Below are 115,343 nucleotides of genomic sequence, written 5' to 3'. Positions count from 1 at the left end.
GTCCGGTAAACCTGCCCACCGCCTCCCAGGCCTTGACGGCGACTTCGCCATTGGTCTCGGGTGCAAGAGACAGAATGACTTCCGCCGCGTCGATGCCTGTGTCGATGCGCGGCCGACCCTTCGAGACGCCTTCTTCGGACACTGTATGATTCAGTCCGCGCAGCAGTTCGATTTCCTCGCCGGTCTGCCATGCGATGCCTTTGCCGCCATTGCCCAGTTTGTCCAGCAAAGGCCCCACGGATGTGAATTTTTTGTAGGTGTCGGGATAGTTGCGGATCACAGTCACAACATTTCCCATGGTCTTGCCAGGCAGGGGATCGCATTCTCCGCGTCCCCAGTCCGCAAGCGCACCGCCTTGGGCAAGCTCGTCGGGGCTGTCATGTTGCAGCGGCACCATCACAACGTCCCGCTCTTCGCCCAGCCGCCCCTCGGCCAGTTCGGAGAATCGCTTGGCGATTCCCTTGTAGATCTCCCAGTCGCTTCTTGATTGCCAGGCCGGATCCACCGCGGAAGACAGGGGATGAATGAACGGGTGCATGTCAGAGGTATTCATGTCCTCCTTCTCGTACCACGTTGCGGTCGGCAGCACCACATCCGAATACAGACAGGTGGTGGACATGCGGAAATCCAGCGTTACCAGCAAGTCGAGCTTGCCTTCCGGCGCGGGGTCGCGCCAGTTGACTTCCTTGGGCTTCAGGCCGCCACTCTCTCCCAGGTCGGCATTCTGCACGCCGTGTTCCGTACCCAGAAAATGTTTGAGAAAGTATTCATGCCCCTTGCCTGACGAGCCCAGAATGTTCGATCGCCACACAAACAGATTACGCGGATGATTCTGGGGCGCATCCGGATCAACGCAGGCCATTTTCAATGATCCGTCCTTGAGGCCTTTGGCGACGTAGCTGGCGGCATCTTCTCCGGCGGCGCGGCCCACCTCCAGCGGGTTGGCGGAAAAATGCGGAGCGCTGGGCAGCCAGCCCATGCGTTCGGCCCGCACGTTGTAGTCGATGGCGCTTTCGGGACAGGCCTCATGGTCCGCCAGCGGCGACAGCAGCGACGACATCCTGATGGTTTCATAGCGCCACTGATCGGTGTGGGCATAGAAGAAAGATGTGCCGTTCATGAAACGCGGCGGGCGATGCCAATCGGTGGCAAAAGCCAAAGGTATCCACCCAGTCTGCGGGCGCAGCTTTTCCTGGCCCACGTAATGCGACCAACCTCCGCCCGACTTGCCTATACAGCCACACATGACCAGCAGGTTGATGACAGCCCGATAGCTCATGTCCATATTGAACCAGTGGTTCAGGCCTGCCCCGATAATCACCATGGAACGGCCTTCCGTCTTGTCGGCGTTCTCGGCAAACTCGCGTGCAACCGCTATGGCATCGCTGCGCCTGACGCCGGTTATCTTCTCCTGCCAGGCGGGTGTGTACGGCACATCATCGTCGTAGCTGGCCGCCACGTTGGGTCCGCCAAGGCCCTGGTCCACGCCGTAGTTGGCAATGAGCAGGTCGTATACCGTGGCCACCAGGACCTCGCCGTTGCGGGTCGCGATCCTGCGTACGCCAATGCGGCGCGGCAGCACGCTGTCGTGGCCGGTGTGCGCGAAATGCGTGCTCTCCACGTTGCCGAAGTAAGGGAAGGCGACTTCCACAATTTCATCGTGATTCTGGACCATGGAAAGCCTGGGCCGTATTGGATTGCCCTGCGCATCTTCCTGTTTGAGATTCCATTTTCCAGCATCGCCGCCTTCCTGCTGCCCCCAGCGAAATCCGATGGAACCCACGGGTGCCGTCAGCTTGCCACTGTCCTCGTCAATGACGACTGTTTTCCAGCCCGCATTATTGCGCTGGCCCAGGGCATCATCGAATTCATCGGCACGCAGCATGCGTTCGGGCACATAGTGGTCTCCTTGCCGGACAATGCGCACGAGCATGGGCAGGTCGGTATAGCGCCTGCAATAGTCGTCGAAATAAGCGCTTTTTCCTGCCACGTGGAATTCCTTCAATACCACATGGCCCATGGCCAGGCCCAGCGCCGCGTCCGTACCCTGCTTGGGGTGCAGCCAGATATCGCCGAATTTCGCGCCCTCGGCATAATCGGGAAAGATGGAGACAACCTTGGTTCCGCGGTAGCGCACCTCCGTCATGAAGTGCGCATCGGGTGTACGGGTCTGGGGCACGTTGGAACCCCACATGATGATATAGCCCGCGTTGTACCAGTCCGCCGATTCGGGCACATCGGTTTGTTCCCCCCACGTCTGAGGGGAAGAGGGCGGGAGATCGCAGTACCAGTCGTAGAAGCTGAGATTGACGCCGCCTATCAGGGACAGATACCGCGTGCCCGATGCATACGAAATCATGGACATGGCCGGGATAGGTGAGAAGCCCGCTATGCGGTCTGGCCCGTGGCGCTTGATGGTATGGATGTTGGCTGCCGCGATGAGTTCATTCACCTCGTCCCAGTGCGAACGTACGAAGCCGCCCAGCCCGCGGCGCCGCGTATAGCTGTTGCGCGCTGCCGCATCGTCCACGATGGCGGCCCATGCCTGGACCGGATCCAGGGTGGCACGCTTCTCGCGCCATAGTTTGAGCAGGGCGCTGCGTACCATGGGATACTTGAGACGGTTGGCGCTGTAGAGATACCATGAGTACGAGGCGCCGCGCGAACAGCCGCGCGGCTCATGGTTGGGCATCCCTGCCCGCGTGCGGGGATAATCCGTCTGCTGCGTTTCCCAGGTGACGATGCCGCCTTTCACATAGATTTTCCAGGAGCATGACCCGGTGCAGTTGACGCCATGCGTTGAGCGTACGATCTTGTCATGCTGCCATCGCTTGCGATAGGCCTCTTCCCATTTTCTGTCCTCCTTGATGGTCATGCCGTGGCCATCGGAGAAGGTCGGTTTATCGGTGGTGAAATACTTGAGGCGATCAATGAAATGGCTCATGCGCGCCTCGCGATCTTGACAGGTTGGGGACAGGCACTGCCAAAACGGCAACAGGAGCGAGCCATACAATCCTCCATGATCATGCTTGCGGGCTGCAATTAACAGGCGGCGGGCGCCGGCAGCGTACACCGGCTCAGGCCAGGGCGATATGCCCCGAACCATGATAAGGCCGCCGTTGCGGCCTCGGCAATAGTCCGATGAAGGAAGTGTTGATTTTGATCAAACAGGGGAAGACTATTGTAAGGACGGACTTCCATGGTCCGTGACGGTCAGTCGGGGCGGTTTATGTGGTGGAGTGTCTCTTCCAGGACGCGTACTGCCGCGCTGGGTTCGTGATCCTTGCGCACACTGTACATTTCCACCGAGCAGAGCGGATTGGTCTCGGCGAGGGGGCGGTATTCGATTTCCCCGCTGTACAGGACGTGGGCACAGGCGGGGACGAGGGCCAGGCCCATGCCGGCCTGGACCAGCGCAAGGACGGTCGGCATGGCACTCTCGGTCACGATATTGGGCCTGACCTGGTACTGGGCAAAAAGGCTGCGGGTACGTTCGCGAAAATACATGGCCGTGCTGCCTTCGAAATCGATGAAAGGCTGCTGATGCAACCGCCGTACCGAAATGCGCTGTGACTGTGCCAGCGGATGGCCCGCCGGGAGTGCCACAAGAAACGGCTCGGTCTCCACCAAGGAGAACAGCAGGCCGTCAAAGCTGGTGGCGGCGGGCCTGCGCAGCAAGGCGATATCCAGTCTTGAATCCAGAATATTGTCGATTAGCCTGAGAGAGTGGCCCTCGTGCAGGATGATGTCCAGGCCCGGCCGTTGGGCATGAATGGCGCCAAGCAGCCTAGGCAGCAGGCGATAGGCCACGGAGCTGCTGAACCCGAGATTTATCGTGCCTGTGTCGCCTGTTGATACCTGTTGCAAGTGGCGTACGAGACCTGTTTCGTCCGCCGCCTGTTGCCTCGCCCACTGGTGCAGCAGTTCCCCCGCAGGGGTCATATGGACTGAGCGCGTGCTGCGGACAAAGAGCGTGACGCCCAGCTCGGCTTCGAAGCGGCGTATCAACTGACTGAGCGGCGGCTGGCTGATATTGAGCCGTCTGGCGGCATTCCCGAAATGCAATTCCTCTGCGACCACCATGAAGGCCCGCAAGGCGCGCGACTGAAGTGGCATGGCATTTCTCCGTTTAGCCTATTGAGTCAATAAATAACTTAATAGGTCTATTTAATAATATTGGACGACATTATGACCTGGATATTACGCTTCTATTGACAAGAAGCCGTGGCCCGCGCCATGCCGGCCAACACGGCCCGTTTTTACTTCAAAGGAGATTTCGCCATGTACTTGCATCAAAGACTGTTGGTCGCAGCGGGCAGGGGCCTGCTGGGACTTGCACTGCTTTCAGGGGCTGCGATTGCCGCGGCGCAAAACGCATACCCCACGCATCCCATCACCATGATCGTGCCTTTTGGGCCCGGCAGTACGACGGACACCCTGGCCCGCGTGGTGGCTGACGGTTTGTCGCAGCGGCTTGGGCAGTCTGTTGTGGTGCAAAACAAGCCGGGCGCCAGTGGCAATATCGGCGCCGCTGAAGCTGCCCGGGCCAAGCCCGACGGCTACACGCTGCTGGTGGGGCCTACCAGCACGAACGCGGTCAATGCCAGCCTGTTCAAGAATCTCAGTTATGACCCGCTCAAGGACTTTCAGCCCATTACAGATATAGCCAAATCGGCGAACGTGCTGGTTGTGCATCCAGATGTGCCGGCGAAGAACGTCAGCGAGCTCGAGGCGCTGGTTAAGGAAAAGGAACTTTCCTACGCGTCGACCGGCAACGGGGGCAGCATGCATCTGTCTGGCGAGCTGTTCAAAAGCATGACGGGTGGAAAGATGCTGCATGTGCCCTATAAGGGCGGCGGCGACGCATTGGGAGATTTGCTGCCTGGCCGAGTGCAGATGATGTTCTGCAACATACCGCTATGCCTGCCACACATCAAGTCCGGCAAGCTGCGCGCGCTGGCTGTCACCACGAGCACGCGCTCCCAGCTGTTGCCCGACGTGCCCACCATGGCTGAGTCTGGACTCGATGGCTACGATGTCTCGGGGTGGTTCGGATTGTTTGCACCGGCCGGCACCGATGAGGCCATCGTGCAGCGACTGAACAAGGAAGTGCTTGCCATTCTCGATACGCCGCAGGTGCGCGAGAAATTGTTGACGCTGGGCGCGGAGCCAGACGGTTCGTCGAGCGATCAGTTCGAAGCCTTTGTGCAGAGCGAGTATGAGAAGTGGGCAAAAGTCATCAAGGAAGCGGGAATTTCGGTGGAATGAAGCAGATCGACGATTTGGGCGGCATGGGCGTCGTGCAGACAGTGCGTGCCATGGAGGAGGGCAGCACGACTGCCGGCGCGGTGGCGCGCGCTTGCCTGGAAAGGATAGCGGCGGCCAATGATGACATCAAGGCTTTCGTGGCTTTGGACCCCGGCCATGTGCTGGAGGAGGCGGCGAAAGTGGATGCCGGCGCCCATGCGGGCGGCCTGCTGCGCGGCGTGCCTTATGCTGTCAAGGATGTGATCGACACCGCCGACTATCCTACCGCCTATGGCTCGCCCCTTTATGCCGGATATATGCCCGGCAGGGACGCAGCCTGCGTGAGGCGGGCTCGGGAACAAGGTTCGGTATTGATGGGCAAGGTCGCCACGGGTGAGTTTGCCACGCAGACCCCCAGCCAGGCCCGCAATCCCTTGCGTACCACGCATACGCCCGGCGGCTCTTCCAGCGGATCGGCCGCCGCGGTCGCGGCGGGCATGGTGCCGGTTGCATTCGGCACCCAGACAACAGGTTCCATTGTGAGGCCCGCCGTGTATTGCGGCCTCGTTGGCTATAAGCCCAGCTTCGGGATGCTGGGCACGGCGGGGCTCAAGACATTGAGCCATACGCAGGACACCATAGGCGTGATTGCACGCGATGTCATGGATGTGGCCTGTTTCTCGTTTGGCGTGCATGGTGTGCGGCATGTGCAGGCTGCTGTAGAGCACCCGCGCATCGCACTGTGCCGGTCAAGCCAATGGGACTATGCCTCCTTGGCGACGCATGGCACGCTGGACGTGCTTGCCAAGCGCCTCGCGTCACGCGGCATCCATGTCGACAGCATAGAACTGCCCGCGACCATGGAAGCCCTGGCTGCTCAGCAGCCGCGCCTGTTCATGTTTGAAGCGCGCCAGAATCTCGCTTACGAGATGGAAACCCGGCGCACGCAGCTGAGCACGCGCCTGCAAAAGCGACTTGATGCGGCGCAAGCCGTGACGCTGGACGAATATATTTCACTGCGGCAGCAGGTGCTGCAATGTCAATGGCAGTTTGCCGAATTGATGCGCAACTACGACGCGATTCTGTATCCGGCTGCAGCAGGAGAAGCGGAGAAGGGCCTGAAGGAAGCCGGCGATCCGCGCTTTGGTGCGCTGTGGACGATGTTGCATGTGCCGACTGTGTCATTCCCCTGCGGCAAGGGGCCGAGCGGCCTGCCGTTGGGTGTGCAGCTCGTGGGCGCGTTCGGAGAGGATATGCGCTTGCTGTCTGTGGCGCAGCTGGCGGCGCGTATCGCCCTCGAAGTCGGCTGAACGCCGAAGGCATGCGACGCGAACGTTTCGCCGACTTTCACCCTGGCCATTGCCCTTGAGCGGTCATGTCCGCCGCCCATGCGTTAGGCCTTGGGCGGCCGCTGCGGAAAGCTGCGTTCGAACACGCCTTCGGCAATGCGATTCTTCAGGATCTCGATGGACCCGCCGGCAATCATCCACCCGCGGCACCGGCGCACGCAATATTCCACGAGCGATTCCCGACTGTAGCCCATGCCGCCCATCACCTGGAGCGCTTCGTTGGCCACATCGAATCCGACTTGGTTGCAGTAGGCCTTGGCGATGGCTGTTTCCATGGGCGATGGAAACCCGGTGTCGGCATTCGCCGCCGCACGATACAGCAGCAGCTGGGCAGCGTCCAGCTTGATCTTCATATCCGCGAATTTCCATTGCAGGCCCTGGAATTCGCACAGGAGCCGGCCGAATTGCCTGCGTTGCGTGGCCCAGTTGCGCGCCTCCTCATAGGCATAGCGCCCAAGCGCCAGGGATCGCGCTGTGTTGCCTATGCGTTCGACATTGAACCCCGCTATCTGCCGCTTGAAGCCGCCCTCGCCCAATACAAGCTGGGCATCGGGAACATAGACGTTGTCGAAATGTATTTCAGCCCACTCCTCATCCGACATGAAGGATGAGCGGTTGCCGAGCTTGACGCCTTGGGTGTTGGTCTCGACAAGCACAGATCCAATGCCCTGAGTGCCGCGACCGAAGCGTACATAGGCAAGAATGAAGTCGGCATGAGGCCCATGCGTGGTGAAAATCTTGCTGCCGTTGATGCGCCATCCTTCGCCGTCCCTGGTTGCCGTGGTTTTGAGTTCGGTGACGGCCGAGCCGGCTTCGGGCTCTGTCATGCCCACCGCAATCAAACGCGTGCCCGCCAGCAGAGGGCGCAGGTACTTTTCCTTTTGCAGATCACTGCCGTATTCGGCCAGCACGCGGATTGCGCCGAAATTGCCGGCCTGGATCACATCGGCGCTGCGCGGGCATACGGAGGCTATGGTCTCTATGGCGATGACGGCGTCCATCAACGAGCCGCCGATGCCGCCGTCCTCCTGTGCAATGGTAATGCCCAACAACCCCTGTTCGGCCATCATGCGGGCGACATCCCAGGGATAGTCGCGGGCATGTGCGCGTGCGAGCGCGCCGCTGCGCAGATGCTTCTCGGCAAAACGGCGCACCGAGGTTTGAAGGTCGGTCTGTTCAGGTGTCAGGGAAAAATTCATCGATAGATCCTGCGAGTATCCTCAAAAGGAGGTTGTTGTGAAGGCAGTAGGATTTTGATTGCGGCATGGAAATGGCAATGCCCGCCGCCGGGTCGTTCAATCCAGGCGAACCAGTGCGTCCACGGCGACAACGCCATCCGGCTGTACGAACAGCGGGTTGATCTCGGCTTCCGCGACGCACACGTCCCCGGCGGCGAGACGGGAAAAGTCCACAACGGCGCGCGCCAGCGCATCGCAATCACCCAATGGCAGCCCTCTATAGCCGCGAACGATATGGGTGGCACGCACTTCGGCAATCATCTCTCTTGCATTTTCCTCATCCACTGGCGCAAGCCGGATAGCAAAGTCTTTTTGAAGTTCGGCCATGATGCCGCCGGCGCCCAGCAGCACCACCGGACCGACCAAGGCGTCGTGGCGATAACCTAGAATCAGCTCCAGCAATCCTTCTTCCATCTTCTGGACCAGAACGCCCTCTATCCGTGCATCGGGACGCCGTGCTCGCACCGATGCGAGCAATGCCCGGCGCTGGCGCAGCAGGTCATCCCTGTCGCGTATGCCTGTGCGTACGCCGTCCGCTTCGGTCTTGTGAGGGATATCGCGGGAACAGACTTTGAGAACGGCGGGATAGCCGACATGGTGTGGCTCGGCGTTCTCATCCAGCAGGCACGCCGCTGCGGTCTTGATGCCTAGATGGTTCAACAGCTGCGAGGCCTCATGCTCGTTTAGGAGGCCATGGCGCGGCAGTCCGCGGGGCCATGCCCAGCTTGCGCCTGCGGCGGCGGGCTGAGTGGGAGGCCGCCGCCCGAGAAAGCCTGCCAGCGCATCCGCACAGCTTTCAGGTGTACGGAAAGCGGCCATGCCTGCTTCCCGCAGCAGGCGCAATGAAGCCTGCGCTTCGGGCGCCAGAAAGACAGCCAGCGGCTTGTCGGGCGGTTTGTCGGCGTCGATGAGAGGGCGCACCACCAGTTCGGGATGGAACTGCGCGGAGGATCCGCCCACGCTCAATACGACATCGCACCAGTCGCTGCGCAGCAGTTGCTCAAGCAGGTCTTGATACTGTTCACCGCTGGCTGCCAAGGTGAGGTCCATGATGGGAGACGGCCTTATCTTCAGTCCGCGGCCTGCCATGTGGTCGATGAAGGAAGCGGGCGGCGCAACGGCTTGCACGTTGGCCATGCCGAGCGCATCCACCACCGTGGCGGCGCCACCGCCTGTCGTTGTAATGACTGCGATGCGCGGGCGCACGCTCGCAGGGAGCGTATGTGACACATAGCGTTCGGCGAGGGGCGCTGCCTCGAACAAGGCCTCCAGCGTGGTCACGCGGATGACGCCGTGGGATCGGAAGAACGCATCCACGGCGGCGTCGTCGCCGGCGATGGCACCGGTGTGGGATTCCGACAGGCGGCTGCCGATTTCCGATCTTCCGAGCTTGTAGGCAATGACCGGTTTGCCGGCGGCCCAGGCGCGCCGAAGCGCTGATGAGAGCACATCGGCGTTTCTCAGCGTTTCCAGGAAGAGCAGAATCACGCTGGTTTCGCTGTCATCCACCAGGCCATGGACGATCTCCCCGGTGGAAATGTCCGCCTCGTTCCCGACCGACACCGACTTGGCGAAACCAAAGCCACGCGCCGCCGCGCGCGACATGAGCGAGCCCATCATGGAACCGCTTTGCGAGACCATGCTGATGTTCCCGGCGGACAGGCCTTCCGCAGCGAAAACGGCGTTCACGGAGAGGATGCATCCCGTATGAATATTGGCCAGCCCTATGCTGTTAGGGCCCAGTATGCGCAGACCCAGCGTGCGTGCGCGCTCAAGCAGCGCCGTCTGTTGCTCCACACCGAGCGGGCCGGACTCGGCAAAGCCGTCCGAATAGATGGTTACCACGTGTGCTCCCGCCGCTGCACAATCGTCGAGCAGCGGCAGCACATGCTTTCCAGGCACCATGATGAAGGCGTGGTCTATGGGCTCGGGCAGGTCGCGCAGCGTTGGATAGGCACGTTCGCCAAGCACGCTGGCATGTCCCCGATTCACTGGGTAGACGACGCCCTTGAAGCCATGCCTGCGCATGAATATAAGCGGTCTGGCGGTATTCTTGCCTGGATCGGCCGATGCGCCCACAAGCGCGATGCGGGCCGGAGAAAGCAGCGCATGCATCAGTGCGGCGGGCCGCGTCTGATCGGAATGGGATGGGGTAATGGAAACGGATGACATCGCGCGCTCTCACGTATTCTTCAGGTGCAGATCGCGCACTTTGATAGCGTCCAGGCGCCAGGCCGCCTGAAGCAGTGCTTGCGCGCGCTCCTCGCCCAGCACCGGGGTAACCAGCTCGGCGTACTTTTCGGTCAATGCCTCGTCGGTGAGGGGCGACTCGGGATCGCCCTGGCGCCATGGAGAAAAATGCGTCAGGCAACGCCCATCGCGCGTTTGAATGGCCACGCGCGCGGCGCGCTGTCTTGGGAAGCTCGCGGTGAGCGCCTCGTCTTCATGCAGAGAGAGACGGCTCATGAGGCTGCGTACGGTTTGGTCTTGCAGCCTGGCCTGCTGGAAGGCGTCGAGCCGTACCGAGTTGAAGACCAGCGCATGGCTGACGACATAAGGCAGGCTGAACTTGCACTCGAAAGCGGTTGCCGGCATGAAGTTTCCCGTCACATCAAGGGCGGTGCGATAGGTATGCACATCGATCCGCTCGATGTCCTCGGCCTTGATTCCCTGGACGTTGCGCAGGTGCAGCGCGGCGTCGATGGCTGCGAAAGTATGGCCGCAGCAGCCATGGTTCTTTTGCGTGATCTGCGTAATGTTGTAGTGCCGGCCCAGCCCGTCAAGGCTATGCTGCCAGTCGGGTCCGCCGGCCAGGGCATGGCCGAAGCCCACCGGGCCCTCGAGAATATCGGGCACGCCAGTGACGCCGGCCGCGGCCGCCAGCGCGCTGCGCACGCCGACTGCAGCGGCGTGTCCGGCGTGCAATGCCTTGGTCATCGCATCGGAGCGAAACGCCTGCTGCAGACCCGAGGCGAAGCTGGCAGCCGTGGCCATCGCATGCAACATGACATCGGCATCGCCGGGCCTTGCCATGAGTGCTCCCGCTGCAGCGGCGCCAATGGCGCCAACGGTGCCGGTGGTGTGGAAGAAGCGGTAATGCGCGGGCTGTACCGCCGCCGCGATGCGGGTTGAAATTTCGTAGCCGGCTATGATGGCGCGCAGAAAATGCGCTCCCTGGCAGTCCTGCTCTTCGGCAATGGCGAGAGCAGCCGAGATCACGGGGCAGCCCGGGTGATACACCCCATCCCGGAATATATCGTCGAATTCCACGGTGTGTGACGCACTGGCATTGATCCATGCGGCAGTCGCGGGGTAGGCGGTGGTCGCATGCCCCGGAATGCTGGCATGTCCATGGCCAAGCTCGGCTTTATGGGCTTGCGCCAGGCAGGTTCCCGGCGGAATCCGCGCACCTGGATACAGGGCGGACAGCCAGTCCACAAAAGCCCGCTTGGCGTGATGAACCACGTCGGCGGGAAGCTCGTCGTGCGCCTGGCGCGCGCCATAAGCGGCATAGGCCTGCGCCAATGTGGTGGTCGCGTCTGGGCTGTGCATCAAATGCTCCGGTAAGCCATCTTCTTCATGGTGGCGGTCGAACCCCGCGCGGGCGTGGGGCGCTTCAGTAAAGCCCCACTGTAGCGGTCCGGTTGCGCATCTGGATTGAAAATTTGGAAAGCCTGCGTTCACCGCGATGCCGGTAGCCGTGCTTGCCGCGGCCGGCGTAGCGTCTGCAGGGTGGACGGAATCAGCTTCGTGCTGAAAGCGCCGTCTTGGCCGAAGGGCAGAGAAAATGCAGCAGTTCAAGCGCGGCGGGGCTGCAGGCCGCCGCGTTGTGCATGCAGATATGAAACTGGCGGTCCGCCCAGGCATCCTTGAGCCGTAGGAGTACCAACCCCATGCTGCCCAGATAATTGCGTGCGATATTCTCTGCGACGATGCCTATGCCCAGGCCCTCCCGGATCATGCGGCAGCGGGTTTCGAAATTCGCGACCTGCAGTTTGACGGTGGGAGGCCGGCTTACTGTCTGACCGATATAGGCCAGAAACTTGTCCAGCGAGTGCAGCGGGAAATAGCCCAGCAGATCGTAATCGAGCGCATCCTCCAGGAACAGGCTGCCACGATCGGCAAGTGGATGGCCCAGCGGCACCACAAGCCCGACCCGATCGCGCGCATAGGGAAAGGACGTCACGCCTGTTGCAGGGTGCTCGGCATGGTAGATGCCAAGGTCAACCTTGCCTTCCGCCACGGTTCGGGGAATGTCGTAGCTGTGGTCCTGGATCAGATCCACCGTAATATCGTCGCGCCCATGCAGGAACTTGCCCATGGGCCCGGGCAGAAACTGCAGCAATGTGGAGGGATTGGCGGCCAGCCTGATCTTGGCGACCCCGGCATTCGAAAAACTGTGTATGGCTGTTTCAGCCAGCTGGACGCTTTTGAGAATGGCCTTGGCGCGCTGATACAGCAGCGTGCCCGCCGGCGTCGGCTCGACCCCGCGGCCATGTCGCAGCAGCAGTGCGCGATCGAGATGACGCTCCAGTTCGGTAATCCGCTTGCTGACGGCGGAAGTGACTAGGTTTTCGCGCTCCGCCGCCCTGGAGAGACTTTTCTCCTCGACAGCTGCCACGAATATTTCCAGCAGGGGAATGTCCAGGCCCTTCATATCGCTTTTCGATGCAGTCAAACAGTATGGGGAAGAGGCCATGATAGCCCTTCCTTACCCGCAACATGCGCCGCATTGTCCTTTCCTGGGTGCGCGCATCCATCTTCGGGCGCGCGGCGGGTGAGGCCGAGTCCGATTCCGGTTGGACTTAGGGCAATCCCTAGCATAAATATGTTGTTAATATATTAATGGCATATTAGACTTTCCTCACGGCGCATCGCGTCGTCCTGCCCTAGAACAAGTCAAGAGGCTCATATGAAATCCACCCTACGTGCTTTAGCGGCCGCCGCTCTTTTTGCCTGCGTCGCGGTGCCGGCCGCGGCAGCCGATATTTCCTGGCGAGTGCCCACTTCGGTTCCCGAGGGGTCGCCCTTCTACAAGAACTTTTTGGAACGATTTGCGGATCATGTCGATACGCTGACCTCCGGACGCGTGGAAATCCAGCCCTTCGGCGCCGGTGTCATCGTTCCGGCGCTGAAAGTGTTTCAGGCTGTGGAGGAAGGCACCGTGCCCGCGGGGCATTCCACGTCATCCTATCTGGTCAACCAAGACCCCACCAATGCAATTTTTGCGGGCTTTCCAGGCGGCATGGGTCCGGATGCCTACATGGCATGGCTGTATGAAGGCGGTGGCAAGGACATGCTGCAGAAGCTGCGCGACAAGCAGGGCTTGAAGACGCTCATCGTCGGTATCGGGTCTTCTGAAATCATGGCGCACGCCAACAAGCCCATACGCAACGCGGAAGATCTCAAAGGTCTGAAATACCGCACGTCGGGCGCATGGGCTGAAGTCATGCGTGATTACTTCGGGGCCGTGCCGACCGTGGTGCCGCCTGGCGAAACCTACACCCTGCTGCAGCGCAAGGGCGTGGATGCCGTGGAATGGGCGCCTCCTTCGGCCAACATGCCCGAAGGCTTTCACCAGGCTGCAAAATACATAGTCGTGCCGGGCGTACATCAACCCACTTTCATGTGGGAAGTGGTTGTCAAGCAGGAGACCTGGGATAAGCTGCCGGATGACATCAAGCCGCTGCTGGAAGCCGCTGCCAGGCTGACCACGCACGAAAGCCTGACGCACTTCTATGACGCAGACATGAAGGCCATGGCGCAGTACCGGAAAGGGCGCAACGAGATCATCACACTCAGTCCCGAATTCGTGAAGCAGCTTTCCGATGCAGGCCGCGACTGGATACACAAAACCGCCAAGGCCCAGGCTGACAGCGGCAATGCCACCATGTCTGAAATCCTCAAGGACTACGACGCCTATCACGAGCGCTGGAAGGCCGAGAGCGGTTATCTGATCCGCGATTGATGCGCGCGACACCCTAGGCCCGTTCATGCGGGCAATCCGCCGCCGCATTGTGCGGCGGCAATCACAGGAGCAGCATGATGCTGACCCGATTCTTCAGAATGGTGGACGGCCTTTCCTGGGTTGTCGTGCAACTGGCCCATTTATCCGTGGTTGTTCTGGTTGTCTCGATGATCTACGAGGTGGGGGCACGATACATTTTCAACGCCCCGACGGTATGGGCTTTCGACATCGCCTACATGTGCAGCGGCGCGCTATTTTTACTCGGCGTCGCATGGACGCTGAAGGAAGATGCGCATATTCGCATTGATATTCTGCGCAACAAACTGCCGGCCAAGCTGGCGGGCGCCATCGAGGGGGGCGCATACCTGTTTGTCCTGTGTCCCTTCTTCGCCGTGCTGACCTGGATTGCCTTCGAGCGCACCTGGCGCGCCTGGATGAAGGGTGAGGTCGAGATGGTCAGTCCATGGGCGCCGCTGATGTGGCCGTTCTATCTGATCATCGCCGTGGGGCTGCTTACGCTGACCCTGCAGCTTGCATCCAGGGGACTGCAGGACATGCTGGGCATCCGTGCGCCTTCCACGGGAGATCACGCATGAGCTCCGTTGTCGCCGCACTGATGTTCCCGGCACTATTCCTGCTGATCTTCCTGGGCGTACCCATTTCTTTCTCGTTGATCATTCCCGCCCTGGCCGCGGGCCTGTATGCCTTTGGTCCCCATATCTTCGATCAGCTATACGGCAGTCTTTACACGGCAGCGACCAACTACGTCCTATCAGCCATACCCATGTTTGTCCTGATGGGCGCCATACTGGAACGCTCGGGCATCGCAGCCCGACTGTTCCGCACGATGCAACTGTGGCTGGGTCGTCTGCCTGGCGGGCTGGCTGTGGCGACCATTGCCATGGCGGCCACGTTCGCGGCGGCCGCGGGGGTGGTGGGCGCGGTGGAGGTCATGGTTGGCATGATGGCGATTCCGGCCATGCAGAAGTTTCGCTACAACAATTCGCTGATAGCCGGAACCATATGCGCCGGAGGATCGCTGGGCACCATGATCCCCCCATCCGTGGTCGCGGTGGTCTACGCATCGCTGGCCCAGATTTCCGTCGGCGAGCTGTTTGCAGCCATGCTGTTTCCCGGTTTGATCATGGTCGGCCTGTTCCTCGTGTATATCGTTGGCATTTGCGTCGTGCGGCCCGAATTCGGACCGCGTGCGGACGATGCCGACATGCGCCTGCCCGCGCTCGACAAGCTCAAGATCACGGTAACCGGTCTTGTTCCGACCATGCTGCTCATTGTCGCGGTGCTGGGTTCGCTCATGGCCGGCATCGCCTCTCCCACGGAGGCGGCCGCCGTTGGTGCAGCAGGCGCGCTGGTTCTATGCATCTGCTACGGGCAGTTCAATGTGAAGATGATGCGCGAATCGCTTGCCATCACGGTACGCATCTCGGCCATGATCCTGCTTATCGTCGCCGGCGGCATCATGTTTACCGGCATCTTCGCGGCGAATGGCGGCTCTCGTCTCATCCAGAGCATTACGGAGAATCTGGGGCTGGGCATAACGGGCACCATCATTTTCTTCCTGTTCGTTGTCTTTCTGCTGGGTTTTGTGCTCGACTGGACCGCCAACGTGCTCATTTGCGTACCGCTGTTCCTGCCGCTGCTGACCAGCGCTGGCATTGATCCGATCTGGTTCGGCACGCTAATGATTATTGTGCTGCAAACTGGCTATCTGACGCCGCCCATGGCTTCGTCGATTTTCTATCTGTTGTCGATTGCGCCGCCCGACATGAAGTACGGACAGATCTGCAAGGGCGTCGTGCCGTTCATCCTCATTCAGTTCCTGACGCTGATCATCGTGGCCCTGTTCCCCTGGCTGGCGACATGGCTTCCGACGCAAGTTTCGGGCTTCTGAGTTTTTTATCGACCGAGAGGTCATTTGTAGAACCGTAGAAGGAAAGTTCAAATGAATACGCAAGGTGTGCTGGTTCCCATGGTGACGCCGTTCGATGGCGACGGCAAGCTTGATATCCAGGCGCTGGAAAAGCTGGCGCAATATTTCATCGGCCAGGGCGTGTCGGGATTGATTCCCTGCGGCACCACCGGCGAATACTACACACTGGAGCCGCAGGAACGCGTGCAGGTGCTCGAGTGTGTGCGAGATGTAGGCCGCGGCCGCGTCAGTCTGATAGCGGGCATCAACGGCATGTCCACACGCGAATGCATCGCGAACGCGCGCCAGGCGGAGGCGTTGGGCTACGAAGGCCTGATGCTGGCGACACCCGCATACAGCCTTCCGGGCCAGGGGGAAATCGTGGCGCATTTCACGGATGTCGCCGCCGCCACTCGCCTTCCCATCATCATGTATAACTTTCCCGCACGCGTCGGTGTGGAGATAGGCTTCGATGCGGTGGCCGAACTGAGCAGGGTTCCCAATATCGTGGCCATCAAGGAAAGCAGCGGCGATTTCAGCCGCGCGCTCAAGCTCATTCACGCGAACCTTCCCGACTTCGAGGTGATCTGCGGATGCGATGACCAGGCGGTGGACTTTCTGTTCTGGGGCGTGCGCGGCTGGATCAGTGGAGGCGCCAATGTGTTTCCCGGAGAACAAGCCGAAATGGTCAAGGCAGCGCACGAACAGCGCTGGGATGATGTGCGCGGCATGATGTCCGCCATGATGCCCGCCATCCAGAACATGGAATCGGGCGACTACAACCAGAAAGCAAAATTGGGCTGCCGGCGTCATGGCATTGATGTGGGCTCGGTACGCCCGCCGCTGCGGGCGATGTCCGAATCGGATGCCACTGCTTTCACTCGATTGCTTGACGCATACAGCCGCTAACAGGAGGATGACATGGCGCAATCCATGGATGCCATTTTTCAACAGGCACGGGAAGGCAGGTTATGGGCGGGACATCTTGTCCCCGGCCACGAGGCAGGTGCCGGCCGAATAGACAATGTGACGCCTATCGATAATACCGTGATCGGTCAGATAGCCGCCGGTACGTCCAGCGACATCGATGCGGCGGTGCAGGCTGCCCGCAGCAGTTTCGAAGCGGGTGTCTGGTCGCGGCGCTCGCCCGCGGAGCGCAAGCAGGTGATGCTGGCGTGGGTTGCATTGATGCGCGAACATGCGGAAGAGTTGGCTGCGCTGGACTGCGTGGACGCCGGCAAGCCGATTACCGAGTGCCTGAACACCGACATGCCCGCGACATTGGATACGTTCGCATGGTACGCGGAGGCGGTTGACAAATGTTTTGGCCGCATCGCGCCCACAGGTCCGCAAGCCACCGGTCTGATCGTGAAGGAGCCCATCGGCGTGGTGGGCGCCGTGCTGCCCTGGAATTTTCCTGCGCAGATGTACGCCTGGAAGGTTGCCCCCGCACTGGCAGCAGGTAACTCCGTCATCGTCAAGCCGGCCGAGCTGACCTCGCTGAGTGCTTATCGCATGACGCAACTAGCCCACCAGGCAGGCATTCCCGAGGGAGTATTGACGCTGGTCACGGGCCTGGGCGAGGCGGTGGGTGAGCCTCTGGGGCGGCACGCCGATGTAGATGTGGTTTCATTTACGGGCTCAACCGAAGTCGGTCGCCTGTTTCTGAAGTACTCGGCTGAGAGCAACCTGAAGGAGATTGTGCTGGAGTGCGGCGGCAAGAGCCCTCAGGTGGTCTTCGAGGATGCGCCGCTGGATGAGATCCTGGATGACTTGCTTGCGGCTGCCTTCTGGAACATGGGTGAAAACTGCAGTTGCGGCTCGCGCCTCATCGTGCAGGCCAGCGTCAAAGAGGCCTTGCTCGACAAGCTCAAGTCGCGAGTCCAGTGCTGGAAGGTGGGGCTACCCACAGATCCGGCGACGCAAATCGGACCCCTGGTGGAGCGCGCCCACTTCGACAAGGTAAAAGGGTTCCTGGAAGGTGCCAGTGAAGAAGGCGCCAGGCTGTTTCATGGCGGCAAGATACTGGAGGATCTGGGCAGCGGATGGTATGTCGAACCCACGATATTCGACGATGTGCTTCCCCGCATGCGGCTCTTCAAGGAAGAGGTGTTCGGGCCCATCCTGGCAGTGACATCATTCGAAACGGAGGAGGAAGCCGTCCGCCTTGCCAACGACAGCAGCTATGGTCTGGCAGCCTCGGTGTATACGCGGGATGTTCGCCGCGCGCAACGCATGGCAAGCGCCATTCGCGCCGGCACGGTTTCTGTAAACGGCTTCTCCGAGGGCGACATCAGCACACCGTTCGGCGGCTACAAGCAGTCTGGCTTCGGCGGGCGTGACAACGGTCTCGAGGCCTTCGAGCAATACCAGCAAATCAAGACCATCTGGTATGTGAACTGAGCTGATTGCGACACTGAATGAAAAGCGGCCCGGGCTTATGCCCGGGCCGCTTCGTTGTCTACCGTTATTTCGCCTGGATATCGCCAAGCTGCTTGATGGTTTTCTCTTCCTTTTCCACGCTGCGCATGGCGGCAGCCGTGTAGCGTTCATGATCCAGATACAAGGGCGATACGCCAAGCTGGACTAGCCGCGCGGTGAAATCCTTGTCATCCATGGCGGCGCCGATCGCTTCGTCGATTTTCTTCACGACGTCATCAGGCATGTTTTTCGGCCCAGCGATGCCGAAAGCCGACGTGTGAACCACGTTATAACCTGATTCCTTCAAGGTCGGAACGTCGGGCAATGCCATGGATCGATTTTCCCCCAGCACCGCAAGCGAACGCATATCGCCGCTCTTGACATGCGGGAGCGCGCCACTGGCGCCCACCACCACTTGTACGTGGCCTCCCAGGAGCGCCGTCATGGCATCGGCCTCGCCTTTGAACGGGATATGGGTCCATTGCGTACCCGCCGCTTCACCAAGCTGAACCATGGCAATGTGCTGGCTGCTGTAGGCGCCAGGCGTTCCGTAGGAGATGGCATCGGGCTTGCTTTTGGCGTACTGGATGAACTCGTCCAGATTCTTCCATGGCGCATCGTTTTTCACGACCAGATAGTAGTCATAGCCAGCCACCTGCGAGATATAGGTAAAGTCCTTGGCGGGATCGTAGGAGGTGCCGGTGATGTGCGGCATGCGATAGATGCCGATGGGTACCATGGTGATGGTATAGCCATCCGGTTTGGTGGTGAGCATTTGTATGGCGCCCATTGTGCCGTTGGCGCCCGTCTTGTTTTCCACCACGACCGATTGGCCAAGATGACTGCTCATTTTCTCCGCGAGTGCACGCCCCACAAGATCGGTGACGCCGCCGGCGGAATACGGCACGATCAAGCGTATGGGCTGATTCGGGTAGGCGCTGTCGGCATGTGCGGGGCTGGCCATCAAGCCGGCAATGGCCGCCAGGCAACTGTAGATTACTTTCTTCATAATATGTCTCCTGTGTAGAGGGAAGTAGAGAGCGGAATCAGGGCCGTCCAGCAGCACAGATAATCCGCCCGCGGCATTCGCCGAAGCCTATGCGGTAGCCGCCTGGCCGCTCGCAGTAGGCAGTTAACGTGATCTCATCGCCGTCGTGCAGAAAAGCGCGTTGTTCTCCAGACGGCAGCGTGATGGGCGCGACACCGCCTGCGGTCATTTCGAGCAGGCTCCCGTCGCCGGTGTGATCGGGGGTGGATATCGTGCCGGACGCCATGAGATCGCCCGGACGCAGGTTGCAGCCGCCAAGGGTATGCTGTGCAAGCATTTGTGCGGGCGTCCAATAAAGATGGCTCGTATGGGACTGCGCAAGCCGGCAGGCAGGCAGGCCGCGGTCGCGCATTGTAGAAGTCGATATGCTCACTTCAAGCTGGATGTCCAGCCCTCCTTGAGCCTGATCCCGCTCGTTGTTCAGGTAATCCATGAGCGCTGGATGATCTGCGGGGCGGGCCATTGCGCTGCGGCGAAATGGAACCAAGGCATCAGCCGTAATGATCCAGGGTGATACTGTTGATGCGAAGTTCTTGCCCTGGAACGGTCCCAGGGGTCGATATTCCCATGCCTGAATATCCCGCGCGGACCAGTCATTGAACAAGCCGTAACCCGCGATATGTTCGTGGGCGCGCTCCAGGGGGATGGCGTCCCCCAAGGCGTTTCCAGGACCCGCCCACATTGCCAGCTCAAGCTCGAAATCCATACGCGCGCTTGGCTGCAAACGCGGCCCTTCATCGGTGTGAACCTGGCCATGCGGCCGGCAGACGGGTTCCCCCGATACCTTGATGGACGAGGCTCGCCCATGGTAGGCGATGGGAAGATACTTGTAATTGGGGAGCAACGGATTGTCAGGACGAAACAGTACGCCGGCTTTCATCGCATGGTGAATACCGCTGTAGAAGTCTGTGTAGTCGCCGATGTGCGCCGGCAGTGCCATCCTATGTTTCCTGGGATCGAGCAACAGGCGGTCGCCGTGCTGTGCGGCGCTGTTGCCATGCTCAAGCAGCGCAAACAAGGCATGGCGTATACGGCGCCGCGCATGTGCATCCAATGCCATCCAGTCATTCAAATTATGGGCGTGCAAGGCATGCTGCTCATGGCACGCAAGGTCGTCGAGGCACTGCAAGTGCAAAGCCGCCTGAACATCCAGCGCGTAATCTCCTATTGCGACGACAATGCGGCCGCCGCTTTCGTCCAGAACACCCAGGGGAAGGTTCTGCAAGGGAAAGTCCGCGTGAGTGGTTGACCCTGGCACCCAGCTGCGGCAATGCACTTCGTGGGTATGATCGGGATTCATTGTAAAAACCGTCATTGCGCTGTGGTGCCTCCGTCCATGGCCCATGCAACGCCTCTGACTTCCGACGCGGCGGGGGTGCAGAAAAACAGAGCAAGATCGGCAATCTGTTCCGCAGTGACAAAGCGTCCAGAAGGTTGGCGCAATCCGATCAGCCTGCGTGTGGCTGTGTCGTTATCCAATGCCTCGCGTTCCGCCAGTGCATCGATTTGTTTCTGAACCAGTGGCGTGTGCACCCAGCCAGGACATATCGCATTGCAAGTGATCATTGTCGGCGCAAGCTCTATTGCCACGGATTTTGTAAGGCCGATAAGGCCGTGCTTTGTGGCGTTGTAGCCCGCCTTGCCGGAGCGCCCGCGCAGGCCGCTTATCGACGCCATGTTGACAATACGGCCCCAATTGCGTTTGCGCATTGCAGGCACCGCCATGCGTATGGTGTGAAAGCTGGCCGACAAATTGACCGCCAGCATGTCGTGCCATGCGTTCGGCGAAAAGTCGGCAATGGGGCTGACATGCTGAATGCCGGCGTTGTTCACGAGAATATCCAAGGCGCCATATTGCCGGCCTATATCCGTCATCATGCACTCAATCTGCATGTGGTCGCGCAAATCGCAGGATACAAACAAGGGGCGCAAACCGTATTGCTGTTCAAAGCCGTCGCACAGGGCGGCGGCTTCAATGTCGTTTACCAGGCCGTTCAGTACCACTTGGGCACCGGCTTTGGCCATTCTGTGTGCCACGGCGAGCCCGATACCGCTCGTCGAACCGGTTATCAATGCCACGCGGCCTTTCAGCTCCGCCATTCTCTTGCCTCCACATTCGTAAACAGCGTCAGCGTAAGTCCTGACCGTTGATACGTCCAATACATAATTTAGGCATGATTTATACCTGCATGGTATTTATAATCAAGGAGGATATCTGGACAAGGACGGGCGGGATATGGAGATGCGACACCTCAGAAGCTTTGTCGCCGTGGCTGAAGAGAGCAGTTTTTCCAGGGCGGCCCTGAGGCTGCACATAGCACAGCCACCGCTTAGCCGCCGCATTCGGGAATTGGAGGCGGAACTCAATCTCAAGCTGTTCAGCCGTAATACGCGCAGCGTGTCGCTGACCGAAGCGGGCCGTGTATATCTGGAACATATCCGTCCCATGCTGGAATCCCTTGACCGCGCGGCTGAAGCCGCCTTGAGGGCGGAAAGAGGGGAAACCGGCAGATTGCGGCTTGGATATACCGGCCGGGCAAGCCAGGAGCATCTTCCCGGCCTGCTGAATCGGTTTCGGCGGGCTTTTCCCGACGTGAGCCTGGATATTCGGGGGCCATATCCAAGCGGTACCTTGCGTCTCGAATTGCTTGAGCGCAGGCTCGATGCCGTACTGTGTTTTCTCCCCATTTCAGGCCCAGGCATTCTTTCTCAGGTGTTCACGGAAAGCAAGTTTGCCGTTGCATTTCCGGAATCTCATCGCCACGCGCATGCGCGGCAGCTTCCGCTGGCGGCGCTTCGAAACGAGCCCTTTGTCGCCTACCCCTCGGGAAAGCTTTTTCATTTGAGGCAGGCTATGGATCAGATCTGTATGGATGCAGGCTTCGTGCCGCATGTCGTACGTGAATCGGAGGCATCGCAGACGCTGTTGTGCCTAATCGCCGCGGGCGTCGGGATCGGGATCATGCCTCAAGAGATCAAGGCATTGGCTGTGGAAGGGGTTGTATTCAGGTCATTGCCTCGATCCGCCCGGCGGATACAGCACGGCCTGGCCTGGCTGCACGACAATTCAAATCCTGTATTGCGCAAGCTATTGCGGGTGGCGCGGGAAATGCAAGGCGCTTAGAAGAAACCTGGCTTGCGCTGGAGCGGGCTTCTGCCTGTTCAGCTGCCCACTGGCGCGAAATAGTTTGATTCCTGCATGACGCGCCGGGCAATGTTTACAAGCGCCTCCAGGCCGTCCGGGCTTGTGTGGGCGGCATAGGCGACGCATATCTGCAGCGGTTCGAAGTCTTTCTGCTGGCGGTATCTGACCACGGTGCCTCGATGCATTTCATCGCGCAGGATGCAGGTGGGCAGCACGCTCATGGCCATCCCCTCTATAACGAGGCGCACGATCATGGCCACGCTGTTGCAGGTGTTCAGAGTGGGGCGGTTCGATTTTTCCTCCGCGCACCACTTGGCGACAATCTCGTAAAGCGGCGATGGGGGCGGCACGCAGAGTACGCGCGTCCGCGCCAGATCCGCGGGGCGCAATGTCGCTGTGTCCAATAGCGCATGACTGCTGCCCACCCATGCCACCGGCGCAAGAGCCAGCGGCTCATGCGCTATGCGGGGCGGCGCGCCTGCCTCGCTCAGGAATGCCACATCCAGGCGATTCGCTGCCAGGGCATCCGCCAGCAGATAGCTGTTTCCCACGGTCAGCTCCACATGCAAATTCGGAAAGCGATCTCCCAGCCGCGAGATGATTTGCGGAAGACAGGAAATGGCCACGGTTTCGGATGAGCCGACACGTAGTGTTCCTTGCAGAGGATCGCCGGTGCGCAGGCGGATCTCCATTTCTTCAAAAAGATCGAACGCCTGCTCCGCGTACTGGGCAGCCACCACGCCGTCCGCACTGAGCTTTGCGTTTCGCCCGCTGCGCTCAAAAAACCTTGAACCCAATGCCTCCTCCAGTTCCCGTATGCGCAATGAAATGGTCGGTTGGGTCACATTGATCTGCTTTGCCGCCGCATGAAACGACCCGAGCCGTGAAATGGCAAGCAGCGCCTCCATCTGGGCGAGTGAGTATTTTTTCATTAAAAAAACCTATCAAAAATAGGTGAAAAATATAATTAGATCAGTATTTTATTTATTGATAGCATGATCTTGCAATCACCATTCACCTGATCCGACGAGGCATGCAAATGACCAAGGCACGACAACTGCGGAAATGGATAAATGACAAGCGCATTCTCGTCCTGCCGGGCGTGTTCGATGGCTTCAGCGCGCGTCTGGTCGAGTATTGCGGCTTCCCGTCGGCGTTCATTACAGGCAGCGGTGTAAGCGAATCGCGCATTGGGCAGCCGGACGTCGGCATCATGGGATTGGAAGAGAACGTGGCTGCGGCCCGCAATATTGCGAGCTGTTCGGATCTGGTGCTTCTGGCGGATGGCGATACAGGCTATGGCAATGCAATCAATGCCTTTCACACCGTGCGTGCATTCGAGCGCGCGGGTGTGGCCGGCCTCATGCTGGAGGACCAGGTTTGGCCAAAGCGTTGCGGCCACATGCGGGGCAAGGAGGTTATCCCACAGGACGAAATGGTGGAAAAGATTCATGCCGCCTGCGAAGCGCGCAAGGATGGCGACTTCATCATCAAGTCCCGCACCGATACGCTGGCCACGGATGGCGTGGATGAGGTGATCCGGCGCCTGAACGCATACGGCGAGGCGGGTGCGGATCTTCTGTTTGCGGATGCACTGCTGACGCGCGAGCAAATATCGACGGTGGTTGCCAACATCTCCAAGCCCCTATGCATCAATATGGGCTTTGGCATACGCCGCCGTTCCACGACCCCTCTGCTGTCGGCGGCCGAACTGCAGGACCTGGGTGTATCCGTGGTCATTTTTCCTCGCATGCTGACTTCCTGCGCACTCATGGGCATGAGAAACGGCCTGGATTTGCTGAGCCAGTCCCTGGAATCAGGCCAGGTGGTGGATCGTCCGGATGCCGCGGTCAGCTTTGAGGCGCTCAATGAGATCATGGGCATGCAAGGTGTGCGGGATTTGGAGGAGCGGTTTCTGACGCCAGCACAGAAGCTGGCTAAATATCATGGCGAGGAGGCCGCGCCCGTCGCCGGCACGGCAGGCTGACATGGCTGATTCCATACCCAGCCGGCTGCCGCCCGGAGCGGTCGATGCACATGCCCATGTGATGAGAAAAGATGGCCCGCTCTCGACCCTGAGGCATTCCGCGCCTGCCCGCGATGTTAGTGTGGAGGAGTATCTTGGCGTTCTGGATGCGCATGGGGTGCGTTATGGGCTGTTGACTGCACCCAGCTTCTACGGCACCGACAACTCGGTTCTGTTGGATGCGCTGGCGCGCGCTGGCGGGCGGCTGCGGGGCACAGCCATTGTCGACCCGGCCATATCCCAGATGCAATTGGCGCAGCTGAAGGCGCAGGGCGTGTGCGGCGTCCGTCTGAATTGGGTGAAGCGCGCAGCGGTGCCGGATATTCGCAGCGCCGCCTATCAGTCCTTGCTGGGCAAGCTACGCGAACTGGAAATGCACGTCGAGCTTTATCTTGAAGGCAGCCTGCTGCCGGACGTGCTGCCTGTATTACAGGCAAGCGGCGCCCGCATCGTCGTAGACCACTTCGGCAGCCCCGATCCGGCCCAGGGTGTTCATGGCCGGGGGTTTGTCATGCTGTGCGAGGCAATACAGGCCGGCACTACATGGGTAAAGCTGTCTGCGCCTTATCGCCTGGGCGAGGCGGATCCGCGAGACTATGTTGGCCCATTGCTGGAGGGGCTGGGACGCGAACGCGCGATTTGGGCGACAGACTGGCCGTGGGTGGGGTTCGAAGATGCATTTACCTACCAGCAATGCATAGACTGGCTTCATGCCTGGATACCGGATGCCGCTGTGCGGCAAGCAGTGGCCGTGGACACGCCTCAGGCGCTGTTCGGCTTTCGATAAAAAATAATTAGAGGCGCGGCGTTGTCTGGGCAGGCGCCCTGTAAGCAGATTGATGTACCGACGTATTTTCCACCGACATAGTCAGGAGACATCATGCGAAAACTGAACTTTATATGTGCGGCGTTGCTTATGGCCGTGGCGCCTTTCTCGATGGCAAAAGATGTGATCAAGCTCATCGTGCCCACTTCACCCGGCGGTGGTACCGATACGCTGTTTCGTGCCATAGCAAAGTATGCGGAACCCTATCTCGATGCCACCATCGTCATTCAGAATGCCAGCGGTGCGGGCGGAACCATAGGTGTCAGCGAACTGACGCGCGCCAAGCCGGACGGACTCACCATGGCTGGCGTCTGGATGGGGCCCATAACCGTGGCGCCGCATAGCATGAACGTGACTTACGGAATGGACGACTATATTCCAGTCATTCAGATCGACAGCGCGCCCTATGTGCTGTGCGTGCGCAAGGATTTTCCCGCCGACAATGGCAAGCAGTTCATTGCGGAACTCAAAAAGCATCCTGGAAAGTACACCTATGGCACCGATGGGGTGGCGGGACCGGGACAGTTGTCGATCGAGCGTGTCTTCAAGGCGCTGGGCGTGACGGCGCGGGACATTCCCTACAAGGGCGCTGGAGAAACCATGCCCGCCTTGCTCAGCCGTGTGGTGGACATCTACTCTGGTTCCGTGCCGCCGGCCGTCTCCATGGAAAAATCCGGAGAGGCAAAGTGCCTGCTGGCGACTTCCGCGGATCCGGTGCCGGCGCTGCCTGACGCCATGGGGCTGAAAGCGCTGGGCATACCGGAGAAACAGACCATGCTTTGGCACGGCATCATCGTTCCCAAGGGCACGCCCAAGGACAAGGTACTGAAGATCCAGCAGGCTTTTGAAAAAGCGGCCGACTCACCTGAAATGGTGGCGTTTTTCAAGACTGCCGGGGTTGCCAAGGCCATCGAGACGGGAGATGTGTTCAAGCAGCATATCCAGGACGAATACAAGCAGATGGGCGAAATGGTGAAGATACTGGGCCTGGACCGCCGGTAGCCTCCTGTCTCGCTGTGCCTTCAGGCGCGGCGGTGCCCGCCGCCGCGCCCTGCCTACCGTTGCGGCTGTCTTGCTATGATCTCGACTATTCAGAGGTTGCGGCCTTATTGGACTGTTGATCGGCGCAAAGACACGGCACCGCAAGCCGGCGCTATCCTGGGCACATGCATGACAATTTCGGAAAGCACATTGAAAGCGCTGCGATCAAAGACACCGCAGCTTTGGCTGAATCCCGCGTTCGGCGAGGCGGGTGATCTTTCTGTCTCCGCCGACGGCATTGCCGATGCCTATGCGCGATTGACGCGGTGCGCGGGGCTTTTGTCCGATTTGTTCGCCGAGCTGGCGGGCCTGGACGGCCCGGTGGATTCCCCGCTGCTTGAGGTGACGCATCTTCAGCGGGCGCAGGGCAGCGACCCCGCGCGGGATGGACAATGGTTTGTAAAGGGCGATCATGCGCTGCCTGTTGCAGGCTCCATAAAAGCAAGAGGCGGGTTTCACGAAGTGCTGGCGCTGGCCGAGAAGCTTGCGCTTGAACAAGGCATCCTCCAGCCTGACGAGGACCGCAGGGCTTTGGCGCGGCCGGCTGCGCGCGCGCTCTTCTCACGCTATACAGTAACGGTGGGCAGCACGGGAAACCTGGGCTTGAGTATTGGCGTCATGGCGGCTGCCCTGGGTTTCCGGGCCGTGGTGCATATGTCGACCGATGCCAAGGCATGGAAGAAGACGCGGCTTCGCGACCGTGGCGTAGAGGTTGTGGAGCATGCCGGCGACTACGCCGCCGCGGTGGAGGGGGGCCGCGCCCAGGCGCTTGCCGATCCATACGGATATTTTGTGGACGATGAGCATTCAGAGCGCCTGTTTTATGGTTATGCCGCCGCAGCGCAAATGCTTGCGCGCCAGTTGAGCGCCGCCGGACGCCAAGTGGATGCCCGGCATCCTCTCTTCGTCTATCTGCCATGTGGCGTGGGCGGTGCGCCAGGGGGCATCACTTTTGGGCTGAAGGTGCTGTATGGCCCCCATGTGCACTGTTTTTTTGCGGAACCCGCAGCCTCTCCCTGCATGCTTGTGCAGCTTGCCTCGGGTATGGAGAAAGCGGTGTCCGTCTACGACGTCGGCCTTGACAACCAGACCCAGGCTGACGGGTTGGCGGTGGGTCTGGCCTCGCCGCTTGTCAGTCCCGTTATGCTGCAACAACTGTCAGGTATCTACACGGCAACGGATGAAGACTTGCATTGCTGGCTTCACCGCATGGCCAGGACTGAAAGCATCGCGCTGGAGCCATCTGCCGCCGCAGGCATCGGCGGGCCTCGCTGGCTGGCGCACAGCGAAGCAGGCCGGGCCTATCTCGAGGCTCAGGGTTTGGTGTCCGACATGCCCAATGCAAGCCATATCATCTGGACCACGGGCGGCTCGCTGGTGCCCGAGCGCGAGCATGCAAAATTCCAGGCGCTGGGCGCGGAGCTGGAGAGATGCCGACTGCGGGAGGCAGGCGGCATGGTCCGTTAAAGCGGCCTAGTACCGCAGTTGCACACCCGCGAACACCGCTCTTCCCGTGCCCGGTTCGAACAATGTGGAGCCAGCGTTGGCCTGGTCGGTAATGCTGACGCTGGCAATGTAGCGGCGATCGGTCAGGTTGCGCGCATCGAGGTAGAAGGAATAGGGTCCCGTCTCCCAGCCCGCACGCAGCCCGAGCAGCGCGTAGGACTGTGTCTTGACGCTGTTGGCGTTGTCCACATAGTAGGCCTGCGGCACCCATTCCACATTCGGTCCGAAGTAGAAGCCATCCGGATGCCGGTAGAGCAGCTCGGCCCGCAGAAAGTGGCGCGGGACGCCAGGGATCTCGTTATCCCCCCAGGTGCTGTCATCGTCGTAATGAAAATCGTTGAATGTATACGAGAGATTCAGATCCAGGCTGTCCGTCTGGCCCGAGGTCACCAGTAGGCCGCGCAGCGCCGTCCATTGCAGGCCAAGCTCAATGCCCTGGTGTATCGTGCGGTCGAGGTTGGTGGTCTGATCGCAGATATTCCACATCGAACTGATGCACTGCAGCTCGTGCCGGATGCGGGCGTGATACAAGGCCAGGTCCCAGGCCAGATCGCCCGATTGGCCGCGCGTGCCGATTTCCAGTGTGGTCGCCCGCTGTGGCTGCAGGCGATCCAGATCATTGGCAGTGGAAAAGTTCATATCCCCGAATGTGGGCGGTTCGGCGCTGCGCGAGATATTGCCGAAGACCTGCCAACCGGGGTCCACCTGCCAGAGCACGCCCAGCTTGGGGTTGAAGAAGTCATAGCTTTTGTCGCCTGAGCGCGTCGTGGGCTGCCCGCCATTGAATAGATCCGCGCGTTTGCGCTGGGCATGCTGGTATTGCAGTCCCGTGATTAGGGATACGTCCGGCGTGATGGAGAAGGCATTTTCGCCATGCAGTGTCCAGTTGTCTGACCTGTCATTCGTATGCGACAGGCGGGCGCCGTGGTGTCCGCCCGCGTTGACATAGTTTTCCGCATCCACCTTGCCTGCCGACCAGGTAAGCCCCAGCGTCAGGCGGTTGTCATGGCCGGCTAGCGGCGTTTCATTGACCAGGCGGGTGTACGCACCGTAGTCGGTGTAGACATTGTCCAGATACTGGTAGATGGGGTGATGCAGATGGCTTTGAGACAGCCAGGCGCCAAACTCATAGGTTGAATCACCCGACACAAGTACCGTGCGGTTGGCCACCCGCGCGCCATCGATGTTGCGCTGCCAGTCGTTCGCTTCATTCTGCGGCGCGGCGCGGCGTGGGTCGTCCAACGCCTGCTCGCGGCTGACCGACCCCGGGATTTCCTGGCGTATGCGTACGCCTGTTACATAAAAACGGGTTTCCGCATTGCCGTTCAGCCGCCAGCCCAGGTTGCCGCTGACCCGCAAGGAATCGCCGGCGCTGTGATCTCGATATCCGTCCTGGCGCTGCCATGAGCCCGTGATGAAGCCATCGATGCTTTCGTCGGCAAAGCCGCTGCTCAGTTGGGCGCGCCGCCAGCCAAAGCTGCCGGCGTCCAGGCGGCCCTGAAATGGGCTGGCCGTGCGCCCGGAAGGTGTCACGAAATTGATGGCGCCGCCCAACGTTCCCGCTCCGTAGCGTAGCGCGTTGGCGCCCTTGTAGACTTCGGTGTAGGCGTAGGCGGTCGGGTCGATCCACTGGAAATCGGCGCTGCCGTCGGCGTTGTTTATGGGCACACCGTCCTGGTACAGGGCGATGCCGCGTAAATGATAATAACGTGATAGACCCGATCCCCGTATGGATAGCCGGGTGTCTTCGCCCCATTTGGGCTGGGCGAACACACCGGGGGTATAGCCCAGAATGTCCTTGATGGTGGTTGCCTGGGTCTCGCGCCAGGCGGTGCCGGGAACGAGTTCGACGCCGCCCGGCGTGTGCTCTATCAGCGTCTTGGCCTGATGCGCGGTGGGCGCGGTCAGGCTTGGGTTGTGATTGGACTTGATCACGACGGGCGCCAGGACGGCGGGCTGGGGTGGCGTTTGCGCGCGCGACGGGGACAATGCGGTGGCCGCGGCCAGCGCAAGCGCGGCGCGTGCATCAATATGGAATATCGACATGAAAACCTCGGTGTGAATAGCATCGGAATGCGGCGCGCCTGACAGCTCGCCGCAGGAAGAGATCAACCGAGGACTACAGGGGGGGCGCGAGACCCAAGCGGAGGACCGACAGGGGGCAGGGGAGGCAGCGCCTGGTGGCCATGGACCACTGCCACAGTGGCGTGGACGATCGCCTGCGCCGGCAGCGGCACATCCTGGGCAGGCATCAAGGCCTGCGATATGACAAGACCGAATGGGCAGTCCTGGGCGCTGACGCCGTCGCTGGAGGACGACTTGCCGGCATCATCCGCCAGATCGATCTGCTGGGTTTGCAGACTGCCCAGCATGGTACACAACGTGATGGTGAACCTGCCATCCCGCCCGCCGGACAGATCTGGCATGTACCCCGCGGGAACAACCGCACGGCACATGAACGACACAAATGTCAGGCAGAAAACAATTTGCCAGACAGACGGGCGCTTATGCCGGAAGGGTTGTCGAGGGGAAAGCATTCGCGGATTTTAATATGAATGTGTCTTTTTCCAACTGAATGTCATTTCACCCGGGATTCTTGCCGCCATTTAATGCCAAAAAAGTATCTATATAATAATGCAAATTATTCTCATTCATTGTGACTGACATGGCGCCCTTGCCTCCCCGTGGAAAGAAAAGACTAGCCCGCACGATGGCCTCATCCCCGGCAGGTACAGGCTTCCCGAATGCCTTTATCCGGCGAATGGATACGCTGCGGCGAAATACACTACATGAATAAGCTCACACTTCATGACAGGGCGGCGCTCGTATCGCGCATCATCGCCGCGCTGTTCGGCGGATATGCATTGGCCGCACTGATGTCGGTGGCAACGCTTGCCCTGCCCATGCAGCGTTCGAATGCGGTATTCAGCGGCATGCTGCTCAGTTTCCTGGTTTATGCCGGCGCTGTCATCTGGGTGTTCGCCGTGCGTTCGGCGCGGCGTGCCTGGGCGGGCTTGCTGGTTGCGGCGTTGCCGCTGATGGCGGGCGCCGCACTGGTTGGATGGCGAGGCCTGGCATGACGGCAAAAAAGGGCCGCGGCATTCGCCAGACCATGTCCGACCTGCATATCTGGACGGGCTTGCTGGTCGGCTGGATTCTATATGCCATGTTTCTTACAGGCACAGTCTCCTATTTTCGGGAAGAAATCACGCAATACATGCGCCCCGAGATGGGCGAGGTTCGCCCCATGCCGCCCGCGGCGGAGGTGGCCGAGCGTATCGCGCAGACTGTTCTTGCTCAAACACCCGACACGCCACAGATAGGCATCACCTTGCCTACGCAGCGCGATCCCATGGCAAGTGCGTTCTGGCGCAATCCGCATGCGGAAGGAAACCGCAGGTTCGAGTTCGAGGTTTTTGATCCCCACACAGGAAAGGAGCCCGCCGCGCGTGACACCGAAGGCGGTGATTTCTTTTACGGCTTTCATTTCAACCTGCACTATATGCCGGCCTTGTGGGGGCGCTGGATCGCGGGTTTTTGCGCCATGTTCATGCTCGTGGCCATCATCAGCGGCGTCATCACACACAAGAAGATCTTCACGGATTTTTTCACCTTCCGGTGGGGAAAAGGACAGCGAAGCTGGCTGGATGCCCACGCCGCGTTGTCCGTACTGGGCCTGCCTTTTCATTTCATGATCACATATAGCGGGCTCATAACCCTGATGTTTCTTTACATGCCCTGGGGCCTGCAGGCGCTCAAGACGCCGGACCAGCGGCTTGAGGTAACGAGCGAGACGCGCGTAATCCTGCCCGATGAGCAACCTTCGCCCCGGCTTGTGCCGCTGGCCAGCCTTTCGGGCATGGTGCGTCAGGCCGAGCAACGGTGGGGGGAAGGAAGTGTGGGAGGAGTGCGTATCCATCACGCCGGGCATGCCAACGCACGCGTGGCTGTCGTGCTTCAGGCGTCACGGCGCGTATCAACGACCCCGCATTATCTCGTGTTCGATGGCGCCAGCGGCGCGCTGCTGAAGGACCAGTCGTCGGCTGGCCCGGCCGCCACCGTGCAAGGTGTGCTGTACGGTTTGCATATGGGCCGCTTCGCCGATATCGTGATGCGCTGGCTGTATTTCCTGGTCAGTCTCGCCGGCACGGCGATGGTGGGCAGTGGGCTTGTCCTATGGACTGTAAAGCGGCGCGCCAAACTGCCGGATCCCGATCGCCCCCATTTTGGGTTCCGGTTGGTGGAGCGACTCAATATTGCCAGCATTGCCGGTCTATCCGTTGCCATGACAGCTTACTTCTGGGGCAATCGCCTGTTGCCTGTTGACATGGCTCAGCGCAGTGAATGGGAAATCCATACCTTCTTCATTGTCTGGGGCCTGTCACTTGCCTATGCCATACTGCGCCCAGCCCGGAGGGCATGGATAGAGCTGTTCTGGCTGGCGGCAGGGCTTATGGCCTTGCTGCCAGTATTGAATGCGCTCACCACAGACCGACCCATATGGCACAGCATTGCGCACGGCGATTGGGCCTATGCCGGGCTCGAGCTGTCGATGCTGGCATTTGCGGCGCTGCATGCGATGCTGGCGATACGGACGGCGCGGCACAAACCCAGGAAGCGGCCGCAGGCCAGGCGTATGCCGCAGCCGGGCGCAGCGGCCCGTGCCGGAGGAGCAGCGTGACGCATCTTATGCTGTTTGTTTTATCTTTGATGGGGTTTGCCGCGCTGGCGCTGGCCATGGCGCGTCACCAGGAAAACTTATTTGGCCGCTTGCTGTCGTCCCGGGCCACGCATATGCTAAGGATTGCGGGCTGGGCGCTGCTTGGCATAGCCTTGTTTGTGGCGGTGCGCAGCCAGGGCTGGAGCTTTGGGCTGGTCAGCTACAGCGGTCATACTAGCCTTGCCGCCGGCATTGTCTTTATTGCGTTGGTGGTGCGCGAACAGCTGGCTTGAGATATAGCCGGCATGAGGTTTATGCCGGCGGGCTATGCTGCATGAAGCATGGCCCGCCGTTTCAACGCAGAAAGAAGCGGCTTCATGATCTTGCCGAGGCCAGTATCAGAGCGTCTGCCTGGTTGACAGCTCGGCGCCCGCGAGGGCCTCCACCAGTTTTGCAACCGCCGTGTGGTCCTGCCCCGGGCCGAGCAGACCGGCACTGGATGCCCACAACTCGCGGCACAGCGATGCGAATGGCACGGCGGTTGCCGATTCTTCCGCAATACCCAGGGCAATCGTCAGGTCCTTCACCATGAGATCCAGACCGAAGCCAGAGTTGAACTTGCGTGAAAGCACAAATTGCTTGAACTTCTTCTGCGTGGAATTGTTCATGCCGGTGGAGGAGTTCAGCACATCGACCATGACGCCTGCGTCCAGGCCGAACCGTTGTCCGATCATGAGGGCTTCCACGCCGATCAGGAAGCCTCCCGCCGACACGAGATTGTTCAGCGCCTTCATGGCATGGGCGCTGCCCACGCCACCTGTATGCAGGACGCTCTTGCCCATGGCCTGCAGCACGGGCTGGACCGTTTCCACGTGTTCGGCATCGCCGCCCACCATGATGGCCAGTTCGCCGGTGACCGCACGCGCCACGCCGCCGGAAACCGGCGCATCAAGCAATACCGCGCCTGCTTGTGAAACGGCGTCGGCTAACGCCTGTGTGCGCGAGGGCACGCCAGAGCTCATTTCCAGAATGAGCGTGCCCGGCTTGATTGCACTGAGGACACCGCCATCACCCGACAGCACGGTTTCCACGATGGCGCTGGTGGGAAGCATGGTAATGATGAGGTCGCACAAGGGCGCCAACTGCGAACCTGTATCAACGCAGGCGGCATCCACTGTCTCAGCCAGGGCTTTGGCTGCGTCGACGTTGGCGTCCATGAGCACGAGTTTGTAGCCGGCCTTGTGCAGGCATTGCGCCATGGGCGTGCCCATATTGCCCACGCCAATAAAGCCGATTGTTGCGATGGAGGAGGCCATGGCATCAATCCTTCGAAGACTCGAAAGCGCCTTCTTCCTCAAGAACCTGATTGGCGACCTTGAATGCATCCAGGCCCGCCGGAATGCCGCAATACACTGTTGCCTGCAGAAGAATTTCCTTGATCTCGTCAACCGTAACACCGTTTGTCAGGGCGCCCTTGACATGCAGCCGGATCTCCGCCGGCCGGTTCAGCGCCGTCAGCATGGCCAGATTGAGCATGCTGCGGGTCTTGCGCTCCAGGCCGGGGCGATTCCATGCATAGCCCCAGCACCATTCGGTCGTGATGTGCTGGAAGTTCATCATGAAGTCGTTTGCCTTGGCCAGGGAGCCATCTACGTACTCCGAACCAAGGACTTCGCGGCGGGTCTGCAGGCCTTGCTGAAACAGTTCGTCCAGGGCGTTCTTGCTGGTGCTCATGGGTATTTCCTTTCTGTCTGATATGTCTTATTGTACGACAATATTATTGTAGTTAATGCCCAGCATTTGGCAAGCAATGTCACGATGCCGGGGAAAATGCCTTGCCCCATGGCATGCAGCCTGTTGGCTCAACGCCAACAGAAGCGGTCTCAAATAGTCTTGTGCAGCGATCTAATGGGCGTGCAAAGAGGCCGAGGACACGGCCTTGGAAACCTGATGCCCATCGTACTGCGATGAGCCAGCGCTTTCACTGGCTGAATGGCGCGTGCAGTCCATATCCTTGGACTGTCGAGGGAATGCGGCCTGCCGGCAAAAATTTTTTATGTGCGCTGTCGCAGCGCGTTGGATGTCGATTGTCGCTGGCTAGTGCCGGTGTGCCAGTGCCAGTGTGCGGCCCACCGGATGAAGGAAACGGGGGCCTTGCTTGTCAGGGTTGCGGCGCGAGTTCCTGCTGCTCGTCGTCAGGCTGGCTTTGCTGGCCGGCGGCGTCCGAAAGAAGGCCCGCCTTTAGGGTGTGTGGGCGCAGCGCCAGTAATGGCGGCTGAACCTGTTCGGCGCGCGCCTGCAGGATGCGCATCGCCGATGGAACGGAATAGGGCTTGCGATTGTTGCCGGAAGATATGGAAAGGGTACGAACGGACTCATGCATCCCAGACTCCAGAGGGCCAGAACATTTGAGGCACGCCAGCGTCCAGTGACCGCTGGCGTGGGTTGAACTGAATAATGCCCTGCGAAGGTTTCAGATTTACTACCACTGGATCTATTGCCGCTGTCGGTAGCCCTCTGTTCGTTTCCTCATTCGCGATTGACGCGCCGGGTTGCAAACCTCGCCGGTGTCCAAACCCCAAGTGGGGAAGGCTGTTATTTCTGATCCTTCAGTGCGTCGCGGACTTCGTCTTTTGCTTCACCGACGTTGCGTTGAACCTTGCCGACGTTCTTCTCGACTTTGCCTTCCACTTCAGTCTGGCGGTTGCCGGTGACCTTGCCCGCCGTTTCCTTGACGGAACCCTTTACTTCCTTGACAGTACCCTTGATACGATCGTTGTCCATGATCATCTCCGTACGTAAAGCATTAAGAAACCGTCCGGAACTGCCCATGTTGCGTGAAACAGTGCCGGACGTCTGGACTATAGAATGCGCTGTCGGTCAATGTAAGTGAAGGGGATACTAGTTGATCTGGTATGGGAATACCATGCGAATCCGGCCCCTGTCTTGGCCAAAGCGTTGCCGCATGTTGCTCAGTTGTGCATGGGTGCTACCCACACGTTCTCAAGCAGATGGCAGGTCTCTTCCACCCCTGCAGACCATATATCCATCATCTCCTCGTCGGGGCGCTGGTACTCGCCGCCGTAGTTGCCGTCGCCTATATAGGCGCGCACGGCGCTGGCTGGCAGTTGGCCCAGCTTTGCTGGATTGATGCCTGGCTTCTCTTCTTGTGGCATAGATATGCCCGGAATGCGATTCCAGGGGAAATTTTCCATCCAGGAAGCGTGCGATGCATTGCTGGAAATGGCTCGCACCCGCTTCATGACTTCAGGCGATGCCCACCAGTTATGGATAACGACCCGAGCGTCCTCATGCTGGTTCAGCCAATTTCCAATGAAGGTCTGCACGGGGCTGTTCCCGCCATGGCCATTGACCAGGAATATCCGGCGAAAACCGCTTTCGTGCAGGCTATCCAGGATATCGGTAATAAGCGCACCGTAAGTATCGGGGCGAATATTGACTGTGCCTGGAAACCCTGTGAAGTAAGAGGCCATGCCAAATGGCAGGCCCGGGTATACCGGTATATTCATCCGGGTTCCAGCTTCCTCGGCGATGCGAGAGGACAATATGAAATCCGTGCATAGGCTCAGATAGGCGTGCTGCTCAGTGCTGCCCATCGGCATAATGACGCGATCGTCGTGCTTCAGATAATCTTCCACCTGAAACCAGTTCATATCTTTAATCAACATTTTTTTGTTCCTTGCTGCTGGCAGACAGTCTTTCCGTGAAATTGAAATAGGCTGGCTGCAGTATTTCCCTCAAGTACCTGGATTCGGGTACATGAATGTATTCGAAGGCGGGTTTGACGCTAATGTAATCCTGAACCAGATGGTGGCAACCCGTGCTGTATATCAGTACCTGGCATTGGGCGATCTTGTCGGCTAAATGCGACTCGCCGACGGCGTATACGTCGATATTTCCAAGGTGCGGCGCGAATCGCTTCACCCCTTCCAGCATGGCCGGCAGGAAGGTACGAAACCTGGATACAAGCAGGACATTGCTGTCTGTGCGCAGGCCGGCCAAGTTGCGTCGCGTTGCCTCGGCCGGGATGAGGTAGGGTGCCAGCACGATGGTTTTATCTGACACGCGTTTGCGGATACGGGTCACGCAGTGGGGCAGGGTCAAATAGAAATGACAGGCATCCACTTCCGACTGCGCCATGGCATCGAACTGATCGAAGGTGCAGACCGAGATGGACTGATTCTCGGGCAAAAGCTTCCTGATAATCGCCACATATGCCTGGGTCATACGGTTGGAATTGCCCACCATCATCATGGTGATGGTGGCGCTCGCCGCATTGTCCCGGCTGTCGCTTTGTTGGCGTATCATCTCAGCAAAAAAGGAGGGCCCCACTGACAGTTCGGCGGCCTCGTCCAGTAGAGACTGAAAACGGGTGCGAAGCGATATGATGCGTTGCTCGACAGAGGCGTCGACGCTTTCCGAGGAGACGTAAGTGCCTTTTCCCTGGCGAGCGTCTATCAATCCTTTGTCTTTCAGTTCCTGGTAGGCTGCGCTGACGGTGAGCGGCGCTACATGCAGTGCGCGGCTGAGCTCGCGCACAGACGGCAATGCAGTACCGTTGCGAAACTTGCCGGCCATGATTCCGTACTCGATAGCCCCCACAATTTGCACATGCAATGAAATGGGCAGGGAACGGTCTATGGTGATCATGGCAGGTTTTCGCAACGGCAACATACAGCCGCACCTATATGGCGGGACGCATGCTTCCAGGAACAATCAGGTGCGAGCCCCCACCGCGCGCTCTGCCGAGGCGGTTGCCCCGGTTGAGCCACGCTCGGCCCGGAGCAGGCTGTCGAAATGGCGGTCCAGCGTCGATTGGCTCGCCCCCCGCGTGCACAGGCTGACGCCAACCATGATAACCATGGTGCACAGCCAGCAGATGATCAAGGGGTCGAAACCAAATGCCCATTCTTTATACCAGATGACCATCACGATATAGGAAACTTCTCCCAATATGACAGCGGCAATGGCGCCGGTGCGCGTGGCGCGTTTCCAATACATACCCAGAATCACGGGCGCGACCCAGATGCCCAGGCCCCCAAAGGCGAATCTGATCAGTGCAAAGATGCCTGCCGGTTTCTCTATGCCGATGACTACAGCCAGGGCGCCCAGTACTACAGTCATCCAGCGTGATAGCGACAGTAGGTGTGTTGCCGAAGCTCGCGGGTTGAACAGATTCTGATACAGGTCACGCGTGACGCCTCCGGTGGCGACGACCAATAGTGCGGAAATCGTTGACATGCCCGCTGAGACGATGCCTGTAATCAAAATCGCAGCGACGAAAGGCGGCAGGCTTTGCTGCAACACCATGGGCACAATAAAATCTGTTTGCTTGCCAGTAAGGCCAGGTATGAATGTCGAAGCGTTCACGCCCGACCATTCTATGAGCGTTGCGGAGAACAGCATGCCCATCGTGCCCAGTATGACTGCCTTGTACATGGTGCGATAGCTGTTCATGGTGAAGAACTTGGTGAACAGCGTGGGTTGGCCGATGGTGAAGAAGCTCCACATGACGATCATGGAGACATAGGTTGCCCAGGGGAAATTGTCCTTCGTGCCAGGGTGCGTGAGGTGAGTGGGCTGGGTGGCTGCGAGCTTGCTGGTAATGGCTTCCATTCCGCCACCCATCTTGATGGTTACCACGAACGTCACGATGGCCGTCGCCACCATCAGTGCACCTTGAAGCACATCGGTCAGCATTGCGCCACGCATGCCGCCGGCAATACAGTAGATGGTGACCACGATGCCCATGATGACGACACCGACCCACTCGGGGCCGCCAGTGAACACGTTGTAGATGACGCCAGCGCCAACTGTCTGAGCTCCCATCATGGCAATGACGAAAATCAACATCATGATGGCGTGAACGCCACGTATCGCGTTTGACTCGTAGCGGTCAGAGAGATAGTCGGTCATGGTCATGAAACCATAGCGCCTGCCCATGATCATGAGTTTGCGTCCGACAAACAGGGCAGGGATGATCATGGAGAATGCCAGTCCGGGCACAGAAATACTCATGCCTGCGAAACCCGTGCCGTAAGTGATGGCGGGCACGCCCATGAAAGTGCTCATGCTGTATTGGCTGGCGAAATAGGCAAATCCGCCCACGAGCGCGCCTGCCTTGCCTCCCATAACGAGAAAGTCGCTGAGTGATTTGGTTTTGCTCTGCGCATACCAGCCTATCCCCAGCATGATAAGAAAGAAGATACCCAGCGTGAAATAGAACGGGCCGGGGTCAGGTTGCACCATGGTGGTGGCTTCATTCATGGCTGTTTCCCGTTTGTCTGGTTGTCATCGAAGTCGCGATATTCCGGCCGTTTCAGGCACTGATGGGCAAAAAGCAGAATCAGCAGCAGTACAACAATGCCGTGGGCTATCCAGCCATATACAAAGATGGGAACTCCCAGCCAGCCCGGTACATACTCCGTATTGAAGTAGAACGGGAAGGGAATCATGATGAACACGTACATGAACATGAAAATGTAGAACCATTTTCTTTCGAACGCGTTGCTGCGCATGTCCATTGCGCACCTCCAAAAATGGGAATTCTTGTGGGAAAAACAAAAAAGCAATAAAGTGTTATGTAATTTTAATACAGCTGGGTGTCGGCGCGGATATGCGTGACAACCCTAATAAATTCAATGAATAACTGGAAATTTTGCTACAAAATACCGCTTCTCAATGCCAGCCTTTCACAGGAAAGTGCTACATTGGCCATGAACTGTATTAATAAACAAGATCATCTGAAGCCCTCGACCGATATGCTGCACCGGTATGTCGCAGAAGCGTGGGAATCCCCCTTTGTGGCGAGCTTCATGGGAGGGAGGGCATCTCTCTATGCCATTGTCGAGGTACTCGGTCTTCAAGCCGGGGATCAGGTACTGCTTCCAGCATTCACCTGTCAGGCTGTTGCCAATGCATTTTCATTCCACGGTATTGAGATCATATTTGTGGATATTGAACTGGAAACCTTCGGCATGGATGCCGCGGCGGCTCGGAAGGCCGTCACGCCTCGTTGCAAGGCTTTGCTGCTGCAATATACTTTTGGCGCTGTCTGCCGGGATACCGACGCGCTTTGCGCACTGGCGAGGGAGCATGGCCTGGCCATTATCGAGGATTGCGCTCATGCAACCGGCGGCGCATACAAGACCGACAAACTGGGTACGCTTGGGGATATTGCTTTTTTCAGCAGTGAACGCTCCAAAATGGTCAACACGATCCATGGGGGCTGGGTAATAACTCGTGACCCAAGACTTGGAGAGAGGCTGGCTGCCGTCCATGCGGCGGCCACCGAGCCGGACGAGGCTTATGTGCGGGCCTTATTGCGCACGCTTTGCCAGGAATGGGTCAGTCTGCAGAATCTCAAGGGCCAGCCATTGCCGCCCGAGTGGCGAGACATGCCCGCGATACCGCCTTCTTCGAAAGTGCCTCAAATGCAACCGGCGGAGCTGAGTGGCTTGTTCACACCCCAGTATCGCTGGAAGATGCCAGCCTGCATCGCGGCGATCCTGCTGCAACAACTGCAGTCCTTACCTCGCCTGTTGGAGCGGCGGCGGGCGGGCGCTGCGCACTGGCTCGAATGGGCGGCCCGGAGCGGCGTCCGGCACGCTGCGGCTATCGATGGTGCTGAACCGACCTGGTTGCGGTTTCCTATCCTGGTTGATGCCGAGACGAAACGCAACCCAGCCGCATTTTCCGAGAAATTAGGCTGTGAAATTGGCGTCTGGTTTACAACGCCCATGCATCCGCAGCCCTTGATGCTGCCCGACTGTCCTAATGGTATGTACGCGTCCGCCCATTGCGTGAATTTGCCCACTTGGTTGCCAGAGGAGGCTGGCGCTGGCGCCGGGATTTGACGGCGATGCGATGGTGCATACCTTGGCGTGGAGTCAGAGCGCCGTCTTTAGCGATTGCATTTCCACCGCCGCCACCCCCAGGTCGCGCCAGTTCTCGGGATGGCAGGTGAACAGCAGGATCTGATGTCGCTGGGCCGCATCGAATAGTATGCGCTTCATTTGGGCCAGACGATGCGGGTCGCTGTGCACCAGAGCATCATCCAGAATGATGAGGGTGGGTCTGCCCGCTTCCTGCAACAGGTCCGCATAGGCAAGCCGGCTGACCAGTCCCAGTTGTTCGCGCGCACCGAAGCTCAAGGTCGTGAAATCGTCATGCGTTTCATTGCTGCCGGCTGCCCGAACCAGGCGCTCGGGGATCAGCTCTTCATTCACGCTCAGGTTGGCCTGCGGGAAGAGCAGTTTCAAATAATGATTCAAATGACGCTGCAGCGGCGCTTGAATGCGGCGTGTCAGCGCCTGGCGCTTGGCGCTCAGCAGATCAAGCAGCAAGCTCAGGGCGTTGGCGCGCCGCTCGAGCTCGTCGCGGCGCCGGCTTATATACTCGGCGTGCTGGGCAAGCTCGGCGCGTTGTTCCTCCAGGCCGCTTGCGCCCAACGCCTCCAGTCTGTTTTGCAGACCCACCAATTCCAAGCTGCGCTTGCGGGCTTCGGCCTCCATCGCTTCAGCCGTACTGGAGAACCGCAGCTTATCCTGGCGCAGAATATCTGGATCGGCCTCATTGATTTGTTTCTCGCGCTGCGCCAAGGCATTAGTCAAAGCGGCTTCCCGTGCACGCAGTTCCATCAGTTGCGCATTCAGCGCTTTCTCGCGCCGCTCACGATCAGGGGACTGTATCGTAGCCTGAAGCCGTTCCCATTCGGTTTGTGCGTTGTGCTTTGCCTGCATGGCCAGGCCGAGGTCTTTTTCAAACTGGTTGATGCTTTGCTCGGCTGTCCTGAGTTGTTCAAGCGATGCTTCCAGCCGGCTTTCGGCCGTGGCGACATCGATGCTGGCTGCGCCCGGTGCGGGCAGATCGCGCCGTTCTGCGTTCAATGCCTGTTGTCGTTGCCTGTGCAGCGCCTGCCGGCTGGCCAGCTCATCGATGCCCTTGGGCGCGAGATTGCCTAGTTGGTACTCTCCCTGCTTGATTTCTTCCTGCAATATCCGGCGCTGTTCAGCCCGTTCCTCGGCCTGAGAGACGCTGCTTACCTGCAGCGCTGACAGCAAGGCGGCGAGGCTGTCCTGCACAGCCTGCCGGCGGCGAGCCAGTTCTGCAATGTCTTCTCCGCCGGGCTGAATCCGCAGTGTGCCCATGTCGGGAAGCGTGATATCGACCGGCTCGAGCAGCAGGCGTTCGCCCTGGCCGGAGAGTTCTTCGTCTCCCATTTGAATGTGCTGAGCAGGCCGCAGCGCGAACTGCAGCCTGGTTGCGGCGGATTGCTGGGAAATATCGATATCGGCCAATGCGCGCTCGGTCTTTTGCAGCCGCGTGAGCGCCGCGGCATCAACGCGATTTTCTTGCAACTTTGCCCGGTGTGCGAGCAATTGGGTTTGCAATGTACGCGACTGATTCAGCCTGTTTTCGATTTCCGATAGATCTTGGTTGATCTGGACAAGTTCGCGCGTGATCGCGGCGTGCTGTTCATGTTGCCTGGCCTGCTTGAGCGTCTGCCGCGCCGACTGATAGACAGTCCTTGCAGCGTCCAACTGCTTCTCGACAGGCGGGCGGCGTGCCTGCATGTCACTCAGCCACTGCTCCGCCTTCTGTCTGTCCGCGGCTCTTTGAGCGAGGTCAGCCTGTTGTCTTGCAAAGGCGGCCAGTTGTTCTCGGCAGTGTTCCTGGCTGGCCATGCACTGTTTCAGTGCCTGCGTATCGTTTTCTTGTGCCTGCAGCCAATGCTGCACTTCGATCAATTTGGCTTCGGCCTGTCGGGCTTGCTGCTGATAGTGTTCCCATGGCTTACCCGCATCTTGCTGTTCAAGCAGACGCAACTCGCCCAGACGATCCACTTGCTGCTGGTAGACGGTGATATCCCGGTCGAGCGCCTCGAGCCGTTCCCCGTTGTCCTCGAACTTTTTCTGGACTTCCGCATAGTCGCCGGTGGCGCGGCCTGTCGGCGTCAGTAGGATTGCGCGTTCGCGCTCCACTTGGGCAATCAGCTCGTCGCCTGCGCTGCTGGCGATCTCGCCCAGGTTTTCCGTCAATGCTGACTTCAGATAGTTGCCGGCATATGTAGCAGGCCCGTGGATATCGTGCCCCGAACCTTGCTCTATCCATAGCAGTCCAGGGATACCCCAGTGCTCGGCTTTGCTGGCGCCGCGCGCAGCAAACTGATAACCCAGCAGACCGGCCAACTTTTCTTCGGCCTCCTCTCCGCTGAACAGACGGCCGCCGATCTCCAGGTCACAGCGCTTGTTCTTCAGAAAGCGTTTGCTGAGCTTCCAGCGTTCACCCTGCCAATCAAATTCAAGCTGAACGCTTGGCGATGATGATGAGTCTCCCCATGGCTGCAGATCGTCGATGCGACTGGATTTGAAACGCTCGAAGAATGCTGCGCGAATGGCCCGGACCAATGTGCTCTTGCCCGACTCATTAGGCCCGGTGAAAAGGTTGATACCTGACCCGAGATTGCGGATTTCCACCGGCTGGCGGAACTGCCGGAACTGCTCCACGCGCAGGCGATGCAGTTTCATGCCTGTGTCTCCGGCGCCTGGCGGTCGCGCAATAGCCTTGCCAGAATGGCCAGCGCATCGCGGGCGACTTCGGGGGCGCTGCTTTGCTGGCGTTCCTGAAGTTCGGCGATGACCTCGCCCAGATAGCCGTCTGCATGCAAGGCCACGATATCCTGCTCAGTGGGCATCAGATGCAAATCAGCCTGATGGCATTGCACACTGCGGCATCGTCCCTGTATCACCGACAACGCCTGTTGTAGGCGCTGTTCGCCGCTCAGATCGATCTGGCCGGAAAGCGTCAGGTCGAGTACGGTATTGGCGGGCAGCTGCTCCAGACGCTGTATCAGCGCGTCGAGATCGGATTCGATGGCCAGCGTTTCATGCCAGCTTGTCCATTCATATTGTGTGATGCTGTGCGGCGCGATGTTCGGCATTTCGCCCGTGTCCGAAAGTTCGATGATCAACACGTGACCACCATTGTTGCCTTTGAATCGCTCCAGCTCCGGCGTCCCGCTGTACCATGCACGGTCGTTGATGCTCTTGAGTCCATGCCAATCCCCCAGCGCCAAATAATCGAGCCGGGCACGTTCCACCCTGTCGGCGGCAATGGGATTGGGCGAGTCGATGTCTTCTGCCAGAATACCCTGGACGCTGCCATGGGCCAGGCCGACGCGGAACAGGCCGGCAGGTGTTTCGGCGGTATCGAACCACGCGGTCAGATCATTATGCGTTTGGCGCTGAGTGAGCGGAGCTGCCAGCACTGCGAAACCGAGTTCTGGAAACGACTTCACGGCAGGCTCGAGAATAATATGGGCATTCGATGGAATGGCGGCAAGCCGTTCGGACCGGCGCCAGACGCTTTCCGCCAGCGCGGCGTCGTGATTGCCAGGAATCATGATCCAGGGGCCGGCGTAGCCTTGCAGCGCATTGAAAAGGCGGCGGATAGTGCGGTCTGAAACTGTCTGTGCATCGAATACATCACCCGCCACCAGTACAGCGTCAACCTGCTCTCGTGCCGCCAATGCGGCAATGCGCTCCACAGCCGAGAACCGGGCCTCGGCCAGGACTGCGGCATCCTCCGGCGAGAATCGCCCATATTGGCGACCAATCTGCCAATCGGCAGTGTGTAGTAGTTTTGGCATGACAACTCTTGAATACTGTACGTGGCAGCGCCCTCTGCGCCGACGAGAGGCTCGGCTCGTCGAATGGTTTACTTCAAATATTATCAGGCGGCGGGCATGAACTGGCATGCAACCGGGTTTGAGCCGGCTTTGTACAGCCTAGTCGTCACAAGCGTGTCGCAGAGTGCGAGGGCAATCCTTCCGGCTCAGTCTGCGGAAGTTGTCTGGATAAGCAGCCAGGGCGGATCAGCGGCCTTGAATGAGCGGGTCATTCAAGGCGCTGTTCGCTGGGTGATCAGGCTGTTGCGAGGGCGGCCCGAGGTGCGCTTTCCAAGGCGTGCAGTGCGCGGAGTTCTCGGCCCAGGTATTCGGCAATGGCTTGCATGCCATGCTTGCGTGCCACGGCCTCGGCATCGCTGTTGTAGTTGGTATTGGTGTTTACATCGTAGGTGTAGATCTCGCCGCTTTCATCAGTAATGAATTCGATACCTGCGATACCAATGCCATTGTCAGCGATGAAGCGCTGGTACTGGCCGATGATCGGATCATCGAAGCCTTGAATGATCTGAAAACGGGGCGTGGGCGTTGCAGGCGTGGCCTCTCCAACGGGACAGAATGCGTCGTCCACCTGGCAGACGTCAGCAGGGCAGAGTTCAAAACCCAGCGATGTATCGACACGCACCGCATACAGGAATTTTCCGCCCACGAATTCGACGCGAGTGATGCTGGGCTCGGGGGCGCGTATATATTCCTGTATCAATGTGATGCCGTCAATGGACGGTTCGAAGGCGTCGCCCTCAACATAGTCTTCCAGCGCCTGCACATTGTGAAAAAGACGCACGCCAAGCCCTTTGCCAGCTCGGTTGTGTTTGGTAATGAACGAACCACTCATTTTCCTGGCCGCATCGATGATATGACGTTTTCCCACGGCAGCAACAGTGCGAGGCGTGCGGATGCCATGTCTGGACAGGGCGCCGTATTGGGCGACTTTGCTGATCTCGAGTTGCAGGGCGCGGCTATTGTTGACGACGCGTCGTCCGTGTGATTCCAGCCAAGCGAGCACAGAGCCTGTGTATTCGGGCGCATACCGATGATTGCGAGTGTGTGACGATGCGCTCATCCGGTTATAGAACACACCGTCTGGCGGCGCTTGTGTAAGATCAAGCGTACCTTCGTCCAAAAACCACTCTTCGTACGGCAACGCTTGTTGGGAAAACGCAACCCTGAGGGGTTCGACCCAGGCCGTGTTCTCGTGTATTACATAAATTTTGGGCATGTGGGTTTGGCTTTTAGTTTCCTGGATTCAGGTGCAGATTCAGTAAAGGCGCTGCAGGCGCTTGACGCCGCGAGCTCACAGCCAAGGATAGTGAGAGAGGGCTCCGACGGAAACGAATAAATATTTATTCTTCCATTTCCCATGGTTATAAGCTCGGGTTTGGTGACATTATCCGTTACTTGAATTACAATTTGGAACATCAAAACAGCCATCGGGACATCGTTGGTGGGTTTTTATAGATACTGCAGCCATCACGGTTCCGTTGCACTTCAATAAGGAGCATGCTCATGCTCAGAAGTCCGCTCGTTAATGCAGCCATGGCCTGTATCGTCCCCCTTGCTTGGCCCGCAACCGTATCAGGCGCCTCCGGTGTTGTCCATTTTCGGGGCGCCATCGTTCAACCGCCCTGTATTGCAACGCCAGGCAAGAATATCCATAACCTGAAAATTGGCTGCCGCAGTCACCGTGGCCAGACCGAGCAGACCGCAATGCGGATGCGAGACGGCGCCAAGGCAGATCTCACCCGCGTTCAGGCCCGCGTGACGAAAGTGAAAGCAAAAGGCAGGTTGGTGGGGTATGAAGTGATGCTGGATTATCGATGAGGGGCTTTCCCCCAAGGCTACTTCCTCGAATGGCATGCGGCATAAGCCCGCTAGCGTTCCGCCAATGCAAGTTGTAATGCCAATCCGGCCAATGCGATGGCAAAACCATGTCGTATCCAGACCTGGACGGATGGATTGGCCAGCACGTGCCGCCGAAGGGTTGCGGCGGCGGTGCCATAGCCGGCAAAGATCACAAAAGTCAGGGTCATGAAAACCAAACTCAACACCAGCATGCGTGCTATGGGAGCAGCCTCCTCTGTTCCGATGAATTGAGGCAAGAAAGCCAGAAAGAAAACCGATAGCTTTGGGTTCAGCAGATTGATCAGGACGGCTGAAACAACTAATTGGCGAGCGCTTTTAATATTTGACTGGCCATCGATGGTTAGCATTCCGCGATGGCGGAACATGGTCCAGGCCATATAGAGCAAATATACTGTGCCCAGATACTTAAGCACCTGAAAAGCGGCGGCGTTGGTGTGAAACAGCGCCGCCAAGCCGCTGATGGCCGCCAGCATATGCGGGACGATTCCCAGCGTGCAGCCGAAGGCCGCAATGATGCTCGCGCGCTTGCCATCGGAGAGTCCGGCGGCCATTGTATAGAGTGCTCCCGTTCCGGGAGCGGCAATAATCACAAGGGATGTAAGAAAAAAATCGAAGCTCATTGCGGTGGCGCGGTTGTTTTCGAGCACTATGCGCTTGACGCTTCATATTTTCTTGAATGAAATTGCGGGCGCGCCTGGCGCTATTGCCGTGCGTATATGCCAGGTGAGAATCCAAAGCTGCGCACGAAGTGGCGTGTCATATGGCTCTGGTCGGCGAAACCGCTGGCATGCGACGCCTCGGCCAGTGGCACACCCGATGCGATAAGATGCCGCGCCCGCTGGATACGCCGCTGAATCAGGTAGGCATGGGGCGTAAGCCCGGTCAGGCGGGCAAACGCACGCACAAGCTGAAACCGGCTCAACGCCGATTCCTTGGCCAGCGATGCCAGCGATACTGCTGCCAGAGGATCATCATCGATCATGGCTTTGGCACGGCTGGCGGCAGCACCCGACACAGGCGGTTTCGACACGGTGTGATCCAACATGTGTTCGAGCAGCAGCGATAGATTCTCTTCGAACGGCAATTGGCTACTTTTTTCCACAGCCTGGGTGGCGGTCTGGTACAGGGTGCCGAACAGTACCGTTGCCTGCCGGTTGCGTAATACAGGATAAGCGAGTTCACAGGGGCGCGAACCGAGGTCTGCCGCCATATCCGCAAAATTCTCGGCGATAAGCTGAGGGCTGAAGTACAGCATATGCCAGCGGCGGGCGCCATCCCCAATGGGCTTGCCATCATGCACCTCGGCGGGATTGACCGATATGAGATCGCCAGCGTGCGCTTCCACCTGTCCGCGGCCACTTGCCGAGCGCTGCGCTCCATGCACGACCAATCCAATGCCGAAATGGTCGTGCATATGCCGGACGAATTGCCGGTCGGAGTCGGCCTCGACTATCTCCACGCCCAGATCTGTGATTCGTTTCACCTTGAATGCATGGCTTGCCACTCGCTTCTCCGATTCTGTGCCTTTTTACGAATTTCTATTGGCAATCTTAAATCATCCGAGGCTGTGCGTGCGGATGAAATAGAACATGCGCGGAAGGCGGTCACCGAAGCATCTTAGGCTTGGAACAAGGCAAGAAGAGGAAATTATATAAGATACATAAATGTATCTTGACTGACGGAGTGCTTCGAAATAAGATTCGATCTCGTATCTTATTTAGGAAGGGCTTTCACATGAAATCATCTTGTCCCGTGCCGGCCCGTTCCGGCCGCTTCAAGCAATATCAGATCTTTTTTGCCCTGTGCGGGATGGCGGCCGCGCAGGCGGCCTATGCTGGCGATGGCGATCACTTCAAGCTGGGTATGGGGGCCGCAGTCGAGCCGCGTTACGTTGGCTCAGACGAATACCACGTCCAGCCAGCCCCGATACTGGACTATCGATATGGACGGTTTTATGCGAAGAGTGGCAAAGGCGTGGGTTTCAGTATTATTGATACGCCCAGCCTGACAGTGGGGGCTGGGGTAAGCTGGATGTCCGGATACCGCAGCGAAGACGTGCCCGATGGCATAGGCAAGCTATCGGATGCGCTTGGCGGAAGGCTTTCGGTCTCCACCCACTTGGCGGATGTTGAGCTTGCGCTCTCCGTTACCCAGGCCATCACCAAGAGCGAGCGCGGGTTATTGGCCAACGTGCGCCTGTCGTACCCGTACGCGATCACCGACAGTCTAAAGCTTATTCCCAGTGTTGCAGTGAACTGGGCCAACGCCAAGTACATGGACAGTTATTATGGGATCAGTGCGGATCAGTCGGCTAGATCCGGGCTTGCGCAATATAGCCCCTCCGCCGGCATTCGAGACGTGTCCGTCCGCCTGGCTGTCAGCTACGATATCAATAAGCGGTGGAGCGTGGTCGGCGCCGTGGGCGCGAGCCGATTGTTGGGAGATGCGGCGGATAGTCCTCTGGTCAAGCGGGAATCGCAATTTCAGGGGGTTGTCGGCATCGCCTATACCTTTTGATACAGTCGCTAAACGCATGCTCGTACCGCTGGGTGTTGAGCTGCGTTTATTTTCGGACATGAAGGCGTACACTTGGGAGAAAAATCTTCAGGAGTTTGAATCATTGTGTGCCTTTAGCTCATCGAAAACCCGCCGGCGCGGGGCTGAACTGGAAAAGGCGATCATTGAAGCGGCCTGGGCCGAGCTTGCCGAACATGGCTACAGTGGCTTAACCATGGAAACGGTCGCCGCTCGTGCCCATACAAGCCGTTCAGTGCTCGCACGGCGCTGGGACGGAAAAGCATCTCTTACAGTCGCGGCGATTCAATATCAGCTGGCCAAACGCTCCTTAGACATTCCGGATCAAGGGAGTGTCCGGCAAGAGCTTTTAACGTATCTCGACCATCTTAGCGATCTTGTCCCAGTCCTCTGCATTTGCCTTTCAGTTTCTTTAAACGAGGCATTCCGCGAAAGCTACCCGTCGCTCGATGCGCTGCGGCTGGCGCTCATGGGTGATGGGGCAGGCGATATGGTGGGCCCGATTCTGCGTCGAGCCATCGAACGCCAGGAAATCGATGAAAGCAAGCTAAGCAAACCGGTAGCGTCGCTCTTGACCGATTTGATACGGCATTACGCGTTAATGCATCGAGCCGCGCCACCCAAGGCGTTGCGCAAGACCTGGGTCGATGAGATTTTCTTGCCCTTGGTTGTGCGTCCGTCTTGCGGTCGGGGCCGTATTACCAGGAAGACGAATGGACCATCAGTGAAGAAAAGGGTTACGCGCAAGCCCACAGTCCGTTGAGCAGCTACGGCAAGCCGGCCAATATTGCTCAGGCATGCGGCTCTGTCCACTCTTCGTTACCTTCCTGGGGCGTAATAAACAGGATGTCGATATACGGCGAGTGCAATTGCGCGGAGTGGGAATAGCCGTGTGGAACCAGCAGCGCGTCGCTGTATCAGTTCCCATCGCCTTCCTCCAAACCGTTCACCCGTTCTGGTGGCACTGCTTGTAGAGAGCGCGCTGGAATCGGCAGTGCATCGCGCTGTGCAGACGGACGCGCGATTGCGGGATAATGATTGTTTTGCCGATGAGTTGTTTGCACTGTTGGTGGGGTATGTCACCGGGCAGTTCCAGGCCAGTATCGGGGCATAAACACTACAGGTGGAAGGCAAGGCAATGACACATGCGATCATCACCATTTTGCTCTGGTTCTCCGCGATAAGCTGCGGCCTGCTTGCCGGCCTCTATTTTTCATTCTCCACGTTCATCATGCGGGCACTTGGCCGGGTTGAAGCGCCGGCCGGCATGGCCGCAATGAACTCGGTCAACGCTGTGATCCAGCGCTCGCTTTTCATGCCGCTGTTCCTGGGCAGCAGCCTTGTCGCCCTGATGCTTGTGGTTATCTCCCTGTTCCAATGGCATCAACCCGGATCGGTCGCAGCGTTTGCCGGCGGTGTCATCTATATTGGGGGCATGTTTATTTGCACCATGGCATTCAATGTTCCGCTCAACAACGCACTTGCGAAAGTGGATCCCGCCAGTGCAGACGGCGGGAACGTATGGGGGCATTATCTGCGGGACTGGACGCGCTGGAATCACGTACGCACTGTCGCGTCCACTGTGGCGATGATTCTGTTTATTTATGTGATTTCTGTTCGGTGATTGGAGGAGGGGGGCAGCTTTGTTCGCGGCATACACTGAAGTCGGCACTCTCAGTCACTTTCCTCCAGACGTCAAATTTCCGGGATGCCGTGCTAGCCTACACGGCGTTGCTGGATGATCTGTGCGAGGTCACATCCGAGGCAAGACCCCTGATTGATCTTGGCTTACCTGCGCTGCTTGGGTGGTAATGTACGCGCCTGGCCTGGGCCCATCACCTGCTGCGCGTCTGCTGCGGCGTTTCTCCGAATGCCTGCCGGTACGCCCGGGAAAACTCGCCGAGATGAGTGAAACCGAAACGTGCTGCGGTTTCGCCGATTCTACCGGCAGCTTCGTCCTGCGACAGCGCTTGCTGCACGGCGTGCAGACGTTGCATGCGCAGCCATTGCAGTGGAGATTGCCCGCATTCGTCCTTGAACAATGCCTGCAGTCGCCTTACCGACAGGCCGCATTGGCTGGCGACCATGGCAATCGGCAGGTGCTCGCCCAGATGCTCAAGCATATAGGCTTGGGCGCGCCCGATGGCATGAGGTACGGATGGCGGGGGCGCTGGCCATAGGTAGGCTGCCATACTGTGCGGTTGGTGTAGCAGCAGGGTGGTGGCGATCAGCATTTCGGTTTGGGCCAGTAAGGCTGCCTGTGCGAGATTTTGTCCCTTCAGTCCCGCGCATCGTACCACCCATTGCAGCATGGGTAGTAGTGCTTGCCAGCCTGCTGCACTCAGGGGGATCACAGGATCGAAACATATCTCGGGAGCCTGCTCTTGTGTCGTCAGGCTACGCCAAGCGTCGGCGATGGCAGCCTGGTCCAGGCGCAGGAGCACCTGTTCGTAATCATGGCTGACCTGGAAGTGAAACCGCCTGTCGGGACTGATGAGGAAGGCCTTATTCGGCGAAACCTCTATGAGACGCCCATCAAAATGAAACTCCGCCAATCCCTGGGTGGGTAGTACCAGCAGGTAATAGCCGTCCAGGCACTGACAATCGGGGTCGATGCTGATGTCAGCTCCATACCCGTGCCTGAGCTTGATCAATGACAGGCGTCCGCAAGGAAGCAGGTCCAGTCGGCTGTGAAGAATCCGCCCACGGACGACTTGCAGTCGGTAAGAATTCAGCACCTGGCCTATTTGCTGCCGCGCTTCGTCAACGTCAGACGTGTTCACAATCCGATACTGCTCGAAGGGCACCTGGGCAAATAGTGAGGCGATCATTTGATTTCACTTGTATGCAGAGTGCTTTACATAGTACCGGACAATCTCCCTGTTGCAATGAAAAAGCGCGTTTTTCCGATAGCCCTTGGCGCAAAACCGATAGACGGGTCCTACAGCTGGCTCGACCATAACGTGCGTGCCTGTCTTGATGTCTGAGGCTGTCAAGGCGGTGCTGATTCCCGAGACGCGGAAGCCACAGCTTGTCATAAATTGGAAACGCCATGAAGCAAACAAACGAGCAAAGTTATATTCGCCGATGCCATGTATCCTCGCACTCCGTTAGCCCTCCCTTGGTGTTGCGGCCGTTGGTCCGCGCACTGGGACGTCGTGGTCATATATTGCTGTGCGTATCGGGTGCACTATTGCCGCTGGCAGCCGCTCACGCGGATCTGGGCTACGACTGTAAACTAGTTTCCGGCATCATGACTTGCAGCCTGTCGGCACCTTCTCCGCTGAGCGGTGCGCTCACGCTAAGCAACCTCTATTTACCACAGCAAATAACCAATACTGCCAGTTTCGACATAGGCGACACTGGCTTGGGTAAAGTCACGACCGACCTGGGCAGTTCCGAAGAAATGATCTATGGTGGCGAGCCGCCACTTAACGGCATCATGGTGGAAAGTCATGGCGCGGACGGCGACGACTACGATAGCGATCATCGGGATGGACAAGACGGTCAGGGCGCCATGCTTATCACAAGCGGCTCGGTTAGCCTGTCACTTGGAAACTCGACGCCATCAGGCATGGTGACTGGGGTCGGGGTGAGCAGCGTTGGTGGCGATGGCTATAACCAGTCAGACCACAAAGAAAACGGCGGCAATGGAGGAAACGCCGGGTCTACAACCCTAAAGAACTCATCTGCGGTAACTATTACCGGTGGTATTTTGAATTCGGGCGTGACAGGGGCCTTGGTGGAAAGCCGTGGTGGCAACGGCGGTGCCGACTACACGGACTTCATCGATTATTACGGCGGAAACGGCGGAAACACTCAAAGCATTGAAATGGACAACTACGCCGATGTCAAATTGGGCAGCTCGGCATCGAATCTGCAAGGCGGAACCCGAGCATGGGGCGTTGCGGCTCAGGCAGTTGGCGGCAACGGCAGCTTCCATGCAACAGGCCACGGTAAACCCCCGATGGGCGTGGGCGGGGCGGGCGCAGATATAAGTTTCCTGAACACCGGCAATGTAGACGTATTCCTGACACAGACAAGCGATGCACCGGACGGTGTGGTGGGTCTGCTCGCAAGAAGCATGGGTGGCGACGGCGGCGAGACTACCTGGAAATACGACGACGGAGGCGCAGGCGGGGATAGTGGGTTTGTAACGATGACTGTTGGGCATGAGGATCTAAGTGCGGTCACGAATATCAACGTTGGCGTGAACCAATCGGTGTCAGGTACGAGCGCGGGGATATTGGCACAGTCCATAGCTGGCAACGGGGGGTCCATGGATTCAGATGGCGGCTATGGCGGTAATGGCGGCAATGCCGGCGGGGTGACCACAAACCTTTATTGGGTCAACCTGAGCGCTACCGGCGATGGGGTAGCTGGCGTGACGGCGTATTCCCGCGGCGGCTACGGCGGTTCTGACAGTGAGGATAGTTACCGTGTCGACGGTGGCAACGGGGGGCTGTCCCACGATGTGACTGTTACGCTTCAGTCCAAAGGTAGCCAGGATGGACAACAGACCAGCGTGTCCACCACAGGCGCTGAGGCCATCGGCATAGCGGCTCAAAGTATTGGGGGTTACGGCGGATCAGCTGTCAAGGAGGCAGGGATAGGGCAGGACGGTGCGCAGGGCAAGATCACCGCGGATGCAAACAGCATTGTCTCTACACAGGGAGACTATTCCATAGGCATGCTTGCGCAATCCATCGGCGGTGGTGGTGGAACAGGTCAGGACTTCACCAGCAGCTTGCCGGGAGGCAGTGGAAAGGGTGGCAACGGCGGCGATGGCGCCAATGCCATGATAGCGTCCTCTGCAACTGTCACGACGCAGGGTCAGTATGCCCATGGCATGGTGGCGCAGTCCATTGGCGGGAGCGGCGGCGCAGGTGCGATGTCGGATTCTCTGGTGTCACTGGGTGGTGCGGGAGGTGCGGGCGGCACAGGCGGGACGGTTTCCATCAGCGGTGCGTCCAACGTGTCAACCAGCGGAGAATCTGCCATCGGCGTCATTGCGCAGTCGATTGGAGGCGGAGGCGGCTCGGCAGGTTCGGCCTCCGGCCTGTTTTCCGTGGGTGGATCAGTCAACAGTTCGCAAAGCAATGATGCAAATTCAGTCTCTGTTGCTGTCAACAGTGTTGACACAAAGGGTGATGGCTCTATCGGCATACTGGCGCAATCCATCGGGGGCAGTGGCGGCAACGGCGGCTCGGCAGCCGGCATCACCGCTGTGGGAGGATCGGGAAGCTCGGGCGGCTCAGGAGGCCAGGTTACCGTTGACGTTGGTACCAATATTTCTACCATAGGCGAGTACGCGTTGGGTGTTGTTGCCCAGTCGGTCGGCGGAGGGGGTGGCAATGGGGGGTCAACACTGGCGATCTCACCCGGCGAACCTGTGGCGACGGCTTCCATAGGCGGAAGTGCTGGCGCAGCAGGTTCCGGCGGCAAAGTCACTGTTCAAAGTACGATGGACGGCACTATTAGTACCTCGGGCGATGGTTCGATTGCGGTTCTAGCCCAGTCCCTGGGCGGCGGTGGCGGCAATGGCGGTTCTGCGGAACTGGACGGTGTGCAAACGCCAGTCACGTTGGTGGTGGGCGGAAAAGCGGGCGGCGGCGGTGGGGGCGGTGAGGTCGATGCGACCTTGAGCCATCATATTGTTGAAACTCAAGGCATCGCGGCGGCCGGCGTCATTGCGCAATCCATAGGTGGGGGCGGCGGCAACGGAGGCGCTGCGCATAATTACACAGCCAATGTGGGCATCGATATTGGCGTTGCGGTTGGCGGGAACGGAGGCAATGGGGGCAGCGGTGGCATAGTGAATTTCCAGCTGGACGACATGACAATCAGCACAGCTGGTGTTGGATCACACGGCAGCAATCAAGCGGGCAATGCCTCAATTGTCCGCTCGGATTCCTATGGCATTGTGGCGCAATCCGTTGGGGGCGGTGGTGGCAATGGCGGCAGCGCCCTGGACAAGAGCGTTGTGGTTGCGGCGCCTAATCCCGATGGCGGTGGTTTTGCGATTTCGTCCAATGTGGCCGTCGGTGGCAGCGGAGGCGAGGGCGGAGATGGCGGAAACATCAACGTCGACCTGCTCGAGAAGACTGCCATCTTCACCGGAGGCCAGGGATCGCATGCGGTGGTTGCGCAATCCATAGGCGGCGGTGGCGGCAATGGTGGAGGATCCAATGCTATGAGCACGGATGTATCCATCCCCACGCAAAGCGTCGATATCAGTGCCAAAGTCGCCGTGGGTGGTACCGGTGGATCCGGAGGCTTGGGCGGAAATGTCAACCTGGCCGTGGGGTCATCCGCACTTATAGTGACCTTTGACGATACCTCCAATGGCATACTGGCCCAGTCTATTGGCGGAGGCGGTGGCAATGCGGGCGCGGGGAGCAGCAGTTCCGGCGGCTTGTCGCAAGGCAAAACCTACAGCGTCTCCGTGGGTGTGGGCGGTGGTGTTGGCTCGGGGAATGTTGGTGGCAATATCGCTGCCTCTTTGGACGCAGGGTCAGTCATTCAGACTTATGGTTCGGGATCGCGGGGCGTGGTCATGCATTCCGTTGGCGGAGGCGGTGGTGCGGCGCAAGGCACTACTGTCGATCTTGGCGGCCCGGTATCCGTTGGCGGCGGCTCGTCCGCGGATCAATCCGCTCTGGACGCCACCAACTTCAGCGCTGCCGTTGGTGTTTCTGTTGGCGCGACAGGTGGAAGCGGCGGTGACGGAGGCAGCATAAAGTATGTCTCCCAAGGCAGCATAGCTACGGTAGGAGGCGACGCGGATGGCGTGCTCATCCAGAGCATAGGCGGCGGGGGTGGCCTCGGCGGCAATGCGGGCGCAGATGCGTCAGCAGGACCATCTTCTTACAAGCTGCCCACTACGCCAGACAACCCTCCTCCTCCTTCCAACGACACAAATCTAGGCAAGTATTCGTTGTCTGTTGCCGTGGGTGGTTCAGGTGGCGCGTCTGGCAAAGGCGGCAGCGTAGAGGTTGACTATGCCGGCTCGATTTTCACGAAGGGCGATCATGCGGATGCCATGGTGGCTCAGTCGATAGGCGGTGGAGGCGGCGTGGGCGGTGCTTCCACGGCAAAAGGCGCGAAAGGCAGCTCACAGGCAGTTATAGCTGTGGGCGGCAGCGGCGGCGCTGCAGGCAGCGGTGGCAACATCACATTGAACATGACTAGCGATCCATCCAACAGTCAGGGCACTTTATACACGGTAGGAGACGAAAGTTACGGGCTGCTTGCGCAATCCATTGGCGGGGGCGGCGGACAAGGCGCCGTCGGATCAGACATCATCACCAAGTCTACGGTTAAGAACCCTTCCATCGTTCTGGGATGGGGGGGATCGGGCGGCAATGGCGGCAACGGCGGTACCGTTAACATGAACGCCAGCAATAGCGGACTATGGGTGTACACATCGGGCTACGATTCGCACGGCGTGGTCTTACAGTCCATAGGCGGGGGTGGGGGCACGGCAGCGATGAGCGGCGCAAGCCTGAGCGGCACGGCGAACAACCCGCAGCTAAAGCTGCAAATGGGTGGCGGAGGTCGCTCAGGAGACAGCAACGGTGGCGACATCAACGTGGATTCCTGGATGAACATCAACACCACCGGTGATCATGCCTTTGGTTTTGTAGCACAGTCTATCGGCGGCGGTGGTGGCATCATGTCCGCGGGCCCTGGCGCAAACGTCCAGTCAGTCAATCTGGCGGCGCCGTACACGGGTAGTTCCCAGCATGGCGGCAACCTGACGATCGCCCTGGGCAATAATGATGCAGGTTCAGCATCAAGCGATGAAAGCCCAAGTGCGATCGCTACCACAGGGCGCGGCTCGCACGGCATGGTGCTGCAGTCCATAGCCGGTGGAGGTGGCATTGGTGGCGACACCGCCAACGGTCCGTTGGCACTGGGATGGCAGGATGGCGTGGTAGCGCCGTCCTCTGGGCAGGTCAGCGGAGACATCTCGTTGACGATGGGAAGCGGCAGCACCATCACTACAATTGGGGACGGTGCATATGGCGTCATTGCACAATCGCTCAGTGCGCCAGGCGGGCTAGGTGGCAACAGCACAGGCAGCTTCGCAGGCACCCTCAGCCAGGCCAAGGGGGGCTCAGGCGGCGTTTCAGGCGGCATCACAATGGAGATGGATGGTACGGTTCAGGTTCAGGGGAAAGATGCCTGGGGTGTGTTCGCGCAAACCTATGATACGGAGTCGAGTATGCCCAAGCCTGTGGATATCACCATATCGGGGAACCTGACAGGCGGGACCGAGGCATCGGGTCCGGAAACCGGTGGTGCAGTATGGATAGACAGCCCTGCCGCCAGCACTATTACCATCAACACGGGCGGCGCTGTGGATGGCTCTCAGGGCTATGCCGCCGTCCAGCAGACGGGGAGTGGGTCAACCAGCATAGTGAACCACGGTTCCTTGAAAGGTAACCTGGTGGGCAAGGCTGCTTCTGCAGATTCTGCCTCCTCGGCGAGTCTGGCCGTATTAGGCAAGCCCATCTTCTTGTCTAACTTTGGTACGTTTTCCAGCGCTGATCTTGTACAAGGCGATATCGCCAATCAGGGCCATGTATTTATCGGCGAGCCTGTAGGCAGCGATACCATGCAAGTGACGGGAGACTTTATACAGCGCAGCCAAGGTGTGCTGCACGTGGCCACGGACTTCGTAGCGAAGACCACCGACCTCCTGTCGGTGGGCGGGCGTGCACAGCTCGACGGCAAGATCAGCATCGCTGCCAGCACCCTCATGCCCGATCGGGAGCTCACCTTTCTGCAGGCGGGCATACTTACCCCGCGCGCTGCGGTGCAGGGTGAGTCGCCGCTGTTTACGTACAAGACGCGTCAAGCCGGCAATTCGCTCAACGTATCCGTTGACGCCGCGAAATTCAACGAAGTATCCGAATCGTATGGCGTCGGAAGCAACCTCCATGCGCTTGGCCAGCACCTGCAAGATGTATGGGATCGGGGGAGCGACGAAAAATTCGGCACCATGTTTGCCGCCTTGAACCGCTCTGCCGGCAAAGGCAGCGTAAGCTATGCCAATGCGCTGAATGATCTCTCGCTTGGTGTACTGGCAGCTCCCGCTGCCCTCAAACAGGCCGGCATGATCTCGTTCTCGAATTCCTTGCTGAGCTGTCCCGGATTCAAGTATGCCAGTACTCGGATGGGCGAGCACGACTGCGTCTGGGGGCGCGTCTCCGGCAATACGACCCAGATGGACAGCAGCGGCGGTACATCAGGGCTGAAGTCCGACGGCGTGTTGTATCAGATGGGGGCGCAGCGCAGCATAGCGCCGAATTGGTTCGTCGGCGTGGCGGGCGCTTATGAGCACACGAGCTTGCACGCGGATGACGATCGCCAGCATATAAAGGGTGACAGCGGCTATCTAGGCGTATCGCTCAAGTACGAGGACGGGCCCTGGACCTTCGCGGGCGCACTGACTGGAAGCTATGGATCGTTCGACAACACGCGCAATATTGATTTGATGGGTGTACAGGCGGAAAGTGATTCCCGCGTTATCTCCATCGGCCAACGTCTACGTGCTTCCTACACCCATGCCATGGATCGTTCCTACATCAAGCCATTCATCGACCTGGACGTCATGCATACACACATGCCTTCGTTTGACGAGCGTGGTGCCGGCGCATTGAATCTGCACGTGGAAGGCGTCAGCAAGTGGTCAGCCATCATCTCACCAGGCGTTGAGCTGGGCGGGCGCATAGACCTGAAGAACGGCTATATCCTTCGTCCTTATGCCAGCGCGGAGGTCTCGCTTTCCAACACCGATAAATGGGACAGTCGCGCCCGCTTCGCGAGCGCGCCGACGAGTGCTGATCCCTTTACCTCCACCCTGGAAACCGGGCGCGTGTTTGGCCAGGTATCGGCGGGGATTCAAGTGCTGAGTGGCAAAGGCATGGACGTCAAGCTCCAGTACGATGGGCTGTTGTCGAGCAAGGTCAGCAGTCATTCAGGGTCTGTGAAGGCTACTTGGCGGTTTTAACTGGTATTGCGGTCAATGCGGGGCGTTGCAGCCTGGCGCCCTGATGAACCTGCTTGTAATTGAAAATTGGAGGGGAGCCGTGGTTTGCATCGATGGTATGTTGCATGTTCTTGTGAGCGACGGTCTCCAGCGCGGCGAGACCAATATGGTATTCAAGTGGAGTCGAGTTATGTGCGGGATTACTGGGTAATAGCGGCGACAGTCGTACATTGTTGCCGGTGACCTTGCCGTTGGTGCCAGACAAAGGGAACGACGCTTATCAGGCTAACCTTGCCGGCGCCGTCCACATAGACAACACGCAGCGTCCCGAAGCGAGGATCACGATACACCTGGGCCAGGACAGCCAGTTCGCCGGTGGAACGCGCGGTCTGGCCCACCAGCTGATTGGGCTTGCCCGCACGGAAATTTGCTAGAGGGCGTGAGCCAAGGACGCCTACTTTTTCCCGGAGTCGGCGCGGCGTAACGTTCGCTGCACGCTCGGCACCAGGAAGTCCGGCACTTCCCACTCGCTGGGAAGCAGGTTCGATGTCTGACTGCCGGGGCGATCTCGCCACGCGAGCGGCGCCATCGAGGGCGGACCGGCCAAGTTCTCGTTGTTGCTCGGTGGTGTCAGGACGTATGAGGGCATTTTCACGCGCATAGGGGTCACCCTGTGTGCTGTCGTCGGCCTCAATGTTACTACCATCAGCGCCGCGTGGGGAACGCACACGGGTTGGCCCGCAGACAGACACTGGTCAGGTCGTTACGGCCGGCTGAGATCGGCCATAAGCGACCGCTTATCCGGCTGACTGCATCAGGCCAATGGAAGCTGAATTCCAACCTCTGCAAACACTTCTCGCACGGCAGCAAGCCCGTTCAGCGCTGCCGGAAAGCCCGCGTAGATCGACATTTGCATCACAACTTCGACCAACTCTGCTGGCTTGCAACCAACATGCAATGCGGCATGCACATGCACACGCAACTGCGGCTGAGCATTGCCCAGTGCACACAACGCTGCAACCGTTGCCAACTCACGCTCTCGCAAGCCCAGGCCTTCTCGTGCGTAGATGTCGCCGAACGAGAACTCAAGCACGTAGCGAGCGAAATCTGGAAACGACTTCGCCAGATTCTCGACCACCTCCAGGCCCGCTGGGCCATCCACGGCAGCCAACATTCGCGCGCCACGCTCGTAACGTTCGGTGCTCATTGTGCATCTCCATTTTGGTGCGGCCGAGCGATGTCGGCCGCTGTAGCATCGCAAAAATAGGTCATGAATTCCTCCAAAACGAGTGTTAATGAAGGTCATTCTAGAATCGAGATCCGCTATGCGGAATGACCAAGTTTGTGATACCTTTTTGATATGTCGAACCTCTTAGATTCACGGGCACTGGCGCTATTCCTTGCCGTTGCGGACGCGCTGAGCTTTCGTCAAGCGGCCGAGACCCTGCACCTGTCACAACCGCCATTGAGCCGGGCGATTCGAGAGCTGGAAGAGCGGTTGGGAACGCGGCTGTTCGACCGAAACACGAAAGGGGTAACGCTCACCGATGCTGGACAACGGCTGCTGCCCTATGCTCGGACTATCGGAAAGTTGCTTCGCGAGGCCGAAGCGGAGCTCGCAAGCCGAGGCATGCCCGCCACGCTTCGGCTTGGCCTGACCAGCGCGGCAGAGCCGGCTTGGTTCCGCGGGCTGGCACAACAAGTGCAATCAACGCTTCCTGGAACGGCCGTATCAATCGCGTCCGATACCTCACCTCGGCTCGTTCGCCAGCTTCGCGCGGGCAAACTGGACGCGGCCTTCGTCGCGCTGCCTACGGATGTACATGGGTTGGATATCCTAGAGCTCGACCGCCTGCCAATGGTGGTAGCAATGCAGTCGTCACATCAGTTGGCGAGGCGCAAGGTGGTCAGCCTCGCAGACCTGGCGAGTGAATCGGTCTTCTGGTTTGAGCGTGCGCGACAGCCCGCGTTCTATGACTACTGCCAGAAGGTCTTCTCGCGCCATGACTTTGCTCCATCAAAGCTAAGGGAGCCAGCCGACCATCATGTTCTGCTGAGTGACGTCGCCAGCGGACGCGGTGTCGCCCTACTGCCCAAGTCTTTCACTGGATTGAGACGGACAGGCGTCATCTACAGGTCTCTGCTCGAGGGCTCGGAGCTGAGTGTCGGTATTGGGCTCGTTACGCATAAGGACCGACAAAAAATGCGCGACATATTGACGGCGGCGGCGAGAGCATGTGGATAGCCGTGGTTGACCAATCACACTCCTATATGAGGCTCCGTTGATTACCCTGCTCTTTCTTGGTTTCCTATATCGGAGGGGTTGTGGCCACTAGTGCCTTGATCGTCAAGGTGCCCTTTATGGTTTTTTATGTAAGCAGCGTCCCCAAAATTCTATCCTCACAAAAATAAAAAAGACCTATAAATCAATGATCTGTGGGTCTTTCATTTGTGTTTATAATTGGTGCGGGAGCGGAATCGGACTGGCACGCCTTGGGGCGGGGGATTTTGAGTTTGCGTGCGAAGGTGTTTGTGTAGGGAAGTGGTGCGAATGCGAGCGTAGACTGAGTTAGGTAAAAGTAGTTTAAAAACAGTAGGCTAGCGAAATTTTTGAAAATTGGCACAAACTGATGTGTGTACTCGTACTGTACCGAAACTTCGGCGCAGTACAACTCTCTCAATGTGCTCTGCTGCTCGATGAAGGCATCTAGGTCGGCTAAGAGCGCCTCGACCGAAGCCCCAATCGACGGGGAAGTATTTAGCGGCTCAGCATATTGAAATGATGTAGTTGTCATTGCTGCATACGTTGAAGACTGCCATAACCTCTACCGAACCATGATTTAGCTTCGGGATATTCGACTGTATTTTGAAGTATATAAATTGACGTCTAGACGTCAAAACTATACAATCGAAAGTATCCGAGTTTGCATTAGTAAAAGTGTAACCAATGTCGTTCGCCCCTGGTGTCATCCGAGATTCAATTTTTCAATACCTGTCCCTGATTGGGGGGGATGCGTCGACCGACGAGATCACAGCTGCTGTCAGCCGAACCATTGGTGAGGTTCCCAAGTCCTCAGTGCGATCATATCTTAGCCTCAACACGCCCACGGTTTTTGAGCGCACTGGTCGGGGCAGATATAGACTTCGAAGTGTCGCTGTTCATTCTCAAGCGATCGTTGAGAAGAAAGTCGTGCGAGTTGGGCGAGCTCAACTGGTTCAGGGCGATTGCTTTGAATGGCTCGCTAGCCAAGAATCAGCATCCATCCATGCAGTTGTTACCGATCCGCCCTATGGCCTTGTCGAATATACGAGCAAGGAAACAGCGAAGTTGCGTGCAGGTAGAGGAGGGGTGTGGCGTATCCCTCCGTCATTTGATGGTCACCAGCGTGCGCCTCTTCCACGCTTTACCGTTCTCACTGATGCAGACCGAAGATCGCTTTATGCATTTTTCAAACGCTTTGGTACGCTAGTCGCGCGGGTGATTGTGCCGGGTGCAAATGTCGTGATTGCTTCCAACCCTCTACTAGCCCACATCGTTGCTGACGCTATGGGGCAAGCCGGATTGGAGTTGCGTGGCTACATAGCTCGTCAGGTGATGACAATGCGCGGCGGGGATCGTCCCAAAAATGCGCATATCGAGTTTGATGATGTCTCCGTTATGCCTCGATCGCAGTGGGAACCTTGGGTAGTCTTGCGTGCGCCGTTAGATGGTAGAGTTCAGGACAATCTGCGCCGCTGGGGGACAGGCGGTTTTCGTCGGCTGTCAAAAGAACGGCCCTTTGGTGATCTGATCAAATCACACCCGACTCCTGCGAATGAAAAGAAGATTGCGCCACATCCTTCCTTGAAGCCCCAAGCGTTTATGCGGCAGTTGGTCCGAGCAGTGCTTCCTCTAGGTAAAGGGGTCATACTCGACCCTTTCATGGGGGCGGGCTCAACGCTCGCAGCAGCTAATGTCGTTGGTTACGATAGTTACGGCGTTGAACTCGACGAAGAGTTTTATGGATTGGCCACGCGGGCGGTGCCACTTCTTTCTAATCTTTCTACTAAAGATGGCCAAATCGACATTCTCTAGCTTGCAGAGCGAGCAGAGCTGCCGGTGACTTCCTTATAAACCCATCCTGCTCGCAATTTGGCAACCCCTTCTTTGTGGAGAGTCGCAGTTCGCGTGCCTAGCTCTCCTCGCGCATTCTTGCGGAAATCTGTTTCGGCAACGTGCGCTAAATAGACTTCAGTGAACCGCATTGGTGCCCGCGCTGAGGCCGGCTCTGTCTTGTTGTCTACAACATACACAAATACGCACATGTATTGAGTTCGGGCGCCGTGCGTGTCGACGGCACCGCCAGCTTTTCGAGTGGACTTAATTTCGACGCCACTGCTGCCAGACGCTACAGAGTCGCTCGCATACATCCCTCGCACGATCAGGTCTGGATGGCCGTTGAAATGTGTGTTTTCAACGAGCCCGCGAGAGAACTTCGCCAGAGATGCCGTCACCATGTCCGAGATCAATCCCGACATCGCCGCTGGCCTCATCATGTCATCCAAACGATGCAGTCCCTTGGCTGACAGCAGAGTGTTCACATCGTAGAAGAAATCATAAATATCCTGCATCGCATGCTCGAAGTCGCTAATGCGTAACTCATAAGGCAATTCTGGATTAGGATTAAAGGCTGATTTGTTGACTTGAGATTTCGTGGTCATTGTTAACCCTGGCCGGTGCACAACTGATACAGACAAGTGTATGTTACATGAATTTCATGAAGTTACATTTGGGTGGGCATACTCCAGTCTCCGAAAGGCAATTCCGCCATCAACTGTCTCTTGCCCAGACCAGGCATAGAAGCCGCAGTCCGGTCTTTCGTCGGGGCCGGTGAGTGGCGCTGTCCGGAATCTTTGGTATTAGGCCATCACCTCAGCGGTGACCGAGCTGATGAAGTCGGGCGAGATCTCAGTGCCGTACTGTTCCTGCAGAAATCCTTGAATCTCGTGCACGGTCATGTTCCGGGCATACATGGTAATGGTCTTGTCATCACGTAAAACGCCGCTCATGTGTTTTGGGGATGAGTAAAGGGGCAAAGCTGCCGTCATGACCGAGGAACCTTGATACGGATCACGCCCTCCTCGGTCATGACGGTCTTGGTACCTTTGCCATGGCGCTAGCTGGTCGCCTCTGCGGGCTCTCTTGCTCCAGCCGGATAGCTCAGGTGGTGATCAAGCTCCCTACTCCCCACTCAGCGTACGTTCGATCAGCGCCTTTTAAACGCCAAGGACGCGGCGTTGATCGTCTTTGCCGTTACCGACCCGTCGCCAAACGACTTCAGTAACCCAGCGGGCATGCTCGGCAAACTCGGCCAGCGGGGTCTTGGGTTTGCGTGGCATACATACTCCTTGACGGTATGTTATGGCTCTAAACACGAAATTAATGACAGACCCTCTTGGTATAGCACACCGGCTCCTGCTCTCTTACCCCCAAGGCGAACTAGTCTGCTGTGAGTTCGCATGAACTCGTTCCCAAGGGAACTATCGACGACTGCGTCGATATGGCAAGTGCGGAAATCCTCCAAATCTGTATGCAAAGACTTTTTGTCTTTGTATTCCCGATCTCTGAAAAAATGGTTAAAGTAACTTTAATAATAAAAAAGAAACAAAATATATTGGGATGATGTTTGATGATGTAGAAAATTTTTTGGGCGAAATTCCGAGGGAGAAGAGATGCACCACATTTCCGAGGTTCGGATTCAGAACTTTAAATCCATATCGGACGGACTGTTCCCGCTTTCACACTACACCCCATTGGTGGGCTACAACAACGCTGGCAAGACGAACATCATTCGGGCAATTGGTTGGGTTATCAAACGGTCAAGCCTCCCCATAGATGACTTTCATCATGCAGATCAACCCATCATTGTCGAGGCTGAGATATCTGGGATAACTGGCGAGGTCCTTGATGCGATCGGCAACGCACATCGTGGACGCATCGAGCCGCTTATCGTCGATGGCCGCATACGCATGAGGCGCACCCAAACGACTCCCGGACAGACCGCCACCGCCATACGTTTCGAGGTTCTTAGGCGTGAAAACGGTCAAGACGAATGGGCTGTGAACCCGGCGGGCATCGACGCCGCGATGGGCGCTCTGTTTCCTGAGCCCATCTTCATCGGAGCGATGGAGAATGCCACTGAGGATGTGGGGAAATTCGGCAGTGGCACAACCATTGGCAAACTCTTAAAAGAGATCATGACGCCAGTCATAGACAGACACTCGCCTGTCGTTGCGGAAGCACTCCTGGATGTTGGAAGAAGATTATCCGCGAATGCTGTAGATAAAGACGAAACACTGGTCGATCTCGACGGACGTATTCAGAGTGAACTCTCGAAGCTCTTCCCTGGCGTTACAGCAAAGACCCACATACCAGTGCCCGAGTTCGCTGACTTTATGAAATCAGCGACACTCCGAATATTCGAGGAGGGATATGAGAGTCCTGATGGTCGAGATGCCTCGTCCTTCGGACATGGTGCTCAACGGTCCATCCAGATAGCGCTCATCAAATGCCTCGCTGAAGTTCGACGAGCGGGTGTTGAAAATGCAGGTAGAACAACGCTTCTCCTCATCGATGAGCCAGAGCTATATCTACATCCGCAGGCGATAGAAGTGGTGCGTGCGGCCCTAAACCGCCTAGCTGGAGACGGCTATCAGATCGTCATCACGACGCACTCGGCAAATATGATCTCGCGCTCAGACGCGCCGAACACCCTCTTGATTCGCAGGAGCGCAGCGGAAGGGACAAAGTGTTATCCGCGAATGCAGGATGCAGTGAAGACAGCGATTGATGATGCGGATCATCAATCGGAGGCGCTCTTCGCTCTTTCGAACTCGAACAAAATCTTGTTCTCGGAGCGAGTTGTGATCACGGAAGGCAAGACTGAGCGTACGATCCTGCCCGCAATTTTTTACGATGTGCTGGGAGTCACGCCAGGCGAGGATAAGATCGGGTTAGTGGATATCGGAGGAACACCCAATATTCCGGACACGATGAAGGTTCTCAGAGCTATGGGAGTGCCCTGCAAAGCCATCGTCGATCTGGATTTCGCGTTCAGAATTGCTCCGATAAAAGGCCTTCTCGATCCGGCGCATGCAGACCTTGCAGCCTGCAAAACCATTCTCGGTCAGCTGAGGAACGATGGACATGTCGGGCTTGACGCAGATGGGCTTCCCACCAAACATAATGGGGTACCGGCAGCCGTCGCCTACGAAATGCTTGCGAGGCAGGCTGACGCAATTCCCTGCATTACCAGGCTGCATGAGGAACTAAAAACCATCGGCGTGTGGATATGGACAAAGGGTGCAATTGAGGCGCACCTCGGTATAGCCAAGACGAACGCGGCGCACATGGCTTTTATAGCTGGCCTTGCTGACGACACATATAAGGCTGCAATTCCAGACTATCAGTCGGTCAGCAATGCAATGGCATGGGCGCACATTTAGTCTAGTACGAGTGGTGCGAACTCCATTGCGATGTAATGTCCCCGCACCGATCCGATGCGTGGAATATAGCGCACGCATTTAATCCCCATTCGGTCACCCGGCCACTGAGTTCGAACGCGTGCTGATTACTGACTCATTGGTAGGAGAATCTGCGCATTAACCCTTGTCGCATAATGATAAAGTGCGAGACAAGATGCCCGAGTGGTGAAATTGGTAGACGCAGGGGACTCAGAGAAAATTGAGCCCTCAAAGGGAAACCTTTTAGGTGAAGCCCGTCAAACTCGGCGAAGGCCCTGGATGAATAATCCGAGCTAATACCGAGCCAAGCCTGGTAGGTTGAACGCCAGGAAGGTGTAGAGAGTAGACGGCGGGCACCTACGGTCGAAAGGCTAAGGTGAAGGCGTGCTCCAGACCACGAACGTCGTTTTCGATATGGCGGCGGTGAAAGCCGAAGTGGTAAGAAAATCCCCCGCCGCAAGGCGTGCCAGTTCGATTCTAGCCTCGGGCACCATCAAGAGCTTCGTTACTGTTGCGGAAATTGAATGAGTCCATGACTCTCATTCAAACCAGCTTTTTTCTTGATGCAAGATGGGTTTGAAGGAAAGGGAAAAATACTTAGTCACGGCTTAACCCATGCTATTCGTTCAGCTCCTGCTACACGAATACGAAATCCTTTTTGGGTTAGGTTGTCGTGAGTTCTAACTAGATTGACCTTGCTGAAGAATGGAAGATTGTTTTTGACCTGGTTTTTTTTGTCGCCGAGGATTAAGAATATAACTTCATACTCGGAGCTTTTTATGGCATTTAGTGGCACTAGCTTGGGAGCGTCCTGATGTACTTTATCACGAAGGACTTTTCGAGCTTCTTTGCGAAAATCTTTGTCGCCTATTAGTACTTCAGAGGCTACCGCTCCTTGTGCGAAAAGATGGCTCAGTCCTGCAGATCCGCCTTTACGGTGTTTTACATGGATTAACTGCTTATTGGCTGTCAGTAGATCGCAGAGTTCAATCGGAGATGTTGTCGTTGAGCATTTAACGAGCTTCCTGTCAAGGAGGTGGCAGTTCAAATGAAGAGCTGCTCGTTCGTTATAGTCACCTTCGGATTCGATTTTTGTTTTGTTGTTTTCTTCCCAAGATCGAACACCTGGAAAGTCGAGATCTGAAAGCTGAATGGTAGTCAGCGAAGCATCAATTCCCTTCATGAATGATTTGTCGATTTCGTACCAGTTGCCGCCAAAAAGAACTCTCTTTGTTTCGGCAGAGTCTAACTCAAGATATAAGCATGTATAGATTGAGTGATTGAATGTGTTTTCATCAACGTCAGTAACATATAACCGGTCTTTTTTAATGGACTCAATAGATATGGAAGCAATGTCAATCTTGTCTAGGTATTTTTCTGAGTCCAGTGTTGGGGACAGTTCTTTTTTCGAACGAGTAAAACTGAAGCCAAGGACACGATCCCACTGTATGATCTCTGGGATGGTGATTACTAGACTTGGGTCCTTTGTTTTTACCGCATTGAGTAAGAGCGCATCTAAGTTTTGAATGGTGTTGTTGTCCTTGACGCGCCTGATGTTAGGCTTGCCAGCAATTGCATCTATTAACGATGTCCATCGTGGTCGACGTTCTTGTGGTTTTTTGATATAGATTATTCCCTCAAGATCGTGTTCTGGCAAAACCTCCAGAGTGTCGATATCAGCTCCCGGAGTGAGAAAATCACGGAAATTCTGCTTCGAAAATTCGGTTTTTGCTAGAAGGGCATTGAGATATCGGTATGGTTTCTTATCCGCCATTGGTTCTCCCCTGTTATACCTATCAGCAGAAGATATAGGTAAGGCAAGTAGTAGGTCAGCATTTAGGATGTACACCGACGCTGCTCGGCACGCTCAGCGGCAATTAAGTTTTGAAAATTACATCTTTATACGGCAAGGCATTAATTGTTACTATTGTTATAGCTTATCGTATAAAGACGGATCAGTACAACATTGGTGTGAGTGCAGCTTTTATTGAGCTAACTTATCCAGCTTCCCTACCAAGTCCTCAGCCCGCAAATGCGTAGCCGTTTGTTCTCGGCTGGTGTCAGTCGGCGGTTCCGGCCAGCGCCAGGTGCGGGGCGACGAATCTGGGATACGGGGTTGAAAGGCAGGCCCAGCCCCCACTCCTTGATGGCGATGGTGAACAGGTGACTGAGTAGCGCCAGTTCCAAGCGCACCGTGTTGTTACTACGTGGTACCAGCTTGCCGTTCTCGTCGGGATCACCTGCTAGTCGCATGTCGCGGTACTGAGCGACAGTATCGGCGCTGAGAGCAGCGAGAGAGTATTTGCCAAGGTGCTTCAACAGTGGCTGTGCTTTTTTGTACTCCGAGACGCGCGTTGACTCGCGCTTTGTCGGTGTGATTTCTTTTAAATAGCGTTTCAGGGCCGACGCAAGTGTTAGCCGCTCACCGGGTGCCCGTTGTATGTATACCCCGCGCACCATTTCATCTTCGGTGCGTCTAGCCCAGTCTTCGGCGTCACGCTTCGTCCGAAATGTTTTGGACGTAGTCGGCCAGCCCGTCTTTCGAATGACGGCTTTCCATGTGCCAGAAGGGGTCTTAACGATAGTAGCCATGCGAGTAAAAGCTCCGAACAGTACACTCGGCGCTTCACCACTGTACCGAAACTGTACCTGGCTCGCAAACTTGGAAAATCCCCCAGTCTTGGGGTTGGAGCTGAAACCGCTCTAAAAACTTGTATTTATTGATATTTTTAGAGTGGTGCCCGGGGCCGGAATCGAACCGGCACGCCTTGCGGCGGGGGATTTTGAGTCCCCTGCGTCTACCAATTTCACCACCCGGGCGTTACGCGCCGTAGAACACGGAGCGTGGCAGGAAAACGGCAATTATACCCATACTTGAAATCCGACGCACTGCCCCCATATCCCCTCCAGTGCCGATGGCGTAGCTACAGGGTTGAGCTTCTGTTCCCCACTTGGTTTTCGCTAATGCACTGTTTTTGAACAATTTTTTCTTATATGTGGTCAACAATGAGTCAAACCGAAACTAACGTCGCTTCGTCGGAAACCCTGGGCTTCCAGGCGGAAGTAAAGCAACTGCTGCATTTGATGATCCACTCCTTGTACAGCAACAAGGAAATCTTTTTGCGTGAACTGGTGTCGAATGCGTCCGACGCCTGCGACAAGCTTCGTTTCGAAGCCATTGATAATCCAGAACTTTTCCAGGGCGACAGCGATCTGCGCATCCGCGTGGAATACGACAAGGAGCAGCGCACTGTCACCGTCTCTGACAATGGCATCGGCATGTCCCGGGAGGAGGCCGTGGCCAATCTGGGCACGATTGCGCGTTCAGGCACGAAGGAGTTTTTCTCGCAGCTTACGGGCGACAAGCAGAAGGATGCCCAACTGATCGGCCAGTTCGGGGTGGGTTTCTACTCATCTTTCATTGTGGCGCAGAAGGTGTCTGTGCTGAGCCGCCGGGCCGGCGCGCCCGAAACCGAGGCGATACTGTGGGAGTCCGATGGGCAGGGTGAGTTTTCCGTGACCACGGTGGAGAAGGCGGACCGGGGTACGTCGGTCACGCTGTATCTGCGCGATGGCGAGGACGATTTCCTGGACGGCTGGCGCCTGCGCGAGACGCTGCGCCGGTATTCCGACCATATTTCGCTGCCCATCCAGATGCTGAAGGAAGAGTGGGACAGCGAAAAGTCCCAGCAGGTCAAGACCACGGAATGGGAAACGGTGAATCAGGCCAATGCGCTGTGGACGCGCGCAAAGGGCGACATCACCGACGAGCAGTACAAGGAGTTCTACAAGCACGTCGCGCACGATTACGACGATCCGCTGGCGTGGACGCACAACCGTGTGGAAGGGCGCAGCGAGTATACGCAGTTGTTGTTCGTGCCCAGGCATGCGCCATTCGATATGTGGGATCGCGATGCCAAGCGCGGGGTCAAGCTGTATGTGAAGCGCGTCTTCATCATGGACGATGCCGAGCAGTTGCTGCCGGGCTATCTGCGTTTCGTGCGCGGCGTCATCGATTCGGCGGATCTGCCATTGAATGTATCGCGTGAAATTCTGCAGGAAAGCCGCGATGTGAAGGCGATACGCGAAGGCTCGGCCAAGCGGGTGTTGTCGCTGCTGGAAGATATGGCAGAGAATAAGGCGGAAGACTACACGCTGTTCTGGGAGCAGTTTGGCCAAGTCATCAAGGAGGGCGTGGGCGAGGATGCGGCCAACAAGGATCGCATTGCCAAGTTGCTGCGTTTCGCATCCACGAGCGCCGACGGCGCCGTGCAGTCGGTTTCGCTGGCGGATTACGTGTCTCGCATGAAGGAAGGGCAGGACAAGATCTATTATGTCAGTGCCGATTCCCATGCAGCCGCGGCCAACAGTCCGCATCTGGAGATTTTCCGCAAGAAGGGGCTCGAGGTGCTGTTGATGTCCGATCGCGTCGATGAGTGGATGCTGTCCTTTCTGCGCGAGTTCGACGGCAAGCAGCTGGCCTCCATTGCCAAGGGCGGCCTCGATCTGGACAAGCTGGCCGACGAGGAAGAGAAGAAGCACCAGGCCGAGGTGGCCGAGAACTTCAAGCCGCTGGTCGAGCGGCTGAAGACGTCGCTGGGCGAGCGCGTGAAGGAAGTGCGCGTTACGGGCAGGTTGGTGGATTCTCCCGCTTGCGTGGTCGTGGATGAGAATGAACTCAGTCCGCATCTGCAGCGAATGTTGCAGGCAGCGGGTCAGCAGGCGCCGGATGTGAAACCCATCCTGGAGATCAATCCTGATCACGCGCTGGTGTCGCGGGTGAAGGATGCGCCGGATGCGGATTTCGATGAGTGGTCGCTCCTGCTGCTGGATCAGGCCATGTTGGCCGAGGGCGCAAGTTTGAAGGATCCGGCCAGCTTTGTGAAGCGCATGAACAAGTTGCTGCTGGGGCAGTCCGCCTGAGCCATGCAGCGTCGCTGACATCCGCTTCGGTATGCCGACAAGAGCCGCACACAGCGGCTCTTGTCGTATCCGGCTCGCCGCGCGGCGCAAGTGGCGGTGGCAGGATTTCGCTGCGGTATAAACGGCAGTGCATGACCTTATAAAGCCTGTTGCCGTGGCGCTCAGGGTTGGCCTCTTCTAACATGGCTGCACTTCCTGGCAGTGATGTGAGAATCAACCATGTATAGAGTAGGTGTGGATGTAGGCGGTACGTTTACAGATGTTGTGCTTGCGCACGGCGGTACCGGCAAGACGGTGTTTCACAAGGTGCCGTCGACGCCGCAGGATCCTTCCGAGGCGATTTATCGGGGTATTTCGGAGCTGATCGAGAACAATGGCGTACCGGCCAGCGATATCCGGCACATCGGTCATGGCACGACCGTGGCTACGAATCTGGTGATCGAGGGGAAAGGCGCCCGCTGCGGGTTGATTACAACGCGGGGTTTTCGCGATGTGCTCGATATTGGCCGCCAGACGCGTCCGCATAATTTCGACTACCGGATCAAGAAGCCGGATGCGCTTGTGCCCCGTCGTTGGCGCAAGGAGGTATCGGAGCGCCTGGGCGCCGATGGTGAGGTGCTGCAGGGTCTGGACGAAGAGGCGTTGCGGCAGATAGCCGGCGAGTTTCGTCGCGACGGCGTGACGGCCGTGGCCATCTGCCTGTTGCATGCCTATCGCAATCCGGTTCATGAACTGCGGGCCCGCGACATTATCCAGGCGGCGATGCCCGATGCGTTCATTTGCCTTTCCAGCGAAGTGCTGCCGGAGTTTCGCGAGTACGAGCGTTTTTCCACCACCACGCTCAATGCCAAGGTGGGACCGAACATGGAGCGCTATCTGGGCCGCTTTCTGCAGCGCATGCATGAGCTGGGCGTGGCGCACGAGCCGTTTACCATTCATTCGAATGGCGGCCTGATGTCGGTGGATGCTGTGCGCAGGTTTCCGGTTCGCACCTGCCTGTCGGGGCCGGCAGCGGGTGTGGTGGGGGCGGCGATGGTGGGCCGCAAAATTGGCTATCCCAATCTGGTCACCTTTGATGTGGGCGGCACCAGCACGGATGTCTCCCTGATTGCCGATGGCGAGCCCATGTTCAGTTCGAGCCGCAGTGTGGCGGGATATCCGGTCAAGACACCCATGGTGGATATTCACGTTATCGGCGCGGGTGGCGGCAGCTTGGCGTGGATAGATGATGCAGGCTCACTCAAGGTGGGACCTCATAGCGCGGGAGCGGTGCCAGGCCCGGTTGGGTATGGCGTGGGCGGCACGGAGCCAACCATTACCGATGCGCAGATCTCACTGCACAGGCTCAATCCTGTGGCGGTTCTGGATGGCAAGATGCCCATTTATGCGGATGCGGCCAAGCAGGCGTTGCGGCGGAATGTGGCCGATGCGCTGAACATCGGGCTGGAGGAAGCTGCCGAGGGCATTATCCGTATTGCCAATGCCAATATGAGTCGCGCCATCCGGTCGGTGTCAACGGAACGGGGATACGATCTGGCGGGGTTTGCGCTGTTCGCCTATGGGGGCGCGGGTCCGCTGCATGCCCTGGACGTGGCGCGTGAGTGTGGCATCCCCACTGTGATCATTCCGCCGGAGCCGGGCAACATGTGCGCGCGCGGCATTCTGTTGACGGATATTTCCTTCGACTTCGTGGCAAGCGAGATCGCATTGATCGATGCCGGCGCCTGGCCGCGCATCGAGCGCCGCTTTGCGCAACTGCAGCAGGATGCGGATGCGTGGCTGGACGAGGAGAATGTGGCCGAGGCCGACCGGCGCTACCAGCGCATTATCGATGCGCGCTATGTGGGCCAGAATTTCGAGGTGCAGGTGCCCATGGACGACGTCGGGCCGGACAGCCATGCTGCGTTCGAAGCCGGTTTTCACGATGCGCATGAGAAGGAGTACGGCTACAAGGTGCCAACGCGCGCCATAGAGATCATCAACTGCCGCATGAAGGCGGTGGGTGTAATTGGCAAGGCGCCTCTGGCGCGCTTGGAGTCGCGGGGTGACAACCAGCCCATGGATGAACGGGATATCTATTTCGGGGCGCAGGCGGGCTGGTGTGCGAGCAAGGTGTACAAGCGCGCCGCGCTGGCGCCAGGCGTGCGGATACAAGGCCCCGCGGTAATCGAGGAAATGAGTTCCACGACTGTGATTCGGCCGGGCCAGTCGCTGATGGTGGACGATTACGGCAATCTGGTTGTCGATATAGCATAAGAGCAGGAGCGGAAGATGAGTGGGCAGGAACGGGTCCGCGACCCAATAGAGATGGAAGTGTTCAGCAACAGGCTTTTGTCCATTACCGAGGACATGAACAATACGCTGGTGCGTTCGTCGTTCTCGACGAACATCAAGGAGCGCAAGGATTGCTCAGTGGCGCTGTTCGATGGCAAAGGCCGTCTTGTGGCCCAAGGAACGCAAATTCCGTTGCACCTGGGTTCACTGAATGGTGCCGTGGCGACGGTGCTGGCGCGTTACCCGCTGGAGGACATCAGCGACGGCGATGCCTTTATCTGCAATGATCCGTATCTGGCGGCGGGCAGTCATCTGCCAGACGTCAATATCGTGACACCCGTATTCGAGGCGGGGCGGCTGGTGTTCTTCACGGCCAACGTTGGCCATCATTCCGATTTCGGTGGCGTGGTGGCGGGATCCATTGCGGGTGGGCTGCGTTCGATATTCGCCGAGGGTTTGCGCCTGCCGGTGATCCGTATTGTGCGTCAAGGCGTGCTTGATGAAGATTTGCTCAACCTGATTGCAAACAATACGCGGGATCCGGAGGAACGCACGCTGGATCTGAAGGTGCAGATCGCCACCAATAACCGGGGCAGTGCGGCCATCAAGGGATTGATCCAGCAGATGGGGCTGGAGAAGACGCTGCAGGCGGTTGACGACATCATTCTTTACACGCGGAACCGCTTGCTCAAGCGTATCGGTGATCTCAAGCCGGGTTCTTATACGTTCGAGAACTGGCTGGATGATGATGGGCTGGGCGACGGCGAGCCCGTGCCGATTCGCGTCAAGGCCATTGTGCAAGCCGATCGCCTGGTGTTCGATTTCTCGGGCTCGGGCCCGCAGGCCCGAGGTGCAATGAATTTGCCCTTCAATGCCTTGAATGCCTGCGTGTATTACGCTGTCAAGGCGTTGCTGGATCCGGAGTTGGCCGCGAATGCGGGGCTGTTCGAGCTTATTTCCGTGAAGTTGCCCCCTGCAAGCATTGTGAATCCCGAGCTGCCCGCCGCCGTTGGAGCGCGATCAATCACGGCGCAGAAGGTGGCTGGCGCGATATTTGGCGCTTTTCGCGGTGTGCTGCCGGAATCGCAGGTCATGGGGGCGGGCAATGATGTCTGCCCGGCTATTGTATTTTCGGGCAAGCATCCGCGCCGCGCCGGTGAGTATGTGTATCTGGAAACCGTCGGTGGCGGTTCGGGCGCGACCGCGGATGGAGATGGCATGGATGGCATACATGTGCACATGACGAACTCGTCCAATTTGCCGGTCGAAGCGCTTGAGAATGAGTATCCGCTTCGTGTCGAGGAGTACGGCTATGTGCAGGATTCGGGTGGCGCGGGCCGGTATCGTGGCGGCATGGGTTTGGCCAGGCAGATTGCATCGCTGGCGCCCGGCATCGTGTTTACGGCGCGTTCTGATTCCCACCTGGTCGGCGAACCCAGCGGCGCGCTTGGCGCTCAGGCTGGCCGGCGCGCCGCCATGTCGCTGCGCGAGGTGGACGGCACTGTCAGGACGCTGCCTTCCAAGGCATCGAGCATCGTGCTTGAACCGGGGCAGAGCATACGTATTGAGACGCCCGGCGGGGGAGGTGTCGGCATGCCGGACATGCGCGCCAAGGCAGATGTGCTGCGCGATCTGGCGGACGGTGCAATCAGCGCGGAGGCTGCCAGCAAGTGGTATGGAGGTCAATTGGCGGATGAAGCAGTAAGCGAATTGCCGGCGGTCTCTCTCGACAGCTAGCGCTGGCTGCGGATGTCTGCGCCTCAAGGTGCATCGTGCAGCGTGCCCGTCCGTACCGTTTCCAGTTCACGCGAGATGTACTGCCGCAGCCAGCTGTGCGCGCGATCCGTCTGATAGCGCTCGTGCCAGAACATGGAGATGCGCAGGGGCGGTAGCGGTACAGGGGCGGGCAGAGCGATGGTGCCGCTGAGCGGCGCGAGTGCTCGGCCCACGCTGGCGGGCAATGTGGCAATCATGTCGGATGAAGCCAGCACAAAGGCAACGGCGAGATAGCTCGATAGCACGACGCCCACTCGTCTGCTGCGGTTTTGTTCGCGCAACAGGGCATCCAGCTGGCTGTTGAAGTAGCCGATGTAGCCTACGGCATCCATATGTTCGTAGGCCAGGAAGGTGTCCAGATTCCATTCCTGGATTAGCAGGGGATGATCCGATCGGACAAGGCAACAGGGTGGTTCTTCGAAGAGAAAGCGGGCGCGCAGGCTTTCGGGCGGATCCGGATAGTGGCCGATATGCAGTTCGATATGGTTTTCGGCCAGCATTTCCTGGCCGCCATGCAGGCGGGGCGGCAGCAGCTGCAGCTTGATGTGCGGCGCTACGCTGCGAAGTTTTCCCAGCAGCGGCGGCATGACGACGAATTGTATGTAGTCGGTGGCGTAGAGGTTGAAGGTTTTGTGGGCGGTGGATGGGTCGAAATCCTGCGCTGGGGTGGTTTCCATCTGCCATGCATCGAGCATGGGCCGGAAGGTCTGATGCAATGCCAGCGCTCTGGCTGTGGGGCGCCACTGGTTGCCACTGCGCGTGAGCAGCGGGTCGCCGAAGATGTGGCGCAGTTTGCTGAGCGCGGCGCTCATGGCAGGCTGCGTAATGCCCATTTGCGAGGCCGCTTTCGATACGCTTTGCAAGGAAATGAGCGCGTCGAAATGAGGCAGAAGGTGCAGGTCGGTGGGGCGCATAGTGTCGTCTATAGGCCTATAAGTGAGAGCTTGTGGACTGCTCAGGTCGATGTACATACCATTGGTTTTCGACATCGGCGGCACGGCATACAACAAGATTGTGACATTACCATTGGAAGGATGGGAGAAGAAATGAAAAAATGGTTTATCTGCAAGGCTGCGGCGGCAGCGCTGCTTGGGTGCATGTCGATGCAGCCCGGATTCGCGCAGGACGCCGTGGCCGCCTGGCCCGACAAGCCGGTGCATTTGATCGTGCCGTTTGCGGCCGGTGGGTCCACCGATCTCGTTGCGCGCCGCGTGGGCGAAGCACTGGGCAAGGAAATAGGACAGCCGGTTGTGGTCGAGAACAAGGCGGGCGCGGGCGGTACGATAGGCGCATCATATCTGACACGCCAGCCAGCGGACGGCTATTCGCTGATGATAGGCACCATCTCCACCCACGCCATCCATCCCAGCGTCTTCAAGTCGCTGCCTTACGATATTTTCAAGGACTTTACGCCCATCACGATGGTTGGCACCATACCCGACCTGATCGTGGTGAATCCGGATGTACCCGCAAAAACGCTTGGCGAGTTCATTGCACTGGCCAAGTCCAAGCCCGGAGAGATTACTTATGCGTCGGGCGGCCCGGGCACGTCCAGCCACCTGGGCAGCGAGTATTTCGCCTATGAGGCGGGCATCAAGCTCAACCATATTCCCTTCAAGGGCAGCGGCCCGGCGCTCATCGACGTGCTGGGTGGCCATGTGGACATGATGCTTGATGTGATCATGACATCGCTTGAGCCGGTAAAGAATGGCCGTCTGCGTGCATTGGCCGTTACGTCCTCGAGCCGGTCGCCATTGATGCCTGATGTGCCCACCGTGCAGGAGGCGCTGGGCTTGAAAGATTTTGAGGCCATCATCTGGTTTGCCATCTATGCCCCGGCGGAAATGCCCGCGGCGCTGCAGAACAAAATTGCATCCAGCCTGGACAAGGTGCTGCATGCACCGGACATGGAGAAGTTCCTGTTGTCCCAAGGTATCGAGGTGGTGGGCGAGGGCCCCGGCCAGTTGGCGAAACGCTCCCGCCTCGACTACGAGAAATGGAAGAAAGTGGTGGAGATCTCGGGATTCCAGCCTCAATAGGTTCAGCTTCGGGCCGGGTCAGGCCTTGGCATTCCGGTTTATAGTGGGGGCTCGCGCAACACTGAATCTCTTGCTGCGGGGCGCCCCTCATGTATTTCGATTTCCGACTTTGGCTCATGACGGCCGGCATGCGTGCCGGCATGCTGGGTGGCACCGCACTGGGACTGCTGGCCTTGCTGTGCGGCATAGCGCGTTATGTTTTCCTGGGCCAGTTGCTGGTGCGAGTGATGGACGGCACGCCCTGGCAGGACTGGGTCTGGCCAGTTGCGGGGGTTGCGCTGGCCGTGCTGGCCCGCGCATGGTTGGATGACAGGCGCACTGTGCAGGCCAACCGCTGTGCGGCGTTCATACAGCAGGCACTGCGCTTGCGGCTTTACGATCGTGTGGTGGCATTGGGGCCCGCGTGGTTCACCGGCCAACGCACGGGCGACATCATGCTGCGCATGGTCGACGGCGTGGAGCAGTTGCAGACTTTCTTTGGCCAATACCTTCCTCAGCTTGCCATTTCCATCGTGGCGCCGTTCGCCATTTTCGCGGTCATTGCCTTCTGGGACTTGCCGACGGCTTCGGTGTTGCTGGCGGGGGCGCTTGTGTCCTTGTTGGGGCCGGCCACGGTACATCGGCTGGATCGGCGGACAGCGCTGGAGCGCGCGCAAACGCTGAAGGCTTTTGGCGAAGAGTTTCTGGATGGGTGCCAGGGGCTGCCGACGCTCAAGTCTTTCGGCCAAGGCAAGGCTTGGGGCAAGCGGCTGGCTCGGCGGGCGCGCGCCTTGTCCACCAACACATTTCGGGTGCTGGCCGTCAGTGTGCTGACGCGTGGTATTACCGACCTGGGTATTGCGCTGGGTTCCGCGGCGGCGGTGTCCTTGGGTGGTTGGCGCGTATATACAGGTCAGATGAGCATGGAGGCGCTCCTGATCGTGCTGATGGCGGGCACGGAGATTTTTCGTCCTCTGCGCGACCTGCGGGCGATTCTTCACCAGGGCATGCTGGGCCAGTCGGCGGCCGCGGGTATTCACGCGTTGCTTGATGCCAGGGGCGAGGCGGATGACGACCAGGCGTCGGCATCGCCGGCGCACGCAAGCACGCAGGCGCTGGAGCCATCCATCGAGTTCGATGCTGTGCGCTTCGGCTATGCGGGCCGTGAACCTGTGCACCAGGCGCTTTCGTTCAAGATCGCGCCTGGCGAGCGGGTGGGCATTGTGGGGCCGAGCGGCGCCGGCAAATCCACCCTGGTTCGCCTGCTGCTCAAGGAGTTCACGCTCCAGGCAGGCGCCATACGTGTGGGCGGGCATGATATTCGGCATGTGGATACCAGTACGCTGCTGTCGCGTATTGCCGTGGTCAGTCAGGACATCACGCTCTTTCATGGTTCGATCGCAGAGAATCTGCTCATGGCCAGGCCCGACGCTTCGTCCACGCAGATGCGCCGCGCGGCTCAGGCGGCGAATCTTGATGACTTCATCATGTCGCTGCCCGATGGTTACGACACGCAGATAGGCGAGCGGGGCCTGCAGTTGTCTGGCGGGCAGCGTCAGCGCCTTGCGATCGCGCGGGCCCTGCTGCGGGATGCGCCGATTCTGATTCTGGACGAAGCCCTGTCGTCGGTCGACACGCAAAATGAGGCGACCATTCAGCAGGCGCTGAATCGGCTGATGGCGGGGCGCACTACCTTGATTTTGGCCCACCGCCTGGCCAGTGTTCTATCAACCGACCGCTGTCTGGTGCTGGACCAGGGCAGGGTGGTCGAGGCGGGTACGCATACGGCCTTGATGGCGCAGCGCGGCCTTTACTACCGGCTCATGCATGATCAGGCGCAGCGGCGTGGGCGTAGCACGCCTGATATGAGCGGCGGCGAACAGGCCTCGGAGACAAAGGAAGGTAGCGGCGAAGCGCTTGGGCCCGCCGGGACGCAGGCAACGGGCATTGGCGAGGCGCGGCCCGAGGCGGCCGCCAGAACCTACGCGGCATCGTCCGACCCAGACAGTGCGTCTCTGGCCGAGCAAGCCAAGTCCGTGTCCTGGCGCGATGCGCTGACCACCTTGCTTGCTTTGATCGCGCCCTGGAAGGGCTCCTTGGCTTTGACCATTGTGTTGGGCTTGGCGAGGGTCTCGGCCTTCATCGGCGTGGGCGTTCTCAGCGCGCTCGTGGTGGCTGACGTGCGCGCGGGCGAGTTTCCTTCGGGCGTGGTATTGGCTTTGCTGATATGCGCGCCCATGGCTGCCTTGCTGCATTGGCTGGAATCCTGGCTGGCCCATGCCATGGCCTATTCCCTGCTGGCCGATATGCGCATCAAGCTTTACGACAAGCTGGAGCGGCTGGCTCCGGCATATCTTCAGCACCGGCGCTCAGGCGACCTGGTTTCGTTGGCGACGCGGGATGTGGAGGTGGTGGAGTACTTCTATGCGCACACGGTTGCGCCGGCCATTGTTTCCATCGTGGTGCCGCTGTCAGTGTTGGGTTTTCTGTTCTATTACAGCTGGCCGGTGGCATTGGCCCTGCTGCCCTTTCTGCTTTATGCCATGCTGTCTCCCTTCTTGAGGCGTGCGCATATCGATGGACTTGGCGGGCACGCCAGCCGATGGATGGGGGAAATGAGCGCGCATTTGGCGGACAGCATACAGGGCCTGTCCGAGCTGAGGGTACTGCAGGCCACGCAGCGGCAACGCGCGCGTCTGATGGAGGTGGGCAGCCGCTATTGCGCGCACCGTCTGGCTTTGCTGCGCAGCCTGGCATCGCAGCATGCCTGGTTCGAAGTGGCGGCGGGGCTGGGCGGCCTGGCCGTGGCAGTGGTGGCGGCACAGCAGGCATCGGCAGGGCAACTGCCGCCCGCCATGGCGCCGCTGCTGGTGCTTGTGGCCGTGGCAACATTCCTGCCCGTATCGGAGATTTCGCAGGTCAGCCGTCAACTGGCCGATACATTTGCCGCCGTGCAGCGCCTGCATGTGGTGTCGCATGCACAGGAGGCGGTCAAGGATGGGCCGAAGGCGGCGCCGCAGGCGGGCCGGCAGGGAATGTCGGTGACGTTCGATGGCGTGGAATTTGCCTATGCGGGCAGATCGGCCGATGTGCTGTCTGACCTGAGCTTCACGATTCCGGCCGGCAAGGTGGTGGCGCTGGTGGGGCCATCGGGCGCGGGGAAAAGTACGGTGGCCAGCCTGCTGCTACGTTTCTGGGATCCGCGGCAGGGCGTTATTCGGCTCGACGGCATGGATTTGCGCGAAATGGGGCTGGACGATCTGCGTGAGCGTGTGGCCCTGGTCAATCAGGACACCTATCTGTTCAATGATACGTTGGAAGCCAACATCAGGTTGGCGCGCCCCGATGCAAGCGACGCCGATCTGTGGCTGGCGATAGACCGCGCGGCGTTGTCGTCCGTGGTGAATGCGCTGCCCCACGGCATCCGCACACGAGTGGGGGAGCGCGGGGCGCAGTTGTCGGGCGGCCAGCGTCAGCGGGTGTCTATTGCGCGGGCCTTTCTAAAGGACGCACCGATTCTGGTGCTGGACGAAGCCACGTCGCATCTGGATACCCTGAGTGAATCGCAGATTCGCGAGGCGCTGTCTTCGCTGATGCGCGGTCGTACCACGCTGATCATTGCGCACAGGTTGTCCACCGTGCGGGATGCGGATCTTATCCTGGTGCTCAAGCATGGGCGCCTGGCGGAATCCGGCAGCCATGACGAGCTCTTGCGGCACAACGGTGTTTACGCGGAACTGCTCAGGCTGGACACGGTGGCTTGAGGACTAGATGCCCGGTGGCATCCAGCGCGCGGGTAGGGCGTTTTCCGTTCTGAAGCGCCGCCAGTCGAAAGCGGGCCCTGGGTCGGTTTTGCGGCCCGGCGCGATGTGCTCGTGGCCACGCACCGCCCGCAAGGGATGGCGTGCGCGTAAGGCCGGCAGCAGGCTTGCCAGTGTGCCGTACTGGGCATTGGTATAGGCGAGGGTATCTGTGCCTTCGAGTTCTATGCCCAGCGAAAAATCATTGCAGCGCTCGCGCCCTTGGAAAAAGGACACGCCTGCGTGCCATGCGCGTTTCACGGTAGGCACGAACTGGATGATGCTGCCGTCGCGGCGCACAAAGAAATGAGCCGAGACATGCAGGCCACGCAGGCGCTCCAGCCAGGGATGGGAGGCATAGTTGAGCTGATTGGTGAACAGCCCGGCGACCTCGCAGCCGCCGAATTTGCCCGGTGGCAGGCTGATATTGTGAATGATCAGGAGCGTGGCGTCGTCGTTGCCGGGCCGCAGGTCGTGGTTGGGAGATGGGATGTGTGATACGCCGGGGCTGGGCCGCAGCCAGCCGTGTCGATCCAGCACCAGATGCGTCACGTCGCGCCCCTATTGCCTGACGCCCAGGCGGGCGTGCTCCTGGCTGCACCAGGTTTGGCCATTCATGAGTACCGCTTCCGAGCGCGGCAGGTGGATGCCGCAGTGCGCGCAGCGCACCATGGCCTCGGATGTGTCGGATTTGGCCAATGGCGCGCGCGGCCGCTTCGCTTCCATGGCGCGGCGTGCCTGGTTGTGCGCGATCAGGCGTGCCGCGAGCAGGCCGCCAATGATGACAATGATCCAGAAAAGTAGTTTGCCCACCTCAACCCCTATGCAGAATGACGTCCAGCACGAAGCGGCTGCCTGTATAGGACAGCAGCAGGAAGGCAAAGCCAACCAGCGTCCAGCGCAGGGCGACGGGCCCGCGCCAGCCGCGTGTGTAGCGGCCGGCCAGCAGCACGCCGAAAGTGATCCATGACAACAGGGTGAAGGCGGTCTTGTGGTCCATGGGCATGAAGCTGCCTGTCAGCTTCATGGAGACCGCCGCGCCGGTGATAATGGTCAGGGTAAGGATGGCAAAACCGATCCAGATGAGCCTGAACAGCAGGACCTCCTGGATGAGCAGGGGTGGCATGGAGTCCAGTGCGCGGCTCATCAGGCCTCGATTGGTTTGCGCCTCGACGGGGCGGTGCAGTTGGCGATCGAGAGCAGCCATGAGCATGGCCTGCAGCGCGGCCACGGTAATGAGGCCGTAGGCCATGAGGGCAATGAGCAGATGGATGCGCAGCAACTCGTTATGGGCATGATCCACCAGGTGGCCGCCCGGAAAGACGGCGGCCAGCAGCGTGGTAAGGGTGGCGGCTGGCAGGAGGATGAGCAGCAGGCCATCTATGCGCATGACCAGGCTTTCCAGCCAGAATACGATGAGGCCCAGCCAGACGGCGGCCGAAAGCGCAAGCATCCAGCCCAGGAATAGGCTATGGTTGGGGGTAATGGCCTGGGATAGGGCGACGCCGTGCAGGACGATGGCGCCGCCCAGGCACACCCGGCGCACGGTGCCGGCGCGGATCTGCCTGCCTTCCTGTGTTTTGGCAAGGGGTCGCCAGAGCGCGATGGCCAGCACGCCGTAAGACAGCGCGGCCAGCAAGTGAAATACAATGCCTGCAGACATGGTCCCCTGGGTATGGTTGCGAACCGGGGGCACAGCCCCGACCTGGGTTATTTTAGTCCGGATTACGGACGAATCTGATTAGTTTAAGCGATACATCCCTATGCTCGACAATCTCACTCAACGCCTGTCGCGCGTGGTCAAGACCATGCGCGGCGAGGCGCGCTTGACCGAAACCAACACGCAGGACATGTTGCGCGAAGTGCGCATGGCCCTGCTGGAGGCGGATGTCTCACTGCCCGTGGTGCGCGATTTCGTTGCCCGTGTGAAAGAAAAAGCGCTAGGCCAGGACGTCGTCGGCAGTCTGAATCCCGGCCAGGCGCTGGTAGGGGTCGTGCACAAGGAGCTGACATCCCTCATGGGCGGCGATCTGGGCCCTGAGGCTAGCGAACTGTCGCTGGCCTCCCAGCCGCCGGCCGTTATCCTGATGGCGGGCTTGCAGGGGGCGGGGAAAACCACCACCACCGGCAAGCTGGCCAAGTGGCTGCTCGACGGTCAACATGTGCACAATGGCCGCAAGACGGGCAAAAAGAAAGTGCTGGTCGTCAGCGCCGACGTTTATCGCCCCGCGGCCATCGAGCAACTCAAGACCGTTGCAACACAGGTACAGGCCGACTTCCTGCCCAGCGATACCAGCAGCAAGCCCGAAGACATCGCGCGCGGCGCGCTCGATCATGCGCGGCGCCATCACTACGATGTGCTGATTGTCGATACGGCGGGCCGTCTAGGCGTGGACGAGGCCATGATGCGCGAAATCCGCGCCTTGTACGATCTGCTTCATCCCGTCGAAACGCTATTCGTGGTGGATGCCATGCAGGGCCAAGATGCGGTGAATGTGGCCAAGGCCTTCGCCGATGCCTTGCCGCTCACAGGCGTGGTGCTCACTAAACTCGACGGCGATGCGCGGGGCGGCGCGGCGCTGTCGGTACGGCATGTGACCGGCAAGCCGCTGAAATTCGTGGGGGTGTCGGAAAAGCTGGACGGCCTCGAGCCTTTTCATCCCGAGCGCATGGCGCAGCGCGTGCTGGGCATGGGCGATATTGTTTCGCTGGTGGAGCAGGCGCAAAAGAATATCGATGTCGCCGAGGCGCAGAAGCTGGCGGCCAAGCTCAAGTCGGGCAATCGCTTCGATTTGAACGACTTCCGCGAGCAGCTCCAACAGGTAAAGAAAATGGGCGACATGGGCTCGCTGCTGGAAAAGCTGCCGGCGCAGTTTGCCCAGGCGGCGGGCCAGTTGCAGACGGATCAGGCCACCAAGCAACTGCGACGCCAGGAAGGCATTCTCAATGCCATGACGCCCGCCGAGCGCGCCAAGCCCGAGCTGCTCAAGGCCTCACGCAAGCGCCGCATTGCGGCTGGCGCCGGCGTGCCGGTCCAGGATGTGAACCGCCTGCTGACGCAGTTCGACCAGATGCAAGGCATGATGAAGCAGATGAAGAAGGGCGGCATGTCCAAGATGATGCGCGCCATGGGCGGCATGAAAGGCCTGGGAGGCATGGGCAAGGGTGGTTTTGGAGGGTTCAAGCGCTAGCTGGCGCGGAACAGTCATGCTGATGAAAGGCATTTGAAGGGTTTTTCAGAAGCTTGATGACGCGCTTTTCCTGATTCCGCGGCGACGACAAAAGCCCGGCCGGATGTTGATCATTCGGCCGGGCTTTTTCTTTGTCGCTGGCCTGGCCGCGTGCCGTCCAATTCTCGGTCGCGATGCTGCCTGGCCATCCTGTTTTCTTTCATGACTATTGCAGCTTAATTTAGAATACTATAGGATTGTATTATTGAATGCTAAATAAGCAGGCGTGAGCCAGTTTTATTGATTAAGGAAGAAAGGTATATGAATCCTCGTTCCGCCCAGTTTCGGCAGTTGTTCAAGCAGGGGCCGTTCGTCTGCATGGGGGCGCATGATGCGGTGACAGCCAAGCTGGCGGAGCAGGCCGGAGCGCCCGCCATTTTCGTCAGCGGCTTTGCAGCCTCCGCCATTATTGCCGGCAAGGCCGATATCGGCGTGCTTACTCAGACGGAAATGTTCGAGCATATTCGCCGCATATGCCGCGCCTCGACTGTGCCGGTCTTTGCCGATGCGGATACCGGCTATGGCGGCATTCTTGATGTACAGCGAACCATGGCGCTCTGGGAAGAGGCGGGAGCGTCCTGCCTGCACCTGGAGGATCAGGCGTTGCCGAAGAAGTGTGGTCATTTTTCGGGCAAGCAACTCATATCCAAGCAGGAAATGCGACTCAAACTGCGCGCGATGCTGGATGCGCGGCGCGATCCCGATTTCTTCATCGTGGCACGCACGGATGCGATTGCTGTGAACGGCCTGGAGGATGCGCTGGACCGCCTTGCCGCCTACTCGGAGGAGGGGGCGGACGGTCTCTATGCCGACGCCCCCGAAAGCATGGAACAGCTGGAGGAAATCGGCAGGAGGCTCAAGCCTTTGGGCAAGCCGATTCTTTTCAATATGGCGCGCTCCGGCAAAACGCCGTTTCTATCCTTGAAGGAAGTGGGAGAACTGGGCTTTGGGTTTGCCATTTGTCCTATCGAGCCCATGTTCGCCATGCACAAGGCGGTCAAGGAAATGATGGAGACCTTCATGCGCGAAGGGTGTTCCACCAACGCCATCGCGGACCAGATCACGTCCTTCCAGGACTTCAACCGATTCGTGGGCCTGGACGAGTCCGTGGCCGTGGAAAGGAAATACGCGGATGCGGGCTAGACCGGCACCGCATTCAATCAGACCTGCGCATGCAGGCATCAGGAGAGAGAAAATGAGGATAAAGACGTTGGCGATGGGGCTTTGCCTCTCGCTCATGACCGCCGCGGCCGCGCAGGCCGACACCGTGAAGTATCCGGAGAAGCCGGTGGTTATCATCGTGCCATATTCGCCGGGCGGCGGCAGTGACAATGTGTCGCGTGCCATGGCGCGGCATCTGTCCAAGCTATGGGGCCAGTCGGTCGTGGTGGAGAACAAGCCGGGCGCCGATGGCTTGATCGCCACCAACGACACCATTCGCGCCAAGGCGGACGGCTACACCCTGCTGGTGTCGATTCCCGCGATCGCCATGCTCAAGTACACCAACAAATCCCTGAAAACCGACCCGCTGACGCAGCTTACGCCGGTCACCATGATGGCAACAGGGCCAACGGCGCTCGTTGTGAAGGGCGGCTCTGATATCAAGACCGTGGAAGATTACAAGCGGTTCTGCACAGATGAAAAGAACAACTGCAGTTGGGCGAGCGGGGAACCCTTCACGCTGATGGTGGGCTCGGGCATGATGGCTTCCCTGGGTTTGAGCGGCAAAGTCACGAATGTGCGGTATGCAGGCACATCCGCGGCGGTGAATGATGTGATTGGCGGCCATGTGACCTCCCTGGTCACGGGGACATCGTCGGTGCTCTCTCATCATAAGTCCGGAGACTTGCGCATATTGGCCGTCAGCGGCGACAAGCGCCTGGCTGAGCTTCCGGATGTGCCGACCTATGCCGAAGCCGGTCTGGGTGATGTGGCGTTCAGCAACAATTGGTACGGGCTCTTCGCGCCCGCCGGCACGCCAGAGGATGTGAAGACCAAGATCGCCGCAGGCTTCCACGAGGCGGCGAATGCGCCTGAGGTACTGAAGGTGCTCAAGCCCTTGCTCCTGACGCCGGTGGGCAGTTCGCCGCAGGAGTTTGCGCAGCGCCTGGCACAGGACCAGAAGGTGATAGACGCCGCGGCTGGCGAGGTTTTCAAGGAAGAGTAGTCTGTGGGATGGGTCGGCAGTCTGATGCGAATGCTGGCACTATGAGGGCGGATCCCATGGAACGCCCCCTGCATAGCTCTTGTAGCTGACGCCCGCCGCCCAACCGGCATCGACAGGCAGCAGTACGCCTGTGATGCAGGCGGCTTGGTCCGAGCACAGGAAGGCGACGGCATCGGCTATGTCGACGGCGTTGGGCAATGTGGCCAGCGCGTGTGGCGCCATGATTTTCCCCGCATCGCGTAACCCGGAGGCTATCTTGTCCTGCAAGCCTTCGGTCATGACATAGGTGGGCGCGACGCTGTTGACTCTCACGCCATGTTGCCCCAGTTCCACCGCCAGCAGTTGGGTCAGTCTTGCAATGGCGACCTTGCCAGGATTGTAGGCCGGCAGCGGCAGGGGCATCATGCTATTGATGGAGCCCAGCGTGACGATGGCGCCGCGCTGCATCTCCCGCATCTGGCGGCCGAACGCAATGCAGGCATGCAGCGTTCCGTGGTAGTTCACTTGCCACATGCGCTCGTGCCGTGCCATGTCCATATCGAGTATGGCTTCGGTGTCGGGTATCAATGCCGCGGATGTCACAAGAACGGCTGCCGGGCCCATGTCCTGCGCGATGCGCTCAGCAGCCTCGTTGACGGCGTCCGCATCGGCCACATCGCAGGAATAAAAGCGTGCGTGACCGCCCTCATCGTTGATCCGCGCCGCTGCCGCCGTGCCTTTGTCGTCTTCGACGTCCAGAATGGCAACGGCATGCCCCAGCGCCGCAAAGCGCTGTGCACATGCTTCCCCTATGCCGCTCGCCCCGCCCGTTACGACAGCCGCGTCTTTCACGAGGCGGCCTGTCCGGCGGCTTTGCCGCGCACTTCGACGCCGACCTCCTGTTCGATGACGCGTATCATTTCCGTCATATCTGCCTGGCTTCCGAGCCGCTCGGCGGCCGTATTCAGGAAGCTGCGCACCGATTGGCCGACAGCCATAGGCACGCCCAGCTGCTCGGCAGCCTCCATACATAGGCGTATGTCTTTTGCGGACAAGCCCAGGGCAAACCCAAAATTGAATTTGCGCGACAGCACGAAGTTGGGAATCTTGGTCTCTGAGGCATTGGATCGGCCGGACCCGGCGTTGATCACGTCCACCAGTATGTCCGGGTCAAGGCCTGCCTTGGCACCCATGACCAGCGCTTCGGACGTGACCATCAGGGCGGTAACCGAGAGCAGGTTGTTCAGCACCTTGGTGGTCTGCGCCATGCCTGGTTTGACACCCACATAGAACTGCTTGCCAAGCTGATCCAGCGCAGGGCGCACTTCCTCGTAGGCGGACTCGGCGCCCGCAACCATCAGGGCAAGCGTGCCTTTCGCCGCTCCCGCAACGCCGCCACTTACGGGGCAATCTATGGCTTCGATGGAGCGGGTGGCCAGGCCTTCGGCCAGCTTCCTGGCGCCTTCCGGTCCGGTCGTCGACAAGTCGACGACAATACGCACCGCGCTGCCTTCGATCAGGCCCTGCTTGCCCAAACCCACTTCGGTGACGATGTCCGGCATGGGCAGGGACATCAGGACAATGGGTGCTGCATCCGCCACGGCCTTGGGCGAGTCAGCGCGTACGGCGCCTTTTTCAAGCAGCGGCGCAAGCGCCGTCTGGTTGGTGTCGAATACTGTCAGCGCATAGCCTGCCGCCAGCAGCCGCTCGGCCATGGGGGCGCCCATGCGCCCCAGGCCCACGAAGCCTAGCGCAGTTTCCTTGTTTGCATTCATGCCTGCTCCTGGTTGATTTTTCCTTGTTGTGGATTTCGAAGGCGGCGCTAGGCCGCCGTCCATCCGCCGTCTATGGGTAAAACAGAACCTGTCACATCGTTTCCCGCATCGCTGCACAGAAAGCCCACCATGGCTGCGACGCTTTCGATCGCAACAAACCTGCCCGTGGGCTGGCGCTGTGCCAGATAGTCGCGCGTGGCTTCTTCTTCCGGGATGCCCTTGTTTCGGGCGATGTCCGCAATGCGATCGACGATGGCGGGCGTTGGTACCGTGCCTGGGCAGACCGCATTGCAGGTGATGCCGCTGGTTGCGGTTTCGAGGGCGATAGCGCGGGTCATGCCCACGAGCGCGGTCTTGGTCGTGACGTAGCCTATCCGGTTGACCGTCGCCGATGCGCTGTAGACCGACGCCATATTGATGATGCGGCCCCAGCCGCGTTGCCGCATGCCGGGTATCGTGAGCCTCGCGGTGTGGAAGGCGGCGGACAGATTGACAGCCATGGATTCGTCCCATTGCGAGGCTGACAGCGCTTCGGTGGGCAGGAAATGCCGGACGACGGCATTGTTGATGACGATGTCGATGTTGCCGAATTCCTGGCTGGCCGCCCGCACCATGTCTTCGATCTGATCCACCTGCCGCAGGTCGGCACAATGAACCAGCACGCCACGCGCATGTGCCTGCCGCAGGCGGGCAGCGGCCTCTTGGGCCGCGTCTTCCTCAAGCCCATGGATGACAAGGTTTGCGCCTTCGCTGGCCAATTTGTCAGCAATGCCGTAGCCCAGCCCGGCCACGGAGCCGGTAACCAGTGCGCACTTGTTCTCCAATAACATGGTTTCTCTCGGTGTGTGTCGGAAGGGGATTCAGTCTTCGGCGCTGGTTGGGGCCACATCCAGTTTGACAACCTTGCCCTGCAGGGCTGGCGATGGAGCGGGATAGCGAAGCATGACGAGCGGATCATGACCCGGGATGATGTGATCTTCGGAATCGGCCAGTTCGCGCACCAGGCGGTGCCCTTCAAGCATGTCGCCCACGTTGTATACGGCGGGAAAGGGAATGCGGCGATTGATATTGCCGTATAGATGGGTGGCGTCCGATGCAACGACCACCCAGCCGCGCCGGGTCCACACGCGCACGATCTGCAGCCCGGCGGTGTGGCCGCCGACCAGGTGCACCGTCAAGCCGGGCGCAAGTTCCGCGGTGCCGCGATGAAAGGTGACGCGTCCGCTGTACAGTTTTCGCACGAAGCTGACAATATCGTCGACATTGAACGGGTGGCGCAACACCGGGTGGCACATGCAGCGGCCGGTGGCATACGCGGGCTCGGCGTCCTGGATATGAAACTGTGCAGCCGGAAACCGCTCAAGGGTGCCTGCGTGGTCGTAGTGCAGGTGCGTGATGACGACATTCTCCACAGTCTGGCTGTCCACGCCGACCAGAGAAAGCGCTTCCTGCACCGGTATCAGCAGCGTCCGCCCGCGCTCGATGGCCGCCTGCTCCTCGAAGCCGGTGTCGATGACATAGGTTTCGCGGCCACGGCGCGCCACCCATACAAAATACTCGAGGTCCGATTCAGCATCGTGGAAGTCGCCGCCGCCTATGTAATTGTCCTGGGCCTTGCGGCCGCTGTGACGCGCATACCGGACGGCATAGAGTTCAAACGGAGCGGGTTCTTGCGCGTTCATGGTGTCTCCCTTCTTTAATTATTGCCGCAGGTGACTGCCGCGCCGCGGCGGTTCTTCCGCTATTCTATGGCTCTACGGGCAATAGTAAATACAATATAATTGTATTATAGTATTAACGATTGTTGAGCGCCTATTTGGCACAGAATAGGGCGTTCTTTTTGCAGAAGAATGACGCAGTGTATTGTCGATATGAAGGGTGGCAGAAGCCACGTATCCACAGTCAGGCGGCATATCGAGTACGCCCGGCCTATGCATGTGTCAGGCCGCGTCAGGCCTGCTTGCGGTCTTCCTCTTCCTGACTCTGGCGCAGCAGCTTGATGGCCACCAGAGAAGCGTTGCGCACATGCTTGATCCCGGCCTTGCGCGCTGCCTTGGCGTCCTTGGCTTCCAATGCCTTGAGCAGATCGCCCAGCTCGGCCAGGCTTTTGTTCGCGCGCCCCGGCGCGCCCATCGACATTGAACGCAACAGCATGATCTGCGAATTGAGCAGTCTCAGGCTGTTGGTGAGCGCCTCGTTTCCGGCGCCGTCGAGCAGACATTGGTAAAAGTGGTTTTTCGCCTTCAACTGCAGCAGGGCGTCTTTCTGGGTGTGGGATTCCTTCAGTGCCTGATACGACTTTCTGAGCGCGACAAGATGCTTTTCATTGGCGCGTTCGGCAAAGAGCTGGCTGGCCAGGCCTTCCAGCTCCTCTCGCACCCGATAAATGCCGTCGGCCTGTTCGGGTGTCACCGTTTCCACAATCGGTCCGCGATGCGGAATGACCTTGATCAGCCGTTCTGTTTCAAGTTGACGCAGCGCTTCACGCACCAGCGTGCGGCTGACCCCGGTCATTTCGCATAATTCCCGCTCGGGCAGGCGTTCGCCAGGCTGGAAACGGCCCACGAGAATTGCGTTGCGTATGCTGTCCGTGACGCTATGCCGCAGTACCGCGGCAGCGCGGGGAACCTTGAAATCAACATCTGCGTCGTCGGCATTCATGCGGTTTTCTCTACTTATGGGTAAGGTCTGTAAGGCATGTTCCGCCAGCGTGCTGGCCTAGCCGGTGGAACATGCGGGCGCCATTAGTTTAGCGCGTAGCGGCGAAACAAATATCAGCCGCCCGAAGACTTCCCGAGAACCTGGCGGACATGCTCGATATAGGCCTTACCGTCAAACCCGACTTCCTCTGCGCGCTTGTACCAGGCATCGTATGAAGGGCCGATGTATTTTTCCTGCATCAGACGATTGCGCTCATCCTCGGGCGCAACCCAGAACGTAACCCCGTGCGACTCCATATCCTTCATGGCATTGCCTACGAATTCATCGTAGCGGGAGAACGCTTCATGCTGAATTTCGTCCATGACGCCAGAGATGGCTTTCTGGATATCGGGCGGCAGCTTGTTCCAGCTGTCCGGATTGGCCAGTATCGCCCAGCCGTTCAGGGGGCCCAGGCTCCAGTTCTGCACATTCTTGGCCAGGCGCCAGTACTCCAGTGCATTGCCGACGCAAGTGGATGTGAATAGCCCGTCGATGACGCCGCGCTCGAGCGCCGGATAGATCTCGGGCACGGGCAGGGGCACGGGCTTTCCGCCCAGGGCATTGACCACTTCGGCGGTTTGCGGATTATGAACACGCAGTCGTTTGCCTTTGAAATCCTCTATTTTCTTGATTGGCTCTTTCGAGAAGAGCTGCTGGGTGCACCAGACGCCATTGGCCAGGAGGATGGCGTCCCATTTTTCCTTCCATATTTTCCGGGTGTCTTCGAACCAGAAAGCATCGCCTACTTTCTTGTATTCCTTCACATCGTTGATCAGGCCCGGGAGATTGAATATGCCCATGCGGGGCTCGTCTGCGGCGAGATAGGTGTGCAGCGCCGCGCTCATGTCGACCCGGCCCTCGCGGATGGCCGTGGCGATCTGGGCTGGTGGCACAAGGGAATCGCTGACGGTGACTCTGACGCGCCCGTTGGTGGCTTTTTTCACCCGGTCGGGCACCGACTGCGTCAGGATCGAATAGCCGTCTCCAGGCGAAGTGATCACCGACATGGTCAGATCGAATTCCTGCGCCCAGGCAGCGGGTGTCATGGCCAATCCGGCCAGGCAAAGCATAGCCCCAGCCAGCTTTGTGGCCAGGCGAGCCTGGCCGACTGCGGCACCGTGGGCAGGCGTGCCGTTTCTTTGTAGGGAGCCTCTCATTGTCTTCTCCAGTTCTCGTATGTTTTAAAAATGGGGGAGGTTGTGGCGTTGCAGCATCGAACAACGTCGGATGACTCAGTGTTGTGCAAGGCCAGCAAAAAATTTCTGGTCATTGCATAATTCGATAATACAATATGCATAGATACACTGCAATGATTTAAGAAACATTGCCTCTTAATCTGGCCATCCATGCAGCATGTACGGTTGCGGTGAGCGACACGAAAACGAAGCTGCGACATAAGCGGCACGGGCGGAACCGGACAATCGGCTGCTCGCTATCAGGAGACAATATGGTTGAGAAAGAAGTCCTCGAGGATGCACCAGCTTATGGCGCGCCAGCGGCATCGGGCGCCACCCTGTACCCGCTATCGGATGCCAATGACTTTGTCGCGATACGCGTTATGGCACGGCTTGTTCGCGCGGGCGGGACGCTGGCCGGGCTGGCTTTGGTCGCGATGTCATTGATCATGTGCTACGAGATTGGTTCGCGCTCGCTCTTCAACGAGCCAACCTCCTGGGCCACTGAAATTTCCACCTATCTGCTGGTGGCTGTCGTGTTTCTGGGACTGGGTGCGGCGCAGGCCAGCAACAGCCACGTGCAGGTGGAACTGTGGGTTGATCGCCTGGCAGAACGGCAGCGGCGCAATGTCGAGTTGGTCAGCCAGTGGTGCGGGCTTCTCTTTGTCACGATTTGTGCGTGGCAGATGGTGTCCTTCAACGTCCGCGAATATGTGAACGACACGCGCGACTGGGGCTTGCTGTCCACACCGCAGTGGATTCCCGAACTGTCGGTGTCGATCGGCCTGTGCATATATGCCTTGTCGCTGTTGCTGGACATATACCGTTTGAAGCCTCCAGCGAATAACGGTCGCCGCTGGGCGGTGCCTGTTTTCGTCCTTGCGATGGCTGCAACGCTTTGCCTGCTCGGGCGCCTGCCGATGTCCATTGCCGGCGGGCGCATGGACTGGGGGTCGGTGGTCATCGTTGTTTTCTTGCTGGCATCCATGCTCGCATGGAGTGGCCTGAAAGCCACACTCCAGGTCAGTGCGATCATGGGCGTCATGGCGTTGTTGTTCTGGCTGGCGCGTGGGCAGTCGCTGGTGCTGGTTGGCGCCTTGCTGGTGGCTGCCATGATGTTCATGTTGCTGTTTGGTATTCGCATCGCAGTGGCGCTGGGCCTGGCAGGCATGTTTGGCGTTTATTTCCTGCTGTCGCGGCCTCAGCTGTCGGTGTTGGCCGAGCGTGCCTGGAGCAGCACAAACACATTTACGCTTTCAGCCGTGCCCATGTTCATCTTCATGGGCGGCTTGCTGCTTCGCAGCGGCATCGTGTCGGGCATGTTCGACTCATTGATTCGATGGTTCGGGCGCACCCCCGGCGGCCTGGCCCATGCCAGCGCGGGCGCGTCGGCCATATTTGCCGCTGTTTCGGGATCCAGCCTGGCAACGGCTGCGACCTTGGGCAAGGTCTCTTGCCCCGAGATGATCGAGCGTGGCTACAGCCCGCGGCTGACATACGGCATAACCGGTGCGGGCGCAACGCTGGGGATCTTGATTCCGCCCAGCATACCGATGATTATTTACGGAACCACGGTGGGTGCCTCCGTCACGCATCTGTTCATGGGCGGGATGCTGCCGGGTCTGCTGTTGATGGGCATGTTCATGCTGACGGCCCTTGTGTGGGCCGTGGTGTGGCGGGGATCGGCCCCGGCCGGCCGAGCCTACACCATGCGCGAGAAGCTGGCTGGTTCCAGCGGCATGGTGCCGTTCACCTTCATTATTGTGGTTGTGCTGGGATCGATGTATGCGGGCATAGCAACGCCCACCGAAGCCGCCGCCTTGGGTGCGCTCTGCGCCTTCGTGCTTTGCCTGGTTAAGGGAAGAATAAGCCTGCGCAGCCTTTTTGATATCGCCCTGGACACAGCAACAGTGACGGCAATGCTGCTGCTGATAGTCGTTGGCGCGTCGATTTTCAGTTGGGTATTCGACTATATCCGGCTGCCCCGGGAAATTGTGGGCCTGATCACCGATGCGCAGCTGCCCGCCTCACTGGTCATGGCCTGCATGACGCTGGCGTACTTGGTGCTGGGCATGTTTATCGAATCCATTGCGATGATGCTGATGACCTTGCCGGTAACCTACCCCATTGCGGTGGCCCTGGGCATGGACCCGATCTGGTTCGGCATTTTCCTGGTGCTGATGATAGAAATCGGCTTGATTACGCCGCCGTTGGGCATGGTGTTGTTCGTGCTGCATGGCATGAATGAAAAAATCCGCTTTACGCAGATCATTTATGGCGTGCTGCCGTTTGTGGTTGTGATGCTGTTGTTCCTGGTCATTATCTATACCTTTCCGGCGATTGTTACATGGTTGCCCGGGCAGGCGGGTTGATGTGCTTTTGAAAGGATACTGTCATGAGATTATTCATTGGTATTTTGGGCCTTCTTCTATGCTGCGGCACGCCCGCGGCAGGAGCGGCCCCTGCGTTCCATCCCGACAAACCGGTGAGGCTGGTGGTGCCGTTTCCGCCGGGTGGTGGTACGGACAGCTTTGCGCGCATATTGGGCGATAAATTATCCCGCATGTGGGGACAGCAGATCGTGGTTGAGAACCGAAGCGGCGCACAGGGCAGTATAGGCACGGCGCATGCCGCCAAAATGTCCGCGGATGGCTACAGTCTGTTGTTGGCGCACCAGGGCGTGTTCACCGTCAACCCTCATATTTACAAGGATACGGGCTTCGATTCATTCAAGGACTTCGAGCCGGTCAGCAGAGCCACGCAACAGCCTTTTGCCTTGGTGGCCCGGCCGGATGTGCCGGTGCAGACATTGGCCGGGCTGGTCGACCTGGCAAAGAAGAAGCCGGGCAAACTGACTTACGGAACCAGCTCGTCCGCGCCTCAATTGACTATCGAACTGCTCAAGAACGCGACGGATATAAAAATGCTGCATGTCGGCTACAAGGGGGCTTCGCCCGCGCTGTTGGATATTCTGGCGGGCAATATCGACCTGCTGGTGGCGAACCCGGCCTCCATTTCCCAATACGTCAAGAGCGGCAAACTCAAAGCGCTGGTGCTGTTTGGGCCGGATCGCCTTGACGAAGTTTTGCCAGGCGCGCCAACCGCCGCGGAAGCAGGCTTCCCGGATCTTGGCAAGATGCCCGAGTGGTACGGCGTTGTTGTGCCTGCGGGCACGCCGTCGGATGTGGTGTCGGCGCTGAACGCGGACATTCACGAGGCATTGGCTGATGCGGATGTTCAGAAACGTGTCCGGGCGTTGGGGTTTGTACCGTCTCCGAGCTCACCGCAGGCGTTTGGGCAGCAAATTCGCCGCGACTACGATAGCTGGGGAGAGGTCGCCAAGCGTGCAGGACTGTCTGTCGAGCAATAGCGCAGTTTTGGCCCTCAGCGCCGCGCAGCCTGCGGCGCGGCGGCCAGGCGAATCACGCTGCCCGCGTCTTCGGTGCTGTCGATATGCCAGACGGCATCGATGATGCGGTCCGCATCGCATCCCGATCTCCCGTACCGGCAGAGATCGCGCAATTTAGCTTCAAGCGCTACATCCGTCAGAGGATTCTCCAGGGCACCACGCGCGACATCCACACGCTGCTCAATGGGCGCCATGCCGCGCAGGCGCAGCGTCACGACCGCCGCGTCGATGGACATGTATTCGTCGTCCTGAAACCGGATGCGCCGGCCCAGCGCTCTCACATCGGCGTCGCTGACGGCCTGATCTGAAAATTCCTCAAGGCCCGCCCGCCTGCGCAGCAACGCAATGGGGACGGCATGCTGGGCGCTGACCTGGGATTCACGGCCGTTGCGGGCGCCAGGCCGGTCGGTGCGCTGTCGCAGCAAGGGGTGGCCGGTCAGTTCGATGGATTCAATGTCCGACATATCGATATGCTGCATTTCCGGCCTCTCCGCCAGCGCCAGGCAGGCATCCAGCACCGGATTCAGCACGACGCCGCAAGGGTAGGGCTTATAGGCGGTTTTCTCGATTTCCCATGCCTGGCCAAGCCTTGCTGTGATCATGCCGAGGTCGGGCTCGTTTCCGAAAACGCGCAGGAATCCGTATTTGCCTTCCAGCGGGGCGATTGGACCATCGAAATTCTCTTGCGCCAGCAAGGCGGCGAGCAGGCCGTTGCGGGCCGCATTGCCCACGCTGACACTTTTCGCCATCGTACCCAGCGTTTCCACCATCCCGCCAGCCTGGCCGCTTGCGGTGCCCAGTGCCCAGCAAAGCTGCGTATCGGTCAATCCCAGGATTTTGCCGGTAGCCATGGCCGAACCGAAGACACCGCAGGTGGAGGTGATGTGCCATCCCTTCCCATAGTGAAAGGGAGAGATGGCCATCCCGATCCGGCACTCGGCCTCGATGCCCAGAAGCAGGGCAAGCATGAAGGCTGGACCGGATATCCGGGTGGTTTCGCTCAAGGCAAACAGGACGGCCGCCACGGGCGCCGTGGGATGAATAATGGTGGGGATATGCGTGTCGTCGAAATCAAAGACGTTGGCGCTCATGGCATTGAGGGCTGATGCATTCAGAACATCCATCCGTTCGGCACGGCCTGCCAGTGTTGCATCATTTGCCGACGAAAACCGGCCGTAAGTGTGTACGGCTTTTTCGATTGTGGGGTCCGAACTGCCAGCCAGCGCCACCGCGAAATAGTTCATCAAGGCGCGCTTGATCTCATGACGGACGCCTTGGGGTACCGCGTCCCAGCGGGTCTCCTGGATGAAGCGTGCCAGCGCCAGGGATACGACCGTGTCCGGGGTGGAAGCTGTCAGCGGCGCCATGTACTGCTCCTTTTCATATGCTTCATATTAGTAATATTGTATGATTATACTATTCATGAGATATGAATGAACAACGCGGTCCAGCACCGCTCCGGCATGGCAGCGTCGGGCGTGATCAGGTCCTGAATTGGTCCGTCGCGGCAATCAGGCGCGCCAGGATGCCGGGCTCGTCGAACGCGTGGCCGGCATCCTGGATCAGCTGGAACTCCGCCTGCGGCCAGGCTTTGTGCAGATCCCATGCGGTACGTGCGGGTGTGCAGGCGTCGTAGCGGCCTTGCACGATGACGCCGGGTATGCCGGCAAGCTTGTGGGCATCGCGTATGAGCTGCCCTTCATCCATGAAGCCTTTATTGACGAAATAGTGGTTCTCGATGCGGGCAAAAGCCAGCGCCGTGTCATCGGCCGACAGCGCCTGTACATGGGAGGCGCTGGGCAGCAGCGTAATGGTGTGGCTCTCCCACCGTGTCCAAGCATGTGCGGCCTTGATCTGCTCCGCGCGGTCGGTGCCCGTCAGGCGGCGGTGGTATGCATTGATGAGATCGCCGCGCTCGGCGTCGGGGATGGGTGCAAGAAAACCCTCCCAGAGATCGGGAAACAACCAGGATGCGCCCTCCTGATAGAACCAATGGAGTTCCTCCTGGCGAAGGGTGAAAATCCCCCGCACAATGAGTTCGCTGACGCGTTCGGGATGTGTTTCGGCATAGGCCAGCGCCAGCGTTGAGCCCCACGATCCGCCGAATACCTGCAGCTTTTCCGTTTTCAGGACTTCCTTGCGCAGACGCTCGATATCGGCCACGAGATGCCAGGTCGTATTGTTTTCCAGGCTGGCATGCGGGGTAGACCTGCCGCAGCCGCGCTGATCAAACAGCAGGATGTTGTAGACGGCGGGATCGAAAAGACGCCGGTGTGTGGGCGAGCACCCGCCGCCTGGGCCGCCGTGCAGGAAGATTGTGGGCTTGCCTTGCGGGTTCCCGCTGAGTTCCCAATAAACCTTGTGGCCATCCCCGGTGTCCAGATAGCCATGTTTATAGGGTTGTATTTCAGGGTACATATTCGATCCTTGTACGAATGAATGGGCTGTTCTTGGGACGGGCAGGGGCTCACGCCTCCGGCAACTGTCATCGAAACGCAGGCGCCCACTCAAGCGGCCGGGGCTGCCTGACTTGTGCGCTGGAAAATAAGATCCCATACCCCGTGTCCCAGGCGCAGTCCACGCGTTTCGAACTTGGTCTGGGGGCGGAAATCCGGGCGCGGCGCATAGCCGTTCGCGGTATTGGCCAGCAGGGGCTCCGCACTCAATACGTCGAGCATTTGCTCGGCATAATTTTCCCAGTCGGTGGCGCAGTGAATATAACCGCCGGGCGCCAGCCGGCTGGCCAACAGGGCAATAAACGGCGGCTGCACAAGCCGGCGCTTGTGGTGGCGCTTTTTCGGCCACGGGTCAGGAAAGTAAATATGCACGCCAGCCAGGGTGCCGGGCGCGATCATGTCGCGCACGACCTCAACAGCATCGTGCTGAATAATGCGGATATTCCGCACATCCGAGCCGTCTATGCGCTTGAGCAGCGCACCCACACCGGCGTTGAACACTTCAACGCCCAGGAAGTTGTCCTCGGGACGCCGTGCGGCGATGGCATGAGTAGTTTCGCCCATGCCAAACCCGATCTCCAGCACAGTGGGGGCCTGGCGACCAAATGTCTGGGCCAGGTCCAGCACGCTGGTCTGGTAAGGAATGGACCATTGCGGCAGCAGACGGTCAAGCGCTTCCTTCTGCCCGGGCGTTATGTGCGCGCGTCGGTGAACGAAACTGCGGATATGGCTGGACCCGGATGGCGCCGAGGAGGTACGAATCTGCGTCGTGTCGTCATCGCCTGCTGCGCCGGTGGAGAGGGGCTGTTTTTCGTCCGGCGGCGGACTGTGCTCGTCGGTAGGATGTGTTTGATTGTTCATGGCCGGCATTTTAATGCGATGCGCCCGGGAAAGCCGTAAGGCGGACTGCTTCCCTGCAATGATCGTGCCAGGCGCTATAATGCCAATCCCCAGCGCGGGTGTAGTTCAATGGTAGAACGGCAGCTTCCCAAGCTGCATACGAGGGTTCGATTCCCTTCACCCGCTCCACACTGAAGGCCAAGGAAAGCCATGGCTGGCCACTGAGTGATCAAGTTTTTGATCCAAAAGGAAATTTCCTCCTTATGGGTGTCCACTGACATCCAGGGAAATCTACCTACAGCCACTCCAAACAAGTACATTTTTCAGTCCATTAATAGGGTGAACTGCCGGCATATATTGTGCCCTTATCGACTCAGGCACAGGCGATCGTTCGCCAGATGTTGAATGATTTCAAGCCTGCACAGAAGTACCTGTTCGCAGGCGCGGTGCGATTGACGGATCGTATGAGTGAAAACACCGTTAACTTTGCGTTGAAGCGCACGGGGTATGACGGGCGGCTCACCGGACATGGGTTGCGCGCGACGATGTCAACGGCGTTGAATGAGATTGGGTATCCGCGAGTATGGGTAGATGCGCAGTTGTCGCATGTGGATCCGAATCGGATCAGTGCGATCTACAGCTATGCGCAGTACGTGGAGCAGAGAAGGGTGATGATGCAGGACTGGGCGAATCGGCTGGATCTGCTCGAGCGGGGTGAGGTGGAGGCGGCGAGCCGGCATCTTATTGTGCATTTGCAAGGGGTGGCGGAGATGGTTTGGCGGGGTGATCGGACTTCACAGCGGTTGGGAGTTTATGCGTCATCTCCTATGGACGCTTGTTGGCAAAAAGCCATGCAGGATCCGACGGAGAACATGAATGCTGGAATTGCTACGCATATTGGGGGCCGATATAACTGTCAGTCTCTGACGCCTTTGTTTACTAGTTTGAGCTGTATGCTTTGTTCGTGAGCGGATCTAGGTTGAGGAAGAGGCGCTCAGTAATGAGCGTCTGCGAACGGCCATGAGCAGACGGCCACCAAGGACGGCTTTCGGGCAAGCTATCAAGCCGACAACGGTCGAAAGGTGTTCGCGCCAACTGCAGATTGAACCGACCACTAAACTTCTGTCGACGGTAACAATTTGGGATCACATCCGGTGTTCCTCGCCGATACTCAATGACCAAGATAGGAGGAAGAAATGGGACGCATGAAAGAGCAATGGGCAGAGCAAAGACAATTCGAAGAGCGCGTTAGCTTCGAACGTGCGGAAGCAGCCTATTTGGCTTTGGAGGAGGTAGGGCTTACGGAAGTTGCTGAGCGGCTCCGCCAAGGTGGCAGCTTGGCGCAACTAGGTAAGGACGAACTACTTTTTGTTGTCGAACGTCTTGTCTCCGAACCCAAGCTCGGAGCAGCGCTACGGCTGATGGAAGTTCACGCCGAAGACATAAATGAGTTGAATAGACGCAAACTTGCGTTGATGGATTTCGAGAAGCTTCTCACCGACGATGTTTACTTTGAAAACTGCCAGAAGTATCTGAAGCCAAATGCTCGACCAGAAGATGTCTGGCAGGACTTCGTCGAGACCAACATATGGATTCTTGGATACGGCCTTAACTACGTGCTGAATGCTCCGCTCGAGGGGAAAAAGCTAGAACAAGTTGTTAAGGGATATGACGTTGCGAGCTCAGGCAAACGTGTTGACTCCTTGCTAAAGTCGCAGGGATTGGTAAATACGTTGTCGTTCGGTGAAATCAAGACACACAAAACGCCGTTACTAAAGAGGGTCGCCGACCCATATCGGTCGGAGGCCTGGCAGGTGTCAGATGAGGTAACGGGTGCTATTGCGCAGTTGCAGCGCGGCGTGCAAAAGGCGTTGTATTCGTTGAGCGAAAGATTGGAGCCCAAGGACGGCTCTGGAGAGCGAACGGGCGAGAAGCTGTACCTTTATCGACCACGTTCTTTCCTGCTGATCGGTTCGCTCTCCGAATTTCAAGGCAAGGTTGATATCAACGAGGACAAATTTTCCTCGTTCGAGCTCTTCAGGCGCAACCTGTCCTCGCCTGAAATATTGACCTTCGACGAGCTGTTTGAGCGCGCAAGACACATTGTTGCAGTCTCGAGTTAAGCCTTGCCTCGACCTTTCACGTCAGCTTGCGACCAGCCCAGCACAACAGCGCGTGAGGCAGCTCAGGGGCGATTACTGGCCGACGGGAACGACTGCTGACGGGGTGCTCAGCCTTGTCGCGCTGGAGACCCGAATCTGGCGTCAGGTAACGACCGGTTAGATATCCGACTTGTCGAGCGCTCGGATCATCTTTAACGTGACCTCAATGAGTCGTCTGTCTCGCGGAATGCCTAGACTTCCACTATCTGAGGATGCGAGTTTCGCAACGAACTGAACTGATTCGTAGATGATGTCTCGCACTTCGTTCCAGGTGATTTTTAGTGGGGCAAACACATCCTTCTCCGTAAGCCGCGCATCCACATGAGCGACGGTCTTGTGTCTCGCGATGACGAGTGGACGTGCTCGCACAAACAGATTTTCGAACTCCGCCTCGAGCGCTGCTAGCACCATTGGATCAGCCGTTGCGCGAATAGCCGAAAAGTATGTGGGGATCGATGACGAGTCTGGTCTCGGGTCAAAAAGGTGCGCAAAATGTACGAAGAAAGCCGTGTAGTGCGCGTTGTAAGAGGCTCGGAAGAAATCACTGTGGGCATTCATGACGCGCAACAGATGTGGCTTGGCTTCGCTTGCCTGCGCCCACCAGATTTCGTAATGTGCCTTTGCGCCGATGGCGGAGTCCACAAGATCACCTATGATTTTTGACGGTGTCATTAGAGTAATGTAGGCCTCTGGGTACCGCAGGCGCATATCTGCGTTTGCGGTCTAAATTAGACTGACCAAAGTATCGAGTACGACTTGCTATCTAGCTCAGCTGCGAACGATAGGTACAAGTGTACATTGCCATGGCAGCCACGATACTCGCGCGGCTAGCGTACCAACTCTAGGGCAAGAACAATCTTGCGAGAAATGTAACAGAAGCGAACCAATGATCCTCTGATCGGCAGCATTAGGAGACATTGAAGACTGCTTTGGGTCCATTTCAGCTCTTTTAGCTTTGATTACAATCGGCCAGAAGCCACCTCTGGTGAGCAGCACCTTTCGAGCAGGAAGGTAAAGCTCAAATGTCTCTACCGACCCTAGGGTAATTCACCCTAGTAGAACCCCTACTTTCCAAGAGCGATACGCTTTTTCAATGCCGCGATGGGGAAGTCAGGCGGTGTTGGCTTGAACTCCTTTGCCTCCTTTTGCAGGCCGTATCCCTTGCGCTGGTGTGATCGCAAGGCAGAGAGGTCTAGTGACATGGTGACGAACGTTAGATTGTCACCCCCCTTGATGCGCACTGGGTTCATGAAGTCAGACTTGGAAGGGGAGACAACCCGCGAGTCGCCGAAGCCGGAATCATTGACTTGGACGATGTAGCAGTGTAGGTCGCGTGCAGCTGCCTCGACGATGTTCGAGAAGTAGCTCGTATCGCGGTTGAACTCTGTGGCCACGATGAAATCAACGTGTCCTTTGAAGATCGCCCGATCTTCAATCGAAGCAAGTTCGAAGCAGTTGTATATGGCGAAGCTCGCGCCTCGCCACCTGAACAAGTGATATCGGCTGCTCTTGGGCTTGGGCACGACCAAGTGTTCGTTCTTGAGGATGAATTCCTCCGCTGGCGAATAGAAGCGCTTCAGGCGCCGAACTGGAACGCATGCCCAGTGCCCACTGACGGTTTGGTACGGCAGCAAAGCAAGAACCTCATTGAGCGCTTGGCCTTTGTGGTCGATGCGGTGCTCAAGGCCACAAACTACGCCGATCCGATGCCTACGCGCCCAAGCGGCCAACATGCCTTCCCATGCGTGTGGAACGCTCACCTCGGGGAAAACAATAAGATCAACTTTCCGCTTGGATGCAGTGCGATACCGGGAGACTTCGTTCAGCAATGTGGTGACCGGCTTCAAACGCGCTCGTCCGAGCTTGGGCGAGCCCAAGTAACTCGCCTCGATGTCTTTCCCGTCGACTGGCACGTTAGCCAATGCGATCTGAATGGAATCATGCAGGTCGGTTGCCCCAACGCCTACCGTCACCTCGTCGAATTGGTGGGCATCCATCAGACTCTCCCCCCCTCTTCGATCAAATCAGCCATATCTCCGCCGTCGACCCATGTGACACCAGTGGGCGCATGGCGGTTGGCTGCCTCAAAGACACTGCAGGCAAAATCGAACGGCGTTGCTTTGCCAAGCTGAACGTTGCCGCTGTAGGCAAGCAACATGCATTCGTCAAAGTTCAGAAATCTCGGCGTCCAAACTAGCTTGTGCCGATCGCGTCTGGCCGGGGTCTTCAGCGTTCGCTCATTCAAAGGCCCGGTGTACGTGGTGAAGTTCAGCAGCGGCGCCTTGACGAAGTGGTGACGGAGCAAGTTTGCCCGCCGGAACTCCTCCGAGGGAACGTCTTCCATAAGGTCCGACAGCTCAATGTCTTCCTTGCAGACGGAGTCTGAGAGCGCCAGTGCCAGCTTCAAATGCTGTTCAAGGTTGGAAACAAGTTCTTGCGTGACCTGATTGTCTGGGTGCCGTACCCTGCGAATCTCGGCCTTCAACTGCATCAAGAACGCCTTCGCTGTAGCCTTGTCTTCGGCGATTCCCAACAACGTGAAAACACGCTCCCACAAGTCGAAGTACTCAATCGCACAGCGTCCCTTGAAGAAGTTCTGCAGACCCTGACTCACCTTTCGATCCGGTGGGTCATCAGTCACCAAATGAAGGATGGTCTGGCGCGCGAGGTGCTTTGCCAGCTCGTAGCGATTCTCCGCAACGCCCTTGACGCTTCTAAATTTGTTGACCGAGCCCTCATAAAGAAGCTCGTAGGCCACGTCCTCCATCGAATTATCGGCCTCGTCGACCGGCAGGAGGAGGAAGTCGCTACCGTTTTGCTCCAGCTTCTTCTTGAATTTTTCCAGTCCGGCGATTGAGTGGCGCGCGTCGAAGTACTGCAGGATGCACTTGGACTGCTGCAATTGAAGCGTGGGGCGCTCGCGCAGGTGATAGACGCCATTGACTGGCGATTTAAGCAAATGAGAGCGAACAAGAAGCTCGTTCATGAATGCCGCGACCGGATTCTTATCACACTTGTTCGGGTTCTGGCTGGTTGGCACCACCAACAGGATGTCATCGACGTAGCGACCATAGTAGGCCGGCCTAACCGACTTCAACACCGCCACATCAAAATCCTGCAGATACCAGTTTGCGAGCACCAGGGATGAGCACAGTCCGATTGGCAGACCGCCCTCCGATTTGGCAAGGTCGGGATGCGTCCGCGCCAAGAGCGGCGCGATGCGAGTGCGATACGCCTTGCCAATTGCTTCGATGCAATCGAGAAGTGCACTCTCCCCCCCTAATGATCCTGCCGCCCGGAGTGCCTCTCGTACCTCGCCGAAGTCGAGGTCCACCCTATAGAAGTACTCCCTCAAGTCTAGGCCAAGGATTGCGACGTTGCGCTGCTCCTCCACCAGCAACTGCTTTGCCTTCCGTATGCCGCTGTCACGCCAGCGCGAATACTGCTCATGGTATTTCGTGAAGAGTTGAAGCGAATAGTCGTTCTCTTCGTGAAGCTTCGGCGACAACCTAGACCCGCAGCACTCGGGAACGAACTTCGCATCCAGGTGCCGGCCTTCTCGGATTAACCAGAGCACAGCTATCAGGTGCAGTTCAATCGGTCCGTCGAAGAAGTAGTTGACGGTCTCTATGTCGACGGATGGCGCCGAGGTGACATTGGTGATGAACTTGCCAGTGGCCTCATTCTCAGCCAAGGCCGCGGACCGTGGGGGGCCAAGCTTCTTCGGCACGACACGACAATCGATCTGCCGCAGCCAGCGCTTGAATCGTCGGTCTATCGCAGGATTAGCAGCGTCCGCAACCTGCTGCACGGCCTCTAGATTGGCCTCGAACTTGTCCGAACATTCGAACTTGGCCAGTTGCTCACGCAGGCGTAAATCGGTCTTATCGTAATAGACGTAGCTTTTCAGCTTGCGATAGGCGATTTCGATCTCGGTGCTCATAGCTGCCATCTCTGCTCTCTCTTGCTCCTATTTTTGAGTCGAATAGTACCGCGCATACCTGCACCCATGTTATGACCTGCCGGATCCACGGATCGATGATTTCTAGCAAGATAGCTCTCAAATCGAGAGGAACCTATAAGGAAAGTCGATTCACCTAGGAGCAGCAACCCATTACGGCTGTTTCTTTGAATCGTTTTCGCTGTCCGTTGAGTGACAGCTTCCGGGCGTTGAATTCTTGCCCAGCCAAGGCTGAAACGGGTCGAAAATGGGCATTCGCGAAGAGCAGAAAGCAGACGTCCGCGCGGCAGCCTTCTTTTCTATGCTTTTTGTGCCGAGAACGCCCCTGCGGTCAAATCAATATCCGCACGGCTAATGCGCATCCGACGAGCAGCGTCCTGCCAACGATCGACAACCATGACTATCTCATCCACAATTTGCTGAGCTTGCACATCGTCCATTCCATAAAAAGCGGCCGTGCTGAGGACCGTCTCTAGGCTAGGTCGATTGTCGACGTCGTCAATGTTCAAGACATGTTCCGCCTTGTCGATATTCGGATTGACGTCAAAAGCGGGCGCGAGTCTCCACCCGGTCTCGCCAAGCACGAATCCGTGATTGCGAAGGTGGTCATCGCGGTTGCCAACCGCGACGTTGAACGTCACGCGCCGGAATAGCTGTTCCAAGTCTGCATCTGCATGCTCGGCATCACCCTGAGCGCGAATGAACTGCGCCAATTCCAGATAGCTTGTACCTTCACTTTGAGTCTTGCGAAGCAATGTCATCGCCGAGGCATAGAAGCGTCGCGAACCGTTGGTGCGATCGAACCTTTGAACGCAGAAAGTATGGAAGTCGTTGTTTAACTTGATGAGTTTCGCAGGTGGTACGTCTATCCCCGCTTCTTGCGCGAGTTGGTGAACGACATACTCCCAAGCGCCGACGTCTCGATCATCATCCCTGGCTGGGAACTTGCCGATCCAGAGTGAGCCGTCGGTCTCGGTAAAGTTGGCCTTTGGCCTGGCTCCGCCCAAAGATGCGCCAGGTGCGACGAGTACGGCGAGCCACTTTCGTAGCGCATCTAGGTCGTCGATACGCCGGTTGCTGAGTTGGTAGGCCACGGCTTCCAACTCTCGTAGCGTTGTCACCGGCGGGGCCGCCATTTTCTCGTCGCCAAGAAACGCTTCTGTATCGGGTCGACGAAAGCGTAGCGCACCCTGGCGGGTGAGATCTTGCACGCCGATGAGGAAGTCCCAGGCATATAGCGTCCGAGGAGGGCGTTTCTCATCTTTGGCCAGCAACGCCTCGCGCCGTTTCATCAGGGTTTGTCCCCAACGGTCGGGCGATGAGTCCAGGAAAATGCCGAAGTTGCCTAGCTCAGGCTTGGGAAAGAAGGGGTGCTCGTCGAGAGAGAGATCGGGGTCCAGTGCGAAGGCGCGCGGATCCTTCAGCCAATCGCGTTCGTAATGGAAGCGGATCTGGCCGCGATCATGGGCAAGCGTGCCGACCTGGCGTGCAGGGCCGAGATTATCATCCAACCAGACTTCCAGGGTATTGTCCTGCGCGCTCATGGCGATTTCTCGTTGTTTGAGGCTGGCGAAGGTTTGATCGCTTTGGTACGGGTGGCCGTGCGGCGCCTGGGAGCTGGTTCAAGCTCCAGATCCTGCAATTTCCGACCAACTCTGTCGTCGGCCCCAAGCTGATTGAGGTCGCCCTCAAGACCTAGCACGGCCAGAACCCGAACATAGGACCCCAGCGTGGCCCCTGGATCACCCGCCTCAACCTTGTACAAGGTGGTCCTTGAAATTCCTGCTCGTTGTGCGACGACGGCATTGCTTAGCTTGCGTCGCTTACGGGCAAGGCGCAGCCGCTCTCCCAGAGCGGATAGGAGACGCTGTTCTTGAGGGAAGACGATAGGTGGTTTGCGTGGCATGTTCGCTATTATGGTCTATATAGATATAATTTGTCCATAATAGAGTGAAATAAGAATTTTGTGTTGATGGCCGCTTCAGACCCTAAGCGGTCATTGCTCATCCTCGAAAGCAGACTGTCGTCGATCTACTTTGCGGGCGTTCGCCCGCGAGCAGTATGCGGTGCGCCAAGGAGCTCGACCATCCGCGACTCATATGGAGAGAGGTCATATCCTCGCCGTTGCGAGATCATGAACGTGAGCGAACCGATGTGCCAGGCGCGACGTTCAAGCTCGACGAGCTGTCCGCTCACCAGGTCCTTGTCAACGAGGTGCCGTGGCAAGTGCCCCCAGCCGAGACTGGCCTTGAGAAGGTCACGCTTGGCGCCTAGATCATTGACCAGCCACTGGCGCTTGCCAGCGACGCCCTGTTGGGTCTTTTCCGCTCCCGGCTGGTTGTCCGTGACGACGATCTGAACATGTCTACCAAACTCGTCCATCGGGATGGGTTTTGGTGTCGAAGCCAGTGGATGGGATGGTGCGCATACCGTCACCATCTCCGCCTCGCAAAGCCAGTGGCGTTCTATGGCATCCGGATTCACCTCCGGCACGTTCTCGATCGTGACGGCCAGGGCGCACACTCTTTCGAGCACCAGGTTCTCGCCGCCTTGCATGGTCGTGATTCGCAGGTTGATCGCTGCGGTGCTGAACTCCGCTTGCAGTGTCCACAAGCAGTCGATCAGATGGGCGCGAGGAAAGTAGGCATCGATCGCGACTGAAACCTGTGGCGCTCCGGCTTTGGCGATCGAGCTGGCACGGTTCTTCATCTCCTCCGTGCGCGAGATCACCGCCCGCGCGTCCGGCAAAAGGCTGTGCCCTGCCGCAGTAAGCTGCGCCTTCCGTGTATTTCGCTCGAACAACTCGACATCAAATGCGCTTTCTAGCGCCTTGATCGCATGGCTGATGGCTGACTGCGCGCGGCTGAGTTTCCGCGCCGCACCTGAAAAGCTCCCCTGATCGCATACTGCAACGAACGCACGCAGTTGGTTGATGGTGACATTGTCTAGCATATAGATCTAAAAATTAGATTGAATTTAGAAATTTTTCGTCAATTGTATTGATTAGTCAAGGGGTCTAGACTGCTTTCTTGTTTCAACAAAGGACGCCAATTCGGCAATACATCATGAACAGACTGAATGGAAAGACCGCTGTGATCACCGGTGGCGCCACCGGCATCGGCCATGCCGCGGCAAAGCGCTTTATTGACGAGGGCGCCTTCGTCTTCATCTTTGGCCGCCGGCAGGAAGCGCTCGACGCCGCCTTGGCCGACCTCGGGCCCAATGCACGCGCGGTGAAGGGCTCGGTCTCCGATCCGGACGACCTCGACCGCTTATATGCGGCGGTGAAGGCCGAGCGCGGAACGCTCGACATCGTCTTCGCCAATGCCGGGACGGGAAGCCTGCTTCCGCTCGGCAAGATCACAGGCGAGCAGGTTGATGAAACCTTCGACACCAATGTGAAGGGTTCGATTTTCACGGTCCAGAAGGCGCTGCCGTTGATGGGCCAGGGCGGCTCGATCATCTTGACCGGGTCAAGCGCCGGTACGACGGGCGCCCCGGCATTCAGCACCTACAGCGCGAGCAAGGCGGCAGTACGCAACCTCGCACGGGCTTGGGCACAGGACCTGAAGGGCACTGGTATCCGGGTAAATGTGCTGTCGCCCGGACCGACGGCGACCGAGCTCGCGAAAGAAGCGGTAGGCGAAGAAGGCATGAAGGTCTTCGCCTCGATGAATCCGCTTCAGCGTATGGCCGAACCGGCGGAGCTCGGGGCGGCGGCTGCCTTTCTCGCGTCACAGGACAGCAGCTTTATGACCGCCAGTGAGGTCGCCGTCGACGGCGGCCTGGCACAAATCTAAGGAGAATATGTGAGCTATGCAATTATTGGCTTCGGCCAGATCGGCCAGGCTCTGGCCAAGGCGTTTGCCCGAAGCGGCATCGAAGTATCCGTTGCAACCACTCGCGACCCGGAAAGCTTTGCATCCGCCGCGGCTGCGATCGGACCCGACATCATTCCTAAAACACTGGCGGAAGCGGTCAAGGCGGACACCGTTTTTTTGGCTGTCCGTTACGAGTCGCACCGGGATGTCGCGAACGCGCTGCCGACCTGGAAGGGAAAGATCATCATTGATGTGACCAATACCTACGGCGTGTCCCCTGAGGAACTGGGAGGACGGCCTTCGTCCAAGCTCGTCGCACAGGCTTTCACTGGGGGAAGATTGGTTAAGGGCTTCAACCATTTGGCTGCTGCCGTCCTTGACCAAGATCCGGCCGTACAGGGCGGTAGAAGAGTCGTGTTCCTGACGAGCGACGATGAAAGCGCAGCAGCATCAGTGGCGGCCCTGGCCGAGCGGCTCGGTTTTTCACCCATCAATCTTGGGAAGCTCGACGAGGGTGGTGCGCTTGTGCACGCACGGGACAAGATCTGGGGGCCGCTGATCTTCCAGGACCTGTTCAAGAAGGCGCCGTCAGCGATGTAAGACCATCACGGCAAGATCATGATCACACTACACTACTACGTCGACGCTGTGGGCTGCTCCAATTGTTTAGAAAGTCATCAGGTCTGCGTGTCAGGACCGGTGCAGCGCAAGCGCGGGAAATATTTGCGATAGAGACGCAAGTCGCGGCTGAGCACGCTCAAGTTGGTAGCCGCCGCGTGAGCGCCAATGTAGAAATCTGGCAATGGAATAAGGCGTGTACCGCCGCTGCGACGATAGCTTAGGAAAGCCTGGGCTGCCAGCCCCGCGCATGCCCACGGCAGGGCACTGCGCTGCGTGTCGTAGACGTCGAGCATTGCATCCAGGGCGTCGATGTTAGGCGCAGGGATCAGAAGCTCCGCGATGAAAGTTCGCAAGTCTTCCGATGTACATCAGTATTTCCAATATATTGGAAATAAGAACAATATATTGTTTTTCTGAAAAGCCGACACTAGACTGCTTCCGGTTTCCCCACCCATCCTTTCGGATTGTCTTGCGCCCTGTGTCTTGTCTGTCCGTAAGGGTTCAGCCACACGGTCACTCTGGCTGATGGATATGGGGAGTGTGCAATGCGCTGAAAACCAGGAATCAGATAGATGAATGCGGTCAGTCACGTGCCTGTCGATGTCGACCAGGCCACGCTTGTGGGCAGAGTATGGTTGCCGGGGCCGAATGGCGGCCCCGGCACGGTCGTCGTCAGGGAGGGCATGGTCTTTGATATTTCGGCCTATGCGCCCACCATGGCAGACCTTCTCGACCAGGATGACTGCGTCGGATTCGTACGCGGTGTGGCGGGCAATCCTATCGGCCCCGTCACCGAATTGGTCCGCAAGAGCCTCGATCGGACGCCGGAAAGCATGTACCCCGTGTTGTGCGCGCCATGCGACTTACAGGCCGTGAAGGCGTCGGGTGTGACTTTCATCATCAGTCTGCTCGAACGACTCATCGAGGAACGGGCTGGCGGCGATGCCCGGCAGGCCCAAGTCATTCGCGATTCCTTGCAGCAATCAATCGGCGCCGATTTGTCGTCGGTGCGCCCCGGATCCGACAGCGCTCGGCAGTTGAAAAGAGAGCTGGTTCGGCGCGGCGAGTGGTCGCAGTACCTGGAAGTCGCCATCGGCCCGGACGCGGAGATTTTCTCCAAGGCGCCGCCAATGGCATCGGTAGGGCTGGGAGAACGGATCGGCCTGCATCCGGATTCCCGGTGGAACAATCCGGAACCTGAAATCGTGCTGGCCGTGGACAGTCGGGGGAGAGCGCGAGGTGCCGCGCTGGGCAATGACGTCAATCTGCGTGATATCGAGGGCCGCAGCGCTTTGCTGCTGGGGCGGGCCAAGGACAACAATGGATCCTGCGCCATCGGCCCGTTCATCCGCTTGTTCGATGAGCGCTACACCCTGGATTCCGTCCGCCAAGCCGAAGTTTCGTTATTGATCGAGGGATTGGATGGCTTCAGGCTGGAGGCTGTCAGTCATATGAATCTGATCAGCCGGGATCCTCTGGATCTCATCAACCAGGCCTGCGGCGACCACCATCAGTATCCGGACGGCTTCATGCTGTTCCTCGGCACGATGTTTTCACCCGTTCAGGATCGCGAGATTTCCGGCGCCGGATTCACTCATCATCTGGGCGACCTCGTGACCATTTCATCGCCACTGCTGGGCGCGTTGGTCAATGAGGTCCAACTATCCACGAAGATCCCCCGCTGGACGTTTGGTGTGCGGGCGCTGTACAGGAATCTGGGCGCGCGTGGACTATTGTCCGGCTAGTCCGGGCGAACCCGAACGCCTGATTGTCAAAAAGCTCGACAACACGAGCGACGAATATAAAGAGAAATAAGGAGATGTCATTGGAGGACAAAGACAGTGCGACGGCGTCGAAGGTTCGGGCGCTTTCCGATCTGATGTTTGCGGTACTGACTGCCGCTTTGGCCCTGTGTGTTTTCGTCATGCTGGTGCTTGTGTTTGGCAATGTGGTGCTGCGCTATGTATTCAATTCAGGGATCAATATCTCCAGTGAGATCGCGCGCCTGGCTTTCGTCTGGCTGACGTTTGGCGGGGCTGTGCTCGCCTTCAGGACGCGGGAGCACCTGGCCATCAATATGGGAATTGCGCGTTTCTCCCCGAGAATGCAGAAGTTCACCCATGTAGTCCGGCAGTTGCTCATCCTCTGGGTGCTGTGGCTGATCATCACGGGAGGATGGGAACAGACTGTCATCAGCATGCGTACGGTAACGCCCGTGGCAGGTATGCCGATCGCCGTCTTCAGCGGCGCCGTCCTGTTTTCGGCGGTGGCCATGGCCATCATGGCGGTTCTGGATCTTTTCGTGGCCTTGCGCACGCCCGCGACGCCGGAAAATACCGAGGTGTTCCGTACCTCGGTGGATAGCGTGGAGGAGATCTGATCATGGATGTCCTTATTTTCGTCGGCACGCTGCTCGGTTTCATGGTTTTCGGTATGCCGATCGCCTTTGCGTTGATTTTGGGCGCCATCGGGCTGATGTTCCATCTGTCCTTTTTCGACCCCCAGATCATCGTGCAGAACATGCTCACGGGGGCCGACAATTTCTCGCTCATGGCGGTCCCGCTCTTCATTCTCGCCGGTGAAGTCATGAATGCGGGCGGCATGTCCAGACGTATGGTCTTCATGGCGACCACACTGGTCGGCCATATCAAGGGAGGGGTGGGCTATGTAGCCATCATGGCCAGTATTCTGCTGGCGGCTCTTTCCGGATCGGCGGTCGCTGATGCGGCTGCGCTGGCCGCACTGCTGGTCCCCATGCTGCGCCAACAAGGTTATGACATGGGCCAATCCACCGGCCTGATCGCCGCCGGAGGGATCATCGCCCCCATCATTCCGCCTTCGATCTCCTTCATCATCTTCGGCGTGGCGGCCAATATGTCGGTCACCAAACTGTTTATCGCGGGTATTGTTCCCGGCCTGCTGATGGGGTTGACGTTGACGGCGGTCTGGGCCTATTCGGCGCGTCGCTCGACCGGCATCAAGATGGCGCCCAAGGAAAGTGGCGCCGTTCGGGTGAAGGCATTCAGGGATTCGCTTTGGGCTTTGTTCCTGCCGGTCATCATCATAGGAGGGCTGCGTGGCGGTATCTTCACGCCGACCGAAGCAGGGGCCGTCGCTGCGGCCTATGCCTTGCTGATCAGCGTGTTCGTGTATCGGGAGATCGGTCTCAAGTCACTCTTCCAGGTGCTGGTCAATACGGCTAAGACGACCAGTATCGTGATGTATCTGGTGGCGGCGGCGCTTGTGGCGTCGTACATGATCACGCTGGCTGATCTGCCCGATCAGCTGATCGATCTGCTGGGCCCGCTCACGGATTCGCCCACCTTGCTGATGTTTTGCATCGTCATCCTGCTGACCCTCATCGGCACAGCCATGGATCTGACGCCCACCATCCTCATTCTGGCACCAGTGATGATGCCGGTCATCGAGAAGGCGGGCATTGATCCGACTTATTTCGGGGTCATCTTCGTCATTGTTGGTTGCGCGGGCCTGTTGACCCCTCCGGTGGGCACGGTGCTGAACGTCGTGTGCAGCGTGGCGCGCGTGCGGATGGAGGATGTCATCAAAGGGGTGATGCCCTATGTCATCGCCTACACGCTGCTTGTCGTTTTAATGGTGATTTTTCCGCAAATCGTACTGGTCCCCCTGGACTGGTTTTATTAAAGACCGGAACGCAATGACCGCGGCCGTGGGCCGCGGCTGGAAACCGGTGATCTTCTGGAGGATGGCAAATGTCTGTAGATTTGAATAAAAGGCTGAGTCTCAAAGCGGCGGTGTTGGGGATGGCGATGGTCATGACCATGGGTCTGGTCACTCACGACGTCATGGCCAAGGATATTAATTCGCATATCATCCGCTTCGGCTATGGCCTGGCGGATTCGAGTCCGTCCGGTCACGCCGTGCGCTTCTTCGCGAAGGAGGTCGGCAAGCTCAGCGATGGCAAAATGAAAGTCAAGACCTATGGCAATGGCTCTCTGGGCTCCGACGAACAGATGCAGAATGCGCTGATCGGCGGATCGCAGGAGATCACCTTCGTCTCCACCGCGCCGTTGGCTGGCATGGTCAAAGGTTATGGCGTTTTCGATCTGCCCTTCCTGTTCGACAATGAGAAGGTCGCCGATGCGGTGCTGGACGGACCCGAAGGGCAGAAACTGCTGGACACGCTGCCCGAGAAGGGGCTGATCGGGCTGCTGTACTGGGAAAACGGTTTCCGCAACATTACGAACTCGCGCCATGCGATTTCCAGGATGGAAGACATCAAGGGCATCAAGCTGCGTGTCATGCAAAATGAAGTGGCGCTGGCGGTGTTCAACGGGCTGGGAGCCAATGCCATTCCCATGCCTTTCACTGAGTTGTTCACTGCGCTGGAAACCAAGACCGTCGATGGCCAGGAAAATCCCCTGAGCACGATCAAGACCAGCAAGTTCTACGAGGTCCAGCCCTACCTGACGATTTCCAACCACGTCTATACACCCTTTGTTCTGCTGGCGTCGAAGCGCTGGTGGGACAGCCTGACAGCCGATGAGCGTGATGTTATTTCCCAGGCCGCCAAAACCGCCCAGACCTATCAGCGCAAGATCAGTCGTGAGGCGGACAGCGAGGCGCTGCAATTCATCAAGGATCATGGTGTAGAGGTGTCCCGCTTCTCTCCCGAGGAAAAAGAGAAGATACGGACGACGCTGGATCCCATCGTGGCCAAGCTGCGCATGGAAATCGGGCCGGATACGGTGGACGGCATCATGAAGGCCGCGCAGGCCGCACAATAAGCATTCACGGCGGCATGGCGCACCATTGAGAGCCATGCTGTTTCGTGCCTGAAGGCCGCCCGCAAGGCGCGGGTGGCTCGATCACGGGTGACGGCGCCAGGTGATTGATCGATTTCCCTCTTCGCCGTCGAGAGTACTTGAAGGCGTTTTATGTCTGATTCTGAAAAATCCCCCTTGCGCAGCCGTCGCTGGTTCGACAATCCGGCTGATCCCGGGATGACGGCCATGTATGTCGAGCGGTACATGAACTACGGCATCACGCGTGCTGAACTGCAGTCAGGGAAGCCCATCATCGGTATCGCGCAGACCGGCTCTGATTTGTGCCCCTGCAATCGCCACCATATCGAACTGGCCAAACGGGTCCGGGAAGGCATTCGAGATGCCGGCGGCATTCCCTTGGAATTTCCCATGCACCCGATCCAGGAAACAGGCAAACGCCCGACAGCCGCCATCGACCGGAATCTGGCCTATCTCGGCCTGGTGGAGGTGTTGCATGGCTATCCGATCGACGGCGTCGTCTTGACGACCGGATGTGACAAAACGACGCCTGCATGCTTGATGGGCGCGGCAACGGTCAATATCCCCGCGATCGTGCTATCGGGCGGTCCGATGCTGGACGGCTGGTGGAACGGCAAACTGGCGGGCTCTGGTACCGTGATCTGGGAGGCGCGTCGCCGCCTGGCGGTCGGGGAAATGGATTATGACGATTTCATGGATGCGGCGGCCGCCTCAGCGCCATCGATTGGGCACTGCAACACGATGGGTACGGCGTTGTCTATGAACTCGCTGGCCGAAGCCGTGGGCATGTCGCTGCCGGGATGTGCTGCCATTCCCGCGCCTTACAGGGAGCGCGGCTGGATGGCGTATGAAACGGGCCGCCGCATTGTCGATATGGTGCACGAAAACCTGCGGCCGTCGGACATCATGACCAAGGCCGCCTTTGAGAATGCCGTTGTTGCGGCGGCGGCGCTTGGTGCTTCCTCCAACTGCCCGATCCATATGATCGCCATTGCACGCCACATGGGCGTCGAGCATACGTTGAACGATTGGCATCGACTTGGGCCGGACATTCCTTTGCTGGTGGACTGCCAGCCGGCGGGGCGGTATCTTGGCGAGGCGTTCCATCGTGCCGGCGGCGTACCGGGCGTACTGCGGGAATTGATGTTGGCCGGCAAGCTGGATACGAATGTGATGACGGTCACGGGGAAGACGCTGGCTGAGAACCTGAACCAGGTCCGGGAACCCGACCACGAGGTCATCCGGAGCTATGAAAACCCGCTCAGGCACAATGCCGGCTATGTGGTGCTGGGAGGAAACCTGTTCGACAGCGCCATCATCAAGACCTGTGTCATCGATGACAAGTTTCGCGAGCGGTTTCTGTCCGATCCTGGGCATCCGAATGTGGCGGAATTGAATACAGTTGTCTTCGAGGGTCCGGAGGACTATCACGCCAGGATCGAGGATCCCGGGCTCGGGATCG

At 58.6% G+C, this 115,343-nt stretch carries 93 protein-coding genes, 2 tRNA genes and 3 pseudogenes (2 of these 98 running past the window's edge); 45 read left to right on the top strand and 53 right to left on the bottom strand.

What is annotated here, in order from left to right; genetic code table 11:
* Together ERD78_RS03180 and ERD78_RS03175 are read right to left on the bottom strand one after the other, a co-directional pair.
* Positions 1-2,944, bottom strand: partial view of a nitrate reductase subunit alpha gene (locus ERD78_RS03180; RefSeq protein ID WP_129967803.1) — the 5' portion only. 884 nt of this gene lie to the left of the window's left edge; 2,944 of the gene's 3,828 nt are visible here — the first part of the coding sequence; the start codon lies at positions 2,942-2,944; its stop codon lies beyond the left edge, outside the window.
* 269 nt (positions 2,945-3,213) lie between these two features.
* Positions 3,214-4,116, bottom strand: coding sequence for a LysR family transcriptional regulator (locus ERD78_RS03175; protein WP_129967802.1), 903 nt, complete (start codon positions 4,114-4,116; stop codon positions 3,214-3,216).
* Positions 4,117-4,281: 165 nt separating this feature from the next.
* Here ERD78_RS03175 and ERD78_RS03170 point away from each other — a divergent pair, with 165 nt between their 5' ends.
* Both ERD78_RS03170 and ERD78_RS03165 read left to right on the top strand, forming a co-directional pair.
* The gene (locus ERD78_RS03170) at positions 4,282-5,268 is read left to right on the top strand and encodes a Bug family tripartite tricarboxylate transporter substrate binding protein (RefSeq protein WP_129967801.1); all 987 of its coding nucleotides are present in this window, start codon (positions 4,282-4,284) and stop codon (positions 5,266-5,268) included.
* Positions 5,265-6,557: an amidase gene (locus ERD78_RS03165; protein ID WP_129967800.1), complete on the top strand. Its 1,293-nt coding sequence runs from the start codon at positions 5,265-5,267 to the stop codon at positions 6,555-6,557. Before ERD78_RS03170 ends, ERD78_RS03165 begins: the two co-directional genes overlap by 4 nt.
* Before the next feature lie 83 nt (positions 6,558-6,640).
* On the opposite strand, the gene ERD78_RS03160 is transcribed toward ERD78_RS03165, so the two are convergent.
* The 4 genes from ERD78_RS03160 to ERD78_RS03145 form a co-directional block, all read right to left on the bottom strand.
* Positions 6,641-7,795 (bottom strand): acyl-CoA dehydrogenase family protein, encoded by a 1,155-nt coding sequence (locus ERD78_RS03160; protein WP_129967799.1) that lies wholly within the window; start codon positions 7,793-7,795, stop codon positions 6,641-6,643.
* Between the two features lie 96 nt (positions 7,796-7,891).
* Complete coding sequence (locus ERD78_RS03155) at positions 7,892-10,006, bottom strand: acetate--CoA ligase family protein (RefSeq protein WP_129967798.1); 2,115 nt, start codon at positions 10,004-10,006, stop codon at positions 7,892-7,894.
* A 9-nt stretch (positions 10,007-10,015) separates the two neighbouring features.
* Positions 10,016-11,386: an MmgE/PrpD family protein gene (locus ERD78_RS03150; protein ID WP_129967797.1), complete on the bottom strand. Its 1,371-nt coding sequence runs from the start codon at positions 11,384-11,386 to the stop codon at positions 10,016-10,018.
* A gap of 190 nt (positions 11,387-11,576) precedes the next feature.
* Entirely contained in the window at positions 11,577-12,491 is a 915-nt protein-coding gene (locus tag ERD78_RS03145) for a LysR family transcriptional regulator (protein ID WP_129968316.1), read from the bottom strand.
* A gap of 255 nt (positions 12,492-12,746) precedes the next feature.
* On the opposite strand from ERD78_RS03145, the gene dctP reads away from it, so the two are divergent.
* The 5 genes from dctP to ERD78_RS03120 all read left to right on the top strand — a co-directional run bounded on the left by dctP (position 12,747) and on the right by ERD78_RS03120 (position 18,135).
* Complete coding sequence (dctP, locus tag ERD78_RS03140) at positions 12,747-13,802, top strand: TRAP transporter substrate-binding protein DctP (RefSeq protein WP_129967796.1); 1,056 nt, start codon at positions 12,747-12,749, stop codon at positions 13,800-13,802.
* A gap of 74 nt (positions 13,803-13,876) precedes the next feature.
* Complete coding sequence (locus ERD78_RS03135; RefSeq protein WP_245152305.1) at positions 13,877-14,398, top strand: TRAP transporter small permease subunit; 522 nt, start codon at positions 13,877-13,879, stop codon at positions 14,396-14,398.
* On the top strand, positions 14,395-15,714 hold the full coding sequence (locus ERD78_RS03130) for a TRAP transporter large permease (protein ID WP_129967795.1): 1,320 nt from the start codon (positions 14,395-14,397) through the stop codon (positions 15,712-15,714). Before ERD78_RS03135 ends, ERD78_RS03130 begins: the two co-directional genes overlap by 4 nt.
* A 51-nt stretch (positions 15,715-15,765) precedes the next feature.
* Positions 15,766-16,641, top strand: coding sequence for a 4-hydroxy-tetrahydrodipicolinate synthase (gene dapA, locus ERD78_RS03125; protein WP_129967794.1), 876 nt, complete (start codon positions 15,766-15,768; stop codon positions 16,639-16,641).
* Positions 16,642-16,653: 12 nt separating this feature from the next.
* Positions 16,654-18,135 carry an aldehyde dehydrogenase gene (locus ERD78_RS03120; RefSeq protein ID WP_129967793.1) on the top strand — a complete coding sequence of 494 codons (1,482 nt, stop codon included), beginning with the start codon at positions 16,654-16,656 and terminating at the stop codon, positions 18,133-18,135.
* Positions 18,136-18,199: 64 nt separating this feature from the next.
* Here ERD78_RS03120 and ERD78_RS03115 read toward each other — a convergent pair whose 3' ends face one another.
* Genes ERD78_RS03115 through ERD78_RS03105 form a run of 3 tightly spaced genes read right to left on the bottom strand, consistent with a single transcriptional unit; the run spans position 18,200 to position 21,301 of the window.
* On the bottom strand, positions 18,200-19,162 hold the full coding sequence (locus ERD78_RS03115; RefSeq protein WP_129967792.1) for a Bug family tripartite tricarboxylate transporter substrate binding protein: 963 nt from the start codon (positions 19,160-19,162) through the stop codon (positions 18,200-18,202).
* A gap of 37 nt (positions 19,163-19,199) precedes the next feature.
* Positions 19,200-20,501, bottom strand: a complete 1,302-nt coding sequence (fahA, locus tag ERD78_RS03110; protein ID WP_129968314.1) for a fumarylacetoacetase — start codon at positions 20,499-20,501, stop codon at positions 19,200-19,202.
* 11 nt (positions 20,502-20,512) lie between these two features.
* Positions 20,513-21,301, bottom strand: coding sequence for a 3-hydroxybutyrate dehydrogenase (locus ERD78_RS03105; protein WP_129967791.1), 789 nt, complete (start codon positions 21,299-21,301; stop codon positions 20,513-20,515).
* Between the two features lie 142 nt (positions 21,302-21,443).
* Here ERD78_RS03105 and ERD78_RS03100 point away from each other — a divergent pair, with 142 nt between their 5' ends.
* Positions 21,444-22,325, top strand: a complete 882-nt coding sequence (locus tag ERD78_RS03100) for a LysR substrate-binding domain-containing protein (RefSeq protein WP_167668825.1) — start codon at positions 21,444-21,446, stop codon at positions 22,323-22,325.
* A gap of 38 nt (positions 22,326-22,363) precedes the next feature.
* On the opposite strand, the gene ERD78_RS03095 is transcribed toward ERD78_RS03100, so the two are convergent.
* Positions 22,364-23,278 (bottom strand): LysR family transcriptional regulator, encoded by a 915-nt coding sequence (locus tag ERD78_RS03095; protein WP_129967789.1) that lies wholly within the window; start codon positions 23,276-23,278, stop codon positions 22,364-22,366.
* Positions 23,279-23,385: 107 nt separating this feature from the next.
* Here ERD78_RS03095 and ERD78_RS03090 point away from each other — a divergent pair, with 107 nt between their 5' ends.
* The 4 genes from ERD78_RS03090 to ERD78_RS03075 all read left to right on the top strand — a co-directional run bounded on the left by ERD78_RS03090 (position 23,386) and on the right by ERD78_RS03075 (position 27,706).
* Complete coding sequence (locus tag ERD78_RS03090; RefSeq protein WP_129967788.1) at positions 23,386-24,333, top strand: isocitrate lyase/PEP mutase family protein; 948 nt, start codon at positions 23,386-23,388, stop codon at positions 24,331-24,333.
* A gap of 1 nt (position 24,334) precedes the next feature.
* Positions 24,335-25,159: an amidohydrolase family protein gene (locus tag ERD78_RS03085; protein WP_167668824.1), complete on the top strand. Its 825-nt coding sequence runs from the start codon at positions 24,335-24,337 to the stop codon at positions 25,157-25,159.
* A gap of 93 nt (positions 25,160-25,252) precedes the next feature.
* On the top strand, positions 25,253-26,200 hold the full coding sequence (locus ERD78_RS03080) for a tripartite tricarboxylate transporter substrate binding protein (RefSeq protein WP_129967786.1): 948 nt from the start codon (positions 25,253-25,255) through the stop codon (positions 26,198-26,200).
* A gap of 168 nt (positions 26,201-26,368) precedes the next feature.
* Entirely contained in the window at positions 26,369-27,706 is a 1,338-nt protein-coding gene (locus tag ERD78_RS03075; protein WP_129967785.1) for a D-serine ammonia-lyase, read from the top strand.
* Positions 27,707-27,712: 6 nt separating this feature from the next.
* Here the strand turns inward: ERD78_RS03075 and ERD78_RS03070 are convergent, their stop codons facing one another.
* Positions 27,713-29,791 (bottom strand): TonB-dependent receptor family protein, encoded by a 2,079-nt coding sequence (locus ERD78_RS03070; RefSeq protein WP_129967784.1) that lies wholly within the window; start codon positions 29,789-29,791, stop codon positions 27,713-27,715.
* Positions 29,792-29,853: 62 nt separating this feature from the next.
* On the bottom strand, positions 29,854-30,201 hold the full coding sequence (locus ERD78_RS03065; RefSeq protein WP_342365336.1) for a DUF2946 family protein: 348 nt from the start codon (positions 30,199-30,201) through the stop codon (positions 29,854-29,856).
* Between the two features lie 333 nt (positions 30,202-30,534).
* Between ERD78_RS03065 and ERD78_RS03060 the strand changes: the two genes are divergently transcribed.
* From ERD78_RS03060 to ERD78_RS03050, 3 genes are read left to right on the top strand one after another with little or no spacing between them, the layout of a single operon-like run.
* Entirely contained in the window at positions 30,535-30,825 is a 291-nt protein-coding gene (locus tag ERD78_RS03060; RefSeq protein WP_129967782.1) for a DUF3649 domain-containing protein, read from the top strand.
* Positions 30,822-32,426 (top strand): PepSY-associated TM helix domain-containing protein, encoded by a 1,605-nt coding sequence (locus ERD78_RS03055; RefSeq protein ID WP_306669760.1) that lies wholly within the window; start codon positions 30,822-30,824, stop codon positions 32,424-32,426. The genes ERD78_RS03060 and ERD78_RS03055 overlap by 4 nt, the downstream gene beginning before the upstream one ends.
* A complete protein-coding gene (locus ERD78_RS03050) occupies positions 32,423-32,698 on the top strand; it encodes a DUF3325 domain-containing protein (RefSeq protein ID WP_180029184.1) in 276 nt (91 codons plus the stop codon). The genes ERD78_RS03055 and ERD78_RS03050 overlap by 4 nt, the downstream gene beginning before the upstream one ends.
* A gap of 105 nt (positions 32,699-32,803) precedes the next feature.
* Here the strand turns inward: ERD78_RS03050 and ERD78_RS03045 are convergent, their stop codons facing one another.
* The 8 genes from ERD78_RS03045 to ERD78_RS03010 all read right to left on the bottom strand — a co-directional run bounded on the left by ERD78_RS03045 (position 32,804) and on the right by ERD78_RS03010 (position 38,950).
* Positions 32,804-33,721, bottom strand: coding sequence for an NAD(P)-dependent oxidoreductase (locus tag ERD78_RS03045; protein ID WP_129967780.1), 918 nt, complete (start codon positions 33,719-33,721; stop codon positions 32,804-32,806).
* Between the two features lie 4 nt (positions 33,722-33,725).
* Entirely contained in the window at positions 33,726-34,139 is a 414-nt protein-coding gene (locus ERD78_RS03040) for a carboxymuconolactone decarboxylase family protein (protein ID WP_129967779.1), read from the bottom strand.
* Between the two features lie 427 nt (positions 34,140-34,566).
* On the bottom strand, positions 34,567-34,788 hold the full coding sequence (locus ERD78_RS03035; protein WP_129967778.1) for a hypothetical protein: 222 nt from the start codon (positions 34,786-34,788) through the stop codon (positions 34,567-34,569).
* A gap of 212 nt (positions 34,789-35,000) precedes the next feature.
* Positions 35,001-35,189 carry a CsbD family protein gene (locus ERD78_RS03030; protein WP_129967777.1) on the bottom strand — a complete coding sequence of 63 codons (189 nt, stop codon included), beginning with the start codon at positions 35,187-35,189 and terminating at the stop codon, positions 35,001-35,003.
* Positions 35,190-35,377: 188 nt separating this feature from the next.
* A complete protein-coding gene (locus tag ERD78_RS03025) occupies positions 35,378-36,094 on the bottom strand; it encodes a creatininase family protein (protein WP_129967776.1) in 717 nt (238 codons plus the stop codon).
* Positions 36,084-37,076, bottom strand: a complete 993-nt coding sequence (locus ERD78_RS03020) for a GntR family transcriptional regulator (protein WP_129967775.1) — start codon at positions 37,074-37,076, stop codon at positions 36,084-36,086. Before ERD78_RS03020 ends, ERD78_RS03025 begins: the two co-directional genes overlap by 11 nt.
* 66 nt (positions 37,077-37,142) lie before the next feature.
* Positions 37,143-38,693: a sodium:solute symporter family protein gene (locus tag ERD78_RS03015; RefSeq protein ID WP_129967774.1), complete on the bottom strand. Its 1,551-nt coding sequence runs from the start codon at positions 38,691-38,693 to the stop codon at positions 37,143-37,145.
* Positions 38,690-38,950, bottom strand: a complete 261-nt coding sequence (locus ERD78_RS03010; RefSeq protein ID WP_129967773.1) for a hypothetical protein — start codon at positions 38,948-38,950, stop codon at positions 38,690-38,692. Before ERD78_RS03010 ends, ERD78_RS03015 begins: the two co-directional genes overlap by 4 nt.
* A 78-nt stretch (positions 38,951-39,028) precedes the next feature.
* Between ERD78_RS03010 and ERD78_RS03005 the strand changes: the two genes are divergently transcribed.
* Positions 39,029-40,282, top strand: coding sequence for a DegT/DnrJ/EryC1/StrS family aminotransferase (locus ERD78_RS03005; RefSeq protein ID WP_209019936.1), 1,254 nt, complete (start codon positions 39,029-39,031; stop codon positions 40,280-40,282).
* A gap of 33 nt (positions 40,283-40,315) precedes the next feature.
* Here ERD78_RS03005 and ERD78_RS03000 read toward each other — a convergent pair whose 3' ends face one another.
* The 3 genes from ERD78_RS03000 to ERD78_RS02990 all read right to left on the bottom strand — a co-directional run bounded on the left by ERD78_RS03000 (position 40,316) and on the right by ERD78_RS02990 (position 45,331).
* Positions 40,316-42,955, bottom strand: coding sequence for an AAA family ATPase (locus ERD78_RS03000; protein WP_129967772.1), 2,640 nt, complete (start codon positions 42,953-42,955; stop codon positions 40,316-40,318).
* Positions 42,952-44,076, bottom strand: a complete 1,125-nt coding sequence (locus ERD78_RS02995; protein WP_129967771.1) for a metallophosphoesterase family protein — start codon at positions 44,074-44,076, stop codon at positions 42,952-42,954. Before ERD78_RS02995 ends, ERD78_RS03000 begins: the two co-directional genes overlap by 4 nt.
* Positions 44,077-44,350: 274 nt before the next feature.
* Positions 44,351-45,331, bottom strand: coding sequence for an ATP-grasp domain-containing protein (locus ERD78_RS02990; RefSeq protein ID WP_129967770.1), 981 nt, complete (start codon positions 45,329-45,331; stop codon positions 44,351-44,353).
* Between the two features lie 287 nt (positions 45,332-45,618).
* On the opposite strand from ERD78_RS02990, the gene ERD78_RS02985 reads away from it, so the two are divergent.
* Positions 45,619-45,933 (top strand): type 1 fimbrial protein, encoded by a 315-nt coding sequence (locus ERD78_RS02985; RefSeq protein WP_129967769.1) that lies wholly within the window; start codon positions 45,619-45,621, stop codon positions 45,931-45,933.
* A gap of 50 nt (positions 45,934-45,983) precedes the next feature.
* Here ERD78_RS02985 and ERD78_RS02980 read toward each other — a convergent pair whose 3' ends face one another.
* Both ERD78_RS02980 and ERD78_RS02975 read right to left on the bottom strand, forming a co-directional pair.
* Positions 45,984-46,622 (bottom strand): LysE family translocator, encoded by a 639-nt coding sequence (locus ERD78_RS02980; protein WP_245152304.1) that lies wholly within the window; start codon positions 46,620-46,622, stop codon positions 45,984-45,986.
* A 53-nt stretch (positions 46,623-46,675) separates the two neighbouring features.
* Entirely contained in the window at positions 46,676-47,458 is a 783-nt protein-coding gene (locus ERD78_RS02975) for an AraC family transcriptional regulator (protein ID WP_280634095.1), read from the bottom strand.
* Between the two features lie 251 nt (positions 47,459-47,709).
* On the opposite strand from ERD78_RS02975, the gene ERD78_RS02970 reads away from it, so the two are divergent.
* The 3 genes from ERD78_RS02970 to ERD78_RS02960 all read left to right on the top strand — a co-directional run bounded on the left by ERD78_RS02970 (position 47,710) and on the right by ERD78_RS02960 (position 50,134).
* On the top strand, positions 47,710-48,492 hold the full coding sequence (locus ERD78_RS02970) for a MipA/OmpV family protein (protein WP_129967767.1): 783 nt from the start codon (positions 47,710-47,712) through the stop codon (positions 48,490-48,492).
* 16 nt (positions 48,493-48,508) lie between these two features.
* Positions 48,509-49,273, top strand: a complete 765-nt coding sequence (locus tag ERD78_RS02965; protein WP_209019935.1) for a TetR/AcrR family transcriptional regulator — start codon at positions 48,509-48,511, stop codon at positions 49,271-49,273.
* Between the two features lie 375 nt (positions 49,274-49,648).
* Complete coding sequence (locus ERD78_RS02960) at positions 49,649-50,134, top strand: anthrone oxygenase family protein (protein WP_129967766.1); 486 nt, start codon at positions 49,649-49,651, stop codon at positions 50,132-50,134.
* Between the two features lie 211 nt (positions 50,135-50,345).
* Here the strand turns inward: ERD78_RS02960 and ERD78_RS02955 are convergent, their stop codons facing one another.
* Entirely contained in the window at positions 50,346-51,341 is a 996-nt protein-coding gene (locus tag ERD78_RS02955; protein ID WP_129967765.1) for an AraC-like ligand-binding domain-containing protein, read from the bottom strand.
* Positions 51,342-51,562: 221 nt separating this feature from the next.
* Here ERD78_RS02955 and ERD78_RS02950 point away from each other — a divergent pair, with 221 nt between their 5' ends.
* Positions 51,563-58,528, top strand: coding sequence for an autotransporter outer membrane beta-barrel domain-containing protein (locus ERD78_RS02950; RefSeq protein WP_129967764.1), 6,966 nt, complete (start codon positions 51,563-51,565; stop codon positions 58,526-58,528).
* A gap of 179 nt (positions 58,529-58,707) precedes the next feature.
* Here ERD78_RS02950 and ERD78_RS02945 read toward each other — a convergent pair whose 3' ends face one another.
* Both ERD78_RS02945 and ERD78_RS02940 read right to left on the bottom strand, forming a co-directional pair.
* The gene (locus ERD78_RS02945; RefSeq protein WP_129967763.1) at positions 58,708-59,235 is read right to left on the bottom strand and encodes a hypothetical protein; all 528 of its coding nucleotides are present in this window, start codon (positions 59,233-59,235) and stop codon (positions 58,708-58,710) included.
* An 86-nt stretch (positions 59,236-59,321) separates the two neighbouring features.
* Positions 59,322-59,714 carry a carboxymuconolactone decarboxylase family protein gene (locus tag ERD78_RS02940; RefSeq protein ID WP_129967762.1) on the bottom strand — a complete coding sequence of 131 codons (393 nt, stop codon included), beginning with the start codon at positions 59,712-59,714 and terminating at the stop codon, positions 59,322-59,324.
* 153 nt (positions 59,715-59,867) lie between these two features.
* Between ERD78_RS02940 and ERD78_RS02935 the strand changes: the two genes are divergently transcribed.
* Both ERD78_RS02935 and ERD78_RS02930 read left to right on the top strand, forming a co-directional pair.
* Complete coding sequence (locus ERD78_RS02935; RefSeq protein ID WP_129967761.1) at positions 59,868-60,752, top strand: LysR family transcriptional regulator; 885 nt, start codon at positions 59,868-59,870, stop codon at positions 60,750-60,752.
* Between the two features lie 702 nt (positions 60,753-61,454).
* Positions 61,455-62,582 carry a DNA-methyltransferase gene (locus tag ERD78_RS02930; RefSeq protein ID WP_180029183.1) on the top strand — a complete coding sequence of 376 codons (1,128 nt, stop codon included), beginning with the start codon at positions 61,455-61,457 and terminating at the stop codon, positions 62,580-62,582.
* On the opposite strand, the gene ERD78_RS02925 is transcribed toward ERD78_RS02930, so the two are convergent.
* Both ERD78_RS02925 and ERD78_RS19980 read right to left on the bottom strand, forming a co-directional pair.
* On the bottom strand, positions 62,579-63,208 hold the full coding sequence (locus ERD78_RS02925; RefSeq protein WP_129967760.1) for a hypothetical protein: 630 nt from the start codon (positions 63,206-63,208) through the stop codon (positions 62,579-62,581). The two genes, ERD78_RS02930 and ERD78_RS02925, sit on opposite strands and share 4 nt — an antisense overlap.
* Before the next feature lie 201 nt (positions 63,209-63,409).
* Positions 63,410-63,886 (bottom strand): annotated as a pseudogene (locus ERD78_RS19980) (transposase); the annotation flags it as partial.
* Positions 63,887-64,219: 333 nt separating this feature from the next.
* Here ERD78_RS19980 and ERD78_RS02915 point away from each other — a divergent pair.
* Together ERD78_RS02915 and ERD78_RS19710 are read left to right on the top strand one after the other, a co-directional pair.
* Positions 64,220-65,992, top strand: a complete 1,773-nt coding sequence (locus ERD78_RS02915; RefSeq protein ID WP_129967758.1) for an ATP-dependent nuclease — start codon at positions 64,220-64,222, stop codon at positions 65,990-65,992.
* A gap of 402 nt (positions 65,993-66,394) precedes the next feature.
* Positions 66,395-66,538: a hypothetical protein gene (locus tag ERD78_RS19710; RefSeq protein WP_167668822.1), complete on the top strand. Its 144-nt coding sequence runs from the start codon at positions 66,395-66,397 to the stop codon at positions 66,536-66,538.
* A 73-nt stretch (positions 66,539-66,611) separates the two neighbouring features.
* On the opposite strand, the gene ERD78_RS02910 is transcribed toward ERD78_RS19710, so the two are convergent.
* The 3 genes and pseudogenes from ERD78_RS02910 to ERD78_RS02900 form a co-directional block, all read right to left on the bottom strand.
* On the bottom strand, positions 66,612-67,784 hold the full coding sequence (locus ERD78_RS02910; protein ID WP_129967757.1) for a TIGR04141 family sporadically distributed protein: 1,173 nt from the start codon (positions 67,782-67,784) through the stop codon (positions 66,612-66,614).
* A 263-nt stretch (positions 67,785-68,047) separates the two neighbouring features.
* Positions 68,048-68,602, bottom strand: a pseudogene (locus ERD78_RS02905) (site-specific integrase); the annotation flags it as partial.
* A gap of 143 nt (positions 68,603-68,745) precedes the next feature.
* A tRNA-Leu gene (locus tag ERD78_RS02900) sits at positions 68,746-68,830 on the bottom strand.
* 186 nt (positions 68,831-69,016) lie between these two features.
* On the opposite strand from ERD78_RS02900, the gene htpG reads away from it, so the two are divergent.
* The 3 genes from htpG (at position 69,017) to ERD78_RS02885 (ending at position 74,944) form a co-directional block, all read left to right on the top strand.
* Positions 69,017-70,933, top strand: a complete 1,917-nt coding sequence (gene htpG / locus ERD78_RS02895) for a molecular chaperone HtpG (RefSeq protein ID WP_129967756.1) — start codon at positions 69,017-69,019, stop codon at positions 70,931-70,933.
* Positions 70,934-71,152: 219 nt separating this feature from the next.
* Positions 71,153-73,189, top strand: a complete 2,037-nt coding sequence (locus ERD78_RS02890) for a hydantoinase/oxoprolinase family protein (protein ID WP_129967755.1) — start codon at positions 71,153-71,155, stop codon at positions 73,187-73,189.
* Between the two features lie 15 nt (positions 73,190-73,204).
* The gene (locus ERD78_RS02885) at positions 73,205-74,944 is read left to right on the top strand and encodes a hydantoinase B/oxoprolinase family protein (protein ID WP_129967754.1); all 1,740 of its coding nucleotides are present in this window, start codon (positions 73,205-73,207) and stop codon (positions 74,942-74,944) included.
* A 23-nt stretch (positions 74,945-74,967) separates the two neighbouring features.
* On the opposite strand, the gene ERD78_RS02880 is transcribed toward ERD78_RS02885, so the two are convergent.
* Complete coding sequence (locus ERD78_RS02880; RefSeq protein ID WP_209019934.1) at positions 74,968-75,972, bottom strand: LysR family transcriptional regulator; 1,005 nt, start codon at positions 75,970-75,972, stop codon at positions 74,968-74,970.
* A gap of 57 nt (positions 75,973-76,029) precedes the next feature.
* On the opposite strand from ERD78_RS02880, the gene ERD78_RS02875 reads away from it, so the two are divergent.
* Entirely contained in the window at positions 76,030-77,022 is a 993-nt protein-coding gene (locus ERD78_RS02875; protein ID WP_167668821.1) for a Bug family tripartite tricarboxylate transporter substrate binding protein, read from the top strand.
* An 89-nt stretch (positions 77,023-77,111) separates the two neighbouring features.
* Positions 77,112-80,765 carry a thiol reductant ABC exporter subunit CydC gene (gene cydC / locus ERD78_RS02870; RefSeq protein WP_129967751.1) on the top strand — a complete coding sequence of 1,218 codons (3,654 nt, stop codon included), beginning with the start codon at positions 77,112-77,114 and terminating at the stop codon, positions 80,763-80,765.
* Positions 80,766-80,768: 3 nt separating this feature from the next.
* On the opposite strand, the gene ampD is transcribed toward cydC, so the two are convergent.
* The 3 genes from ampD to ERD78_RS02860 are packed head-to-tail and all read right to left on the bottom strand — an operon-like array spanning position 80,769 to position 82,464.
* The gene (gene ampD, locus ERD78_RS02865) at positions 80,769-81,353 is read right to left on the bottom strand and encodes a 1,6-anhydro-N-acetylmuramyl-L-alanine amidase AmpD (protein ID WP_129967750.1); all 585 of its coding nucleotides are present in this window, start codon (positions 81,351-81,353) and stop codon (positions 80,769-80,771) included.
* Positions 81,354-81,362: 9 nt separating this feature from the next.
* Positions 81,363-81,614 (bottom strand): PP0621 family protein, encoded by a 252-nt coding sequence (locus ERD78_RS19705; protein ID WP_167668794.1) that lies wholly within the window; start codon positions 81,612-81,614, stop codon positions 81,363-81,365.
* A gap of 1 nt (position 81,615) precedes the next feature.
* Complete coding sequence (locus ERD78_RS02860) at positions 81,616-82,464, bottom strand: cytochrome C assembly family protein (protein WP_129967749.1); 849 nt, start codon at positions 82,462-82,464, stop codon at positions 81,616-81,618.
* 100 nt (positions 82,465-82,564) lie between these two features.
* Here ERD78_RS02860 and ffh point away from each other — a divergent pair, with 100 nt between their 5' ends.
* From ffh to ERD78_RS02845, 3 genes are all read left to right on the top strand, one after another.
* The gene (gene ffh, locus ERD78_RS02855; protein WP_129967748.1) at positions 82,565-83,992 is read left to right on the top strand and encodes a signal recognition particle protein; all 1,428 of its coding nucleotides are present in this window, start codon (positions 82,565-82,567) and stop codon (positions 83,990-83,992) included.
* Between the two features lie 300 nt (positions 83,993-84,292).
* Positions 84,293-85,174 (top strand): isocitrate lyase/PEP mutase family protein, encoded by an 882-nt coding sequence (locus ERD78_RS02850; RefSeq protein ID WP_129967747.1) that lies wholly within the window; start codon positions 84,293-84,295, stop codon positions 85,172-85,174.
* Positions 85,175-85,226: 52 nt separating this feature from the next.
* Positions 85,227-86,198 (top strand): Bug family tripartite tricarboxylate transporter substrate binding protein, encoded by a 972-nt coding sequence (locus ERD78_RS02845; protein ID WP_167668820.1) that lies wholly within the window; start codon positions 85,227-85,229, stop codon positions 86,196-86,198.
* Between the two features lie 39 nt (positions 86,199-86,237).
* Here the strand turns inward: ERD78_RS02845 and ERD78_RS02840 are convergent, their stop codons facing one another.
* The 6 genes from ERD78_RS02840 to ERD78_RS02815 all read right to left on the bottom strand — a co-directional run bounded on the left by ERD78_RS02840 (position 86,238) and on the right by ERD78_RS02815 (position 91,722).
* On the bottom strand, positions 86,238-87,029 hold the full coding sequence (locus ERD78_RS02840; protein ID WP_129967745.1) for an SDR family NAD(P)-dependent oxidoreductase: 792 nt from the start codon (positions 87,027-87,029) through the stop codon (positions 86,238-86,240).
* The gene (locus ERD78_RS02835) at positions 87,026-87,952 is read right to left on the bottom strand and encodes an NAD(P)-dependent oxidoreductase (RefSeq protein WP_129967744.1); all 927 of its coding nucleotides are present in this window, start codon (positions 87,950-87,952) and stop codon (positions 87,026-87,028) included. Before ERD78_RS02835 ends, ERD78_RS02840 begins: the two co-directional genes overlap by 4 nt.
* Positions 87,953-87,999: 47 nt before the next feature.
* Positions 88,000-88,782 (bottom strand): 3-hydroxybutyrate dehydrogenase, encoded by a 783-nt coding sequence (locus ERD78_RS02830; RefSeq protein ID WP_129967743.1) that lies wholly within the window; start codon positions 88,780-88,782, stop codon positions 88,000-88,002.
* Between the two features lie 30 nt (positions 88,783-88,812).
* Positions 88,813-89,634, bottom strand: coding sequence for an N-acyl homoserine lactonase family protein (locus tag ERD78_RS02825; protein ID WP_129967742.1), 822 nt, complete (start codon positions 89,632-89,634; stop codon positions 88,813-88,815).
* Between the two features lie 268 nt (positions 89,635-89,902).
* Complete coding sequence (locus tag ERD78_RS02820) at positions 89,903-90,613, bottom strand: GntR family transcriptional regulator (protein WP_129967741.1); 711 nt, start codon at positions 90,611-90,613, stop codon at positions 89,903-89,905.
* Positions 90,614-90,726: 113 nt separating this feature from the next.
* Positions 90,727-91,722 (bottom strand): TRAP transporter substrate-binding protein, encoded by a 996-nt coding sequence (locus tag ERD78_RS02815; protein WP_306669768.1) that lies wholly within the window; start codon positions 91,720-91,722, stop codon positions 90,727-90,729.
* A 377-nt stretch (positions 91,723-92,099) separates the two neighbouring features.
* On the opposite strand from ERD78_RS02815, the gene ERD78_RS02810 reads away from it, so the two are divergent.
* Together ERD78_RS02810 and ERD78_RS02805 are read left to right on the top strand one after the other, a co-directional pair.
* Positions 92,100-94,199 (top strand): TRAP transporter large permease, encoded by a 2,100-nt coding sequence (locus ERD78_RS02810; protein WP_129967739.1) that lies wholly within the window; start codon positions 92,100-92,102, stop codon positions 94,197-94,199.
* A gap of 23 nt (positions 94,200-94,222) precedes the next feature.
* Complete coding sequence (locus tag ERD78_RS02805) at positions 94,223-95,197, top strand: Bug family tripartite tricarboxylate transporter substrate binding protein (protein WP_129967738.1); 975 nt, start codon at positions 94,223-94,225, stop codon at positions 95,195-95,197.
* A 14-nt stretch (positions 95,198-95,211) separates the two neighbouring features.
* Here ERD78_RS02805 and ERD78_RS02800 read toward each other — a convergent pair whose 3' ends face one another.
* The 3 genes from ERD78_RS02800 to trmB all read right to left on the bottom strand — a co-directional run bounded on the left by ERD78_RS02800 (position 95,212) and on the right by trmB (position 98,553).
* Positions 95,212-96,603, bottom strand: coding sequence for an MmgE/PrpD family protein (locus ERD78_RS02800; protein WP_129967737.1), 1,392 nt, complete (start codon positions 96,601-96,603; stop codon positions 95,212-95,214).
* 115 nt (positions 96,604-96,718) lie between these two features.
* Positions 96,719-97,654: a prolyl aminopeptidase gene (pip, locus tag ERD78_RS02795; protein WP_129967736.1), complete on the bottom strand. Its 936-nt coding sequence runs from the start codon at positions 97,652-97,654 to the stop codon at positions 96,719-96,721.
* 89 nt (positions 97,655-97,743) lie between these two features.
* Positions 97,744-98,553, bottom strand: a complete 810-nt coding sequence (gene trmB / locus ERD78_RS02790) for a tRNA (guanosine(46)-N7)-methyltransferase TrmB (protein WP_129967735.1) — start codon at positions 98,551-98,553, stop codon at positions 97,744-97,746.
* A 94-nt stretch (positions 98,554-98,647) separates the two neighbouring features.
* Here trmB and ERD78_RS02785 point away from each other — a divergent pair.
* The 3 genes and pseudogenes from ERD78_RS02785 (at position 98,648) to ERD78_RS02775 (ending at position 100,655) form a co-directional block, all read left to right on the top strand.
* Positions 98,648-98,721, top strand: a tRNA-Gly gene (locus ERD78_RS02785).
* A gap of 152 nt (positions 98,722-98,873) precedes the next feature.
* A pseudogene (locus ERD78_RS19975) lies at positions 98,874-99,296 on the top strand (tyrosine-type recombinase/integrase); the annotation flags it as partial.
* Positions 99,297-99,728: 432 nt separating this feature from the next.
* Positions 99,729-100,655, top strand: a complete 927-nt coding sequence (locus ERD78_RS02775) for a Shedu immune nuclease family protein (protein ID WP_129967734.1) — start codon at positions 99,729-99,731, stop codon at positions 100,653-100,655.
* Between the two features lie 156 nt (positions 100,656-100,811).
* Here ERD78_RS02775 and ERD78_RS02770 read toward each other — a convergent pair whose 3' ends face one another.
* The 6 genes from ERD78_RS02770 to ERD78_RS02745 form a co-directional block, all read right to left on the bottom strand.
* Positions 100,812-101,336: an AbiU2 domain-containing protein gene (locus ERD78_RS02770; RefSeq protein ID WP_129967733.1), complete on the bottom strand. Its 525-nt coding sequence runs from the start codon at positions 101,334-101,336 to the stop codon at positions 100,812-100,814.
* Positions 101,337-101,758: 422 nt separating this feature from the next.
* Positions 101,759-102,691, bottom strand: a complete 933-nt coding sequence (locus tag ERD78_RS02765) for a carbon-nitrogen hydrolase family protein (RefSeq protein ID WP_129967732.1) — start codon at positions 102,689-102,691, stop codon at positions 101,759-101,761.
* Complete coding sequence (locus tag ERD78_RS02760) at positions 102,691-104,637, bottom strand: RNA-directed DNA polymerase (RefSeq protein WP_129967731.1); 1,947 nt, start codon at positions 104,635-104,637, stop codon at positions 102,691-102,693. Before ERD78_RS02760 ends, ERD78_RS02765 begins: the two co-directional genes overlap by 1 nt.
* A gap of 317 nt (positions 104,638-104,954) precedes the next feature.
* Positions 104,955-106,199: a type II toxin-antitoxin system HipA family toxin gene (locus ERD78_RS02755; RefSeq protein WP_129967730.1), complete on the bottom strand. Its 1,245-nt coding sequence runs from the start codon at positions 106,197-106,199 to the stop codon at positions 104,955-104,957.
* The gene (locus ERD78_RS02750; RefSeq protein ID WP_129967729.1) at positions 106,196-106,561 is read right to left on the bottom strand and encodes a helix-turn-helix domain-containing protein; all 366 of its coding nucleotides are present in this window, start codon (positions 106,559-106,561) and stop codon (positions 106,196-106,198) included. Before ERD78_RS02750 ends, ERD78_RS02755 begins: the two co-directional genes overlap by 4 nt.
* A gap of 125 nt (positions 106,562-106,686) precedes the next feature.
* The gene (locus ERD78_RS02745) at positions 106,687-107,607 is read right to left on the bottom strand and encodes a LysR family transcriptional regulator (RefSeq protein ID WP_129967728.1); all 921 of its coding nucleotides are present in this window, start codon (positions 107,605-107,607) and stop codon (positions 106,687-106,689) included.
* A 113-nt stretch (positions 107,608-107,720) separates the two neighbouring features.
* On the opposite strand from ERD78_RS02745, the gene ERD78_RS02740 reads away from it, so the two are divergent.
* Both ERD78_RS02740 and ERD78_RS02735 read left to right on the top strand, forming a co-directional pair.
* Entirely contained in the window at positions 107,721-108,455 is a 735-nt protein-coding gene (locus tag ERD78_RS02740; RefSeq protein ID WP_129967727.1) for an SDR family NAD(P)-dependent oxidoreductase, read from the top strand.
* Between the two features lie 9 nt (positions 108,456-108,464).
* Positions 108,465-109,076 carry an NADPH-dependent F420 reductase gene (locus ERD78_RS02735; RefSeq protein WP_129967726.1) on the top strand — a complete coding sequence of 204 codons (612 nt, stop codon included), beginning with the start codon at positions 108,465-108,467 and terminating at the stop codon, positions 109,074-109,076.
* Between the two features lie 77 nt (positions 109,077-109,153).
* On the opposite strand, the gene ERD78_RS02730 is transcribed toward ERD78_RS02735, so the two are convergent.
* Positions 109,154-109,450 carry a type II toxin-antitoxin system VapC family toxin gene (locus ERD78_RS02730; RefSeq protein WP_180029181.1) on the bottom strand — a complete coding sequence of 99 codons (297 nt, stop codon included), beginning with the start codon at positions 109,448-109,450 and terminating at the stop codon, positions 109,154-109,156.
* Between the two features lie 219 nt (positions 109,451-109,669).
* Here ERD78_RS02730 and ERD78_RS02725 point away from each other — a divergent pair, with 219 nt between their 5' ends.
* The 5 genes from ERD78_RS02725 to ERD78_RS02705 all read left to right on the top strand — a co-directional run.
* Positions 109,670-110,842 carry a fumarylacetoacetate hydrolase family protein gene (locus ERD78_RS02725; protein WP_129967725.1) on the top strand — a complete coding sequence of 391 codons (1,173 nt, stop codon included), beginning with the start codon at positions 109,670-109,672 and terminating at the stop codon, positions 110,840-110,842.
* A gap of 80 nt (positions 110,843-110,922) precedes the next feature.
* Positions 110,923-111,477 carry a TRAP transporter small permease gene (locus ERD78_RS02720; RefSeq protein WP_245152303.1) on the top strand — a complete coding sequence of 185 codons (555 nt, stop codon included), beginning with the start codon at positions 110,923-110,925 and terminating at the stop codon, positions 111,475-111,477.
* Between the two features lie 2 nt (positions 111,478-111,479).
* Positions 111,480-112,760 (top strand): TRAP transporter large permease subunit, encoded by a 1,281-nt coding sequence (locus ERD78_RS02715; RefSeq protein WP_129967724.1) that lies wholly within the window; start codon positions 111,480-111,482, stop codon positions 112,758-112,760.
* Between the two features lie 68 nt (positions 112,761-112,828).
* Entirely contained in the window at positions 112,829-113,863 is a 1,035-nt protein-coding gene (locus ERD78_RS02710; RefSeq protein WP_129967723.1) for a TRAP transporter substrate-binding protein, read from the top strand.
* A gap of 150 nt (positions 113,864-114,013) precedes the next feature.
* Positions 114,014-115,343, top strand: the 5' portion of a protein-coding gene (locus ERD78_RS02705) for an IlvD/Edd family dehydratase (RefSeq protein ID WP_129967722.1). 455 nt of this gene lie beyond the right edge of the window; 1,330 of the gene's 1,785 nt are visible here — the first part of the coding sequence; the start codon lies at positions 114,014-114,016; its stop codon lies off the right edge, out of view.

Origin of the sequence: Allopusillimonas soli, assembly GCF_004153445.1 — a bacterium.
Taxonomy (GTDB): Bacteria; Pseudomonadota; Gammaproteobacteria; order Burkholderiales; family Burkholderiaceae_B; genus Allopusillimonas; species Allopusillimonas soli.
The sequence above is the reverse complement of the archived record's forward strand: the minus strand, read 5'-3'. Positions and strand labels throughout refer to the sequence as shown.

Excerpts from the sequence above, each read along its gene's own strand:
- ERD78_RS03175 (WP_129967802.1), bottom strand. The coding sequence starts at position 4,116 with ATGCCACTTCAGTCGCGCGCCTTGCGGGCCTTCATGGTGGTCGCAGAG.
- ERD78_RS03170 (WP_129967801.1), top strand. The coding sequence starts at position 4,282 with ATGTACTTGCATCAAAGACTGTTGGTCGCAGCGGGCAGGGGCCTGCTG.
- ERD78_RS03165 (WP_129967800.1), top strand. The coding sequence starts at position 5,265 with ATGAAGCAGATCGACGATTTGGGCGGCATGGGCGTCGTGCAGACAGTG.
- ERD78_RS03160 (WP_129967799.1), bottom strand. The coding sequence starts at position 7,795 with ATGAATTTTTCCCTGACACCTGAACAGACCGACCTTCAAACCTCGGTG.
- ERD78_RS03155 (WP_129967798.1), bottom strand. The coding sequence starts at position 10,006 with ATGTCATCCGTTTCCATTACCCCATCCCATTCCGATCAGACGCGGCCC.
- ERD78_RS03150 (WP_129967797.1), bottom strand. The coding sequence starts at position 11,386 with ATGCACAGCCCAGACGCGACCACCACATTGGCGCAGGCCTATGCCGCT.
- ERD78_RS03145 (WP_129968316.1), bottom strand. The coding sequence starts at position 12,491 with ATGAAGGGCCTGGACATTCCCCTGCTGGAAATATTCGTGGCAGCTGTC.
- dctP (WP_129967796.1), top strand. The coding sequence starts at position 12,747 with ATGAAATCCACCCTACGTGCTTTAGCGGCCGCCGCTCTTTTTGCCTGC.
- ERD78_RS03135 (WP_245152305.1), top strand. The coding sequence starts at position 13,877 with ATGATGCTGACCCGATTCTTCAGAATGGTGGACGGCCTTTCCTGGGTT.
- ERD78_RS03130 (WP_129967795.1), top strand. The coding sequence starts at position 14,395 with ATGAGCTCCGTTGTCGCCGCACTGATGTTCCCGGCACTATTCCTGCTG.
- dapA (WP_129967794.1), top strand. The coding sequence starts at position 15,766 with ATGAATACGCAAGGTGTGCTGGTTCCCATGGTGACGCCGTTCGATGGC.
- ERD78_RS03120 (WP_129967793.1), top strand. The coding sequence starts at position 16,654 with ATGGCGCAATCCATGGATGCCATTTTTCAACAGGCACGGGAAGGCAGG.
- ERD78_RS03115 (WP_129967792.1), bottom strand. The coding sequence starts at position 19,162 with ATGAAGAAAGTAATCTACAGTTGCCTGGCGGCCATTGCCGGCTTGATG.
- fahA (WP_129968314.1), bottom strand. The coding sequence starts at position 20,501 with ATGAATCCCGATCATACCCACGAAGTGCATTGCCGCAGCTGGGTGCCA.
- ERD78_RS03105 (WP_129967791.1), bottom strand. The coding sequence starts at position 21,301 with ATGGCGGAGCTGAAAGGCCGCGTGGCATTGATAACCGGTTCGACGAGC.
- ERD78_RS03100 (WP_167668825.1), top strand. The coding sequence starts at position 21,444 with ATGCGACACCTCAGAAGCTTTGTCGCCGTGGCTGAAGAGAGCAGTTTT.
- ERD78_RS03095 (WP_129967789.1), bottom strand. The coding sequence starts at position 23,278 with ATGAAAAAATACTCACTCGCCCAGATGGAGGCGCTGCTTGCCATTTCA.
- ERD78_RS03090 (WP_129967788.1), top strand. The coding sequence starts at position 23,386 with ATGACCAAGGCACGACAACTGCGGAAATGGATAAATGACAAGCGCATT.
- ERD78_RS03085 (WP_167668824.1), top strand. The coding sequence starts at position 24,335 with ATGGCTGATTCCATACCCAGCCGGCTGCCGCCCGGAGCGGTCGATGCA.
- ERD78_RS03080 (WP_129967786.1), top strand. The coding sequence starts at position 25,253 with ATGCGAAAACTGAACTTTATATGTGCGGCGTTGCTTATGGCCGTGGCG.
- ERD78_RS03075 (WP_129967785.1), top strand. The coding sequence starts at position 26,369 with ATGACAATTTCGGAAAGCACATTGAAAGCGCTGCGATCAAAGACACCG.
- ERD78_RS03070 (WP_129967784.1), bottom strand. The coding sequence starts at position 29,791 with ATGTCGATATTCCATATTGATGCACGCGCCGCGCTTGCGCTGGCCGCG.
- ERD78_RS03065 (WP_342365336.1), bottom strand. The coding sequence starts at position 30,201 with ATGTGCCGTGCGGTTGTTCCCGCGGGGTACATGCCAGATCTGTCCGGC.
- ERD78_RS03060 (WP_129967782.1), top strand. The coding sequence starts at position 30,535 with ATGAATAAGCTCACACTTCATGACAGGGCGGCGCTCGTATCGCGCATC.
- ERD78_RS03055 (WP_306669760.1), top strand. The coding sequence starts at position 30,822 with ATGACGGCAAAAAAGGGCCGCGGCATTCGCCAGACCATGTCCGACCTG.
- ERD78_RS03045 (WP_129967780.1), bottom strand. The coding sequence starts at position 33,721 with ATGGCCTCCTCCATCGCAACAATCGGCTTTATTGGCGTGGGCAATATG.
- ERD78_RS03040 (WP_129967779.1), bottom strand. The coding sequence starts at position 34,139 with ATGAGCACCAGCAAGAACGCCCTGGACGAACTGTTTCAGCAAGGCCTG.
- ERD78_RS03035 (WP_129967778.1), bottom strand. The coding sequence starts at position 34,788 with ATGCATGAGTCCGTTCGTACCCTTTCCATATCTTCCGGCAACAATCGC.
- ERD78_RS03030 (WP_129967777.1), bottom strand. The coding sequence starts at position 35,189 with ATGGACAACGATCGTATCAAGGGTACTGTCAAGGAAGTAAAGGGTTCC.
- ERD78_RS03025 (WP_129967776.1), bottom strand. The coding sequence starts at position 36,094 with ATGTTGATTAAAGATATGAACTGGTTTCAGGTGGAAGATTATCTGAAG.
- ERD78_RS03020 (WP_129967775.1), bottom strand. The coding sequence starts at position 37,076 with ATGATCACCATAGACCGTTCCCTGCCCATTTCATTGCATGTGCAAATT.
- ERD78_RS03015 (WP_129967774.1), bottom strand. The coding sequence starts at position 38,693 with ATGAATGAAGCCACCACCATGGTGCAACCTGACCCCGGCCCGTTCTAT.
- ERD78_RS03010 (WP_129967773.1), bottom strand. The coding sequence starts at position 38,950 with ATGGACATGCGCAGCAACGCGTTCGAAAGAAAATGGTTCTACATTTTC.
- ERD78_RS03000 (WP_129967772.1), bottom strand. The coding sequence starts at position 42,955 with ATGAAACTGCATCGCCTGCGCGTGGAGCAGTTCCGGCAGTTCCGCCAG.
- ERD78_RS02995 (WP_129967771.1), bottom strand. The coding sequence starts at position 44,076 with ATGCCAAAACTACTACACACTGCCGATTGGCAGATTGGTCGCCAATAT.
- ERD78_RS02990 (WP_129967770.1), bottom strand. The coding sequence starts at position 45,331 with ATGCCCAAAATTTATGTAATACACGAGAACACGGCCTGGGTCGAACCC.
- ERD78_RS02985 (WP_129967769.1), top strand. The coding sequence starts at position 45,619 with ATGCTCAGAAGTCCGCTCGTTAATGCAGCCATGGCCTGTATCGTCCCC.
- ERD78_RS02970 (WP_129967767.1), top strand. The coding sequence starts at position 47,710 with ATGAAATCATCTTGTCCCGTGCCGGCCCGTTCCGGCCGCTTCAAGCAA.
- ERD78_RS02965 (WP_209019935.1), top strand. The coding sequence starts at position 48,509 with ATGCTCGTACCGCTGGGTGTTGAGCTGCGTTTATTTTCGGACATGAAG.
- ERD78_RS02960 (WP_129967766.1), top strand. The coding sequence starts at position 49,649 with ATGACACATGCGATCATCACCATTTTGCTCTGGTTCTCCGCGATAAGC.
- ERD78_RS02955 (WP_129967765.1), bottom strand. The coding sequence starts at position 51,341 with ATGATCGCCTCACTATTTGCCCAGGTGCCCTTCGAGCAGTATCGGATT.
- ERD78_RS02950 (WP_129967764.1), top strand. The coding sequence starts at position 51,563 with ATGAAGCAAACAAACGAGCAAAGTTATATTCGCCGATGCCATGTATCC.
- ERD78_RS02940 (WP_129967762.1), bottom strand. The coding sequence starts at position 59,714 with ATGAGCACCGAACGTTACGAGCGTGGCGCGCGAATGTTGGCTGCCGTG.
- ERD78_RS02935 (WP_129967761.1), top strand. The coding sequence starts at position 59,868 with ATGTCGAACCTCTTAGATTCACGGGCACTGGCGCTATTCCTTGCCGTT.
- ERD78_RS02930 (WP_180029183.1), top strand. The coding sequence starts at position 61,455 with ATGTCGTTCGCCCCTGGTGTCATCCGAGATTCAATTTTTCAATACCTG.
- ERD78_RS02925 (WP_129967760.1), bottom strand. The coding sequence starts at position 63,208 with ATGACCACGAAATCTCAAGTCAACAAATCAGCCTTTAATCCTAATCCA.
- ERD78_RS02915 (WP_129967758.1), top strand. The coding sequence starts at position 64,220 with ATGCACCACATTTCCGAGGTTCGGATTCAGAACTTTAAATCCATATCG.
- ERD78_RS02910 (WP_129967757.1), bottom strand. The coding sequence starts at position 67,784 with ATGGCGGATAAGAAACCATACCGATATCTCAATGCCCTTCTAGCAAAA.
- htpG (WP_129967756.1), top strand. The coding sequence starts at position 69,017 with ATGAGTCAAACCGAAACTAACGTCGCTTCGTCGGAAACCCTGGGCTTC.
- ERD78_RS02890 (WP_129967755.1), top strand. The coding sequence starts at position 71,153 with ATGTATAGAGTAGGTGTGGATGTAGGCGGTACGTTTACAGATGTTGTG.
- ERD78_RS02885 (WP_129967754.1), top strand. The coding sequence starts at position 73,205 with ATGAGTGGGCAGGAACGGGTCCGCGACCCAATAGAGATGGAAGTGTTC.
- ERD78_RS02880 (WP_209019934.1), bottom strand. The coding sequence starts at position 75,972 with ATGTCGAAAACCAATGGTATGTACATCGACCTGAGCAGTCCACAAGCT.
- ERD78_RS02875 (WP_167668821.1), top strand. The coding sequence starts at position 76,030 with ATGAAAAAATGGTTTATCTGCAAGGCTGCGGCGGCAGCGCTGCTTGGG.
- cydC (WP_129967751.1), top strand. The coding sequence starts at position 77,112 with ATGTATTTCGATTTCCGACTTTGGCTCATGACGGCCGGCATGCGTGCC.
- ERD78_RS02860 (WP_129967749.1), bottom strand. The coding sequence starts at position 82,464 with ATGTCTGCAGGCATTGTATTTCACTTGCTGGCCGCGCTGTCTTACGGC.
- ffh (WP_129967748.1), top strand. The coding sequence starts at position 82,565 with ATGCTCGACAATCTCACTCAACGCCTGTCGCGCGTGGTCAAGACCATG.
- ERD78_RS02850 (WP_129967747.1), top strand. The coding sequence starts at position 84,293 with ATGAATCCTCGTTCCGCCCAGTTTCGGCAGTTGTTCAAGCAGGGGCCG.
- ERD78_RS02845 (WP_167668820.1), top strand. The coding sequence starts at position 85,227 with ATGAGGATAAAGACGTTGGCGATGGGGCTTTGCCTCTCGCTCATGACC.
- ERD78_RS02835 (WP_129967744.1), bottom strand. The coding sequence starts at position 87,952 with ATGAATGCAAACAAGGAAACTGCGCTAGGCTTCGTGGGCCTGGGGCGC.
- ERD78_RS02830 (WP_129967743.1), bottom strand. The coding sequence starts at position 88,782 with ATGTTATTGGAGAACAAGTGCGCACTGGTTACCGGCTCCGTGGCCGGG.
- ERD78_RS02825 (WP_129967742.1), bottom strand. The coding sequence starts at position 89,634 with ATGAACGCGCAAGAACCCGCTCCGTTTGAACTCTATGCCGTCCGGTAT.
- ERD78_RS02820 (WP_129967741.1), bottom strand. The coding sequence starts at position 90,613 with ATGAATGCCGACGACGCAGATGTTGATTTCAAGGTTCCCCGCGCTGCC.
- ERD78_RS02815 (WP_306669768.1), bottom strand. The coding sequence starts at position 91,722 with ATGCTTTGCCTGGCCGGATTGGCCATGACACCCGCTGCCTGGGCGCAG.
- ERD78_RS02810 (WP_129967739.1), top strand. The coding sequence starts at position 92,100 with ATGGTTGAGAAAGAAGTCCTCGAGGATGCACCAGCTTATGGCGCGCCA.
- ERD78_RS02805 (WP_129967738.1), top strand. The coding sequence starts at position 94,223 with ATGAGATTATTCATTGGTATTTTGGGCCTTCTTCTATGCTGCGGCACG.
- ERD78_RS02800 (WP_129967737.1), bottom strand. The coding sequence starts at position 96,603 with ATGGCGCCGCTGACAGCTTCCACCCCGGACACGGTCGTATCCCTGGCG.
- pip (WP_129967736.1), bottom strand. The coding sequence starts at position 97,654 with ATGTACCCTGAAATACAACCCTATAAACATGGCTATCTGGACACCGGG.
- trmB (WP_129967735.1), bottom strand. The coding sequence starts at position 98,553 with ATGAACAATCAAACACATCCTACCGACGAGCACAGTCCGCCGCCGGAC.
- ERD78_RS02775 (WP_129967734.1), top strand. The coding sequence starts at position 99,729 with ATGGGACGCATGAAAGAGCAATGGGCAGAGCAAAGACAATTCGAAGAG.
- ERD78_RS02765 (WP_129967732.1), bottom strand. The coding sequence starts at position 102,691 with ATGGATGCCCACCAATTCGACGAGGTGACGGTAGGCGTTGGGGCAACC.
- ERD78_RS02760 (WP_129967731.1), bottom strand. The coding sequence starts at position 104,637 with ATGAGCACCGAGATCGAAATCGCCTATCGCAAGCTGAAAAGCTACGTC.
- ERD78_RS02755 (WP_129967730.1), bottom strand. The coding sequence starts at position 106,199 with ATGAGCGCGCAGGACAATACCCTGGAAGTCTGGTTGGATGATAATCTC.
- ERD78_RS02750 (WP_129967729.1), bottom strand. The coding sequence starts at position 106,561 with ATGCCACGCAAACCACCTATCGTCTTCCCTCAAGAACAGCGTCTCCTA.
- ERD78_RS02745 (WP_129967728.1), bottom strand. The coding sequence starts at position 107,607 with ATGCTAGACAATGTCACCATCAACCAACTGCGTGCGTTCGTTGCAGTA.
- ERD78_RS02740 (WP_129967727.1), top strand. The coding sequence starts at position 107,721 with ATGAACAGACTGAATGGAAAGACCGCTGTGATCACCGGTGGCGCCACC.
- ERD78_RS02725 (WP_129967725.1), top strand. The coding sequence starts at position 109,670 with ATGAATGCGGTCAGTCACGTGCCTGTCGATGTCGACCAGGCCACGCTT.
- ERD78_RS02715 (WP_129967724.1), top strand. The coding sequence starts at position 111,480 with ATGGATGTCCTTATTTTCGTCGGCACGCTGCTCGGTTTCATGGTTTTC.
- ERD78_RS02710 (WP_129967723.1), top strand. The coding sequence starts at position 112,829 with ATGTCTGTAGATTTGAATAAAAGGCTGAGTCTCAAAGCGGCGGTGTTG.